Annotated in this window: 100 protein-coding genes, 4 tRNA genes and 22 pseudogenes (2 of these 126 cut by a window edge); 84 read left to right on the top strand and 42 right to left on the bottom strand. The window is 51.0% G+C overall.

What is annotated here, in order from left to right; translation table 11 throughout:
* The 3 genes from L1889_RS15240 to dinB form a co-directional block, all read right to left on the bottom strand.
* A protein-coding gene (locus L1889_RS15240) for a MurR/RpiR family transcriptional regulator (RefSeq protein WP_238665803.1) crosses the window boundary here: on the bottom strand, positions 1-539 show its 5' portion. The gene continues 310 nt to the left of window position 1, outside the view; only the first 539 of its 849 coding nucleotides appear in the window; the start codon lies at positions 537-539; its stop codon lies beyond the left edge, outside the window.
* Between the two features lie 228 nt (positions 540-767).
* Positions 768-1958, bottom strand: coding sequence for an acetylornithine transaminase (locus L1889_RS15235; RefSeq protein WP_238665802.1), 1191 nt, complete (start codon positions 1956-1958; stop codon positions 768-770).
* Between the two features lie 136 nt (positions 1959-2094).
* On the bottom strand, positions 2095-3267 hold the full coding sequence (gene dinB / locus L1889_RS15230) for a DNA polymerase IV (protein WP_238665801.1): 1173 nt from the start codon (positions 3265-3267) through the stop codon (positions 2095-2097).
* Between the two features lie 247 nt (positions 3268-3514).
* Here dinB and L1889_RS15225 point away from each other — a divergent pair.
* From L1889_RS15225 to L1889_RS15205, 5 genes and pseudogenes are all read left to right on the top strand, one after another.
* Positions 3515-5087: pseudogene (locus L1889_RS15225) on the top strand (ABC transporter substrate-binding protein).
* A 58-nt stretch (positions 5088-5145) separates the two neighbouring features.
* Positions 5146-6131: pseudogene (locus L1889_RS15220) on the top strand (ABC transporter permease).
* Position 6132: 1 nt separating this feature from the next.
* Positions 6133-7043: pseudogene (locus L1889_RS15215) on the top strand (ABC transporter permease).
* The gene (locus L1889_RS15210) at positions 7043-8020 is read left to right on the top strand and encodes an ABC transporter ATP-binding protein (RefSeq protein ID WP_238665800.1); all 978 of its coding nucleotides are present in this window, start codon (positions 7043-7045) and stop codon (positions 8018-8020) included. The pseudogene L1889_RS15215 and the gene L1889_RS15210 overlap by 1 nt, the downstream one beginning before the upstream one ends.
* On the top strand, positions 8017-9072 hold the full coding sequence (locus tag L1889_RS15205) for an ABC transporter ATP-binding protein (protein ID WP_238665799.1): 1056 nt from the start codon (positions 8017-8019) through the stop codon (positions 9070-9072). The genes L1889_RS15210 and L1889_RS15205 overlap by 4 nt, the downstream gene beginning before the upstream one ends.
* A 57-nt stretch (positions 9073-9129) precedes the next feature.
* On the opposite strand, the gene L1889_RS15200 is transcribed toward L1889_RS15205, so the two are convergent.
* From L1889_RS15200 to panD, 4 genes are all read right to left on the bottom strand, one after another.
* Positions 9130-9930, bottom strand: a complete 801-nt coding sequence (locus L1889_RS15200; RefSeq protein ID WP_372871688.1) for a MetQ/NlpA family ABC transporter substrate-binding protein — start codon at positions 9928-9930, stop codon at positions 9130-9132.
* Positions 9931-9967: 37 nt separating this feature from the next.
* Positions 9968-10633: a methionine ABC transporter permease gene (locus L1889_RS15195; protein WP_238665798.1), complete on the bottom strand. Its 666-nt coding sequence runs from the start codon at positions 10631-10633 to the stop codon at positions 9968-9970.
* Positions 10634-10637: 4 nt separating this feature from the next.
* On the bottom strand, positions 10638-11672 hold the full coding sequence (locus L1889_RS15190; protein WP_238665797.1) for a methionine ABC transporter ATP-binding protein: 1035 nt from the start codon (positions 11670-11672) through the stop codon (positions 10638-10640).
* Positions 11673-11918: 246 nt separating this feature from the next.
* Positions 11919-12464, bottom strand: a complete 546-nt coding sequence (gene panD / locus L1889_RS15185; RefSeq protein WP_238665796.1) for an aspartate 1-decarboxylase — start codon at positions 12462-12464, stop codon at positions 11919-11921.
* Positions 12465-12822: 358 nt separating this feature from the next.
* On the opposite strand from panD, the gene L1889_RS15180 reads away from it, so the two are divergent.
* Positions 12823-13263, top strand: a complete 441-nt coding sequence (locus L1889_RS15180; RefSeq protein WP_238665795.1) for a YtoQ family protein — start codon at positions 12823-12825, stop codon at positions 13261-13263.
* Here the strand turns inward: L1889_RS15180 and L1889_RS18535 are convergent.
* The 3 genes from L1889_RS18535 to L1889_RS15170 all read right to left on the bottom strand — a co-directional run bounded on the left by L1889_RS18535 (position 13260) and on the right by L1889_RS15170 (position 15201).
* Positions 13260-13535 carry a MipA/OmpV family protein gene (locus L1889_RS18535; protein WP_308217656.1) on the bottom strand — a complete coding sequence of 92 codons (276 nt, stop codon included), beginning with the start codon at positions 13533-13535 and terminating at the stop codon, positions 13260-13262. The genes L1889_RS15180 and L1889_RS18535 overlap by 4 nt on opposite strands.
* The gene (locus tag L1889_RS18530; RefSeq protein WP_257793919.1) at positions 13528-14055 is read right to left on the bottom strand and encodes a MipA/OmpV family protein; all 528 of its coding nucleotides are present in this window, start codon (positions 14053-14055) and stop codon (positions 13528-13530) included. Before L1889_RS18530 ends, L1889_RS18535 begins: the two co-directional genes overlap by 8 nt.
* Before the next feature lie 189 nt (positions 14056-14244).
* Positions 14245-15201, bottom strand: coding sequence for a LysR family transcriptional regulator (locus L1889_RS15170; protein WP_238665794.1), 957 nt, complete (start codon positions 15199-15201; stop codon positions 14245-14247).
* 146 nt (positions 15202-15347) lie between these two features.
* Between L1889_RS15170 and L1889_RS15165 the strand changes: the two genes are divergently transcribed.
* A complete protein-coding gene (locus tag L1889_RS15165) occupies positions 15348-15734 on the top strand; it encodes a RidA family protein (RefSeq protein WP_238665793.1) in 387 nt (128 codons plus the stop codon).
* Between the two features lie 118 nt (positions 15735-15852).
* Positions 15853-16860 carry an NADP-dependent oxidoreductase gene (locus L1889_RS15160; protein WP_238665792.1) on the top strand — a complete coding sequence of 336 codons (1008 nt, stop codon included), beginning with the start codon at positions 15853-15855 and terminating at the stop codon, positions 16858-16860.
* A 253-nt stretch (positions 16861-17113) separates the two neighbouring features.
* Here the strand turns inward: L1889_RS15160 and L1889_RS15155 are convergent, their stop codons facing one another.
* Positions 17114-18118, bottom strand: coding sequence for an SDR family NAD(P)-dependent oxidoreductase (locus L1889_RS15155; RefSeq protein ID WP_238665791.1), 1005 nt, complete (start codon positions 18116-18118; stop codon positions 17114-17116).
* Positions 18119-18185: 67 nt separating this feature from the next.
* Positions 18186-18947: an SDR family NAD(P)-dependent oxidoreductase gene (locus tag L1889_RS15150; protein ID WP_238665790.1), complete on the bottom strand. Its 762-nt coding sequence runs from the start codon at positions 18945-18947 to the stop codon at positions 18186-18188.
* A 188-nt stretch (positions 18948-19135) separates the two neighbouring features.
* On the opposite strand from L1889_RS15150, the gene L1889_RS15145 reads away from it, so the two are divergent.
* Positions 19136-19753 carry a TetR/AcrR family transcriptional regulator gene (locus L1889_RS15145; RefSeq protein WP_238665789.1) on the top strand — a complete coding sequence of 206 codons (618 nt, stop codon included), beginning with the start codon at positions 19136-19138 and terminating at the stop codon, positions 19751-19753.
* A 199-nt stretch (positions 19754-19952) separates the two neighbouring features.
* Here the strand turns inward: L1889_RS15145 and L1889_RS18525 are convergent, their stop codons facing one another.
* Together L1889_RS18525 and L1889_RS15140 are read right to left on the bottom strand one after the other, a co-directional pair.
* Entirely contained in the window at positions 19953-20240 is a 288-nt protein-coding gene (locus tag L1889_RS18525; RefSeq protein ID WP_257793918.1) for a LysR substrate-binding domain-containing protein, read from the bottom strand.
* Positions 20231-20842 carry a LysR family transcriptional regulator gene (locus tag L1889_RS15140; RefSeq protein WP_257793917.1) on the bottom strand — a complete coding sequence of 204 codons (612 nt, stop codon included), beginning with the start codon at positions 20840-20842 and terminating at the stop codon, positions 20231-20233. Before L1889_RS15140 ends, L1889_RS18525 begins: the two co-directional genes overlap by 10 nt.
* A gap of 124 nt (positions 20843-20966) precedes the next feature.
* On the opposite strand from L1889_RS15140, the gene L1889_RS15135 reads away from it, so the two are divergent.
* From L1889_RS15135 to bla, 3 genes and pseudogenes are all read left to right on the top strand, one after another.
* Complete coding sequence (locus L1889_RS15135; RefSeq protein WP_238665788.1) at positions 20967-21581, top strand: glutathione S-transferase family protein; 615 nt, start codon at positions 20967-20969, stop codon at positions 21579-21581.
* A 42-nt stretch (positions 21582-21623) separates the two neighbouring features.
* Positions 21624-22034 (top strand): VOC family protein, encoded by a 411-nt coding sequence (locus L1889_RS15130; protein ID WP_238665787.1) that lies wholly within the window; start codon positions 21624-21626, stop codon positions 22032-22034.
* 148 nt (positions 22035-22182) lie between these two features.
* Positions 22183-23047, top strand: a pseudogene (bla, locus tag L1889_RS19310) (class A beta-lactamase).
* A gap of 97 nt (positions 23048-23144) precedes the next feature.
* Here the strand turns inward: bla and gyrB are convergent.
* The 3 genes from gyrB to dnaA all read right to left on the bottom strand — a co-directional run bounded on the left by gyrB (position 23145) and on the right by dnaA (position 28120).
* Complete coding sequence (gyrB, locus tag L1889_RS15115) at positions 23145-25595, bottom strand: DNA topoisomerase (ATP-hydrolyzing) subunit B (protein ID WP_238665784.1); 2451 nt, start codon at positions 25593-25595, stop codon at positions 23145-23147.
* An 84-nt stretch (positions 25596-25679) separates the two neighbouring features.
* A complete protein-coding gene (dnaN, locus tag L1889_RS15110) occupies positions 25680-26789 on the bottom strand; it encodes a DNA polymerase III subunit beta (RefSeq protein ID WP_238665783.1) in 1110 nt (369 codons plus the stop codon).
* Positions 26790-26791: 2 nt separating this feature from the next.
* Positions 26792-28120, bottom strand: coding sequence for a chromosomal replication initiator protein DnaA (gene dnaA, locus L1889_RS15105; protein ID WP_372871772.1), 1329 nt, complete (start codon positions 28118-28120; stop codon positions 26792-26794).
* A gap of 323 nt (positions 28121-28443) precedes the next feature.
* Between dnaA and rpmH the strand changes: the two genes are divergently transcribed.
* From rpmH to L1889_RS15075, 6 genes and pseudogenes are all read left to right on the top strand, one after another.
* Positions 28444-28578 (top strand): 50S ribosomal protein L34, encoded by a 135-nt coding sequence (gene rpmH, locus L1889_RS15100; RefSeq protein WP_238665782.1) that lies wholly within the window; start codon positions 28444-28446, stop codon positions 28576-28578.
* Between the two features lie 46 nt (positions 28579-28624).
* Entirely contained in the window at positions 28625-28993 is a 369-nt protein-coding gene (gene rnpA, locus L1889_RS15095; protein ID WP_257793916.1) for a ribonuclease P protein component, read from the top strand.
* Complete coding sequence (gene yidD / locus L1889_RS15090; protein ID WP_238665781.1) at positions 28990-29289, top strand: membrane protein insertion efficiency factor YidD; 300 nt, start codon at positions 28990-28992, stop codon at positions 29287-29289. Before rnpA ends, yidD begins: the two co-directional genes overlap by 4 nt.
* 132 nt (positions 29290-29421) lie before the next feature.
* On the top strand, positions 29422-31098 hold the full coding sequence (gene yidC, locus L1889_RS15085; protein ID WP_238665780.1) for a membrane protein insertase YidC: 1677 nt from the start codon (positions 29422-29424) through the stop codon (positions 31096-31098).
* A 215-nt stretch (positions 31099-31313) separates the two neighbouring features.
* Positions 31314-32692, top strand: a pseudogene (mnmE, locus tag L1889_RS15080) (tRNA uridine-5-carboxymethylaminomethyl(34) synthesis GTPase MnmE).
* A 111-nt stretch (positions 32693-32803) separates the two neighbouring features.
* Complete coding sequence (locus L1889_RS15075) at positions 32804-33358, top strand: DUF924 family protein (protein ID WP_238665779.1); 555 nt, start codon at positions 32804-32806, stop codon at positions 33356-33358.
* Positions 33359-33436: 78 nt separating this feature from the next.
* Here the strand turns inward: L1889_RS15075 and L1889_RS18935 are convergent, their stop codons facing one another.
* Genes L1889_RS18935 through asd form a run of 7 tightly spaced genes read right to left on the bottom strand, consistent with a single transcriptional unit; the run spans position 33437 to position 37982 of the window.
* Positions 33437-33592: a hypothetical protein gene (locus L1889_RS18935; protein ID WP_308217655.1), complete on the bottom strand. Its 156-nt coding sequence runs from the start codon at positions 33590-33592 to the stop codon at positions 33437-33439.
* A 5-nt stretch (positions 33593-33597) separates the two neighbouring features.
* Positions 33598-34854 carry an MFS transporter gene (locus L1889_RS15070; RefSeq protein ID WP_308217654.1) on the bottom strand — a complete coding sequence of 419 codons (1257 nt, stop codon included), beginning with the start codon at positions 34852-34854 and terminating at the stop codon, positions 33598-33600.
* 56 nt (positions 34855-34910) lie between these two features.
* Complete coding sequence (locus L1889_RS15065; protein ID WP_238665778.1) at positions 34911-35453, bottom strand: methylated-DNA--[protein]-cysteine S-methyltransferase; 543 nt, start codon at positions 35451-35453, stop codon at positions 34911-34913.
* Positions 35454-35464: 11 nt separating this feature from the next.
* The gene (locus L1889_RS15060) at positions 35465-35800 is read right to left on the bottom strand and encodes an alpha-ketoglutarate-dependent dioxygenase AlkB (RefSeq protein ID WP_238665955.1); all 336 of its coding nucleotides are present in this window, start codon (positions 35798-35800) and stop codon (positions 35465-35467) included.
* Entirely contained in the window at positions 35749-36108 is a 360-nt protein-coding gene (locus L1889_RS15055; protein ID WP_238665964.1) for a 2OG-Fe(II) oxygenase family protein, read from the bottom strand. Before L1889_RS15055 ends, L1889_RS15060 begins: the two co-directional genes overlap by 52 nt.
* A gap of 23 nt (positions 36109-36131) precedes the next feature.
* Complete coding sequence (locus tag L1889_RS15050; protein WP_238665777.1) at positions 36132-37106, bottom strand: Lnb N-terminal periplasmic domain-containing protein; 975 nt, start codon at positions 37104-37106, stop codon at positions 36132-36134.
* A 30-nt stretch (positions 37107-37136) separates the two neighbouring features.
* On the bottom strand, positions 37137-37982 hold the full coding sequence (gene asd, locus L1889_RS15045; protein ID WP_238665776.1) for an archaetidylserine decarboxylase: 846 nt from the start codon (positions 37980-37982) through the stop codon (positions 37137-37139).
* A gap of 566 nt (positions 37983-38548) precedes the next feature.
* Between asd and L1889_RS15040 the strand changes: the two are divergent.
* The 9 genes and pseudogenes from L1889_RS15040 to L1889_RS14995 all read left to right on the top strand — a co-directional run bounded on the left by L1889_RS15040 (position 38549) and on the right by L1889_RS14995 (position 45282).
* Positions 38549-39401: pseudogene (locus L1889_RS15040) on the top strand (urease accessory protein UreD).
* 144 nt (positions 39402-39545) lie between these two features.
* Positions 39546-39848 carry an urease subunit gamma gene (locus L1889_RS15025; RefSeq protein ID WP_238665772.1) on the top strand — a complete coding sequence of 101 codons (303 nt, stop codon included), beginning with the start codon at positions 39546-39548 and terminating at the stop codon, positions 39846-39848.
* 87 nt (positions 39849-39935) lie between these two features.
* Positions 39936-40241 (top strand): urease subunit beta, encoded by a 306-nt coding sequence (locus L1889_RS15020; RefSeq protein WP_238665771.1) that lies wholly within the window; start codon positions 39936-39938, stop codon positions 40239-40241.
* Positions 40241-41956, top strand: a complete 1716-nt coding sequence (gene ureC, locus L1889_RS15015) for an urease subunit alpha (protein WP_238665770.1) — start codon at positions 40241-40243, stop codon at positions 41954-41956. Before L1889_RS15020 ends, ureC begins: the two co-directional genes overlap by 1 nt.
* A gap of 5 nt (positions 41957-41961) precedes the next feature.
* Positions 41962-42557, top strand: a pseudogene (ureE, locus tag L1889_RS18930) (urease accessory protein UreE).
* A complete protein-coding gene (locus tag L1889_RS15010) occupies positions 42442-43392 on the top strand; it encodes an urease accessory protein UreF (RefSeq protein WP_308217686.1) in 951 nt (316 codons plus the stop codon). The pseudogene ureE and the gene L1889_RS15010 overlap by 116 nt, the downstream one beginning before the upstream one ends.
* Positions 43283-43935, top strand: a pseudogene (gene ureG / locus L1889_RS15005) (urease accessory protein UreG). Before L1889_RS15010 ends, ureG begins: the two are co-directional and overlap by 110 nt.
* A 332-nt stretch (positions 43936-44267) precedes the next feature.
* A complete protein-coding gene (locus tag L1889_RS15000) occupies positions 44268-44525 on the top strand; it encodes a metallophosphoesterase (RefSeq protein ID WP_238665768.1) in 258 nt (85 codons plus the stop codon).
* 394 nt (positions 44526-44919) lie between these two features.
* A complete protein-coding gene (locus L1889_RS14995) occupies positions 44920-45282 on the top strand; it encodes a hypothetical protein (RefSeq protein WP_238665767.1) in 363 nt (120 codons plus the stop codon).
* Between the two features lie 544 nt (positions 45283-45826).
* Here L1889_RS14995 and L1889_RS14990 read toward each other — a convergent pair.
* Positions 45827-47002 carry a methionine aminotransferase gene (locus L1889_RS14990; RefSeq protein ID WP_238665766.1) on the bottom strand — a complete coding sequence of 392 codons (1176 nt, stop codon included), beginning with the start codon at positions 47000-47002 and terminating at the stop codon, positions 45827-45829.
* A 291-nt stretch (positions 47003-47293) separates the two neighbouring features.
* On the opposite strand from L1889_RS14990, the gene L1889_RS14985 reads away from it, so the two are divergent.
* From L1889_RS14985 to L1889_RS19290, 21 genes and pseudogenes are all read left to right on the top strand, one after another.
* A complete protein-coding gene (locus L1889_RS14985) occupies positions 47294-47506 on the top strand; it encodes a cold-shock protein (protein WP_238665765.1) in 213 nt (70 codons plus the stop codon).
* Positions 47507-48907: 1401 nt separating this feature from the next.
* Complete coding sequence (gene mnmG, locus L1889_RS14980; protein ID WP_238665764.1) at positions 48908-50824, top strand: tRNA uridine-5-carboxymethylaminomethyl(34) synthesis enzyme MnmG; 1917 nt, start codon at positions 48908-48910, stop codon at positions 50822-50824.
* Positions 50821-51491, top strand: a pseudogene (gene rsmG, locus L1889_RS14975) (16S rRNA (guanine(527)-N(7))-methyltransferase RsmG). Before mnmG ends, rsmG begins: the two are co-directional and overlap by 4 nt.
* A 2-nt stretch (positions 51492-51493) precedes the next feature.
* A pseudogene (locus tag L1889_RS14970) lies at positions 51494-52326 on the top strand (ParA family protein).
* Positions 52327-52343: 17 nt separating this feature from the next.
* Entirely contained in the window at positions 52344-53264 is a 921-nt protein-coding gene (locus tag L1889_RS14965) for a ParB/RepB/Spo0J family partition protein (protein ID WP_238665763.1), read from the top strand.
* Between the two features lie 272 nt (positions 53265-53536).
* Positions 53537-53622 (top strand) — tRNA-Tyr (locus L1889_RS14960).
* 53 nt (positions 53623-53675) lie between these two features.
* Positions 53676-53749, top strand: a tRNA-Gly gene (locus tag L1889_RS14955).
* Positions 53750-53791: 42 nt separating this feature from the next.
* Positions 53792-53866, top strand: a tRNA-Thr gene (locus tag L1889_RS14950).
* Positions 53867-53908: 42 nt separating this feature from the next.
* On the top strand, positions 53909-55099 hold the full coding sequence (tuf, locus tag L1889_RS14945) for an elongation factor Tu (RefSeq protein WP_238665762.1): 1191 nt from the start codon (positions 53909-53911) through the stop codon (positions 55097-55099).
* 90 nt (positions 55100-55189) lie between these two features.
* Positions 55190-55265 (top strand) — tRNA-Trp (locus tag L1889_RS14940).
* 43 nt (positions 55266-55308) lie between these two features.
* Positions 55309-55689 (top strand): preprotein translocase subunit SecE, encoded by a 381-nt coding sequence (gene secE, locus L1889_RS14935; RefSeq protein WP_238665761.1) that lies wholly within the window; start codon positions 55309-55311, stop codon positions 55687-55689.
* 9 nt (positions 55690-55698) lie between these two features.
* Positions 55699-56232, top strand: coding sequence for a transcription termination/antitermination protein NusG (nusG, locus tag L1889_RS14930; protein WP_238665760.1), 534 nt, complete (start codon positions 55699-55701; stop codon positions 56230-56232).
* Positions 56233-56296: 64 nt separating this feature from the next.
* Entirely contained in the window at positions 56297-56728 is a 432-nt protein-coding gene (gene rplK, locus L1889_RS14925) for a 50S ribosomal protein L11 (protein ID WP_238665759.1), read from the top strand.
* A 5-nt stretch (positions 56729-56733) separates the two neighbouring features.
* Positions 56734-57429: a 50S ribosomal protein L1 gene (rplA, locus tag L1889_RS14920; RefSeq protein ID WP_238665758.1), complete on the top strand. Its 696-nt coding sequence runs from the start codon at positions 56734-56736 to the stop codon at positions 57427-57429.
* Between the two features lie 240 nt (positions 57430-57669).
* Positions 57670-58194, top strand: a complete 525-nt coding sequence (gene rplJ / locus L1889_RS14915; RefSeq protein ID WP_238665757.1) for a 50S ribosomal protein L10 — start codon at positions 57670-57672, stop codon at positions 58192-58194.
* 80 nt (positions 58195-58274) lie between these two features.
* The gene (rplL, locus tag L1889_RS14910) at positions 58275-58649 is read left to right on the top strand and encodes a 50S ribosomal protein L7/L12 (RefSeq protein WP_238665756.1); all 375 of its coding nucleotides are present in this window, start codon (positions 58275-58277) and stop codon (positions 58647-58649) included.
* Between the two features lie 162 nt (positions 58650-58811).
* Positions 58812-62922: pseudogene (rpoB, locus tag L1889_RS14905) on the top strand (DNA-directed RNA polymerase subunit beta).
* Positions 62922-63886: pseudogene (locus L1889_RS19305) on the top strand (DNA-directed RNA polymerase subunit beta'); the annotation flags it as partial. The pseudogenes rpoB and L1889_RS19305, both read left to right, overlap by 1 nt.
* Positions 63866-64732: a DNA-directed RNA polymerase subunit beta' gene (locus L1889_RS19300; protein WP_372871770.1), complete on the top strand. Its 867-nt coding sequence runs from the start codon at positions 63866-63868 to the stop codon at positions 64730-64732. The pseudogene L1889_RS19305 and the gene L1889_RS19300, both read left to right, overlap by 21 nt.
* Positions 64720-64791, top strand: a pseudogene (locus L1889_RS19295) (hypothetical protein); the annotation flags it as partial. The gene L1889_RS19300 and the pseudogene L1889_RS19295, both read left to right, overlap by 13 nt.
* Positions 64792-67182, top strand: a complete 2391-nt coding sequence (locus tag L1889_RS19290; RefSeq protein ID WP_372871675.1) for a DNA-directed RNA polymerase subunit beta' — start codon at positions 64792-64794, stop codon at positions 67180-67182. It abuts the pseudogene before it with no gap.
* A 144-nt stretch (positions 67183-67326) separates the two neighbouring features.
* Here L1889_RS19290 and L1889_RS14895 read toward each other — a convergent pair whose 3' ends face one another.
* The 3 genes and pseudogenes from L1889_RS14895 to L1889_RS14885 form a co-directional block, all read right to left on the bottom strand.
* On the bottom strand, positions 67327-69303 hold the full coding sequence (locus tag L1889_RS14895; protein ID WP_238665755.1) for a CHASE2 domain-containing protein: 1977 nt from the start codon (positions 69301-69303) through the stop codon (positions 67327-67329).
* 10 nt (positions 69304-69313) lie between these two features.
* Entirely contained in the window at positions 69314-70399 is a 1086-nt protein-coding gene (locus L1889_RS14890; protein ID WP_238665754.1) for a FecR domain-containing protein, read from the bottom strand.
* A 10-nt stretch (positions 70400-70409) separates the two neighbouring features.
* A pseudogene (locus tag L1889_RS14885) lies at positions 70410-71104 on the bottom strand (response regulator transcription factor).
* Between the two features lie 519 nt (positions 71105-71623).
* Here L1889_RS14885 and rpsL point away from each other — a divergent pair.
* The 21 genes and pseudogenes from rpsL to rpsQ all read left to right on the top strand — a co-directional run bounded on the left by rpsL (position 71624) and on the right by rpsQ (position 89448).
* A pseudogene (gene rpsL / locus L1889_RS14880) lies at positions 71624-71994 on the top strand (30S ribosomal protein S12).
* A 148-nt stretch (positions 71995-72142) separates the two neighbouring features.
* Positions 72143-72613 (top strand): 30S ribosomal protein S7, encoded by a 471-nt coding sequence (rpsG, locus tag L1889_RS14875; protein ID WP_238665752.1) that lies wholly within the window; start codon positions 72143-72145, stop codon positions 72611-72613.
* 18 nt (positions 72614-72631) lie between these two features.
* Positions 72632-74734 (top strand): elongation factor G, encoded by a 2103-nt coding sequence (gene fusA / locus L1889_RS14870; protein WP_238665751.1) that lies wholly within the window; start codon positions 72632-72634, stop codon positions 74732-74734.
* Positions 74735-74815: 81 nt separating this feature from the next.
* The gene (tuf, locus tag L1889_RS14865; protein WP_238665750.1) at positions 74816-76006 is read left to right on the top strand and encodes an elongation factor Tu; all 1191 of its coding nucleotides are present in this window, start codon (positions 74816-74818) and stop codon (positions 76004-76006) included.
* 69 nt (positions 76007-76075) lie between these two features.
* Entirely contained in the window at positions 76076-76387 is a 312-nt protein-coding gene (gene rpsJ, locus L1889_RS14860; protein ID WP_238665749.1) for a 30S ribosomal protein S10, read from the top strand.
* A 407-nt stretch (positions 76388-76794) separates the two neighbouring features.
* Entirely contained in the window at positions 76795-78390 is a 1596-nt protein-coding gene (locus L1889_RS14855; RefSeq protein WP_238665748.1) for a gamma-glutamyltransferase family protein, read from the top strand.
* Positions 78391-78428: 38 nt separating this feature from the next.
* Entirely contained in the window at positions 78429-79412 is a 984-nt protein-coding gene (locus tag L1889_RS14850) for a Bug family tripartite tricarboxylate transporter substrate binding protein (protein ID WP_238665747.1), read from the top strand.
* 48 nt (positions 79413-79460) lie between these two features.
* The gene (locus L1889_RS14845; protein WP_372871671.1) at positions 79461-79937 is read left to right on the top strand and encodes a tripartite tricarboxylate transporter TctB family protein; all 477 of its coding nucleotides are present in this window, start codon (positions 79461-79463) and stop codon (positions 79935-79937) included.
* 10 nt (positions 79938-79947) lie between these two features.
* Positions 79948-81455, top strand: a pseudogene (locus tag L1889_RS14835) (tripartite tricarboxylate transporter permease).
* A gap of 214 nt (positions 81456-81669) precedes the next feature.
* Positions 81670-83631 carry a glycine betaine ABC transporter substrate-binding protein gene (locus L1889_RS19285; protein ID WP_238665743.1) on the top strand — a complete coding sequence of 654 codons (1962 nt, stop codon included), beginning with the start codon at positions 81670-81672 and terminating at the stop codon, positions 83629-83631.
* On the top strand, positions 83631-84446 hold the full coding sequence (locus tag L1889_RS14825; protein ID WP_238665742.1) for a betaine/proline/choline family ABC transporter ATP-binding protein: 816 nt from the start codon (positions 83631-83633) through the stop codon (positions 84444-84446). The genes L1889_RS19285 and L1889_RS14825 overlap by 1 nt, the downstream gene beginning before the upstream one ends.
* 261 nt (positions 84447-84707) lie before the next feature.
* Positions 84708-85385, top strand: coding sequence for a 50S ribosomal protein L3 (gene rplC, locus L1889_RS14820; protein WP_238665741.1), 678 nt, complete (start codon positions 84708-84710; stop codon positions 85383-85385).
* 2 nt (positions 85386-85387) lie between these two features.
* Positions 85388-86008, top strand: coding sequence for a 50S ribosomal protein L4 (gene rplD / locus L1889_RS14815; protein WP_238665740.1), 621 nt, complete (start codon positions 85388-85390; stop codon positions 86006-86008).
* The gene (gene rplW, locus L1889_RS14810) at positions 86005-86301 is read left to right on the top strand and encodes a 50S ribosomal protein L23 (protein WP_238665739.1); all 297 of its coding nucleotides are present in this window, start codon (positions 86005-86007) and stop codon (positions 86299-86301) included. Before rplD ends, rplW begins: the two co-directional genes overlap by 4 nt.
* 1 nt (position 86302) lies before the next feature.
* A complete protein-coding gene (gene rplB / locus L1889_RS14805; protein ID WP_238665738.1) occupies positions 86303-87130 on the top strand; it encodes a 50S ribosomal protein L2 in 828 nt (275 codons plus the stop codon).
* 11 nt (positions 87131-87141) lie between these two features.
* A complete protein-coding gene (gene rpsS / locus L1889_RS14800) occupies positions 87142-87417 on the top strand; it encodes a 30S ribosomal protein S19 (RefSeq protein WP_238665737.1) in 276 nt (91 codons plus the stop codon).
* Between the two features lie 3 nt (positions 87418-87420).
* Positions 87421-87750, top strand: a complete 330-nt coding sequence (rplV, locus tag L1889_RS14795) for a 50S ribosomal protein L22 (RefSeq protein WP_238665736.1) — start codon at positions 87421-87423, stop codon at positions 87748-87750.
* Between the two features lie 9 nt (positions 87751-87759).
* Complete coding sequence (gene rpsC / locus L1889_RS14790) at positions 87760-88542, top strand: 30S ribosomal protein S3 (RefSeq protein ID WP_238665735.1); 783 nt, start codon at positions 87760-87762, stop codon at positions 88540-88542.
* Between the two features lie 2 nt (positions 88543-88544).
* A complete protein-coding gene (gene rplP / locus L1889_RS14785) occupies positions 88545-88961 on the top strand; it encodes a 50S ribosomal protein L16 (RefSeq protein WP_238665734.1) in 417 nt (138 codons plus the stop codon).
* A 9-nt stretch (positions 88962-88970) separates the two neighbouring features.
* Positions 88971-89162, top strand: coding sequence for a 50S ribosomal protein L29 (gene rpmC / locus L1889_RS14780; protein WP_238665733.1), 192 nt, complete (start codon positions 88971-88973; stop codon positions 89160-89162).
* Between the two features lies 1 nt (position 89163).
* Positions 89164-89448, top strand: coding sequence for a 30S ribosomal protein S17 (gene rpsQ / locus L1889_RS14775; RefSeq protein ID WP_238665732.1), 285 nt, complete (start codon positions 89164-89166; stop codon positions 89446-89448).
* A 139-nt stretch (positions 89449-89587) separates the two neighbouring features.
* On the opposite strand, the gene L1889_RS14770 is transcribed toward rpsQ, so the two are convergent.
* From L1889_RS14770 to L1889_RS14710, 14 genes and pseudogenes are all read right to left on the bottom strand, one after another.
* Entirely contained in the window at positions 89588-90277 is a 690-nt protein-coding gene (locus L1889_RS14770) for a FadR/GntR family transcriptional regulator (RefSeq protein WP_238665731.1), read from the bottom strand.
* A gap of 35 nt (positions 90278-90312) precedes the next feature.
* The gene (locus L1889_RS14765) at positions 90313-91143 is read right to left on the bottom strand and encodes a sulfite exporter TauE/SafE family protein (RefSeq protein ID WP_238665730.1); all 831 of its coding nucleotides are present in this window, start codon (positions 91141-91143) and stop codon (positions 90313-90315) included.
* A gap of 264 nt (positions 91144-91407) precedes the next feature.
* Positions 91408-92871, bottom strand: a complete 1464-nt coding sequence (cysG, locus tag L1889_RS14760; RefSeq protein ID WP_238665729.1) for a siroheme synthase CysG — start codon at positions 92869-92871, stop codon at positions 91408-91410.
* A gap of 2 nt (positions 92872-92873) precedes the next feature.
* The gene (locus tag L1889_RS14755) at positions 92874-94106 is read right to left on the bottom strand and encodes an NADPH-dependent assimilatory sulfite reductase hemoprotein subunit (protein ID WP_308217684.1); all 1233 of its coding nucleotides are present in this window, start codon (positions 94104-94106) and stop codon (positions 92874-92876) included.
* Positions 94037-94582 carry a ferredoxin-like domain-containing protein gene (locus L1889_RS19400; RefSeq protein ID WP_308217653.1) on the bottom strand — a complete coding sequence of 182 codons (546 nt, stop codon included), beginning with the start codon at positions 94580-94582 and terminating at the stop codon, positions 94037-94039. Before L1889_RS19400 ends, L1889_RS14755 begins: the two co-directional genes overlap by 70 nt.
* 9 nt (positions 94583-94591) lie before the next feature.
* Entirely contained in the window at positions 94592-96403 is a 1812-nt protein-coding gene (locus tag L1889_RS14750) for an assimilatory sulfite reductase (NADPH) flavoprotein subunit (protein ID WP_238665728.1), read from the bottom strand.
* A 102-nt stretch (positions 96404-96505) separates the two neighbouring features.
* Positions 96506-98169, bottom strand: a pseudogene (locus L1889_RS14745) (AMP-binding protein).
* Between the two features lie 183 nt (positions 98170-98352).
* Positions 98353-98886 carry a DUF4442 domain-containing protein gene (locus L1889_RS14740; protein WP_238665727.1) on the bottom strand — a complete coding sequence of 178 codons (534 nt, stop codon included), beginning with the start codon at positions 98884-98886 and terminating at the stop codon, positions 98353-98355.
* A 9-nt stretch (positions 98887-98895) separates the two neighbouring features.
* The gene (locus tag L1889_RS14735) at positions 98896-100224 is read right to left on the bottom strand and encodes an OmpP1/FadL family transporter (protein ID WP_238665726.1); all 1329 of its coding nucleotides are present in this window, start codon (positions 100222-100224) and stop codon (positions 98896-98898) included.
* 176 nt (positions 100225-100400) lie between these two features.
* Positions 100401-102347, bottom strand: a pseudogene (locus L1889_RS14730) (3-hydroxyacyl-CoA dehydrogenase NAD-binding domain-containing protein).
* Positions 102340-103637, bottom strand: a pseudogene (locus L1889_RS14725) (acetyl-CoA C-acetyltransferase). The pseudogenes L1889_RS14730 and L1889_RS14725 overlap by 8 nt, the downstream one beginning before the upstream one ends.
* 11 nt (positions 103638-103648) lie before the next feature.
* Positions 103649-105989: pseudogene (locus L1889_RS14720) on the bottom strand (acyl-CoA dehydrogenase).
* 59 nt (positions 105990-106048) lie between these two features.
* Entirely contained in the window at positions 106049-106708 is a 660-nt protein-coding gene (locus tag L1889_RS14715; protein ID WP_238665725.1) for a TetR/AcrR family transcriptional regulator, read from the bottom strand.
* Positions 106709-106968: 260 nt separating this feature from the next.
* Positions 106969-108396: an NAD-dependent succinate-semialdehyde dehydrogenase gene (locus tag L1889_RS14710; RefSeq protein WP_238665724.1), complete on the bottom strand. Its 1428-nt coding sequence runs from the start codon at positions 108394-108396 to the stop codon at positions 106969-106971.
* Positions 108397-108842: 446 nt separating this feature from the next.
* Here L1889_RS14710 and rplN point away from each other — a divergent pair, with 446 nt between their 5' ends.
* The 15 genes and pseudogenes from rplN to rpsK all read left to right on the top strand — a co-directional run.
* Positions 108843-109211 carry a 50S ribosomal protein L14 gene (rplN, locus tag L1889_RS14705; protein ID WP_077734081.1) on the top strand — a complete coding sequence of 123 codons (369 nt, stop codon included), beginning with the start codon at positions 108843-108845 and terminating at the stop codon, positions 109209-109211.
* Positions 109212-109223: 12 nt separating this feature from the next.
* Positions 109224-109541 (top strand): 50S ribosomal protein L24, encoded by a 318-nt coding sequence (rplX, locus tag L1889_RS14700; RefSeq protein WP_238665723.1) that lies wholly within the window; start codon positions 109224-109226, stop codon positions 109539-109541.
* 11 nt (positions 109542-109552) lie between these two features.
* A complete protein-coding gene (gene rplE, locus L1889_RS14695; protein WP_238665722.1) occupies positions 109553-110092 on the top strand; it encodes a 50S ribosomal protein L5 in 540 nt (179 codons plus the stop codon).
* Positions 110093-110103: 11 nt separating this feature from the next.
* The gene (gene rpsN / locus L1889_RS14690) at positions 110104-110409 is read left to right on the top strand and encodes a 30S ribosomal protein S14 (protein WP_238665721.1); all 306 of its coding nucleotides are present in this window, start codon (positions 110104-110106) and stop codon (positions 110407-110409) included.
* 9 nt (positions 110410-110418) lie between these two features.
* On the top strand, positions 110419-110814 hold the full coding sequence (gene rpsH / locus L1889_RS14685) for a 30S ribosomal protein S8 (RefSeq protein ID WP_238665720.1): 396 nt from the start codon (positions 110419-110421) through the stop codon (positions 110812-110814).
* A 12-nt stretch (positions 110815-110826) separates the two neighbouring features.
* Positions 110827-111360: a 50S ribosomal protein L6 gene (gene rplF, locus L1889_RS14680; protein ID WP_238665719.1), complete on the top strand. Its 534-nt coding sequence runs from the start codon at positions 110827-110829 to the stop codon at positions 111358-111360.
* A 21-nt stretch (positions 111361-111381) separates the two neighbouring features.
* A complete protein-coding gene (gene rplR / locus L1889_RS14675) occupies positions 111382-111735 on the top strand; it encodes a 50S ribosomal protein L18 (protein WP_238665718.1) in 354 nt (117 codons plus the stop codon).
* Positions 111736-111750: 15 nt separating this feature from the next.
* Positions 111751-112272, top strand: a complete 522-nt coding sequence (rpsE, locus tag L1889_RS14670) for a 30S ribosomal protein S5 (RefSeq protein WP_238665717.1) — start codon at positions 111751-111753, stop codon at positions 112270-112272.
* Positions 112273-112275: 3 nt separating this feature from the next.
* On the top strand, positions 112276-112461 hold the full coding sequence (gene rpmD, locus L1889_RS14665; protein WP_238665716.1) for a 50S ribosomal protein L30: 186 nt from the start codon (positions 112276-112278) through the stop codon (positions 112459-112461).
* An 11-nt stretch (positions 112462-112472) separates the two neighbouring features.
* Entirely contained in the window at positions 112473-112916 is a 444-nt protein-coding gene (gene rplO / locus L1889_RS14660; protein WP_238665715.1) for a 50S ribosomal protein L15, read from the top strand.
* 10 nt (positions 112917-112926) lie between these two features.
* Positions 112927-114251 (top strand): annotated as a pseudogene (secY, locus tag L1889_RS14655) (preprotein translocase subunit SecY).
* A gap of 7 nt (positions 114252-114258) precedes the next feature.
* On the top strand, positions 114259-114477 hold the full coding sequence (gene infA, locus L1889_RS14650) for a translation initiation factor IF-1 (protein ID WP_238665714.1): 219 nt from the start codon (positions 114259-114261) through the stop codon (positions 114475-114477).
* A gap of 30 nt (positions 114478-114507) precedes the next feature.
* Entirely contained in the window at positions 114508-114621 is a 114-nt protein-coding gene (gene rpmJ / locus L1889_RS14645) for a 50S ribosomal protein L36 (protein WP_026349781.1), read from the top strand.
* Positions 114622-114657: 36 nt separating this feature from the next.
* A pseudogene (gene rpsM, locus L1889_RS14640) lies at positions 114658-115022 on the top strand (30S ribosomal protein S13).
* A gap of 14 nt (positions 115023-115036) precedes the next feature.
* Positions 115037-115343, top strand: the 5' portion of a protein-coding gene (gene rpsK / locus L1889_RS14635; protein WP_238665713.1) for a 30S ribosomal protein S11. Its footprint extends 89 nt past the window's final position; 307 of the gene's 396 nt are visible here — the first part of the coding sequence; it begins with the start codon at positions 115037-115039; its stop codon lies off the right edge, out of view.

Below are 115343 nucleotides of genomic sequence, written 5' to 3'. Positions count from 1 at the left end.
ATCGCACTAAGATACTCTCCAAAACTATCACCACCATCAGGAAAAGCCTTAGAGTTTTCTTTTACTTGAAAAAGCTGCCACTGAAAGTAACGGGCTAAAAATTGATTAGCTCGTAGGCCCGTCGTCCATACCATACGCGCATCAATCAAAGCACGGACGATTCCAGTTACCATTTTTTCATCAAGCCGTAGATACGCGCGCTCTAAATTCTCCTGGGCCTTTTGCGCATGAGCAGCTAACAAACCGTCGAAAGTCTCTACTGTACGATCCGCTAAAAACAGAGGAGATCCACCTTGCTTCTCTGCACGGACATGGCGACGGGCAGCGTCATAATTTTCATAGCCTAAGCGCCGCACAAAACGAGATACTGTAGCCGTAGAAACCTCTGACAGCTGAGCCAGCTCAAGCGCCGAATAACTGGCTAACTCACCAGGGAAATCGAGAATAAATTCGGCCAAACGCTTCTCTGCCGGATGCAATGTAGGCAATTTATCGTAGACACGACTCAAGAAGGGAGCGCTTTCGGTCTTGTCGTTCATCAACTGTCCAAGGGGTCAAAAACATAAGATTTCATATTACACACCATCATAAACATATCCAAATGTTTACCGCCCGTATCTTATAAAGCGCCTACTCGATGAAACGGGATAAGCCCGGGCTGGCAGTAACCTTTTAAAAGCGTGCTTGGCACTTTAAACAGGTATAAAAAAGCCCCACTACGTCTTTTTGTTGTCGTAACGGGGCTCACCTTAGGCCAATAACAGCATCTAGCCGCGAACTTGCGTAATGATGGCATCAACTTCGCTTAGCGCTAAATCAATTTCATCTGCGGCCACATTAAGTGCCGGCATAAAACGTAGTAACTCGGGACGGGGAGAGTTCAACAGCAAGCCATTGGGGTTGCGGTTGCGCGCTGCCTCTACAATGGCCGGACCATCATGCTGGTCTAGCTTAAGAGCGCGCAACAAGCCCAGTCCGCGCTCGCCATTCATGCCCCACTTCTTGCTTAGTGCCAGCAAACCTGTAGAAAGCTGCTCGGCTCGCTCGTTGACGGTTTCCATAAAGCCAGGAGCGGTCAGCGTTTCGAATACCGCCACGCCTGCTGCTGTCATCACCGGATTACCGTTGTAGGTTCCTCCTTGTTCGCCATGGGCAAAACACGAAGCCGCTTCGGTCGCGCACAGCGCTGCCAGGGGAATACCGCCCCCAATGCCTTTACCCAGGGTCATGATGTCGGGTTTGATGCCAAAGTGCTCGTAGGCAAACAATGTACCTGTGCGACCCATGCCGGTTTGAACCTCATCAACGATCAACAGCATATTGCGTTCGTGTGTCAATTCGCGCAACTGGTTCATAAACTCCTGGGTTGCAGGCATCACGCCTGCTTCACCCTGGACGGGCTCGAGCATAATGGCTACGGTTTGATCATCGACAAGTGCACGAACCGATTCGATATCGTTCAGGATAGCTTTCGGAAAACCATCGACCTGAGGTGCAAACATGGTGTCCCAGCCTGCTTTGCCCGACGCCGACATGGTAGCCAGCGTGCGGCCATGAAAGCTGTGCTCAAAAGTAATGATTTTATAGGCACCCTGACGGTGTACACGGCCCCATTTACGAGCCAGCTTAATGGCCCCTTCATTGGCTTCAGCACCACTATTCGCAAAAAACACGGTATCAAAACACGAGGACTCGGTGATAAGCTCGGCCAGTCGCATAGCCGGAGCATTATAAAAGCCCGGCGACGGATTCAAAACCAGCTTGGATTGCGCACAGATAGCGTCCACAACGACCTGTGGGCTATGTCCCAGTGCATTTACCGCCCAACCCTGGATCATGTCCAGGTATCGTTTACCGTTGTGATCTTCGAGCCAAGATCCTTGACCTCGAACAAAAACCAGCTCCGGGCGAGAGGTAATATCCATAAGCGCATTAGCACCGGACCGATTAAATTCCATAACGGCAACCTTATAGGTAAAAAATTGATAATGTATCGCAAAAGTTTAGTTATTAATTTACCGCTAAACTACACAAAAGCAAGGAAAAACACAGAAACAGCCAGTCCCGCGGCAGGGTTCATAGTAAATGCAACATTTACAGAAGATCGTCGTACAGTGAAAGCTGCCTTGGCGCCTCATCCAGACGCTGACATTCTTCTTCCGTCAGCAAATTACTGGCCTTGACCCCAAATAAACGAATTGAAGGATTCGTAAAGGGCACCCGACGCAGACTCAACCCGGCAGCCTGATGAATATCGGCCGCAAGCAATACCGGTTCATCCACGCTGCTGTCACGCGTGACCGTAGAGAAATCGTGAAAACGTACCTTTACCCCAATGGTTTGAGCCCGGACCGCTTTATTGCGCAGGTCGAGCTCGAGCTGAGAGCATAAACGCAGAAATAAAGCGGATAGCTCATGGCGGTCGTGCCGCACATGCATATTGCGCTCAAATGTAGTCTCACGACTAATCGATTTAGGTTCCGGGCTGAAATCTAAAGGCCTGTCATCAATGCCTTGGGCTACTTGCGTCAGCCAATAGGCATAGCTCGCGCCAAAGTGCTCTTGCAATGTAGCCGGCGCGGCCGCCGCCAGATCACCAATGCGTTCGATACCCAAAGCTTGCAACTTTTGATAAGCCTTAGGCCCCACCCCGTTAATTTTATTGACAGCCAAAGGCCAAATAACGCTGGGGATATCGTCCATTGATAATATCGATACGCCATTGGGCTTATTTAAATCAGAAGCTATTTTAGAAAGCAGCTTATTAGGGGTGACTCCGATTGAGCAGTGCAAACCCGTGGCTTCAAAAACTCGTTCTTTTAATAAACCGACCAGATATTCGGTGTCGTAGTCCAGATGGGACAAGTCAATATAAATCTCATCAATTCCGCGATTCTCAATTCGTTCAGAAACACTGGCAACGGCTTGTTTAAATAAACGGGAATAATGACGATAGGCTTCAAAGTCAGCCGGAAGTAAATAGGCCTCGGGGGCCAATTCAGCAGCTTTCATCAAACCCATTGCAGAAAAAACCCCGAGGGCACGAGCTTCATACGTGGACGTGGTCACCACGCCCCTGCCGGTATAGCCGGCCAGCTGTGCATAACGCCTTGTGCCATCGGCCAGGCTTAGCGGAGCTGTTGTGCTACGCCCTCCGATGACTACAGCATGGCCTCGTAAATCCGGATAGCGAAGTAACTCGACAGACGCATAAAAAGCGTCCATATCCAGATGAGCGATTCGACGCTCAGGCTGCGAGTTACTCATTCAACAAACCCATATCGTGAATTAATTATTAAACAGCCGGAAAATTACTTAGCACTGTCGCTGACAGTGGGCTAAACACTAATAGTAAAGAAACAGCGATAGCAATAAAGTAGGAACGGCGTTAATCCCCATGAATTTATAAAGGTTGTGCGCGTCTGCGCATAAGCATATGCGTTGACGCTCGATATCGCCTAAGGCAATATTGCCGCATTCAACACAGCCCATAAACTGTCAGGAGACGAAGCAAATGCGACAAAAGATTCTTGTTTCAGCCTTAGCCGCGGTACTGCTAGTGCCTGCTGCGCTACACGCCAAGACATTTAGATGGGCAAGTCAAGGCGATATTCTAACTCTGGATCCCCATGCTCAAAACGAAGGTCTGACGATCGCAGCCAGCAGCTATGTCTACGAACCTTTAGTCGACTATGACAAAGATTTTAACTTGGTGCCGTCGCTGGCAGTAAGCTGGGAACAAAATGATCCGAACACATGGCGCTTCAAACTGCGCGAGGGCGTCAAGTTTCATGATGGCGCCCCCTTTAGCGCTGACGACGTGGTGTTCTCAATTGAACGCGCCATGGCACCAACCTCGCATTTCAAAGCCTATGTTAACGGCGTGAAAGGTGCAAAAAAATTGATGACCTGACTGTCGAAATCGAAACAGACGGACCAAATCCTATTTTACTACGCCAGCTAACCAACGTCTTTATCATGAGTAAAGCCTGGTCTGAGCAAAACAATGCGCTGCTGCCGCAAGACTTTTCTGCTAACCAGGAAACCTATTCCGCACGCAACACCAACGGAACAGGCCCTTATAAGCTTGATAGCCGCGAAGTGGATATTCGTACGGTATATAGCGAAAATGAAGAGTGGTGGAATAAAGAACAGAAAATAGGCAACGTCACGAAAATCGACTATACCCCCATCAAGCAAAATGCCACCCGTACTGCCGCGCTCCTATCTGGGGAAATCGATTTCGTACTTGATCCGCCCGCACAAGACTTACAACGCATCGCCCAACAGGCAAAAATTGTAGAGGGTAACGAATACCGCACCATCTACATTGGTCTGGACCAACATAGCCCTGAACTCAAATACAGCACAGTCAAAGGCAAAAACCCTTTCGCTGATCCCCGCGTACGCGAAGCGCTGTATGTTGCCATTGACATAGAGGCCATCAAGAAAGCGGTGATGCGTGGTTCATCCTCGCCCACAGGAACCATGATAGCGCCTCAAGTACACGGCTGGACCGAAGCACTTTCCAAGCGCGTGCCTTACGATGTAGAACGCGCAAAAACATTACTTAGTGAAGCCGGATACGAGCCGAATGAGCTTAGCTTCACCCTGGACTGCCCCAACAATCGCTACATCAACGATGAAGCCATTTGCCAGGCGGTACTCGGCATGTGGGCGAGGGCGGGCGTAAAGGCCACCTTGAACGCCATGCCACGGGCAACCTACTTTCCAAAAGTGCAGTCTTACGACACCAGCGCTTATATGTTTGGCTGGGGGTACCCACCTTTGACGCTCTGTATACATTGCAAAGCCTGATTCACAGTAAAGGCGAGGGCGCCGATGGCAGTTTCAACTTCGGAAACTACAGCAATGTAGAGGCCGATAAGCTGATCGATCAAATCAAAGTTGAGACCGATACGGCCAAACGCGACGAAGCCATTCATAAAGTGCTGGAAATACACGCCAGTGAGTTCGGCCACATTCCGCTCCATGACCAGGTTATTCCATGGGCAATGGGTAAGAATGTCGATGTGATCCATCGGGCCGATAACCGTATCAGCGCTCAGTGGACTACCGTTAATTAATACATTCTTATAGGACTACGCGCCTTCGGCCCAAAAGGTGGGAGGTGCACCGTCGCCTATGCTGGTATTTATCATTCGCCGCTTAATCCAGGCTGCACTGGTCATGCTGACCGTCAGCCTTTTGGCTTTCGTACTGTTTCGCTATGTAGGCGATCCGGTCACCATCATGCTAGGCCAGGACGCAACAGACGCCGACCGGGCGGCACTGCGCAGCAGTCTCGGACTGGACCAGTCGGCACTTGTTCAATTTGCGAAGTTTGTTGCACAGGCTGTTCAAGGTGAGTTTGGCTTATCCCTTCGCCAGGGACAAAGCGTTGCGGAACTCCTTAAAAATCGCTTGCCTGCCACTGTCGAGCTGTCAGTAATCGCGGCCGTTCTAGCCCTGATCGTCGGCCTGCCCCTGGGCGTATACACCGCTCTGAACCGAAATGGTGCTGTGTCCCAGGCCATATTGGCCTTCTCACTGGTGGGCATCTCATTGCCTACTTTCTTCATTGGCATTCTCCTCATCCTGGTCTTCTCCGTACAGTTAGGATGGCTACCCAGCTATGGCCGCGGCCAGGTTACGTATTTTGGATGGTGGAGCACGGGAATGCTGAGCCTCGACGGCTGGAGACACCTGATTTTGCCTGTCATCACCCTGTCCCTGTTTCAGCTGACCTTGATATTGCGTCTGGTGCGCTCCGAGATGCTTGAAGTTTTACGAAGCGACTACATTAAATTCGCCCGGGCCAGAGGCTTGAGAAAGCGGGCCATCCATTTTGGCCATGCCTTGAAAAACACCATGGTTCCTGTCATTACCATTACGGGTCTGCAACTGGGGGCATCATCGCCTTCGCCATTGTCACGGAAACTGTTTTTCAGTGGCCCGGCATGGGCTTGCTCTTTATCCAGGCCGTGCAATTTGCCGATGTTCCCGTGATGGCCGCTTACCTCTGCCTGATTGCCTTGGTGTTTGTGGTGATCAACCTCATTGTCGACCTGCTGTATTTTGTGGTCGATCCACGATTAAGAGTGGGCCTGACTAAGCGGGGTGGACACTGATATGGACGTTTTAAGACGGTTTTGGGATAGCGATCTGGCCTGGTCCTGGCGCCATTCCCCAGTGGCACTCAGTGCAAGCATCCTGCTGCTATTCCTGCTGGTTGGCTCCTTGGGCGCCCCCTGGCTGGCACCGCACAATCCTTTCGATCTCGCCTCCATTAACCTGCTCGATGCGCTTTTGCCTCCAGTCTGGGAGACCGATGGCCAGGGAAGCTACTTGCTAGGCACTGACAGTCAAGGCCGGGACCTGTTCTCAACGCTGCTCTATGGCACGCGCATATCGTTGTTTATCGGCTTTGCCTCGGTGGCGCTTGCCATGCTGCTGGGCATATTCTTAGGTCTGATTGCTGGCTATGCGGGTGGACGCATTGACGCATTCATTATGCGCGTGGCCGACGTACAGCTCTCTTTTCCAGCCATTCTTATCGCCTTGCTTATCGACGGTGTGGCTCGAGCTGCAGTACCCCGATCATTACTGGATGTCATCGCGTTCCCCGTACTGATAGGCGCCATTGCCTTAGCGGGCTGGCCCCAGTATGCGCGCACCGTACGCGGATCGGCCATGGTAGAAAAAACCGTGAATACGTACAGGCTGCACGAGTCATCGGGGTGAGCGGCCCGCGCATCATGTTCAGCCACGTTCTGCCCAATGTCATGGGTCCTGTGCTGGTGCTTGCAACAGTTCATCTGGCTACTGCCATCATCACCGAAGCCACCCTCTCATTTCTTGGCGTAGGCGTGCCGCCTACCTCTCCTTCCCTGGGCACTCTGATCCGCATCGGAAACGATTTTCTCTTTTCGGGAGAATGGTGGATCACTATCTTCCCCGGGCTAGTGCTGGTGCTCCTGGTTTTATCGGTCAATCTGCTGGGCGACTGGCTGCGTGATGCTCTGAATCCGAGGTTGAACTGATGTCGGCATTACTTGAAGTTAAACATTTACGCGTCGAGTTTCCTGGCCGTCGCGGCACCTTGACGGCCCTTGATGATGTGTCCTTTACAATACAGCCAGGCGAGGTACTTGGCGTAGTGGGTGAGTCGGGAGCCGGCAAATCACTGACAGGCGCTTCCATTATCGGATTGCTGGATCCGCCAGGACACATTGCTGGCGGAGAAATCCATCTGAAGGGAAAACGCATTGATGCCCTGCATGGCGAGGCCATGCGCAAGATACGAGGCAAGGAAATCGGAGCTATCTTTCAAGACCCGCTTACCTCCCTCAACCCTCTTTATACCGTCGGCAAACAGCTTACCGAGACCATTCAAACGCATCTGCATCTCTCACACGACGCTGCACAAGACCGCGCCATCGCCTTGCTTGAATCTACCGGTATTCCCGCTGCCCGTGAACGCATTGATCATTATCCACACCAGTTTTCAGGCGGCATGCGCCAGCGCGTGGTCATTGCGCTAGCCCTGGCTGCCAACCCCCAGCTGATCGTGGCTGATGAGCCCACAACAGCGCTGGACGTCTCTATACAGGCTCAGATCATCGACCTGCTTAAGGATCTCTGTAAGTCACAGGGCACAGCAGTAATGCTAATCACCCACGACATGGGCGTCATCGCTGAAACGGCTGATCGCGTTGCTGTGATGTACGCAGGGCGCATTATTGAAATTGGTCCGGTTCAAAAAATCATTCAAGAGCCCTTGCACCCTTATACGGTGGGACTGATGCAGTCTATTCCTACACTCAATGCAAACGTCGAACGCCTGGCGCAAATACCTGGCAGCATGCCACGTTTAAACGCCATTCCTGCAGGCTGCGCTTTTAATCCGCGCTGCCACGCACGTATGCCCATCTGCGAAGTCCGGCGACCTGAGCTTTTACCTGCAAAAGCAGGACAAGTTGCCTGTTGGCTGCATCACGAGCCGGAGGACAGCCCATGAATCGGCATACCGAAAGTCCAAACAATGAGAAAGTACTGCTGAAAGTACGTGATGCCGCCCGCTGGTTCGATGTGTCGCCGTCGTGGCTTGAGCGCATCATCTATCGCAAGCCAAAGGTCATGCTTCGTGCGGTAGACGGGGTCTCGTTCACCTTGAAAAAAGGTGAGACCTTAGCTCTGGTCGGGGAATCGGGATGCGGAAAGTCCACTGTCGCCCGCCTGCTGACCGGGCTTTATCCGCTGACGCGCGGCTCCATTGAGTTTGAGGGCGTAGAGCTCACCAGCATGACGGAAAAACAGCAGCATGCGATGCGCAAGCGCTTACAAATGATTTTCCAGGATCCCTATGCCAGCCTGAACCCGCGTTGGCGGGTAGGCAGAATTATTGCCGAACCTTTGCAAACCCATACGTCTATGACGGCCGAACAACAACGCGAACGCGTGGGTGAGCTGCTTGAACAGGTAGGCTTGACCGCAACGGATCAAAACCGTTATCCGCATCAGTTTTCCGGAGGCCAGCGTCAACGGATTTCTATAGCCAGGGCTCTGGCTCTTAATCCGGAATTCATTGTCTGCGACGAACCGACCTCGGCCCTGGATGTATCGGTGCAGGCGCAAGTGCTGAACCTGATGAAAGATCTACAGCGCGAACTCGGGCTGAGCTATCTTTTTATTTCTCACAATCTGGCAGTTGTGCATCATGTGGCAGATCGGGTCGGGGTCATGTATTTAGGGCGTATTGTGGAAATAGCCGACCGTAATCAACTTTTCGGGCAAGCGTTACATCCGTATACGCAGATGCTATTGGGGGCGATTCCCGACATAAGCGGAAGCGGACGTGCCAGAATTCCCGTAGCCGGAGAAGTCCCCAACCCTTTAAACCCGCCTGCGGGCTGTACTTTTAATCCTCGTTGCCCCCTGGCGAATGATCGCTGTCGCGTTGAAATACCCACTTTGCTGCAACAGGGCCTTACCCAGGTTGCCTGCCATGCTGTAGAAGAAGGCAGAGCACCCGCTGTTAGTCACGCTGAGCGACCAGAAGCGGGTTCGTAAGGTGTAGGGCCAGCATCGACCTGACGTAAAACCAACGTATTTTAGGCCGGACTTTGCTTACCAGGCAGTAACAATAGAGCCTTTAAACTGCTCTTCAATGTACTGCTTAACGTCATCCGAATGGTAGGCCTTGACCAGACGCTTTACCCACTCCTGATCTTTATCTTCAGTACGTACAACAATAATGTTGGCGTAGGGGCTGTCTGGGCTTTCCAGCAATAAGGCATCGTCTTTAGGTACCAAACCTGCTTCCATCGCAAAATTGGTATTAACGGCCGCCAGATCTACATCATCAAGCGAACGTGGCAGCTGGGCAGCATCGAGTTCAGCCAAGTCCAGTTTTTTTGGATTCTCGACTATATCCAAGGGTGTGGCCGTCAAGCCTGCCCCATCACGCAACTTCAGCAGCCCTGCTGTTTCCATCAGCAAGAGGGCGCGACCGCCGTTGGTAGGATCGTTAGGAATCGCTACGCGAGCGCTATCCTTAACATCTTCCAGCTTATCGATCTTTTTAGAGTACAAGCCCATAGGATAGATAACGGTAGGCACTATGCTACTTAGCTTGTAGCCGCGGTCTTTAACCTGCACTTCCAGGTAGGGCAGATGCTGATAGCTGTTTGCGTCCAGGTCACCGCTTGCCAGGGCAACATTAGGCTGAACATAGTCGCTAAACTCGATGACCTTGATCTCCAGGCCATCTTTAGCTGCTACCTTTTTTACCTCTTCCATGATTTGCGCATGGGGCCCGCCCGTAACACCGATGGTGATACTGTTTTTCTCTGCCTGGGCAGCCCCGCTCAGCAACATAAGCGAGACGCTTATACCGGCCAGCAGACGCTGGCTAAAAGCTAATTTCATAATCTAAGCCTCAAAATAGTGTGACATACAGTTTTTCTTAACGGTGGCTGAGCCGGCGGACCAGCCAGTCACCAAAGGTTTGGATAAACTGAACAAAAACGATCAAAATCAGCACCACGGCCAGCATGACTTCGGGTAAAAAGCGTTGATAGCCGTAACGGATACCCAAATCACCCAAGCCACCGCCACCGACGGCTCCAGCCATCGCCGAATAACTTACCAAGCTGACAAACGTTACGGTTAAGCCTGCGACAATACCAGGCAAGGCTTCGGGCAATAAAAACTTGAAAATAATTTGAGGTGTGGTTGCGCCCATCGCTTGCGCCGCTTCGATCAGGCCGGAATCGACTTCACGAAGTGCATTTTCCATCAGCCGTGCCACAAACGGGGCAGCCGCAATTGCTAACGGAACGATGGCTGCCGCCGTGCCGATAGAGGTACCCACGACAAAGCGGGTGAACGGAATCACGGCAACCAGCAAAATAATAAAAGGCACCGAACGCACAGCATTCACTACCGTACCCACCGACTGATTCAGCGCCATATTCTGCAAAATGCCGCCCTTGCTGGTCAGATACAGCAAAACGCCTAAAGGCAAACCAATGACACTGCCTATGCCCCATGACACTCCCACCATAAATAGCGTCTGCGTAAATGAGCTAAGGAACAAATCCAGCATTTGAGGTGTAAAAACAGAAGTCATCGTTCTAGCCTTCGTAAGATAATTCTTCGATGACCACACCTTGGTCATTTAGATATGCCATTGCATCCACCACTTTTGTTGGCTCTCCGCCTACCAGCACAGCCAGGGAACCAAATGCATGCCCCTGCAGCTCGTCGATTTGTCCGTGCAAAATATTAAAATCAAGTTCGTAGCGCCGTATCGCCTCAGACAGTAACGGCTGATCAACGCTGGTGTCGCTAAAAGCAAAACGGTACAAACGGTGCTTACCTGTCTCCATCTTCTCGCGAATACGTTCGCGCACGCCAGCAGGCAGATCCTGAGCGATGATGTCGCCAATCATGGCGCGCGTAACACTGTGCTGAGGACGTAAAAACACATCCAGGACACGGCCCTCTTCAACCACCCGCCCTGCCTCTAGCACGGTCACTCGATCACAAATCTGCTTAATGACTTCCATTTGATGCGTAATAAGCACCACCGTTAAGCCCAGCTCTTTGTTGATTCGCTTGAGCAGTTCCAGAATAGAGCGCGTAGTTTCCGGGTCGAGTGCGGAGGTGGCCTCATCAGACAGCAACACCTTAGGTTCACTGGCCAAAGCCCGGGCAATGCCAACCCGCTGCTTTTGCCCGCCACTTATTTGTGCAGGATAGCGATCTTTTTGATCACTAAGGCCCACCAGATCAAGCAGCGAAAGGACTTTCTTTTTAATATCTGCCTTGGCGGTGCCTGCCAATTCAAGTGGCAAAGCCACATTCTCATAAACAGTACGCGATGACAGTAAATTAAAATGCTGAAAAATCATGCCGATTTCCCGGCGTGCAGCGCGCAGTTGATCTACAGCTAATGCAGTCAGTTCGCGGCCAGCTACTTCCACCGTTCCTGAAGTAGGCCGGTTTAGCAGATTGATCACGCGCACCAAGGTACTTTTGCCCGCTCCGCTGCGGCCAATAATGCCGAAGATTTCGCCCGCTTTGATTGAAATGCTGACATCGTCCAGTGCATGCACCGGGCCATCGGCACCAGCAAAACGTTGAGAAATATTACGTAGCTCTATCATTCAATGAAAAAAGCAGCAGATTTACTCCGCTGCCTCCAATATTATTATCTTTCAGTGGGGTACACCGTGGCTACAGGTAGCGCGTATGGCCTACCAAATAGCTAAAAGTTATACTACGACGCAGCTATATACGAGGTAAACAAAGCAATCGCCATTTACATATAACTGATTGGCATAAACAAAATTGAAAACCTATCTTCCGCTGTGGCTGCCAGAAGAGTGTAGATCGGCAAAAACAACGTTTGATTAGTCCGCGAACTCGCTAAGATGACATGACAGCACATCCGCAATCGCTCGATCGTCTAAACCACGCTGACGTAAGTCTTTGCTAAGCGCGTCAACGTCTACACGGCTCAGAACACGTGCGCTACCGCCCATACGCTCTTCACGCACAATCTTGAAGTCGAATTCACGCGCAGGCGTTTTGTTGACTTCATATCGCATGACCTCGTCAATTTCATTGGCGGGCGTAAAGGTCAGAACCACCGGCCGCAGGCCATAAATATCCGCAGTATCGATGTATTCGGTCGCACAAATAATGATTTGGTCGCCACGCTGGCACGTACGGGCCGCGGCTCCATTTAACACACAGCACCTGGAGCCTGGCTCGCCATAAATCACATACGTGGAAATACGGGCACCGCTGTCTTTATTCCAGATTTCTACGAATTCCATTGGCAAAATGCCAGCTTTTTCGCAAATTTCAGGGTCCAGGGTAATAGAACCGTGGTAATTCAGGTCGGCACCGGTAATAGTAATGCCATGCAATTTCGCACGGACAACTTTTTTCATTGCTGAAATCTCTCGCTAATAAGACACAAGGTCTTTAAGGGACGGTGGCTGAACCACGCATAGTGCTTAGCCAAAGCAGAAGTATGGAAAGACGCCGCAGGAATTATTGCAGCGCAACATAAACTTAAGCCTGATCATTTTATCGCTAAATTCATAAGACTGTGCGTCGATGTGCGGATTGATGCAAAACAGCACGCTCAATCTAAAAGCGTTTCATCCATTTGATAAGGCTATAGACAAATAAGAAGGACAGTCATAACTTTGAAGACAAGTAGCAAAATGCTACCCTGAAGCTTTATGTTTAACCTAAGTATATGCCGTAGAAACGAGCAAATATCTTGAATGCTTCGGAGTTGTCATGAGTTTTAACGTGTACCTTTCAGGTGAAATCCATACCGACTGGCGTGAACAAATCGAGCGTGGCGCTAAAGAGGCCGGCCTGGATATTCATTTTACTGCGCCTGTTACCGACCATGATGCGAGCGATGCTGCGGGTGATCACCTGGGGCCTGAAGAGAATACGTTTTGGCGTGATCATAAATCATCCAAGGTCAACGCCATCCGTACCAAAACCCTGATAGAAAAAAGCGACCTGGTCGTAGTGCGCTTTGGGGATAAGTACAAGCAATGGAATGCCGCTTTTGATGCAGGCTTCTGTGCGGCCTTAGGCAAACCGTATATTACCTTGCACGCTGAGGACATTATTCATCCGCTTAAAGAAGTGGACGCCGGTGCACTGGCCTGGGCCACCACACCGGAACAAGTTGTACAAACCTTGCGGTATGTGCTCAAAGCCTAAAATGAATACCCTATGCCGACGGACCCATAAAGACTAGTCTTGCGTTCTACCAATGGGCTGTTACGGGCGCTGCCGGCGAGATTTTTCAGTCCTAACGCTGCATTCAGGCCCCAGCTTCGGCTTAGCTGATGATTATACGCACCATAAACGGTGTACGACTTCAATCCACCCGAAGGGTCGTAGCGATGCAGTTGGCCCCGACTGGCAACTGCCTCATGAGACTTCACACCAAAATTGGTTTCCATCGCATCGCTGTCCACAAAGCTAAGCACCCCCCACCTTAAATGAGGTGGGGCCCTCTTGCCACACGCGGTACGAACTGCCTAGTTGAAGGCCCCCGCCATAGCCGTCTTTTAAGGCATGGTAATACGTTGCATCAAAGCTGAAATCACCTGCACTAATCTCGGTAAAAACACCTGCTGCAGCATGGCGGCTAATACGGTCGGTACCGTACAGCCTGTGGTCATCACTTGCTTTTCTTCCCCAATGCACACCGCCAAAAACCCCCACCTTCCAGTTGGATGAAAGGTCAGCCTGCAATCCTGCCGCTGGCATTTCAGCCTTGGGAGCAATAAAGAAATTACCGTTACGGTGAATCACCAAGGGAAATGGACGTGCACGGTAGTTTCTTGAACCTTCATACTTTGGTAAGAAGCCTACACCGGCACCAATAGTAGTTTGTGCGATACTTTGCGATGATAACGAGGCAGCTAAGGCGCCCAGACTAAAAACAACGATCAGGCGGAATGTATTTTCGCGCTTGGCAGAGCCTAAGATATTCATTGTGGGCATGAGCTTTTCCATTCTATAAGATTTTCACAATCATACCGTACTGTGTGGTATTTATTTACCACCCGCACCAAGAAAGTTTTTTGCTCATTACTTCATAGCCGGTTTCTCAGCATAGCGGATCGGCGTTGGCATCTTTTGCCTGCCGAAAACAGAAAGCGCGGGGATCTCCGTCATCCGGCTTCGAAGGGGTCACTTCTCTACGCCAGGCACCTGCTCTAGCGATAGTGGCGGTCGGGATGCGACGGGGGCGTGCTGCGCCATCAACTCAATGATCCAGTCGATAAACACACGCAGTTTTGCACTGACATGCCGGTTTTGAGGAAATGCGACGTACAGCGGCATCGGGTCAAGCTGCCATTCCGTAAACAGCGGGATCAGCTCACCCCGTGCCACGTGCTCCTGGGCCATGTAGGACGGCAGCCAGAGAGCGCCGATTCCTGCCAGCCCTGCCGCCAGATAGGCATTGCCATCGTCGACCACCAGGGCGGGCCGACCTTTCACATCAATACTCTCGCCATCACGACGAATGGTGCACGGAAACACGCGCCGGTTGCTCGACCATGACAGGCCCACGATACGATGATCCGGCAATTCCAACTCGCCTGGATGAGCGGGGCGGCCCGCCCGAGCGAGATAACTCGGCGCTGCATACACCGCCAGCGGCAAATCCGCAGCATGCCGCGCCACTAGCGACTGGTTGCTAACCTCCCCTCCGCGTACGACGCAATCGACGTTTTCGTCTATCAAATCCACGACACGATCGCTGACACCAAGATACAGCTGAATGTCAGGGTACCTGGCGTGAAAATCCGGCAACGCCGGCACCAGAATCATGCTGGCAAACGGACTGGGCACATCCACCCGCAACCTGCCCCGGGGCGATGCCAGGGCAGAGGACAGACTCGTTTCCGCATCGTCCATATCGGCCAACAAACGCAACACACGTTCATAATACGCCGCGCCGTCAGGGGTTACGTTGACCTTGCGTGTTGTGCGATTCAGCAACCTGACGCGCAGACGCGCCTCCAGTTGCTGCACCAAGTGCGTCACGGTCGTCTTGCTCAGGTGCAGAGTTTGCGCAGCCTTGGTGAAACTGCCTGTTTCCACGACCCGGGCAAAGGCCTGCATGGCATCAAAACGGTCCATCTACGCTCTCCCGACTCCGGCATTGTTTGGTTTTCACAAACAGTGTTATGTGTGTTTGCCAGTTTATCAGCTAAACGCTCGTCAATAGAATGTCTCATAACCACTCACGCGGCCGGAATCGGCCCAATGAAAAAGGAGTCAGTTAAATGACACGCAACGTTGTTTTTCCACCTACACGCCAAGAACTGTATGATCGAAATCGCTACTCGCCCGCAATCGAATCCAACGGTTTTCTTTTCGTCTCCGGCCAGGTCGGCAGCCTGGAAGACGGGTCGGCGCAACAAGGTCTGAAAGAACAGGTGCGGCAGGCTTTTGAAAACCTGAACGCCATCCTGGCGGCCGCCGGCTGCAGTTTCGACGATGTGGTCGACGTCACGGTCTTTATGGTCGATCCGCAATCGACGTTCGAAGAGATCTGGCAAGTGGTTCCGGAGTATTGGGGCGAAGCACCGCATCCGACATTAACCGCGGTAGGCGTCACTTGGCTTTACGGATATGACTTCGAGATCAAGGTAATCGCCAAGCTACCGTAGAAAGAACACAGCACGACTTCTTCTCCTGAAACAGGCGCTATCAACTTTTATGATCGGCCAGTCGGCTGCGCGCTCTTGCAGCCCCCAATCATTACGACAACTCATCGAGGTATTCATCATGTCGACGCGTCAAGTCTGGCGTCTGGCACGCCGTCCGGTCGGTTCAATCGTTACCGACGATTTTCTATTTGGCTCCGAGCCGATCCCAGAACTGCGCGACGGTCAGTTTCTGCTTCGCGTCCGTTACCTGTCACTCGATCCGGCACAGCGCGTTTTCATTGACGATCGGGAACAGTTCTTGCCACCCGTGGCGCTTGGTGCTCCGATGCGCGGCCTCGTGGTCGGGGTTGTGGAAAAAAGCAAAAAAGAAGGCATTGCGGAAGGCACGATTCTGAGCGGTGCTGGCGAATGGGCTGACTATATCATCAGTGACGGCACCGGTCTTACAGAGCTTGCGGCCTTCCCGGGCCTTAGTCTGGCCGAAACGTTCGGAACATTCAGTCTGGTAGGGCCCGCCGCTTACTTCGGTCTTCTGGACGTCACCCACCCCCAGCCTGGGGAAACCCTGGTTGTTTCGGCGGCTGCCGGAGGCGTGGGCCAGATCGTCGGCCAACTCGGCAAGCTCAAAGGCTGCCAGGTGATCGGCATCGCCGGGGGCCCGAAGAAATGTGCGTTCGTGACCGAGCAACTGGGTTTTGACGCCTGCATCGACTACAAATCCGTGGACGTCGGCGAAGCGCTGGATCATCTGGCGCCAGAAGGCGTGGATATTTATTTCGAACAGGTGGGCGGCCCGATTCGAAACGCCGTCATGGAACGCATGAAAATATTCGGTCGCGTGTCTGTCTGCGGGATTATTTCCGAATACAACACCGCGGATGTCGATACTCAGTCCAGCTTCTGGTGGACCATCATGATGCGACGCCTCACTGTCCGAGGGTTTATTTTCGATGATTATCAGGCTCGTTTTCCAGAGGCGGTGGAAAACCTGGCTGCGTGGATGCAAAGCGGTCACCTCAGGACACGCCAAGATATACGGCAGGGGCTCGAGAACGCAGTCTCATCGCTGCAAGACCTCTATAGCGGGCGTAATTTCGGCAAATTGCTTCTCGAAGTGACGTCCTAATGTGCTGTTGCGGTTTTCCTCGACGGCCACGAGGTCTTAACGTCAAACTGTACCGCCAGTACATGCCCACCCATGCACCGGTGTGGACGCAATCGGGGGTTGAATCTTTGGGCCTTCCGGCGATGCGTTTCGAGATGCGCGTCACTGCCATCATTCATCGACCCCCTATACGGCCAGGTTGGCACGCGCTGAAGAAGGAAATTATAGGCTGTCTAGGCTGAGCGCCCATCGACAAGACGCTCAAGGACTTTGGCTACAATTCCGCTGAATTGATGGCCAAGTCCAACCCTTCACTGGCAGCGCTGATCAGTGCCTCGCTTTTCTCCCAAAGTTGCCCAGCTTTATTGGCATCCAGGGCATACGACCTGACTCCATCGGCAAACGGATTATCCGTATCATTGACCGTTGCCACTGCGCAATCTTCAAGATAGTGTCCGCCGATATCATCCTTGTCGGCCACGACTGCGGCCCAGAGCGAGGTAGCGGCGGCTTGCGAGACCTCTTTCAGCTCGGCTGGCGCAAGCCCTGCTTCGGCGCGGGCCTCGCCAACGGTCTCGAAGAGCTTCTGCAAATCCTCTTGCGAGAAGTGGCGAGGCAGATCCGTAAAGCTGTTCCCCGGCATCACAGCAGCCGCCCGGATGCCCCGAGTACGATGCCGTTTATCGAATTCGCTTGCGAAGAGCGTAACGGCCGTCTTTGAACGACCATAGGCGATAAATGGGTCGTAGGCCTGTTGCTCGAAATTGGGATCGTCCAGGTCGATGTCAGCGACCCGATGAGCCTGGGACGACAGCACCACCAAACGCCCGTTCTGAGCCAGCAGCGGTTCGATCCGGTTGATCAGCGCGAAATGGCCAAGGTAGTTTATTCCGAACTGAAGCTCGAATCCGTCGATGGTCCGACCGAACGGAGGCGCCATAACGCCAGCGTTGGCGATGATGGCATCAAACGGCTGCCCATCGGCCAGAAGCTTATCTGCACAAGCGTGAACACTTTGCAAGGAGGCAAGCTCAAGCTCAATCAGTGTCAAACGGCCACCTCCTTGTTTCGCGGCGTCGCGCACTGATGCCGTGGCCATCTCGGCTTTGGTCAGATCCCTGACCGTACCTACAACGATGGCGCCGCGCGAAACCAGTGAACGAGCCGTTTCGAGCCCGATGCCTGACGATACTCCGGTGACGAGAAACTGTTTGCCCAATAAATCAACGCCGGCCAGCACCTCATCGGCGGTCGATGTTGCACCAAACTTTTTGCTCATTTTCATTTTCCTTGATTGGATGGGTAAGAAAAAACAGGCGTTTTTGCCAGCGCCTGTGAGTGGTGAATCAGATGCCTAAGCCGCCAGCCACGTCGATCACGCCGCCGGTGATATAGCCTCCGTTTGGTCCCGCCAGGAAGCCGACGAGCGCAGACACTTCTTCAAGCGTCGCAATGCGACGAATGGGATGCATATCCAGAAAGGGATCGGGTGCGACCGTACTGCCCAGGGCCTGCGTCATCATGTCGGTGGGCATGGCGCCAGGCTGGATGACGTTGACGGTAATGCCACGTTCGCCCAGATCGCGAGCAACCCCCTTGGCGTAGCCAATGAGGGCGGCCTTCGTTCCGGCATAATCCGCGACGCCCGGCATCAAAGCCAAGGTACCATTGCGAGAACCGATGAATATGATGCGGCCGTGTTCAGAAAGCACCGGCGCTGCCGCGCGGGTTGTGGCGACCACGCCCATGACATTGATCTGCCACTGCCGGTCAAGGGCAACGGTGTCAAGCGAGAGGTCATCGACTTTCTGTCCATTTACTACGACCGCAGCGTTGTTGATGAGGATGTCGAGCTGACCGAAATACGCCACCACCTTAGCGATCAGCGACTTGGCCGCCGTGGTATCAGCTTGGTCACTTTGGATCGCGAGGGCCCGGACGCCCTTTGCTTTCAGCTTCCCGACCACGGCTTCGGCCTTCTGGACCGATGCCGCGTAACTAATCGCTACTTCGGCTCCTTTTTCGGCGAGCGTGTCAGCGATGACGGCTCCGAGCCCGCGTGAACCTCCAGTGATCAGAGCGACTTTGCCGGACAATGTTTTCTGCATGATTGAGACCTTTCGTTGTTGAGTGGATCGACTGAACCGAACTGCGCTGCGACGAGAAAATTCCGATGATCTCGGAACATGAAGTCACCGTAAAAGATTAAGTAACGATCGTTACGATAACGATCGGTATGCTATGCTGTCAAGCAGTTTTGTAATGACCGTTATTTTCATGAAATGGAGGTGATCTGATGGGACGTCGTCGCAAATTCGACGTGGAGAAGGTGCTGGACGCCACGTTATGCGTCTTTTGGCGCAAGGGGTACGAAGGCGCCTCCTACGCCGATCTCACCGAGGCCGCCGGCGTGGAGCGGCCCGCGCTTTATTCCGCATTCGGCAACAAAGAGGCGCTCTTTCGCCAAGCGCTGGCGCGTTATTACGAACGGTACCTGGACTTCATTCCGCAGGCCCTTGAATTGCCGACGGCACGGGATGCGGCGATGCACATCCTCTACCGCTCAGCCGAACTTCACACCCAGTATCCCGACCATACCGGCTGCCTTGGGGTCAACGGTGTTCTGGCGGGATCGGATGATGCAGAACCTGTAAGGAAAGCGTTGATAGAGGCTCGCGCAGCTGGCGAAGCACAGCTTCGTGAACGTTTCGAGCGGGCAATAAACGAAGGCGATTTGCCAGATAACGCCAGACCCGATGTTCTTGCGGCATTCGTGATGGCCGTTCTGCATGGCATGGCGGTGCAGGCTAAAGCTGGTTTTAGCCGCGAGATGCTGGAGGCTGTTGCCAAGCAAGCGCTCTCGACATGGCCAACGCACAGCGCCACCGACTCCGAGAAGTCGTCCCCAGGCTAAAGGTAAATACTTTCCAGGCAACATCCAGCAATTGGCGAAGGCCCGAAGTTCGAGCCCCCGCCCGCCCCGAGCCTGGCACGCGCTCTGCCAGAAAAATACCGGCCATGCGATGAAGATCTTCGAGGCGAGAGTAAGGAGCTACTTCGTCAGCAGCGCCGCCGCAAGCGCTTCAAATTCGCGCACTGTGACGCATTCCTGCTTAAGACAGCGACACCCCTCGAAAATAGCGTTTTACGACTTTAATAAAGGCACGAACGTTGGGGTGATCCTTTCGCCCGCTTTGGAACAACAGCGAAATGGGCAAAGCAGATGTCGCATCGTCGGGCAGGAGGCGCTCGAGACGTCCAGCGGCAACATCATCGATAACTTGATAAGAAAGCGTCCGAACTACGCCCAGCCCGGCGACTGCGGCAGAAACAGCCGCGTCCATGTTGTTGACCGACAAACGTGCGGGGCGACCAGACCGTCGGATGGCGTCTACCCCCATCCGCGATGGGGCCCGTCTTCGTCCTCGATCCAGATTAAATCGTGATCACGAAGATCAGTCAGCGACGTAGGCCTGCCATGTACCGCCAAATAGGATGGACTTGCACTAAACACGCGCTGCACCTCGCCTACCCGCAGCATGTGCAGGGAACTATCCGGCAGATTGGCGATGCGCACAGCGACGTCGACCCCTTCTTCGACCAAACGCACGGGCCGGTCCAACAATAGCAGCCTGACGTGAAGATCGGGATACAACTGCAGTAGCTCAACGACAACAGGCAGTATGTGCAGTCGGCCGAACATGACCGGGGCCGTCACCGTCAATGTGCCGCGCGGTATTGATCGGCCACTTCGGGCAGCGTCGAATGCTCCGTCAATCTCGGCAACCGCTACCTGGCATCGTGCAAGAAAGTGGGCGCCCTCGTCGGTTAACCGCACGCTACGCGTGGTGCGTCTTAACAACTGTACGCCCACGTCGGCCTCTAGCGCCGCAATCGCACGCGATACCGTTGTCGGCGACATGTTCAGCCGCCGCGCCGCTTCGGCAAAACTCGCATGCTCAGCCACGCTGATAAAAACTCTTAGCGTCCGCAACTTCTCCATCGTTACTCCAACGCCTTCATGAATTATCGTCCAAACCCGCATTAAAGAAGTGCGAATTTAATGGATTATCTCATTATTAGATGGCAGGCATAATCAATTCATAGGTCAAAAAAGGATACACACCATGAAACTCTACCACTACTGCCTGTCAGGACACGCGCATCGCGCTGCTCTTTTTCTTTCGGTCGCTGCCCTTCCTCATGAGCTGATTGAGATCGATCTAGCGGCTGGCGCCCACCGGCAGCCAGAATTCCTCGCACTGAATATTTTCGGTGAGGTTCCAGTGCTCGACGATGACGGCATCATCATCGCAGACTCGCTCGCCATCCTCGTCTATGCAGCGAGAAAAATAGGCCCGTCCCACTGGTTGCCAAACGATCCGGTCGTCGAAGCGAAAATACAGCGATGGCTGTCGGTCGCAGCCGGCAAGATCGCTTATGGTGTTTGTGCTGCTCGACTCATCACCGTATTTGATGCCCCTTTCGATGCTGACGAGGTGATTGAGCGCGCGCACGCAACGCTCGCCGCCATGGAGCAAACATTGGAAGATCAGCGCTGGATCGCTGGGACAAACGAGCCCAGCATCGCCGACATTGCGCTTTACAGCTATGTCGAACGGGCTCCTGAGGGAAACGTGAGTCTTTACGGCTACCCGAGAATCCGAGGCTGGCTGCGCCAGATCGAAGGCCTGCCAGGCTTCCTCCCATTTCAGCGAACCCGGGCCGGACTAGAAGCCTGAATCGGCCTTTTCTCTCAACCTCATTCAATCAGGAGAACGAGCATGCGATTTGACACTCTGTGCCTCGACCATATCGGTATCCGCGTCACCGATCTGACGATAGCGGAAGCTTTTTATGCTAAGTTGGGTTTTACCCGCGACCCGGAGGAGTTCGTGCCAGAAGCCAGGGCTTGTGGTCTCGTCCATCCCGCGGGTCTGCGAATCCATCTGATCTACAACGGCCAGCCTGCCCGGGAAGGCAATGTGCTCCTTGACGCGCCAATCAAATGGCCCGGCTATACGCACGCCGCCTTTATCGTTGACAGCATGGACGAACTGGTGGCCTGGCTGGCACACGAAAATATCACGATCAGCGAGGGGCCGGTCACGATGGGTCATGGCCGTCGTAATGTCTGCTTCATCCGGGATCCCGATCTGAATGTAGTGGAGTTTAACGAGATACTGATCAGCTAAAGAGGGCGGAAGTGGCGCATAGTCTGCCCCTTATACTGCCTGCAGTGGTTGCTCTGCTTCCGTCGAAACGTACAAGGAGTATCTAATGACAACATGGCTCTGGGCTCGCAAACCACGCAGCACTACCTCGCGCTCGATACAAGTCAAGGTGGGGCAAAAGCTCACGGTGCTGTTTTTTGTTCTCTGTGCTACCCCACTACCATTGGCCGAGGCCGCAGAAAACCTGATCGTGGATGCGGCTCGCCAGGCTGAAGTGGAGCTGGATGCGCGTGTTGGTCTGGCCATCTACGATACAGGCAGCGGTGTCCGCTGGCTCCACAACGCCGACGAACGATTTCCCATGGTCAGCACATTCAAGATTCTGGCATGTGGGGCGCTTCTTGCACAGAGTGGTGCCGGCTATGATAGAAATCGGCTAGTATCGGTCGCCCAATCAGATCTTGTCCCCTATTCCCCAGTCACCGAAAAGTGGGTGGGCCAAAAATAAGCCTTGATGCCCTTTGCGCGGCTACTCTGCGGACCAGCGACAACACCGCTGCCAACAAAGTGCTGGAGGCGCTTGGTGGGCCCGGCGCGGTCACGGCATTCTTGCGTACCATTGATGATAAGACAACGCGACTGGATCGCTGGGAGACTGAACTCAACGAAGCCACTCCCGGCGATCTACGGGACACCACGACGCCAGCGGCAATGGCGAGTTCATCGCAGGAACTACTCTTAGGCGATGCGTTATCACCTTCTGCACGAGAGACATTGATAAAATGGCTGATAAATAACGAGGTTGGCGGGCCGCTGTTGCGAGCCGGTCTTCCTGACGACTGGCGCATCGGCGACAGGACAGGCGCGGGGGCTATGGTTCACGAGGAATCGTTGCAATCATCTGGCCCCCGGAACGAGCCCCGCTCATTGCCGCAATTTACATCACACAGACCGAGGCATCGATGGAGCAGCGCAATGCGGCAATCGCCACTATCGGCAAAGCGCTGGCCGAAACGGTGCTGGCCTCACCATGACCGCCATGCTAGTGAGGATCCTTGGCTAGCGAGCTGCTAGCTCTTTGACCACTATCGCTCATGCACGAAAGAGTTATGTCTTTACCTACAAGCAGCATTACACGTCAATGTTGCCCGCTTGCAATGCATGGGTTTCGATAAATGCACGACGAGGTTCTACTTCATCACCCATCAGGGTCGTAAAGATTTCGTCAGCCATCATGGCATCTTCGATATGCACCTGCATCAGGCGTCGTGCAGTCGGATCCATTGTAGTTTCCCACAGCTGTTCCGGGTTCATCTCGCCCAGACCCTTATAGCGCTGCTTGGAGACTCCGCGTTCGGCTTCGTTACGTAACCACTGGACGGCATCCCGGAAGTCGCTGATGGGCTGCTCTTTACGACGTTCGCCTTCGCCACGGGCAATGACAGCACCTTCGCCAATCAGACCCAAGAAGGTTTTACCTGCACGTTTAAGTGTTTGGTAGTCGGCACTGAGAATAAAAGGGCGATCAAAAATGCTGAGCCTGTAGTTACCGTGATGCAAACGATTAACCACCACACGCCATGAGTCATTGTTTTCATCATGCTCGTGCCTGACGCTGACGAAGTGGGGATTAGCCGGCTCTTGAATGACGTTTTGCAGGCGCTCAGCCGACGCCTTGGCATCCTCTTCGGTATCGAGACGAATTTCTATTCCTTCCGCCACAGCCGATAGGGCTTCGCTATCAAAAATCCGTGCCTGTCGGGCAATAACATGATCAGCCAGCACATACTGACGCACCAGATCTTCGAGCGTAGTGCCGGAGATGGGCTCTGCTCCTTCTCTGGGCAACAGCTGCGCGTCTTTCATGGCAATGGTCAACATGAACTCGGCTTCTTCCACGTCATCTTTCAGATAACGCTCTTCGCGTCCTACCTTAACCCGGTAAAGAGGGGGCTGAGCAATATAGACGTAGCCGTGCTCAATAAGCTGCGGCATCTGACGATAAAACAGCGTTAGCAGCAAGGTACGAATATGAGCACCGTCAACGTCGGCATCAGTCATGATGATAATGCGATGATAACGAAGCTTTGTAATGTCAAAGTCGGGACCAATGCTACTGCCCAAGGCAGTAATCAGGGTCGTAATCTGGTCGCTGGTAATCAATCGCTCAAAGCGTGATTTCTCTACGTTCAGAATTTTACCGCGCAGTGGCAAAATGGCCTGGAACTTACGGTCGCGCCCCTGTTTTGCCGAGCCGCCCGCGGAGTCGCCCTCAACAATATAAATTTCGGATTTTGCAGGGTCTTTTTCTTGGCAATCGGCCAGCTTGCCCGGCAAACCCGCGCCTTCGAGCACACTTTTACGACGTGTAACTTCACGTGCTTTACGCGCTGCTTCACGTGCACGGGCGGCCTCGACAATTTTATTGCAAACAGCACGTGCATCCGCAGGGTTTTCTTGCAACCAAGTCTCTAGCGTGCGACTGACAGCTTCTTCAACCGCTGGACGCACTTCACTGGAAACCAGTTTATCTTTGGTTTGGCTGCTAAATTTCGGCTCGGGAACCTTAACCGACAACACACATGACAAACCTTCACGCATGTCGTCACCCGCGGTTTCCACCTTGGCGCGACGGGCAAACTCGTTGTCATTGATGTATTTATTCAATACTCGCGTCATTGCCGCACGTAAGCCAGTCAGGTGGCTACCCCCATCACGCTGGGGGATATTATTGGTAAAGCACAAGACCGTTTCGGTGTAACTGTCATTCCATTGCATCGCAATTTCAACGCTGACCAGGGTTCCGCCCGCTTCTGACTCGGTAATAACCGAGAAAACGTTGGGATGCAGTACGCTTTTGCTGCGGTTGATGTACTCGACAAACCCTTTCACACCACCCAGAAAGGCAAAATCCTCTTCCTTTCCCTGGCGCTCGTCGACCAGCTTCACCTTGACGCCGTTGTTCAGGAAAGACAGCTCGCGTAAACGCTTTGCAAGCGTTTCGTAGACGTATTCAATGTTGTTGAAAATCTCGTCATCGGCCAGGTAACGAACCAGCGTTCCTGTTTTGTCGGTGTCGCCCACCACCGCTAATGGGGCCACTCGGGCACCACGCTCGAAACGCAAACTATGCTCGTGGCCGGCACGCCAAATCGTCAGCTCCAGCCATTCAGACAGAGCGTTGACACACGATACCCCGACCCCGTGCAAGCCACCAGAGACCTTGTACGAGTTCTGGTCGAACTTACCGCCGGCATGCAGTTCAGTCATGACAATTTCGGCTGCGCTACGGTGCTCTTCGTCGTCTTGGTGAATATCGGTAGGTATGCCGCGGCCATTATCACGAACCGAAATACTGTTATCGGAATGAATTGTGACAATAATTTCATCACAATGACCAGCAAGGGCTTCGTCAATAGCGTTATCAACTACCTCGAACACCATATGGTGCAGGCCTGTGCCGTCAGAGGTGTCGCCAATGTACATGCCTGGACGCTTTCGTACGGCCTCAAGGCCTTTAAGCATCCGAATGGAACTTGCACCGTAATCGGCTTCGTTAATAGTCGTGGTTTGATCTGACATGAATAGTAGTACCTTTAGTGAGCCATAGCGTCGGTTTAAGGGCGACGGCCCTGCATAAAACCGCGAAGATGCGATCTATTTTGCTTAGATTCGCATTGGCATTACCACATATTTAAATGCATCTTCATCGGGCAACGTGATTAGCACCGATGCGTTAGAGTCGGGCTGTACCGACCAACGGACTTGCTCTGTTTTGATATTAGCCAGGACATCGAGCAAATAACTGACGTTGAAGCCTACATCGAGGGCTTCAAACTCGTAATCGATTTCAATTTCTTCGTTTGCCTCTTCTTGCTCGGCGTTCGAAGCAGAAATACGCAGTTGATGATCGCTAAGCTGCACACGTACACCACGCAGTTTGTCGGTGGTCAGGATGGCCGCGCGCTGCAGGCTGCCCTGCAAAGCTTCACGATTAATCATAAAGTGACGCGTATAGGTTGAAGGAATGACCCGGGTGAAGTCGGGGAACTTACCTTCTACCAATTTGGAGATCAGCTCGACGTGTTCGAAACGGAAGCGAACCTGGCCTGTCGCCACATCGACCTGTACGCCGTCATCTACATCGCCTAGCAAACGCTGCATTTCAAGCACTGTTTTACGAGGAACAATGACATCATGACGCGATTCAATGCCATCAATCTGTGTACCATTATGCGCTAAACGGTGTCCGTCTGTTGAAACCGTCCGTACCCAGCCTGGCTCAAAAACAAAAAGCATACCGTTTAAGTAATAGCGGATGTCTTGCTGTGCCATCGCGAAATGCACAGTGTTAAACAAGTGCTTAAGCGTTTTCTGAGGCAGCCCAAACGACACATCCCAGCTTTCGGGCTGCGCAAGAGTAGGGAACTCGCTCGCATCAAGAGTTTGCAGGGCAAAGCGGCTACGCCCTGACTGAACAATCAGTTTTCCGTCGAGCAATGTCAGGGTGACATCGCCGACATCCGGCAAGGCCCGCAAAATATCCAGCAACTTACGCGCTGCCACTGTAGTGGATACATTCTCGTCGCCAACCCCGAATTCGGCATGGGTCGTAATTTGTACCTCTAGGTCGGTCGCAATAAACGATACTTTCCGACCTTCTTTGCGAAGCAAAATATTTGCCAGAATTGGCAGAGTATGCCGACGCTCGACTATCCCTACAACTGTCGATAGCGGCTTGAGCAATGCGTCACGAGTGGCTTGTACGATTTGCATGGTCATCCTTTCAGGGTTTGTTCAAGTACGTGTAACGAGTGGTTGAGCTCTGTTTGCTTGCTACGAGCTTCCGTTATTTTGCGCACAGCGTGCAGCACAGTAGTGTGGTCGCGGCCACCAAATAAGTCACCAATTTCAGGCAAGCTTTTTTGAGTCAGCTCTTTGGCTAAATACATTGCAATCTGTCGGGGCAGGGCGATGTTCGCAGGGCGTCGCTTTGAATACATGTCAGCAACTTTGATTTTATAAAAGTCAGCCACCGTTTTTTGAATGTTTTCCACCGTAATCTGGCCGTTGGAAACCGAGAGCAAATCTTTCAGGGCATCTTTACATACCTCGACGGTAAGCACATCGCGGCCATGAAAGCGTGCATAGGCAGATACTTTACGTAAAGCGCCTTCGAGCTCACGTACATTGCTGCGCAGATGCTTAGCAATAAAAAACGCAACTTCTTCGGGCATCACGATGCCTTCGGTCTGAGCTTTGCGCAGCAAGATCGCCACTCGCATTTCCAGTTCAGGTGGCTCAATAGCAACGGTCAGGCCAGAATCAAAGCGTGATATCAGGCGACTGTCGATGTTGGCCAACTCTTTGGGGTAGGTGTCGGATGTAATAATAATTTGCTTACGCTGAGCCACCATGGCTTCGAAGGCGTAGAAAAACTCTTCTTGCGTTCGATTCTTACCGGCAAAAAACTGAATATCATCAATCAGCAGCAGGTCCAGCGAGTGGTAATAACGTTTGAACTCGTCAAAGGCCTTGCGCTGATAGGCTTTCACAACATCAGAAACATACTGGTCGGCATGCACATAGCGCACCCGCACCCCATTACCGTTAGCCAAAAGGGCATTGCCAATTGCATGGATTAAATGCGTTTTCCCCAAACCAACGCCACCATATAAGAACAGAGGGTTGTACGAAATACCGGGGTTCTCGGCGACTTGCAATGCAGCCGCACGCGCCAGCTGGTTGGCCTTACCCGTTACAAAGTTATCAAAGGTAAGTTCTGAGTTCAAACGCGAGCGGTCATGCAGCGCCTCAGCTGTGGCCGTGGCCACAGAGTTGACCGGGGCTGCCCCCCTTGTGGCTGGGCAGACGATTCGTGAGCCGATGTCGACGACACGCTGGCTGCCTGGCGTGCAGGAGCTCGAACCGTAATACCCGGTTGCGGCGAGGGCCCCGTTGCAGCCAGTTCGAATGCGATTTCCACAGGTCGACCAAACCACTCGCTGGCCAGGTCTTGTATACGATGCGCAAAATTTTTGCGTACCCAATCTAATTTGAAACGGTTGGGCGCAGACAGACGCAACAAAGCCTGCCCCTCGTCGTATTCCAACGGAACGAGCGGGCGAATCCAGGCACTAATCTGCTGAGGGGGAGCTCCTGCTCAAGCGTTTGCACGCAGGACTGCCAAAATTCTTTCATTTTCTTCACTTCAGTAAACCTCGATTCTACCCCGTGACGGCCTAAGTTATCCACAGGCAATGAAGATAAAAATGAGGATAGGGTACCTAAACAATTGACTAAACTCAAAAACTTTGCTGAAATGGTGGGCTTTTCAAGAATTTTTGTTGCCAGAACCTGGCCCATACGTTGTCAGGGGTGGACTTTAAGAAGCGTCTTCTGGCGGCACTTTTTATATTTGTGGATAACCATGAAGCGCACTTATCAACCTTCCGTAACTCGTCGTAAACGCACACACGGTTTTCGTCTCCGCATGAAAACCCGTAGTGGCCGTGCCATTCTTAACGCTCGCCGCTCCAAAGGCCGCAAGCGTTTAGCTGTTTAATTATCGGGTGCTGGCTGGCACTTCCTGTTAGTCGCAGTATCTAATTATGCGTACTACCTTCCCAGCCACATCACGACTGCAACGCCCCTCCGAATATGTGCAGGCCTTAAAAGGCCGGCGTATTTCCAGAGGGGTTTTGTTCGTTGTAAATACTCCACGTTTGGCGCCCGATGCTCCGCGTCTTGCACAAGCTCGTCTAGGATTAATTATTCCGAAACGTCTCGCTCAGCGCGCTGTCACCCGAAATCAAATAAAACGCATTTTGCGGGAGACGTTTCGCCTGCATTGCCAGGAGCTTCCTGTACGCGACTACGTTTTCAGATTGCACAGCAAGGTTCCGGCAATATCGTTGACGCAGCTGAGAAAGCTGGTTCGCACCGAAGCGCTGGAACATCTGCAACGAGTACAGCAATGATTAAATCGCTGCTGATAGCTCCAATACGATTTTATCAGTATGTGATCAGCCCGTGGCTAGGACGCAGTTGTCGTTATACGCCAACTTGCTCAGCCTACGCCATTGAAGCCATAGACACGCACGGAGCGCTCAAAGGCTTGTGGTTAGGTATTAAAAGAATAAGCCGTTGCCACCCGTGGGGCAGTAGCGGTTATGATCCGGTTCCAGCCAGGAAAACCTCGCTGGAAACACAACAGCGTGACGGTTCCGACTGTGGTGCGACGCATCATGACCGTAACCAAAACGGCACGAACTAGATAAACCCGAACACCAATCAAGCATTATTTATACTGACATGCTCGGTGTTTACACGCAAATCGCCAGTTAACCGGCCAGCTGCGTTAAACTGCTAAGCTTTTGCTCAGCTTCATATTTGTGAAACAGGCGCTATGGACATTCGACGCACCATCCTCTGGATGATTTTTTCCTTCTCGCTCCTGCTGTTATGGAATAACTGGCAAGAGTACAACGGCAAGCCTTCTATGTTTGCCTCTACTCCGGCCACTCAAACAGCACCGGCCCCTTCGGACGGCGAGACAAATACTGCCGATAGCAGTATTCCAAATGCAGTTGCTTCACCTAGCTCGCCCTCCGAGCTATCTGCCAGCACGCCTGCCTCTGCCGATTCGGAAATCATCAATATCGATACCGATGTCTACCGCCTAAGCTTTGACACCGTTGGTGCACAGTTGGTCAAAGCCGAATTGCTGAAGTACGCGGCTCCCGAAGACAAGACCCAGGCCATGGTGCTGCTTGAACACTCAGCCAACTCGGTTTATGTGGCACAAAGTGGCGTAGTAGGCGCATCGGCGGGGCAAAGCTACCCTACCCACCTCACGCCGTTTGCGCTGGTTTCCTCCGAGCACAGCTTAAGCGGAGACACATTGCAGGTGGTGTTTGAGGCCACAGCTGACGACGTTCGGGTGATCAAAACATATACCCTTACCAGAGGCAGCTACGACATCCACGTTAGCCACGACATCCATAACCTGGGTGATGCCGCTATCAATCCTTCTATCTACCTGCAACTTACACGCGACGGCAATAACCCTTCTGATTCCTCACGTTTGTACCGTACCTTCACAGGTCCGGTCGTATATTCGGAAGCAGACAAGTTTCAAAAAGTCTCGTTCTCAGACGTTGAGAAAAACAAGGCGTCGTATACCCGACAGGCAGACAATGGCTGGATCGGCATGGTGCAGCATTATTTTGCTACTGCATGGGTACCTGCACAAGGTCTTAATCGCAGCAACGAAATCTTGCGTGTCAGCGACAACCTGTATTCGGTACGAAGCATCGAGGCAGTAGGAACAATTGGTGCGGGTGAGCACAAAGCCGTTGAAGCCAACCTATGGGTGGGCCCACAAGATCAAAAGGCCATGAGCGAAGTGGCCAAGGGCCTGGATCTGGTCGTAGACTACGGCTGGCTCACTATCTTGTCCAAGCCACTGTACAAGATCCTGTCATGGCTACACAGCATTCTGGGTAACTGGGGCTGGTCCATTGTGGTAGTAACGCTGTTAATTAAATTAGTGTTTTTCCCGCTCTCGGCCGCTAGCTATCGCTCCATGGCCAAAATGAAGCAAGTCACACCCCGCATGCAGGCGTTACGTGAAAAGTTTGGCGACGATAAAGCCAAGCTGAATGCAGCCATGATGGAAATGTACCGCAACGAAAAAATCAACCCATTGGGTGGCTGTTTACCTATGCTGGTGCAGATTCCGGTCTTTATCGCGTTGTACTGGGTTCTGCTGGGCAGCGTTGAAATGCGTGGCGCCCCCTGGATTCTCTGGGTACAAGACTTGGCCGCCCGCGACCCATGGTTTATTTTGCCTGCCGTGATGATGCTCACCATGTTCTTGCAAATCAAGCTGAACCCGACCCCGCCCGATCCAATGCAAGCACGCATTATGATGCTGATGCCTTTGGTCTTCGGTGGCATGATGTTCTTCTTCCCGGCCGGGCTGGTACTGTACTGGTGTGTCAATAACGCGCTATCCATTGCGCAACAACAGTACATTACAAGCAAAATCAATCGGGCTGCAGCGGCTAAAGCCATAGGTTAAACCCCGTACTGCACACCACCGTAGTAAAACTAAAATCCCGCTTCATCGTCAAGCGGGATTTTTTTGTTCCGGCGTAAGCAATAAACACTGTACAGATGTTCATCGGATTACATGGCTGCTGCATACTAGGTAATCTCAGCATCCGCATATTGGCGCACCCTGGGACAGGCTCTATTACAATAGATATCCTCGACCTTCAGCAAAACCCATAGCCCATGACCAACACACATACAGACCCCATTATCGCCATCGCTACGGCTCCAGGACGCGGAGGCATCGGAATCATCCGCATCTCCGGCGCCGCGCTCAGCCCGCTCATCAAGAAGCTGTTCAATACCGCGCTCACACCGCGGCATGCTCACTACCTGCCATTTAACGATGAACAGGGGCAGGCCATTGATGAAGGCGTAGCCATATACTTTAAAGGGCCGAATTCCTACACTGGCGAGGATGTAGTCGAACTGCAGGGGCATGGGGGCCAGCGGTACTGCGACGTGTTCTAGAGCGTTGTCTGCAGATAGGGAAAGAAAGTCGTCTGCGTCTGGCTGCACCAGGCGAATTCACGCAACGCGCCTACCTGAATGACCGGATGGATCTGGCTCAGGCCGAGGCCGTTGCAGACCTGATTGATGCTTCGTCCGCCGCCGCAGCCAAAAGCGCGATGGCCTCACTCAGTGGTGCTTTTTCCAAGCGGGTAAATCAGCTTGCAGATGACATTATTCATCTGCGTATGCTGGTTGAAGCCACCCTGGATTTCCCCGAAGAAGAAATTGACTTCCTCGAAAAGTACCAGGCCGCCGACACGCTGCAAAATATTGAAAAAGAACTTGCTGAAATACTACGCCAGGCCAAGCAAGGAATGGTTTTAAGGGATGGCCTGCACGTCGTACTGGCAGGGCAGCCCAATGTAGGTAAATCAAGCCTTCTGAACGCCCTGGCCGGCGACGATATCGCCATCGTGACCGACATAGCAGGAACCACTCGCGATCGCGTCACACAGCTCATTCATCTCGATGGTGTGCCTATTCATATCGTTGACACGGCAGGACTACGCGAGACTGAGGATACCGTCGAAAGCATCGGCATCGCCAGAAGCTGGGCCGAAATAGAAAAAGCCAACGTTATCATTCACCTTCATGATGCGCGATACCCCGGCGATCAGCTCGACAGCGCCATTACCGCACGCCTGCCTGCCAACACGCCCACCCTTATTGTCCATAACAAGTCGGACCTGCTTGAGAGCAGTCCGGAATCAGCGATAGGCACCACTGAAAACACTGGGCAGACTCTCTATATATCGGCAAAAAGTGGTAAAGGACTGGATGAACTACGACAGGTGCTCCTGGACATCGCTGGCTGGAACTCCAGCTCTGAGTCACCCTGGCTCGCGCGTGAACGGCACCTGCAAGCCTTGAAGGCTACCGATGGACACCTAAAAATGGCTGCAGCTCATGCGGCTCAGACAGACCAAGTACTTGATCTGTTCGCTGAAGAGCTGCGTCTTGCCCATGATCAGTTGTCTTCGATCACCGGAGTGTTTAGCAGCGATGACCTGCTAGGAGAAATTTTCTCCAGCTTTTGCATCGGCAAATAGAGCCAACTGGCAATCAGAAGCCATAACCCAGCTATTCTTACCCTGGCCGTATCTTTCAACTTGCTTTATTGACGGTATCGTTCAAGCACTTTCACTCATAGGGAAAACAGCATGCCGACTTCAGCCGTATCGCCCGCCATCCGTGACATTATCGATTTTTGGCTGGCCTCTGCCAAACACTGGTTTGTCAAAAGCGCAGATTTTGACGGGCGTTTCAAAACACAGTTCGAGCTTCTGCATTGGCAAGCAGCTCGCCGGGCGCATGACCTCTGGGCCAGCAGCGACGAAGGAGCCTTGGCTTTACTTATTTTATTGGATCAATACCCCCGCAACTGCTTCCGCAACACGGGACATATGTATGCAACCGACCCCCTGGCACGGCACTACGCACGGCTCGTAACAGAACGCAAAGGCGATTTAAACCTCGAGCCATCATTACGCGTGTTTTGCTATCTTCCTTTTACCCACAGCGAAGACCCTCTCGATCAAGACCTGGCTGTGCAGCTTAATGAGCGTGGGGAAACCGGAGAAGGGCTTAAGTTCGCACTTCACCACCGCGATATTATTAAGCGATATGGGCGCTTTCCACATCGCAATGCCATATTGGCCCGCCGCTCAACCCAAGACGAACTCAGGTTTTTAGAAGAGGGCGGGTTTAGCGGATAAACGCCCTCTGTCATCAACCGGAACACAATGTAGCGGCGGTGTTCCTTTTACTTTTTCACGCGTGTGCACCTCAGCCAATTAGCCAACAGCGTGAACTGCCGTCTTTTGCTTCTTGTAGATGAGCCACGCGGCTAAAAACGGTCCTATTGCCATCACCAAAAATAGGACTACCGAGGCAGAACGGGCACCCACCGCGCCGCCCGGGTTAACCAGGCCCGACAGGTTAGTCAGCATTCCGGCTAACGCCCCCCGAGAGCGAGAGCGTACAGCTGCACCGTAATGATAGCGGCCGATGCAATATTCTCCTGGCCTGCAGGGGCCACATGAAACACGCGAGTTAATAAATGCGGCCAGCACACGCCTATTCCCCCGCCTATACAAACCAGGGGCAGGATCAGCCAATAAGCCCCACCCATGTACTGCGTCAGATCCAGCGGCATGAGTATGGCCAATAGCAGCAGCCCGGCGGCAGACACTAAAGGACCAAACTGCACATAACGCTCGGTCGCCTGTACTGAACGGCCTGCACTTAGAAAGGATCCAGACGTCCAGCCAAACGATATCGACGCCATGAAATAACCCGCTATCAATGGACGCTGCTCATGTATGGTCTGCAAGAAGTAAGGTATAAAAACCTCAATCGTTACTGCCAGGCTTAAAAAAGCTACACACAGGTAATACACCGCAAGAGAACCGCCAAAACGATAGGTACCATGCGGTAACAGATTGGCAGCCGATCCATTGTCCGCCCGGCCCACCAAAATGGTCAGCACGAGCGCTGTCGCCAGGCCCAAGGCATTAATCGGCCATTGATCAGATAAGCTTGCATACGACACAATAAATACCGACAAGCCCAGCACGACGATTTTCCCCGCCGGAACCTTTACGTTTTCATCATCGCGGGAGCTCGTGGGCTTAATTTGTGTCCACACCAATACCAATAGAAGCAAGACCACTGGGATAACCGACCAGAAAGCCAGTCTCCAATGGCCTGATTGTGCAAATATCCCCCCAAGAGTTGGTCCAATCAGGGTGGCAACTCCCCACATGCTGGATATCAGCACCATGGCTCGTGGCCACAGAGCTTCCTCGAACACGATGCGTACAGCAGAATAGCTCAGGCCAAGCAGGAAGCCCCCACCCAGACCTTGTACCGTTCTTCCCATCAACATGGCAGTCATGGAGGGCGCCACTGCGCAGCAGGCTGTTCCCGCAATGAATATCCCCATTGCAATGAAGAAGGCATTCCGTAAACCGAAGGACTGGATGAACTTAGGAGAAAGGGTAGAACCCAAAATAGAAGCCATGACGAATAGCGTCATGTTCCATGCGTAATATTCCAGGCCGCCAATGTCTCGCACTACAGAGGGCAGAATGGTCGTCACCAGGTAAACATTGATGGCATGCACGGACACTCCGCCAGCCAGGGCAAGGGAGCGCAGTCCATTGCGCCCACTTAACAGGGTTGCCCATGAATCATTAGTGGTAGGGGTCATTCAAAAAACATCAGTAAAAGTTAAGCCATGTATGCACGAACCACACAGCACATTGATTATGAGAAAGACTGTTGCCGTGTATTTTCCAGACGCAGCAATTCATTTTTTCGCGCTAAGCCCCAACGGTAGCCCGACAGTACACCATCCTGCCGTACTACACGATGGCATGGGATCAATACGGCGATTCTGTTCGCTGCGCAAGCGCTGGCAACAGCCCGTACCGCCTTCGGTTTACCAATCAGGAATGCCAGCTCTGAATAGCTTCGCGTCTCTCCGGCTGGAATCGTGAGAAGCTGCTTCCATACACGTTGCTGAAATGGGGTACCCACCACGCGCAGCTCGATATCGTCGCCCAGACCGGGTTTCAGTATTTTCTGCTTCACTCGCAGACAGAGACTGGATACGTTCTCTTCATCGTGCTGTAGTGGCTCACCCTTAAACATGCGCTGCAAGTCTTGAAAAGCCTGCTCTACATCATCGCTCAGTATCACAGCGCACACAGCATTATCGCGTATAGCGACGGTTACCGTCCCCAGAGGGCTCAGGGTATGTGCATAACGTAGCACCGCGGGTGACGGCTGCGGCTGGGCTGACAACATCATCATTATCCTTATGACACACGTCTGAATGTAAAGTTAAGTCGTGCAGAGATCGACTGATTGTCCGAAGGCCTGGCTACAGACGAAATGCCGTGATAACGCAAGCGATCCGGGCCTCCGAACACCAATACGTCACCATGCCTAAGGTTCAGTTTATGAACCGGATCTGAGCGCTGCAAACCGCCCATCAGAAAAGTAGCCGCCAAACCTAAGGAAAAGGAGACAATCGGCTGACTATAGTCTTGTTCATTCTTATCCTGGTGCAGGCCCATTTTAGACTGTGGCGAATATTGGTTCACCAGGCAGCTGTCGGGGTTGAAATTGGGGTAACCCGCCAGGTCAGCCACCTTAGAGGCCAATGCATGCAACCTGGGGGCAGGGCGGGCCAGTGACGCTGACTTATGGGGTCAACGGTGGTGTAACGATAGCCTGATTCATCACTTGTCCAGCCTAATGGCCCCCAACTGGTCGTCGCCACCGACATTTTACCTTTAGGCGTACGCATGGATCTGAATGGAAACTGTTTTTCAAGAGCTGCCAATTCCGCGTACAGCCAGTCCACTTCACCAAGCAAATAACCCGGAAACAAAACCGTATGAGGAGTCAAAAACTCTGGCTCTGCAGCACCGCTATTCGCAAACAGGTCAAAAGTCATAAAAGCGATTTACTTCGCAGCCCTCAATTCGGGGCTTGACGAATATACTGCGAAAAATCAACGTTTTCAGGAATTTTTTTGGCTCGTTCAGTAATCGCAGCCTGCTGACGCAATTGCGCCAGCGATTCGGAGTTATCTAATGCCTTAATTCCATATAGGTATTCAGGCAGATAGCCTGACAGCAACAACCGATAATCTTTAGGCAGACCAGGAATTATCCGTGTAACCAGCTCATAAATAATGGTGGTGCAATTGGCAATAACCGTGTGATAGAAGCGCGGCTCGGCCGCAACTTCGTTTGCCGTGTCTGCATAGGCTAAGAATAACGAGCGGGCTGCAGGCAAGTCCATGTTGACTTTATAGCGATAGACATCCTCGCCCCGGGCATTGGTACGTAAACGGACAATGTCATTCTCGTCAGCTGCCACCACACTCATTTCAAACTTCTTGAAGAAACCGCCTACAGATGAAAATGACTCGTGTTTCTCGCGGCGTATTTCTACCGACCAAACTACCTGTTCGCCATTGCTGAACCCAAACGAGACCAAGGTATGAGCAATAGCCGGCCCCATCCAATACGACAGGAAAACATCTACACTTTGAATTTGATCAATATCGTATTGGCGGGTTTCCCATCGGGCATTGGCCTTATCCCGGTTTATCCAGTCAAAATTACGTACGTTGTGCAAGATCACATGGGTACCATTTACTTCGGCAGTGGTTAAGCGGTTAACATCTTCAGCCCAATCACGGTGATTCGAAGCTTTGATAGTGCTCCACCAGGCGCCCAGCATAAGCAAGAGCAAAACCACACACAATAACTGCCATCCCGCCCCCTTGCGCCACCACTCCCACAACAAAAAACCGTTAATCACACACCAGATGACAATTATGGCCCACCGGGCCCAGCCCGACAGCTGAAGCTGGTAAAACAAGGCCAGCGCACCCCAAGCTATCGAGAATAGTGCAGGTATAAACAATAACGTGCGCCAAATCATTGTGTGCCCCTGTAATGGTCTGGGTGTAGGTTAAAGGGTTTCACCCATGGTTTCGCCCATTTTAATTGAACCGGTTGCAGACCAGGCAAGATTGAACCGGTAAGAGTCCTGAGGAAAAAGTAGCACCACCGTTGATCCGAGCAAGAAACGCCCCATCTCCTCGCCTTTCTTTAAGCAAATAGCCTGATCGTCGTATGACCACTCAACAATTTCTTTTGCCCTGGGCGGGTTCACTTGCCCATGCCATACTGTTTCCATACTACCGACAATGGTGGCGCCTACCAACGCCATTACGAATGGCCCGCGCTCGGAATCAAACACACATACGACTCGCTCGTTGCGGGCAAAAAGCCCGGGAACGCCTCGTGCCGTCGTTGGGTTAACCGAAAACAAGTCTCCGGGCACATAGATCATACGTAACAATCGTCCGTCACATGGCATATGGACCCGGTGGTAATCACGTGGACTCAGGTAGAGAGTTGCATACAAGCCATCACGAAACTTCGCTGCCAGTGCTGCGTCTCCGCCCACCAGGGTTTGAGTGCTGTAGTCATGGCCTTTAGCCTGAAATATTTGATGGGTCTTTATTGCACCTAATTGACTTATGGCCCCGTCAACGGGACTAACCAGATCAGCTTCCGAAATAGGTCTGGCACCTTCTTTTAAGGGACGCGTGAAGAATTCGTTGAAGCTGGCATATGCGGTAGGGTCGGAGTTCTGCGCTTCACTCATGTCCACGTTGTAACGACGTATAAAGCGCATAATGATTTTTGTCGTCCAGGCGCCTCCTTTATGCGAGGCAACCTTGCCCGCAAACTCGGTCAAAAGCCGCTTAGGAAACAAATACTGAGGAAGAACAGCTAAACGATTGAACATAATTAAAAAATTTCCGTGATCAGCCTGCGGGAATTGGCCAATACTAAATCAACTCTATTTTGTTGCGTCCGCCATTCTTTGCCAAATACAGCGCTCTGTCCGCCCTGTGTATGGTGAATCTCTCCAGTCACGAGCAAAACGATAAACAGGTGTGGGCGACGTGGAAATTTTAAAAAATGGTAGGCCAGGACATGACTTCTCTGCCTTCAGCAAACAAGGGGACGAGCAATTTTGGCATGCTCCGTGCACTCTGTCACGGCTAAGTGCATGAAAAACAGCTACTTGTCTCTTCAGACCTTCACTCTATGTGCTCACCGTGGACCACACAGCTTTACCCACATCTTTTACAGAGCTTATACACAAGCCTAAGTCTTTGTTTTATAACTAAATTAAGTTTTTATACACAAATGCTATTGATATATCCATTCGCTTATGTAAACTATCTCTAACCAACGTACCGTAGCATATTAAAAAACGCGTTTTCTCATAACAGCGTAAAAGATGGGCGTTCATTTTGTGTTTCCTCATCGATCACACTAACTTGCGTTTTCTTCGCGGCACATTTCATGACCGAGGTTTTAAATCAATGGCACGCTGAGCTCTCTCTCAGCTTTTCGTTACAAAATGCTACGCGCAGCATTCTTGCTCGGCGTCACCATAAAGGTCCTCTTTTAATACAAAAGGCCCTTTATCCCGAAGGTCCTGAAATTTGCCACGTAACCATTTTGCATCCCCCTTCGGGAATTGCAGGGGGCGACGTGCTTGATATTCGTGTGCACGTAGATCACGGTGCGCATGCTGTGCTTGCCAACACCGGCGCCACCCGCTGGTACAAGGCCAATGGGCGTGAGTCGGTTCAAACGGTCACCTTGGACGTTTCAGCCCATTCAAAGCTTGAATGGCTTCCTTGCGAAAATATTTTTTCGAAGAGTCTAATGCGAAGAACACGACCATCGTGAATCTCAGCGCCGATGCGACCGCCATTGGTTGGGATTACTTCCAGCTGGGCAGCGTGCTTCGCGAAGGTCATTGGAAAGCAGGCCATTTGCGTACCACCACAGAACTGTGGATAGAAGGTCAGGTTTTTGGATTGATACGGGCGAACTCAGTGCTGCAGACCCCTTGCGAAACAGCATGAATGGTTTGGCGTCCTTCCCGGTTAGTGGCACGCTGTGGGCATTTGGTCATGAGCTTTCGCACGAAAGCTACGAACAGCTCGCCCAAGGTATGCCCTGGAGTGAGCAGATCCGAGCGGGGGTCAGCAAACTAGAGTACAGCGCCACACATAACTTGTATCTTATTCGAGTGCTTGCCCAACATGCTGAAGATGTTAAACACTTTTTAATCGAAGCCTGGCAGCAGCTGCGCCCTTTGATGTTGAACACACCAGCCAACCACCTGCGATTATGGAATACCTGATTCCAGCCGGGTGCACCTGAACATTAGCTTCAGTCTGTTTAAACACGAGACTAGCCCGTAGCCCGACTGTTTTAAAGCATTTCTGCCTGAAAGGCGACGAAAGACCCCACTGGGCTTGACGCATTTGTGTAATAGGAAATTGAGATGGAATTAACGCCACGCGAACGAGATAAATTATTGATTTTCACCGCAGCGCTTCTGGCTGAACGTCGTAAAGCACGCGGTTTAAAACTAAATTATCCAGAAGCCGTCGCGCTGATCACGGCCTCGCTGATGGAAGGAGCCCGGGATGGGCGCACTGTTGCAGAGTTAATGAACGATGGAACCCAAATTCTTAGCCGCGACGATGTAATGGAAGGAATTCCAGAAATGATTCCGGACATACAGGTGGAAGCCACATTTCCCGACGGGACCAAATTAGTAACTGTGCACAACCCTATCATCTAGGGATCGAATACAGCATAGCGCAGGACTAGCCAGACCTCATTGTGTCGGCAGCTTTTTATTTATCATTTTTTTACGCGTGGATAACATATGATTCCAGGTGAAATTATTGCTGAAGATGGTGACATCAAACTGAACGTGGGCCGCGAGACCTTGTCATTGATTGTGATCAATACCGGTGATCGTCCTGTTCAAGTCGGTTCACACTATCATTTTGCTGAAGTAAACCGCGCCCTTGAATTCGATCGAAAAGCAGCGCGTGGCTTCCGCTTAAATATCCCAGCCGGGAATGCGATCCGCTTCGAGCCAGGACAGCGCCGTACTATTGAACTCGTAGCCTTGGGTGGATTACGGCATGTATATGGATTTCACGGTGACGTCATGGGAGCCCTTTAATGAGTACGATTTCTCGTAAAGCCTATACCGAAATTTATGGTCCTACGTTTGCAGATGGCAAGGGCGACCGAGTCCGTCTTGCCGATACCGAACTCTTGGCCGAGATCGAAAAAGACTTCACCACCTTTGGCGAAGAGGTGAAATTCGGGGGCGGCAAGGTTATACGCGATGGCATGGGACAAAGCCAGCGCTTGGCTAAAGATGTTGCTGACACTGTTATCACCAACGCCATGATTATCGATGCCATTACCGGTATTGTTAAGGCTGACATCGGAATTAAAGACGGCTTTATTAGCGGTATAGGTAAGGCAGGAAATCCTGATATTCAGCCCGGAGTCGACATTATTATTGGTGCAGGAACCGAAATTATTGCCGGTGAAGGCATGATCATCACAGCCGGTGCCATCGATACGCATATCCACTTCATTTGTCCGCAGCAGGTAGAAGAAGCCCTGGCTACTGGAACCACTACCCTTATAGGGGGTGGTACAGGCCCCGCCACAGGTTCCCTGGCCACTACCTCGACCTCCGGGGTGTGGCATCTTCAGGCCATGCTGCAATCACTAGATACCATGCCGGTGAACATTGGTTTATTTGGCAAGGGAAGTTCCAGCTCACACGAAGCCCTGCGCGAACAAGTGCGGGCTGGCGCCATGGGGCTGAAAATCCACGAAGACTGGGCGAGCACACCACAGACTATTGATACGTGCCTGGACATTGCCGACGAAATGGATGTGCAAGTCGCCATACACAGCGATACCCTCAACGAGTCAGGCTTCGTGGAAGACACCTTTGGCGCTTTCAAGGGCCGCACCATCCACTCCTTCCATACGGAGGGAGCCGGCGGTGGACACGCCCCCGATGTCATCGTGGCAGCCGGCATGGAGAACGTCTTGCCCGCGTCCACGAATCCCACCATGCCTTTCACCGTCAATACTATTGATGAGCATCTGGACATGGTCATGGTGTGTCACCACCTGAATCCAGCTATTGCAGAAGATCTGGCCTTTGCTGAAAGCCGGATCCGCCGTGAAACAATTGCTGCTGAGGATATTCTTCACGATCTGGGTGCCTTCTCGATTATGAGTTCAGACTCACAAGCCATGGGCCGGGTTGGCGAGGTCGTCTTACGCACCTGGCAAACCGCCGACAAGATGAAAAAGCAGCGGGGTCCTCTACAAGGTGATTCAATCCGTTCCGATAACGAGCGTATCAAACGCTTTATTGCTAAGTACACCATCAACCCTGCAATCGCTCATGGCATCAGTCACATTGTTGGTTCGGTTGAAGTGGGGAAATTTGCTGATCTGGTACTGTGGAAACCCGCCTTTTTTGGGATTAAGGTCAATATGGTGCTCAAGGGCGGCATGGCTGCCACAGCAAGTGTGGGTGACCCCGGCGCTTCAATCTCTACACCGCAGCCAGTCTATATACGCCCTATGTATGCCTCTTACGGCAAAGCACTGCGCACCTCTATCACTTTCGTTTCGCAGGCGGCCATCGATAGCCCGGAGCTAAAAAGCCTGGGTCTGAACAAAACGCTGGTTGCTGTTAAAAACTGCCGGAATATAGGTAAGAAAGACATGGTCCGAAACGATTGGCTTCCTGCTATCACGGTGGATCCACAAACTTATCAAGTCATGGCTGATGGCGAACTTCTTACTTGTGAGCCGGCTAAAGTTTTGCCGATGGCCCAACGTTATTTTCTTTTCTAATAATTATGCGAATTTTTCAACAACGACTCAGCCACGACCAGGCTGATGAAAGTCAGCGCCATAATGTACCAGTAGTGACATTAAGCTTTGCAGACCGCCGACGCAGCCGCCAGCGACTTAAGCTGAATACCGGCGAGGAGGTCGGCCTGGCACTAGAGCACGGACTAGTACTGGTGGATGGTGACTGGCTAGCCGATGCCAATGGCGAACTTATCATGGTGCGCGCAGCGCGCGAAACTGTGCTGCGCATCACCAGCGGCTCAAACCTGCAATTAACCAGGGCAGCCTACCACTTAGGCAATCGGCACGTCACGCTCGAAGTAGGTGATGGCTATCTACAGCTTGAGCATGACCCTGTGCTTGTTGACATGCTTACCCAGTTGGGTGGCCTGACACTTGATCAGGTGCAGGCTGCGTTTAACCCTGATGTTGGCGCTTACGGGGAGGCCATCGCCATGGTCATGATGAAAGCTTCGATGAAGACTATGCGCTGGCACAAGCGGCGTTCACAGCAAATGAACCCGAATCTTCACACGGCCATCCCCATCACGACCACACACACGATCACGGCCATGGCGGACACGGGCCTCACCACGACTGAGCAAGCGACTTCGGCAATGTTTAACCTGGATATGGCTCAATTGGGAGCCATTCTTCAACTGTCATCCCCCGCTCTGCCTATTGGTGGCTACAGCTACTCGCAAGGCCTCGAGGGGGCCGTGGAAATAGGACTGATACATGACAAGCATAGCGCCTCTGATTGGATCAGCCAGCAGCTTCAATGGGTTGTAGCGCACTCTGAAGGCCCCATTTGGGCATTACTGTACGACGCGTGGTCAAGCGAACGCTTTGAAGACGTCGTTCACTGGAACAGCTATTTTTATGCGTTACGTGAAACCAGCGAAATCCGCTTGGAAACCACCCAAATGGGGTGGTCTCTCAACAAACTGGCCAGTGAACTACGTTGGTATAGCTCTGAACGGCAAAAACAGTTACAGCAGCTTCAGCCCATGACGTTGCCAGCGGTACATTCACTGGCTGCCTACTCCTTGAACATCGATAAAACAGCCGCACTAACCGCTTTTTTCTACACATGGCTTGAGAACCAGGTAACGGCTGCCATTAAAAGCGTGCCTTTAGGTCAGGTCGCCGGACAACAGATCCTCACAACAGGGCTGGCACTGCTACCTTCCACCGTTAACGAGGCTCTGGCACGCAGCACATCGGCGCCACCCAAGGTCCAGTCGTTCGCCCCCAGTACGCTGTTGTGTCCTCCCGCCATGAACATCAATTCAATCGTCTATTTCGTTCTTAAAAGGTACGGTTATGCAAACTTCTGCCCAAACTCCAGACTCAAACCAACGCACCAAAAAGTTGCCTCCCTTGAGGGTAGGGGTAGGGGGCCCGGTAGGATCAGGCAAGACCACCTTGCTTGAAATGTTAGGCAAGCGCATGCACCCAGAGTTTGATCTGATTGCCATTACCAATGATATTTACACCAAAGAAGATCAGCGCCTGCTGACTATTTCAGGTGCTTTACCTGCCGAACGCATCTTGGGTGTGGAAACGGGCGGATGCCCACATACGGCCATACGGGAAGATGCTTCTATTAATTTGGAAGCTATAGATCGCATGCTTGCGAAATTTCCCGACACCGACGTTGTATTTATCGAATCTGGGGGCGATAACCTGGCCGCTACATTCAGCCCGGAATTATCGGATCTCACCATATATGTCATCGATGTCGCCAGCGGGGAAAAGATCCCTCGCAAGGGCGGCCCAGGCATTACAAAGTCTGATCTGCTGCTCATTAACAAGACCGATTTGGCGCCTCATGTAGGCGCGTCACTTGAGGTAATGGAGCAAGATGCCAAACGTATGCGGGGGATAAGCCCTTTTTGATGTGCAACCTAAAGACTAATTCTGGCGTGCAGGAAGTCATCGATTTCATCAAGAAAGAAGGACTGCTTTTGCCCTGAGCTTAATGTAACAAAGCTGAAAAATAAATTTCACGACGGCCTTTAAGGCCGTTTTTTATTGTTTTTTAGCTGTGGATAAGCTCTATAGCGAAGGGTTGTGCATAACTTGTTGAAGTTTTATGAACAAGTGCCGCTTCAAAGTTATCCACAAAACTTATGCAGAAACTGTCCTATCCCTTAATGCCGTTTCTCAACAGCTAAAAAACAGCGCCAAAGCCGCTTGTGATAACGGCTAGAACGATCTGTTCTACTTATCCACAGACACCCATTACTATTATTAGGTATATATAGTAGTTATTAATAAAAGAATCTCTTTTCCTCTGAGTCCAACCATGCCCCAACTATTTATACGCAAACTTCCTAACGTTGCTCTGGATATCGTGGGAGATGTACATGGAGAACTCCATGCTCTGGAATCCCTTCTTGGGCATCTGGGTTACGACACTGACGGCCACCATCCAGACCAGCGTCACCTTGTTTTTGTTGGTGACCTTTGTGATCGTGGTAACGATAGCCCTGGTGTCTTACGAAAGGTACGAAGCCTGGTAGAAAAAAACTGGCTTCAGCCATCATCGGAAATCATGAGCTGAACCTTTTACTCAATGATGCAAAGGATGGATCGGGCTGGTTTTTTGAAGAACGTCAGCAAAGGGACAATGCTTTCTATGCGCCTTACACCAAGGCCACGAAAACAGAACTGGATGAGTTTCCACAATTTTTAAAAACACTTCCGCTAGCCCTGGAACGTGATGACATTCGTATCGTTCATGCTTGCTGGAATGAAGACGCGATTGAAACTCTCAGAAACTCCACCTATACCGACCTTTTGCAGGCTTATCGTGCATGGGAAAAAGAGACGACGCTGATTGCCGAGCAGAGTGGATTAGAAAGGGAATATCAAAAAGTAATTCTGGAATGGGCTGAAGCTTTGGAAAATCCTCAGATTCAGCCTCCCTTTTACAGACGATTGCTGACTACGAAATTTTGGAACGTCAGCACAATCCAATAAAAGTGCTTACCTCCGGCCTCGAACAACAAGCACCAGCTCCGTTTTTTATCGGTAATAAATGGCGTTTTACAGACCGCACTCGTTGGTGGGATACATACAAAGACGATGTTCCAGTGGTGATCGGTCACTATTGGCGCTTATTTAAATTTAGTCCCAAGGCATCCAGGTTTAGCCAGCTTTTTGACGACATTGACTGTCATGAATGGCACGGACAGAAAAAAATGTTTTTTGCGTGGATTTCTCGGTCGGAGCTCGCTGGCGTGAACGGCACCCCGAAATCCTCGCTCCTGAGAATCATTTTTACCTGGCAGCGTTACGCTGGCCAGAAAATCGTTTAATTCTGGAGACAGGGCAAGAGTTCTCACTTTCCAACGATTCCAGTTGCTGAGTTCTACCTTTGTAGTGCTGAAGCTACAGGGTTTAAAAGTTTTTTGTCATAGGTGCCTGTGGATAAGCCCTAGAGAGAGCCTTTGTGCACAGGGTGTGGATAGTAAGGGTACAAGGTGTATTTACTTATGCACTGTAAAAGTTATGCGCAATCTGTCCACGTGAAACTTTGCTGTTATCCGGGGGAATTTAAAGCTTGAAAAGCCCGTAGTTATTGGACCTTAGAGACTTGTTCTAGTTATCCACAGACACCCATTAGTCTTATTAGATATATATAGATGTTATTGAATAACTAATGATTACCTTCCAACTTCCTGTCTTCAATGCCCAGACCAAATCGCCCTTGCCTTAGCTGAGTTTGGTGCCTACACTGAAAACGTCACCACTCATTCGTAAACGTCTTTCTGTTTTTTTATGCTGCAAACGAAAAAACCCTTTCTGAAAAAACATGAAAGGGCTGTAGGTAAATTTGTATAACTTTGCTAATTTAATGATTTATCTAGATATTTTCTCTAAACGCTCAATTGCTCTAGCCAGGGTATGATCCTGCTTTGCAAAACAAAATCGTACAAGCTGGTGGTTTGCAGCGACAGACTTCGGATCTTGGTAAAAAGCAGAAACGGGTATCACCCCAACCCCATGTTCCTGCGTTAACCACTGACTAAATTCGATCTCATTTTTTGTAGACAAGCCTTGGTAGGAAGCTAGTAAAAAGAAAGTCCCTTCGCTTTGCATAGGCTCAAAAGCAGTGTTCAGCAGCCCATTGAACAAATAGTCACGTTTCTTCTGATAAAACTTAGCTAAATCATTGTAGGTAGCAGAGTCCTCCATATACCGGGCCAAACCAACCTGCATCGGAGTCGCGACGCAAAAAACCATATATTGGTGCACTTTCTGGATTTCTTTACTGAATTTTGCTGGTGCCAGACAATATCCAAGCTTCCATCCAGTAGCACTGAAGGTTTTACCGAAAGAAGAGACGATAATTGAGTTCTCACGCAAGCTTTCCCGTGTGGATAAACTTAAATGAGGATGGTTATCAAAAATCAGGTGCTCATAAACTTCGTCAGATAAAAGGGTGATTCCAAAGTTATGCACAAGATGTTCAAGAGCATCTAAATCCTGAGGTTTCAACCTGATTCCTGTAGGGTTATGCGGGAAATTAAGAATCAATAACCGCGTTTTGCTACTGATAACCTTTTCCACAGCTTCCCAATCGATGTAATAGCTATCCACAGGGCTTTTAGGGGCCACCATAGGCACAATTACTGCAAAGCCCCCAGCTAACTCTATACATGGCAAGTAGAGGTCGTAGAACGGCTCTATGACGATTACTTCATCTCCGGGGTGTACCAGCGCCAGAATGGCCGCCATCAAGGCCTGGCTAGCTCCGTTAGTGACGGTTAGCTCGTAATCTGTGTCATAGCTTGCCCCATACAGTGTTTTGGTCTTGGTTGCGATTGCTGACTTCAGTAATGGGTGGCCACTCATGGGAGCATACTGATTATGACCTTCAAGCATGGCTTGATGTACTGAGTCGATCAGACCGCGATCTGTCTCAAAATCAGGAAAGCCTTGCCCTAAGTTGATTGCGTTATGGTCGATGGCTAATCGACTCATCACCGTAAAAATGGTCTCGCCTACATTTGGCAGTTTTGACTTGATACTCATAGTGGATTAATGCCCTGGATTATTTTTAATGATGCGTCAGAAGCCGCATGGATAAATAACGTTTTTTTCATAACTATATGACGAAAAAATACGACATTGGGGTATGTTGGTATTGGTAAACGACGCTCTGCATGGTTATGCTTTCGCTGACATTGATTCAGAAGCAAGTGCTAATTTATCGCGCTTAGCCTGTTTGCGGTTTGCCAGACAATAATCAGCCCGGTTTTTGAATACGGTTGCTACTGAGTCGTAGTCAAACTTTTATACGTTTTTATCAGGAAGCTGTAAATTATGGTTCAAACCGGCAAAGTTAAATGGTTCAACGCTGAAAAAGGCTTCGGCTTTATTAGCCCTGATTCTGGCGATGCAGATGTATTTGCTCACTTTACCGCGATCGATGGCCGCGGTTTTCGTTCGTTAAACGAAGGGCAGCCAGTAGAGTTCGAGGTACAGCAAGGTCCTAAAGGGCTGCAAGCCGCTGCGATACGACCTATGCAAGAATAAAAAATCAGTGCTTTTTAAGCCATGCTGATTCCAAAGCGCCTAAATACGGCGCTTTTTTTGTCCCTCCTATTCCCTCGCGGGCTAAGCTAATCCTCTTGCACGGGTTTTTAAGTATTGGGGCGAGGGCAGGTTTTTTGCCTGAGTCTCCATTTCATCTTTGAAAACCCCTGTTTTTGGTTTTTCCGGGGTAGGGCTAAGGGTAGGGGAAATTACTCGTTAACATCCTTTTCTCTCTTGACCCAGAGTAATGAGCGCTTGGGTGAAGTCTGGCTCAATCAGTGGAAAGCATAAAAGTTATCCTTGGTGCCACACAGGTTATGCACATAGTTACCCACAAGATGGTGAGCGCTTAAGCTGCATGTGTTATGGGCCTGAGACAACGGAGAAATAAATATCGAGATGTTATCCACTGTTCATAGGGCAAATAAATACTGTCCTGGCAAAGGCACATGCGGCTACCCAACTTTGACGTTCATGGAAAATTCTTCGTGCTGACCATTGGCCTAATTCTATGCTGATTCTCAGTATGTAGCCTGTCATCTATCGGTGACAGTGAATCCACAGGCGCATTGATCCGAAGCTCTCAATGTTAAGCTGGGGTAGCAGGCCCTTAAACACACTTTTACCAAGTCGGCCAACGTTAGCTTTGGTTTAGGCGGCACATGGCGCATGCTCTCCTGATAATAGTGTTTTAGCATGCTGATAGAGTTCGATTTTGGATAAGGGGTGCACGGCTTATAGGTAGAGTTATAAATAGGCTTTTTAGCTTAGTCTATTTGGTTTAGGCTGTTCCACGTGGAACATGCTTGCTATGGCTCAGAGCCCTATGGTTTCACGTGAAACCATGTTGAAGTAAGATTTTCGAATAGCCTGTATTGTCGTAGGAGGGGTCTTGTTGAGAATACGTTTAGATGCAAGCTCGAGATATTCAACAGCAAGTACAACAAAACATAAACGGAATGGATTGATCAGGCATAACACGGTATGTTTCACGTGGAACCTGACTGGTTTAGCAAGAGTTAAGATAGTCCGAGTGGGGTAGCTTTCCGAATCTGTCATTCAGTATGAAGTGAATTAAAAGTAATTTATTCGATAATGCTTATAAGCAAATAGGTTCTTTGAAGGTTTTCCTGAGTAAAAACGCTATTCGCCTGAACAGGTCAATGTTAACGTCTACATTTCTATATGCTGATTTAGAGTCTGTTAAAGAGAAAATTACTCATCCGTGCTGAAGTAAAGCTAATAACCGCGTAGCGGCACTGACAGTTAAGCAATTAAAGGTGTTTTCGAGCTTCTTTAAATTTCGAAATTAGCCTTAACTGTTGTTTTACAAGATTAAAATCTGAAAGGGTTGCGCGGCGGTCGTATAATGAGTTTTTATCGAATTTCTGTTCTACTACAATGATTTATCCAGACGAGTTTGACGTTATCGTCGTCGGCGGTGGCCACGCGGGTACCGAAGCGGCCTTAGCAGCTGCGCGCGCCGGCGCCTCTACGCTGTTGCTCACCCATAATGTAGACACGCTAGGCCAAATGTCCTGCAATCCCTCTATTGGAGGTATTGGCAAAGGCCACTTGGTGAAAGAAGTGGATGCATTAGGAGGCGCGATGGCGATGGCAACGGATTATTCCGGAATCCAATTCAGGATTTTAAATCAATCCAAAGGACCTGCTGTGCGCGCTACGCGAGCCCAGGCAGATCGATCCCTGTACAGAGCAGCAATTCGACAGACAGTACAAAATCAGCCTAATTTGATGGTTTTCCAGCAAGCTGTGGATGATTTGCTTTTAGAAGGAGATCGAGTGGTAGGAGCTGTAACCCAGATTGGTCTTCGTTTTAAAGCGAAGGCTGTGGTACTAACAGCTGGAACATTTCTAAATGGTCGAATTCATGTTGGGTTAGACAATTACTCTGGCGGCCGGGCAGGGGATCCACCTGCCATTACGCTTGCACAGAGATTAAAAGAAATGAAGTTACCCCAAGGTCGACTCAAGACAGGGACACCGCCGCGCATTGATTCCACAACCATAGATTATTCTAAGTTAGAGCTGCAGCATGGTGATAGCAATCCTATACCGGTCTTCTCCTATTTAGGTAATGCGGCCATGCACCCCCGGCAGATGCCGTGCTGGATTACTCACACCAACGCGCGTACGCACGATATTATCCGCTCTGGTTTGGATCGCTCTCCTATGTATAGCGATTCGGGAACGATCGAAGGGGTGGGTCCCCGTTATTGCCCTTCCATTGAAGATAAAATTCATCGTTTTGCTGATAAATCGAGTCATCAAGTATTTCTTGAACCAGAGGGGCTTACCAGCACAGAAATCTATCCCAATGGCATATCTACTAGCTTGCCTTTTGATATACAGATAGGTATTGTGCAAAGCCTTCCAGGTCTTGAAAATGCACGTATCATGCGCCCTGGCTATGCTATTGAGTACGACTATTTTGATCCTCGAGCCTTGAAACCTTCTTTAGAAACCAAGGCAATTAATGCTTTGTTCTTCGCTGGGCAAATCAATGGTACTACCGGCTACGAAGAGGCTGCAGCTCAAGGGCTATTGGCCGGTATTAATGCTGTATTGCAGATCAGGGGAGAGGAAGCCTGGACGCCTAAGCGAAATGAAGCATATTTGGGCGTTCTTGTTGATGATCTCATTACTAGTGGCGTAACCGAGCCGTATCGGATGTTTACCTCGCGTGCGGAATATAGGTTAAGTTTGCGTGAAGATAACGCAGATCAGCGTCTTACAGAGGTCGGTAGAAAACTGGGGCTTGTAAATGACGAGCGCTGGAACGCTTTTAATCGTAAACGTGATGCTGTCGCCAGCGAAATAGAACGTCTGCGAGGAACCTGGATAAATCCAACGTTAGTTTCACGTGAAACATTACATGCGGTCTTAGGGCAGGGAATTGAAAGAGAATACTCACTACATGACCTGTTGAAGCGTCCTGAAATTAAATATCAGACCCTGGGACAGCTAGTAAGTAAAGACGGCACCCAAGTGTTGAGTGACTTGGGCTTAGATCCGGTTGTTGAAACTCAAGTCGAAATAGAAGTGAAGTATGCCGGTTATGTCACCCGCCAGCAGACTGAAGTTAAGAGACAAGCATCTTTTGACGAACAGCTTATTCCTGAGAGTATTGATTATTCAAAAATAAAAGGCCTGTCAAACGAGGTGGTCCTTAAACTAGAGGCAGCCAGGCCGCAAACAATTGGGCAGGCAGGTAGGGTTTCTGGTGTGACACCGGCAGCAGTCTCAGTGCTACTGGTTTATTTAAAACGCCTAGGACAGGCGAGAAGTGCGGCATGAGTGATAAGAGCATAGAATTTTCGGCACGTCTTAATGGGGCGTGTACTAGTTTGGGATTGACGCCAGACATGGTGCAGCACGAAAAGCTGCTTAAGTACATCTCGCAATTGCAGCGATGGAACAAAACATATAATTTGACTGCGGTGCGTGATCCCGAGCAAATGCTGGTCCAGCACATTTTTGATAGTTTGTCGGTAGTGCTTCCTATTCAGCAGGAACTGGCTGAAAAAAACAAAAGTAGTGCCAGAATTATGGATGTGGGATCTGGTGCTGGCTTGCCCGGAGTCGTCTTGGCTATAGTTAACCCAGAATGGGAAGTGGTGTGTGTTGATGCCGTAGAGAAAAAATGGCATTTGTACGTCAGATGTCAGCTGTATTGGCTCTACCTAACCTGAAGGCAACGCATCAGCGAGTCGAGACTATTACCCCTTATGCCGCCGATATAGTAATATCTCGCGCCTTTGCTTCGTTAGTCGACTTTGTCACTTTGGCTGGACAACATATATCCCAAAATGGACGGATGTTAGCTATGAAGGGACGCCAGCCGGAAAATGAAATTCTAGAACTTACACAACAAACCTCATGGTCAGTTGACCACGTGAAACCTCTAAGGGTTCCCGAGCTAGACGCCCAGCGATGCCTGGTTTATTTGAGTCAACAAGGATAACTATGTCTGCTAATTCCACCAAACCCAGGACATATGTATTTTGTGTCGCCAACCAGAAGGGCGGCGTGGGTAAGACCACCACAACGATTAATCTGGCTGCTGCATTGGCTGCATTGAAGAAAAAGTCTTGCTTATCGATTTAGATCCGCAAGGAAACGCCACGATGGGCAGCGGAATCGATAAAAACAATGTAGAACATAATGTTTATGAAGTTTTGATCGGCCAAAGCACAATTTCAGAAGCTAGGGTACATTCAGAAACGGGTGGTTACGATGTGTTGCCATCTAATAGAGAGCTTTCTGGGGCGGAAATCGACCTGGTTCAAATGGATGAGCGCGAAAAACAGTTAAAAAGAGCGCTTGGAAAGGTGTCTCACGAGTACGATTTTGTACTTATAGACTGCCCTCCAACCTTATCCTTGTTAACCTTAAATGGACTTGCCAGTGCACACGGTGTCATTATTCCGATGCAATGCGAGTATTTTGCTTTGGAAGGCTTATCTGACCTCGTAAACACGATCAAACGGGTCTATCGAAATATTAATACCGAATTACAGTTGATTGGTCTGCTGCGTGTCATGTTTGATACACGGGTGACACTGCAACAGCAAGTGTCGGCACAGATTGAAGCTCATTTTGGTGATAAGGTCTTTAAGACAATCGTGCCAAGAAATGTGCGTTTGGCTGAAGCGCCCAGCCACGGGATGCCAGGCATTAGCTACGATAAAAATTCGCGAGGTGCCAAAGCCTATATGGAGTTCGGCCGTGAGCTCGTCAAGCGCCTTAAGAAAGAGGCTAAAGAAGAAGAGGCCGCTTCGCAGCCAGCAGAAGCTTAAAGTTTAAAGGAATACTCATGGCAACACGAAAGCCTAAAGGATTAGGGCGAGGATTAGATGCCCTGTTGGGTGTAGACGCAAGTGTGATCGATAGCATTGGTAAAACAGAGGCTGCGGCGGGTACACCTCACGAACTGGGTGTGGACGATCTGGTAGCGGGTAAGTATCAGCCTCGTACCCGAATGGACGAAGGGGCGCTTAACGAGCTTGCCGATTCTATTCGCGCGCAGGGTGTAATGCAGCCAATTTTAGTTCGTCCTTTGGCTGGAAAAGACAGTGCGAAATACGAAATTATCGCGGGCGAACGCCGCTATCGTGCAGCAAAGTTAGCGGGCCTGGAACGGGTTCCTGTCCTGGTCCGTGAAGTGGCTGACGAGAACGCGGCCGTAATGGCGCTGATCGAAAACATTCAGCGCGAAGATCTGAATCCGCTTGAGGAAGCGCACGGGGTTAAACGTCTAATTGACGAGTTTGCGTTAACTCACGAGCAGGCAGCCCAGGCCATAGGACGTTCACGTTCAGCCACTAGCAATCTATTGCGTCTAATCAATCTGGCAGAGCCGGTCCAGATTATGCTTTTAGCTGGCGATATTGACATGGGGCACGCTCGCTCTTTGTTAGCTACCGACGCTGCCACGCAGATCATGTTGGCGAACGAAGTCATAGCGCGTCGGCTATCTGTACGCGAAACAGAGAAGCTGGTGGCAAAGACGCTACGCGAAGCCGACAATGCTGATGCTGTAGCCATAGCGACAGCTCCGAAGAAAAACGGGGATGCGCAGCGAGTAGAAAAGGCCCTGTCCGAGCATCTGGGCACCCAAGTGGTGCTTAAGGTCGGAGCTAAAAACAAAGGTCATTTACAAATCAGCTTTCACGGCTGGGAACATTTGAACAGTTTGCTGGAAAAGCAGGGCTGGAATACCTTGATCGAAAAGTAAGTTCTTGAAGGCCATTGCGGCGGCAAGACATTGCGCTTATAGCATCTTGATAGCTATAAGCGCTTTTTTTGTTCTGTCTGAAGCTGAATTCAGACTTTATGTTGACTTATGTTACGCGCGCGGTCAAAATGACTGTCTTTGTGGAAATGCATCTACCTTTTTATGTTTTTATTTGCGAATTACGTAAATAAATTTGTAAATAAAACGTAAGCAAGTTGCCAAACTTGTTGACAGCCATAAAAAATACATGCATAATTCGCAATTCGCTTTATGGTGGGATACCCAAGTGGCTAACGGGGGCAGACTGTAAATCTGTTGGCTTACGCCTACGTAGGTTCGAATCCTACTCCCACCACCAGAACAATGGCAGAAGCCTAACAGCCTCTGCCCCGGGTGTAGTAAGAATCAACTGCGGGTGTAGCTCAACGGTAGAGCAGAAGCCTTCCAAGCTTAAGACGAGGGTTCGATTCCCTTCACCCGCTCCAAATTATTATCGTTAATTAATGCAACGGTAAGAAGCATAAGTCGCCCATGTGGCTCAGGGGTAGAGCACTCCCTTGGTAAGGGAGAGGTCACGCGTTCGATTCGCGTCATGGGCACCACAACTCTTTATATTTCAGCATCCTTCCATTCAGGAGTCTGCCATGGCTAAAGGCAAGTTTGAACGGACTAAACCACACGTCAACGTAGGCACCATTGGTCACGTTGATCACGGTAAGACCACATTGACCGCAGCAATCTGCACGGTTTTGGCAAAAGAATACGGCGGCGAAGCACGCGACTACGCGCAAATCGACGCAGCTCCTGAAGAGAAAGCCCGCGGTATCACCATCAGCACCTCACACGTCGAGTACGAGACACCTAACCGTCACTACGCTCACGTTGATTGCCCTGGTCACGCTGACTACGTTAAAAACATGATTACCGGTGCAGCGCAGATGGATGGCGCGATTCTGGTGGTTTCGGCTGCTGATGGCCCCATGCCTCAGACACGCGAGCACATTTTGCTAAGCCGCCAGGTTGGCGTTCCTTACATCATCGTGTTCCTGAACAAAGCCGACATGGTTGACGACGCTGAGTTGCTCGAACTGGTTGAAATGGAAGTTCGCGAATTGCTGTCGAACTACGATTTCCCTGGCGACGACACACCGATCATCACTGGCTCTGCTAAATTGGCTCTGGAAGGCGATGCTGGCCCCTTGGGTCACTCAGCTGTGCTGGAACTGGCAGCGGCGCTTGACAGCTACATTCCTACGCCTGAACGTGCGGTTGACGGTGCATTCCTGATGCCTGTTGAAGACGTGTTCTCGATTTCGGGCCGCGGTACTGTGGTTACCGGCCGTATCGAGCGCGGTATTGTGAAAGTGGGCGAAGAGATCGAAATCATCGGTATCCGTGATACGGTGAAATCGATTTGTACTGGTGTTGAAATGTTCCGCAAGTTGCTCGATCAGGGCGAAGCGGGCGATAACGTTGGTATTTTGCTACGTGGTACAAAACGTGAAGACGTTGAGCGTGGTCAGGTATTGGCCAAGCCAGGTTCGATCAAGCCACACACCGACTTCACTGCTGAGGTCTACATTCTGTCCAAAGAAGAGGGTGGTCGTCACACGCCATTCTTCAAGGGCTACCGTCCTCAGTTTTACTTCCGTACGACGGACGTAACGGGCACGATCGAATTGCCGGAAGACAAAGAAATGGTGCTTCCTGGTGATAACATTTCGATGACGGTGTCATTGATTGCGCCAATCGCGATGGAAGAAGGTCTGCGTTTCGCGATTCGCGAAGGTGGCCGTACTGTTGGTGCTGGTGTCGTTGCCAAAATTATTAAATAAATAGTAGTAAAAAAGTGCAAAAGGGGGTACTATTCCCCTTTGCACTTGTTGTCACAGTGAGCCTTATACGGCAAACTGTCTTCAAGGTATAGGGGTATAGCTCAATTGGCAGAGCGTCGGTCTCCAAAACCGAAGGTTGAGGGTTCGATTCCTTCTGCCCCTGCCACTCAGTCATTCGTCACGCTTTCGTGGCGTCCTATCGTCGGAATATGTCGAATACCAACGTAGAAACCGTTAACCGTGGCTCAGAGCGTCTTAAACTGGGCCTGGCAGTACTAGTGCTTGCTGCAGGCATTGTTGGTTACTCCATCTTAGAGACACAGCCCGGTTTAGTCCGGGTAGGCGTGTTCGTGGGCGCTTTGATTGTGGCCGCTTTGATTGTGTTCTTCAGTGATACTGGCAAGCGTACAATAGCGTTTGCGCGCGATTCCTACGGCGAAGTCCGACGCGTACACTGGCCGTCCCGCAAAGAAGCTACGCAAATGACAGGCATCGTGTTCCTGTTTGTTGCGGTTATGGCTGTCCTGTTGTGGATTATAGACAAAGGGCTTGAGTGGGTCATTTATGGCCTGCTACTAGGCTGGAAATAAAGGGCACACATGAGCAAGCGCTGGTATGTCGTTCACGTTTACTCCGGTATGGAGAAAAGCGTGCACAAGGCTTTAGTCGAGCGAATCGAGCGTGCCGAGCTAGAACATGCTTTCGGTCAAATCCTGATTCCTTCGGAAGAAGTCGTTGAAGTCAAAAACGGCAAAAAAACAATTACTGAACGTCGTATTTTCCCAGGTTACGTATTGGTCGAGATGGATCTCACCGACGAAACATGGCATTTAGTACGCAGTACCAATCGTGTTACGGGCTTCCTGGGTGGTGCGGGTAATCGTCCTGCGCCTATATCCGAGCGCGAAGTCAAAGAAATATTGTCGCAAATGGAAGAGGGTGTAGAGAAACCTCGTCCTAAAGTGCTGTTTGAGGTCGGCGAACTTGTGCGGGTAAAAGAAGGCCCGTTCGCTGACTTTAACGGTAACGTTGAAGAAGTTAATTACGAGAAAAGCAAGGTTCGAGTCTCCGTTACTATTTTCGGCCGCTCGACCCCTGTAGAACTCGATTTCGACCAGGTTGAAAAAACCTGAGTTTTAACCCCGGGGAGCCAGCTGTTTAACTGCAGCAGGCACTATTACCCGCAAGGAGTCTATCATGGCGAAAAAAATCGTCGGTTTTATCAAGCTGCAGGTTCCAGCTGGTAAGGCAAATCCATCGCCACCCATTGGCCCAGCATTGGGTCAGCGTGGTTTGAATATCATGGAATTCTGCAAGGCATTCAATGCCCGCACCCAGCAACTCGAGCCAGGTCTGCCAATTCCAGTTGTAATCACTGCTTTTGCAGACAAGAGCTTCACTTTCATCATGAAGACGCCTCCGGCGACTATCCTGATCAAAAAAGCTGTTGGTATTAAAAATGGTTCGGCCCGTCCTAACCTGGATAAAGTTGGTACGCTTACTCGCGCTCAAGCCGAGGAAATTGCCAAAACTAAAGAACCCGATCTTACTGCTGCCGATTTAGACGCAGCGGTACGCACTGTCGCCGGTACTGCTCGCAGTATGGGCATTAACGTCGAAGGGGTTTAATAGTCATGGCTAAATTAAGCAAACGCGCAGCAGCCATTGCTGCCAAAATCGACCGTAATAAATTTTACCCTGTTGCTGAAGCTTTGAACCTGGTCAAAGAAACCGCAACAGCAAAGTTCAACGAGTCTATCGATATTTCAGTTCAGCTTGGTATTGATCCCCGTAAATCGGACCAACTGGTTCGTGGTTCGGTGGTTCTACCTGCTGGTACAGGCAAAAGCGTTCGTGTAGCCGTATTCGCTCAAGGCGATAAAGCTGAAGAAGCACGTGCAGCCGGCGCTGAAATCGTAGGTTTGGATGACTTGGCTGAGCAGATCAAAGCCGGTCAGATGGACTTCGACGTAGTGATCGCGTCTCCAGACACAATGCGTGTTGTGGGTACCTTAGGTCAAATTCTGGGCCCACGTGGCCTGATGCCTAACCCTCGCGTTGGCACGGTTACACCTGATGTTGCTACGGCAGTGAAAAATGCTAAAGCTGGTCAGATTCAGTACCGTACCGATAAAGCAGGAATTATCCACGCCACTATCGGTCGTGCTTCGTTCGAAACAGAACAGTTGCAGACCAACCTATTGGCTCTTGTGGATGCTCTTAATAAAGCTCGCCCAGCGGCAGCTAAGGGCGTTTACATGCGCAAGATCGCCGTTTCATCCACTATGGGTGGCGGTGCTCGTGTTGAAATTTCATCTTTGCAAGCGTAATTCGCTTTCAAAGTAAACAGAACTTTGGGCTGTGGTTAGCATTTTGTTAGCCATTGCTGTCAAAGACCGTTGGAGAAGTCAAAATCGGTGCTTAACCGCCTCGTTCTAGATTTCTTAATCATTCATCCAACGTAGACGGCGCCCACGGAAGATTTTCTATTTCAGAATCTCTACCAGGTGCGCCGCATTCGGTTGATGCTCAGGACTTTCCCGAGCATCTTTAGAAGGAGTGTTCAAACCGTGAGTCTCAATCGTGAAGAGAAAACGGTAGTCATCGAAGAAGTCTCTGCTCAAGTAGCACAGGCACAATCGATCATTATCGCTGAGTATCGTGGTCTGGACGTCGCCTCCGTTACCGTATTGCGCAAACAAGCGCGTGAATCGGGCGTGTACCTGCGTGTATTAAAAAACACGTTAGTTCGTCGTGCGTTAGCTGATTCTTCTTTTGAAGAGTTATCTAGCCAGCTAGTCGGTCCTCTGATGTACGCCATCAGTGATGATCCGGTAGCAGCGGCAAAAGTCATGTCTGATTTCGCTAAAACCAACGACAGTCTGGTTATTAAAGGCGGGGCAATGCCCAATAGCCTTCTTGACCTGAACGGCGTCAAAGCTTTGGCAACAATGCCTTCGCGCGACGAGTTGATTGCGAAATTGCTTGGCACCATGCAAGCGCCTATCACGCAGTTTGTGCGTACGCTCAACGAAGTTCCAACCAAATTTGTACGTGGCTTGGCCGCTGTACGCGATCAAAAGCAGGCCGCTTAATTCAAGGCTTGCTGGTGGAATTTCGTCGTATCGGACGATACCCAAACCTGGCATTTATACCTATTCTGGAGTTCTGAAAAATGGCTACTAAAGCTGAAATCCTCGAAGCAGTCGCTAACATGACTGTGCTTGAGCTGTCCGAGTTAATCACGGACATGGAAGAAAAATTCGGTGTGTCTGCTGCAGCTGCTGCTGTTGCAGTTGCTGCTCCTGCTGCTGACGCTGGTGCGGCTGCTGCTGAGCAAACCGAGTTCAACGTTCACCTGGCTGAAATCGGCGCAAACAAAGTTAGCGTTATTAAAGCCGTTCGCGAAATCACTGGTCTTGGCTTGAAAGAAGCTAAAGATCTGGTTGATGGCGCACCTAAAGACGTCAAAGAAGGCGTATCTAAAGCTGAAGCTGAAGAAGCTAAGAAAAAGCTTGAAGACGCTGGTGCAAAAGTCGAACTTAAATAAGACTTTTATGCTTGCCCGGGAAGTGCTTTTGCCTTCCCGGGCTTTTGCGTCTCCAGAAAACCTTTGATTTAAACATGCTGTTTATTATTTGAGTCAGGTTTTCTAGAGTCGTAAACCGGGGTCGTGGTTGACGGCCCGTGTAACCCTTGAGTCGGAGTGCTCATGCCTTATTCGTACACCGAAAAAAGCGCATACGCAAGAGCTTCGCCAAACGTGAAGACGTGCAGCAGGTTCCTTACTTATTGGCAACCCAGCTGAATTCTTTCAGAACCTTTCTGCAGAAGGATACGCTACCTTCTGAACGTAGATCGGAAGGCCTGCAAGAAGCTTTTAATTCTATTTTTCCAATAGTAAGCCATAACGGGATGGCACGGCTAGAGTTCGTTAGCTATGTGCTTGGAGAACCTGTATTTGACGTCAAGGAGTGTCAACTCCGTGGTTTGACGTATGCATCGCCCTTGCGTGCGAAAGTTCGCTTAGTGATCATGGATCGCGAGGTCAGCAAACCCACTGTCAAGGAAGTCAAAGAGCAAGAAGTCTACATGGGTGAAATACCACTCATGACAGATAATGGCTCGTTTGTCATCAATGGCACTGAGCGTGTCATTGTATCGCAGCTTCACCGCTCACCTGGCGTGTTCTTCGAACATGACCGTGGTAAGACGCATAGCTCTGGCAAGCTGTTGTTTTCTGCTCGCGTCATTCCTTACCGTGGTTCGTGGCTCGATTTTGAGTTCGATCCTAAAGATATCCTTTTCTTCCGTATTGACCGCCGTCGTAAAATGCCGGTTTCGATATTGTTGAAAGCTATTGGTATGACACCGGAAGCCATTTTGGCTCATTACTTTGAGTTCGATCATATTGAACTCGAAAGTGAAGGCGGTCGTCTGCAATTTGTTTCTAAGCACTGGCGCGGCGAAGTTGCCCGTTTCGATATTACTGATCGTGACGGCAATGTAATCGTTGAAAAGGACAAGCGTATTAACGCTCGTCATATGCGTCAGCTGGATGAAGCAAAAATTGATTATATTTCGATCCCTGAAGATTACCTTCTGGGTCGTGCGTTGGCTAAAAACGTGGTCAATCCCGATACGGGCGAGATCATTGCCAAAGCAAATGATGAAATCACTGAAACCGTACTGGCCGAGCTACGCCTGGCCAATATCCGTGATATCGAAACGCTCTATATCAACGACCTTGACCAGGGCGGGTTTATTTCCCTGACCTTGCGCACTGATGACACTGCGGACCAAATGGCCGCGCGTGTTGCCATCTACCGCATGATGCGTCCGGGTGAGCCTCCTACCGAAGATGCGGTTGAAGCCTTGTTCCAGCGGTTGTTCTACAGCGAAGAGTCCTATGACCTTTCTCGCGTAGGCCGCATGAAGGTCAACAGTCGTTTAGGTCGTGGCGAAACTATCGAAGGCCCGATGACCCTGACAGACGACGATATCGTCAACACCATCAAAGTGTTGGTTGATCTTCGTAACGGTATTGGTCAAATCGATGATATTGACCACTTGGGCAACCGCCGTGTTCGTTGTGTAGGCGAACTGGCCGAAAACCAGTTCCGTGCAGGCTTAGTGCGTGTTGAGCGTGCTGTCAAAGAGCGTTTGGGTCAGGCTGAAAGTGAAAACCTGATGCCTCACGATCTTATTAACTCACGTCCTATTTCGGCAGCGGTTAAAGAGTTCTTTGGCTCCAGCCAGCTGTCGCAGTTTATGGATCAAACCAACCCCTTATCTGAAATTACGCATAAGCGTCGCGTTTCAGCATTGGGACCTGGTGGTCTGACACGTGAGCGTGCCGGTTTTGAGGTTCGAGATGTACACCCGACTCACTATGGTCGTGTGTGTCCAATCGAAACGCCGGAAGGTCCGAACATTGGTCTGATCAACTCGATGGCGTTGTATGCCCGCCTGAACGAATACGGTTTCCTTGAAACCCCTATCGTAAAGTGGTAGCCAATCAGGTAACCGACGAAATCGTGTACTTGTCCGCCATTGAAGAAAGCAACTACATCATTGCCCAGGCTAACGCTGAGCTTGACGATGATCACCGTTTTGCTGATGATCTGGTTGCATGTCGTGAAGCGGGTGAAACCCTCATGACATCGCCGGATAACGTGCAATACATGGACGTGGCTCCTTCACAGATTGTGTCGGTGGCGGCTTCCCTGATCCCGTTCCTGGAGCATGATGATGCTAACCGTGCCCTGATGGGTGCCAACATGCAGCGCCAGGCGGTGCCATGTTTGCGTCCGGAGAAAGCACTGGTCGGTACAGGTATCGAGCGCACGGTTGCAGTCGACTCCGGTACTACAGTCATGGCCCGTCGTGGCGGTGTGGTTGATCACGTTGATGCCGAGCGTATCGTTATTCGTGTGAACGATGAGGAAAACGTGGCGGGTGAAGTGGGTGTTGATATTTACAACCTCACCAAATACACACGTTCTAACCAGAACACCAACATCAACCAGCGTCCTATCGTTAAGCGTGGCGATATTCTTGCCCGTGGTGACGTATTGGCCGATGGCGCGTCTACCGACCTGGGCGAGTTGGCGCTGGGCCAGAACATGAAGATCGCTTTCATGACATGGCACGGCTATAACTTTGAGGATTCCATCCTCATCTCAGAGAAAGTTGTTTCCGATGACCGTTACACCTCAATTCACATTGAGGAGCTGACGGTGGTGGCTCGCGACACCAAGCTGGGTGCAGAAGACATCACACGAGACATCAGTAACCTGTCTGAAGTTCAACTTAACCGTCTGGATGACTCCGGTATTGTGTACATTGGCGCAGAAGTTCGTGCTGATGATGTACTGGTAGGTAAGGTTACGCCCAAGGGCGAAACCCAGCTGACTCCTGAAGAAAAATTGCTGCGTGCGATTTTCGGCGAGAAAGCCTCCGATGTTAAAGATACATCGTTGCGTGTGCCTTCCGGCATGGTAGGTACAGTTATTGATGTTCAAGTCTTCACGCGTGAAGGTATTGAACGCGATAAGCGTGCTCAGTCCATTATCGACGACGAGCTGCGTCGCTACCGTCAAGACCTGAACGATCAGCTTCGTATCGTAGAAGATGATGCCTTTGATCGTGCCGCCAAGTTCCTCACCGGCAAGGTAGTCAATGGTGGTCCTCGTCGCCTGCCCAAAGGCAGCGAGATCACGGCCGAGTACCTGGCAGATCTCGACCGCTGGCAGTGGTTTGATATTCGTCTGGCCGACGAAGAGCACGCCGTTGTGCTTGAGCAGACTAAAGATGCCCTTGAGCAAAAGCGTCATCAGTTCGACTTAGCTTTTGAAGAGAAGCGCAAGAAACTGACACAAGGTGATGAGTTGCCTCCGGGCGTTCTCAAAATGGTCAAGGTTTACCTTGCTGTTAAGCGTCGCTTGCAGCCCGGTGACAAGATGGCTGGTCGTCACGGGAACAAAGGTGTGGTGTCTCGGATTGTGCCGGTTGAAGATATGCCGCACATGGCCGATGGCTCGCCTGTTGATATCGTGCTGAACCCCTTGGGTGTTCCTTCTCGAATGAACGTAGGGCAGGTGCTCGAAGTTCACTTGGGCTGGGCTGCTAAAGGTTTGGGCCATCGTATCAACGACATGCTGAGCAGCGAGCAGGGCTATCAGGTAGCCGAAGTACGTGAGTTCCTGGATAGTGTCTACAACAGCACTGGTAAAGCCGCCGATATTGCTGGCTTGACGGATGCGGAAGTTGTTGAAATGGCACATAACCTGCGCAACGGAATGCCTTTGGCAACACCGGTGTTTGATGGTGCCACCGAACATGAAATCCGTACGATGCTGAAGCTTGCTTATCCTGACGATATTGCAGAAAAACTGCAGTTGGCATCCGGACGTACACAAGTGATGTTGTTTGATGGTCTAACTGGCGAACAGTTTGAGCGTCCGGTAACAGTGGGTTATATGCACTTCCTGAAACTTCACCACTTGGTGGATGACAAGATGCATGCTCGCTCTACTGGTCCCTACTCGCTCGTCACTCAACAGCCCTTGGGCGGTAAAGCTCAATTTGGTGGTCAGCGTTTCGGAGAGATGGAGGTCTGGGCACTTGAAGCATACGGTGCTGCCTACACTCTGCAAGAAATGCTTACGGTTAAATCCGATGACATCGCCGGACGTACCAAGGTTTATGAGAACATTGTCAAGGGTGACCACGTTATCGAAGCCGGCATGCCGGAGTCGTTTAACGTTCTTGTCAAGGAAATTCGATCCTTGTCCCTCGACATGGATTTGGAGCGTAAATAATGAAAGCGCTACTCGATCTCTTTAAACAAGTCTCTAAGGACGAACAGTTTGATGCCATCAAAATTGGCATTGCGTCCCCTGAGAAAATTCGCTCCTGGTCTTTCGGTGAAGTCCGCAAGCCAGAAACGATTAACTATCGTACTTTCCGCCCCGAGCGCGATGGTCTTTTTGTGCCAAGATTTTTGGCCCGACCAAAGACTACGAATGCTTATGCGGTAAGTACAAGCGCCTGAAACACCGTGGCGTGATTTGCGAGAAGTGTGGCGTTGAAGTCACTGTCTCTAAAGTCCGTCGCGAACGCATGGCGCATATCGAATTGGCGTGTCCAGTTGCGCACATTTGGTTCTTGAAGAGCTTGCCATCCCGCTTGGGTATGGTGCTCGACATGACCTTGCGTGACATCGAACGCGTGCTTTATTTTGAAGCGTGGTGCGTAATTGAACCTGGCATGACCCCGCTTAAACGCGGTCAGATCATGTCTGACGATGATTACTTTGCTAAAACCGAAGAATACGGTGACGACTTCCAGGCCCTTATGGGTGCTGAAGCCGTGCGCGAACTGTTGCGCTCTATCGATATTGATCGCGAAGTTGAAACGCTGCGCGCCGAGTTGAAAGCCACTGGTTCTGAAGCGAAGATCAAGAAAATTTCGAAGCGCCTGAAAGTGCTTGAGGGATTCCAGAAATCAGGCATCAAGCCTGACTGGATGATTCTCGAAGTGCTGCCAGTGCTGCCGCCCGAGTTGCGCCCATTGGTGCCTTTGGATGGTGGCCGCTTTGCAACTTCCGATCTCAACGACTTATACCGTCGCGTCATCAACCGTAACAACCGGTTGAAGCGTCTGCTCGAGCTAAAAGCTCCTGACATTATCTTGCGCAACGAAAAACGTATGCTGCAAGAGTCAGTAGACTCCCTGCTCGACAACGGTCGTCGCGGCAAAGCTATGACGGGTGCGAATAAGCGTCAGCTGAAGTCGCTGGCCGACATGATCAAAGGCAAGGGCGGTCGCTTCCGTCAGAACTTGCTGGGTAAACGTGTCGACTACTCCGGTCGTTCGGTAATTGTGGTTGGTCCTCAACTTAAGCTGCACCAGTGTGGTCTGCCTAAGCTGATGGCGCTAGAGCTCTTTAAGCCTTTTATTTTCAATCGTCTGGAAATGATGGGTCTGGCAACAACCATCAAAGCAGCCAAGCGGTTGGTCGAGAATCAAGAGCCTGTGGTCTGGGATATTCTCGAAGAGGTTATTCGTGAACACCCCGTAATGCTTAACAGGGCGCCTACGTTGCACCGTTTGGGTATTCAGGCATTTGAGCCTGTTCTGATCGAAGGTAAAGCGATTCAGTTGCATCCACTCGTGTGTGCGGCCTTTAACGCTGACTTTGACGGTGACCAAATGGCGGTCCACGTACCGCTGTCGCTAGAGGCTCAACTAGAAGCTCGTACATTGATGTTGGCGTCGAACAACGTATTGTTCCCTGCCAATGGCGAACCTTCTATCGTGCCGTCGCAGGATATTGTTTTAGGTCTGTACTACGCCAGCCGTGACCGTATCAACGGTAAGGGCGAAGGCATGTTCTTTGCGAACGTGTCCGAGGTGCAGCGCGCCTATGACAACAAAGAAGTCGAACTGCAGTCTCGAATCACCGTTCGTATTGACGAGTTCGCAAAAGACGAAGCCGGTGAATGGGTCGCTACACCCCAGCGTTTTGAAACAACGGTCGGACGCGCATTGCTGTCCGAGATCTTGCCTCACGGTCTGTCTTTCAAGCAAATGAACCAGACCTTGAAGAAAAAGAGATCTCCAAGCTGATCAATCAGTCTTTCCGTCGTTGTGGCCTGCGTGCTACTGTGATTTTTGCCGATAAGCTTATGCAGTCCGGTTTCCGTCTGGCCACACGTGGAGGTATCTCTATCTCCATGAACGACATGGTGGTTCCTACGGTTAAAGAAGAAATTCTGAACCAGGCCGGTAACGAAGTCAAAGAGATCGACAAGCAGTATTCATCGGGTCTGGTTACCTCTCAAGAGCGCTATAACAACGTGGTCGATATCTGGGGCAAAGTCAGTGATCGTGTTGGTAAAGCCATGATGGAAGAGCTGGCCACTGAGCCTGTTCAAAACCGTCACGGTGAAGATGTGCGTCAAGAGTCGTTTAACTCTATCTACATGATGGCTGACTCTGGTGCCCGAGGTTCGGCTGCGCAGATTCGCCAGTTGGCTGGTATGCGTGGTTTGATGGCCAAACCGGATGGTTCGATTATCGAAACACCGATTACCGCTAACTTCCGTGAAGGTCTAAACGTACTTCAGTACTTTATTTCTACTCACGGTGCGCGTAAAGGTCTGGCTGACACTGCTTTGAAGACGGCTAACTCAGGTTATTTGACACGCCGTCTTGTCGACGTGACTCAAGACCTGGTTATCACAGAAAGCGATTGCGGTACGTCCAGCGGCTACACCATGAAAGCGGTACTGGACGGCGGTGAAGTTATTGAGCCATTACGTGACCGTATTCTGGGCCGTGTAGCTGCGATTGATGTCATCAATCCAGATACCCAAGAGACAGCAGTAGCTGCAGGTACCTTGCTTGACGAAGACCTCGTTGATCTGATTGATGCCCTGAGCATTGACGAAGTCAAGATTCGCACACCGTTAACGTGCGAAACCCGTCATGGGCTATGTGCGCATTGTTATGGTCGCGATCTGGGCCGGGGCAGTATGGTTAACCGTGGTGAGGCAGTCGGTGTTATCGCTGCCCAGTCTATCGGGGAGCCAGGTACACAGCTTACGATGCGTACTTTCCACATTGGTGGTGCAGCATCGCGTGCAGCGACGACCAGCACGGTTGAAACCAAAATTGCAGGTCAGGTTGGTTTTGCCATCGGTCTGCGCTATGTGACCAACGCCAAAGGCGAAAAAGTGGCTATTTCCCGTTCGGGCGAAATCATTATTTATGATGATAGCCGTCGTGAGCGTGAACGTCACAAGATCCCATACGGTGCGAATATTTCGGTAGGTGATGGCGAAGACGTCAAAGCCGGCCAGCGTATCGCCAGTTGGGATCCGCTGACGCGTCCAATCGTGTCCGAGTACAGTGGTACCGTTCGTTTCGAGAATATCGACGAGAACGTGACGGTTGCCCGTCAAGTCGATGAGGTAACCGGCTTGTCGACTCTGGTGGTCATCACGCCTAAAACACGTGGTGGGAAGATCACACTGCGTCCGCAGATCAAACTGTTGAACGAATCTGGCGATGAGATCAAAATTGCCGGTACCGATCATATGGTGAATATCTCGTTCCCGGTCGGAGCCTTGATTACCGTTCGTGACGGTCAGCAAGTTTCCGTGGGTGAGATTCTGGCTCGTATTCCTCAGGAATCGCAAAAAACTCGCGATATTACCGGGGGTCTGCCACGTGTTGCCGAACTATTCGAAGCACGCTCACCTAAAGATGCGGGTATGTTGGCCGAAGTTACCGGTACGGTTTCCTTTGGTAAAGATACGAAGGGCAAACAGCGCCTGGTCATTACCGACCTTGACGGTGTCAGCCATGAGTTCTTGATTCCCAAAGAGAAACAGGTGTTGGTGCATGATGGTCAAGTTGTGAATAAGGGTGAAACCATTGTTGATGGTCCACCTGATCCTCATGACATCTTGCGTCTCAAAGGCATCGAGCAACTGGCCAGCTATATCGTTAATGAAGTTCAGGACGTTTACCGTCTGCAGGGTGTGAAGATTAACGACAAGCACATCGAAGTCATTGTTCGCCAGATGCTGCGTCGGGTGAATATTTCCGATGCTGGTGATAGCCAATTTATCACGGGTGAGCAAGTTGAGCGCTCTGAGCTGCTAAACGAGAATGATCGTCTGGAAGCCAGTAAAGAACTGACCGCGTCATACGAGAACGTTTTGCTGGGTATTACCAAAGCATCGTTGTCTACTGATTCGTTTATTTCGGCGGCCTCTTTCCAAGAGACTACGCGAGTCCTAACCGAAGCCGCTATTATGGGCAAACGTGACGATCTGCGAGGCCTCAAAGAGAACGTCATTGTGGGTCGCCTCATTCCTGCCGGTACAGGTATGGCCTTCCACCGTGCACGTCACGAAAGAGAGCTGTTTGAAATCGCTGAACGTCAAGCCGCTCGCGCACAGGAGAATCCGTTCGGGAGCGATAGCCCCTTCAACGATTCGTCTGACGCAAGTGGTGAAACTGCCGCTGATGAAACATCGCAACCAGCCAGTGCCTCAGATAATGAATAAGAGCTAAGTCTTCACAGACTCCTCCTTTTTCATAATCTAAAGAAACAGCCCCATGCTAGAAATAGCATGGGGCTGTTTTTATTTTAGAGCGTAGCTAGTTGAATATAAAGGCAAGCGGAAGGGGTAACTGTTAAGGACGAGGCTTCATTTGGATTCTGGCTTTAGCTGTACAGCAGGCAGATAGATGGTGAATGAACTGCCTTCATTAACCTTGCTATCTAATTCGATGTGTCCATGATGACGTTGTACGACGGTTTCTACAAAAGCCAGGCCTATGCCACTTCCGCCGGGTGCGTTGTGATCATCAACATGAGCACGGAGAAAAGGCTGAAAAATTGTGGCTTGCAGATGTTCTGGGATGCCCCAGCCCTGATCGCTAATACGGATCACCAGCATCTCGTCGTGTTCGGCAATAGCGCATTCCACTATGGTGTGGGGAGAGCTGTACTTTATAGCGTTGTCCACCAGGTTGCTTAAGGCCCGTTTAAGCATGGGCGCATTTGCCTTGATCCAAGGAGCGTTGCTAGGCTCATCAAACAATAAGGTGATTTTCTTTTCCTGGGCTCTACTCCATGCGTCGTCACATACCGCCGACATCAGATCAGCAGAATAAAGCTCAGTGAACTCTAGTTCCATGGCTTCTGCGCGAGCCAGATCCATAAAGTTGTCTACCAGTTCAAGGGTAGCATTGGCATAGTCTTCCATCTTTTCAAGTAGTTCATGGTGCGCAAGATGATCGTTACCTGCTCGTTGCATCGAAACCAATGCCAGAATCGAGTTTTGTGGCGCGCGCATATCATGAGAAATGAATCGCAGGGTCTGTTCCCGGCGCTGCTGTGCTTCTCGCAACAGTTCTATACCCCTATGCAGGAAGCTTAACCGTATAGGCAGAGTCTCAGTGTGCTCTTTGGCCTGGAGGGCAAGTCGAAGTGTAGGGTCCTGCGCGCTCAGGGCCGAAAGTTCCTGGTTCACATGCCGTAAAACAGTCTCCTGACTTCGCCAGTGCCAGACTGGATAAGCCAGCATCGTACAAATCAAACTGGCCGTCGGTGGTGACCAAATGTTCAAAACATGCAGCAGGAACCAATCCCCTATAAAAATTGCGAACATCAGGCCGATGGTGGCAATGAAGGCTCGCCTTGGAGAAAAGCGGATCAAAATAATGCACACCAGATATACGGGCAACAAGCTGGCAATTGCGGTGATCCAGCGCCGTTGCTCTGAAATCCAGTGATTTGTCCTGGCATTACTCAAGGTATTAGCCAGAATTTCAACGCCCGACATACTGGTACGTTCTATCCACGAGCGTGGGGTAGGGTAGAAGTCTCCTAAACCGCTACTCCATGCACCCACCAGTACGTAACGATCCTTAAACGTGTCAGCAGGATAATTCCCTGCCAAGACAGCCGCATAGGAATACGTTTCAAAGTGCCCAGGCTTGCCTGAGAACGGAATAAGGTGCTGCTGGTGCTTATCGTTGATCAGCGTCTCGGCAGCGTTTTCGTCGCCACCGGCTCGCAGCATGGCCAGAACCATATGCTGCCAGCTCTGTCCGTCTTGGGTATGGAGCGACATGTCGGCTCGCCTGACAACACCGTCCGGGTCTGGAAAGATATTAATGAAGCCCAGCTGACTTGCGGCAGTGGCCAAAGGCGGCAGGGGCAACTCGGCATACGTGTTGCCGTTCTGCACTATGACGGGCAACACCCCGCGGCCATGCTCCTGCAAGGCTTGGGCAAACACATGGTCGTCTAAGGGGTAAGCGGGATTTTCATCTTGAAAGACAATATCAAACCCCACTGCCTTTGCCTGCTGCAACTGGCCTAGTAGTTTCGCGTGCTCAGCTCTGCGCCAAGGCCAGTAGCCGAGTGTTTTAATACTGCCTTCGTCAATAACCACCAAAGCGATAGAGCGGTCTACCTCGGAAGGGATAGACAGTTTCATCTGAAAATCGTAAAAACTATTATCGATTTGAGAGAGTTTAAGTTCGTGTCTGAACAGTGAAAGAGCGAGTGTCATCAACAGCAGTAAAACGGTTACAAGGCGCCATTCAAACTGAACTTGTCTGGCTAATGAGCCAGAACGGACACGGGCGCCTGTACTGCTTGACGGGATGGGCATAGAGAGGGGGCTAGAACTCGGTTAAAGCCACCGGCGCACCAAAGCGGGTCATCACCGGGGTTCCGTCAGCGATGGTCAGCGAGGCCTGACCTGGGAAGCCGGCTACGGCGTCTACACCCATAATTCCGTGGACATCAATAGCACGTACTCGCACATAATGGTTGCCTGAGCCTGAGGAGCGGAAATTGACGGTGGTGTCAGTGCTTAGGTCGCGCGACACCAATTGGGAGCCTGGCTCGTCAAGTGACACCTGCACCAGGTAGCTTTCTGCCCCCGGAACAGCAGGGAAGCTTAATTGCCAGCCATTTGGACCGCGAACAGGCTCCGAAATATCGGGTGCAGGCAATAAGGTAGTGCTGGCGTAGATGTTTCCGGTAGAGTCTATTGCTGCTCCGCGATTAGCCTGTACCAGCCGGGCAGGATTGCCAGGAGCGTGCAGCTTTGCCCGCCCTGTGATGACTTCGGTTATAGTCTGTTCGTCTTGGGCCCTGACCCGGAGATCGGTGCCACGCACCCCTGTAATCGCTACAGGTGTATGAACTTCAAAGCGGCCCACCCCCTGCTGTTCGGGTGCGACACGCGTCTCTATATTACCTTTGTCTAGAATCAGAATTGAGTCAGTAATACCTGCACGCTCAAAAGCCCGGATACGGGAGATTGTCAGTTGGCTATTAGGGGGCACACTGACCGTACTTTCATCAATCAGTTTTAAGGCTAAGAAAGAGCTCGCGTCGGTAGTGACTACGTCGCCTTCTTTAAGCTGATATCCGATGTTGGCCTGGCGGCCGTTTATTTGTACATTACCGATCCTGTGGGTGACTACAGTCTCTGCAGGGACCATGGGGATCATGGAAAAAGGGATGTGCAGGCTTTTACCAATGGGTAAGGCAAACGGGTCAGCCACATTGTTCAATGCTTGCAGCGGCCGCCAGTTGGCAACGCGCAAAGTGTAGAGATCAGCAATATCCGAAAGGGTGTCCCCGGACTGAACCTGATATATAAAATCGTCTCCCTCTGCGCCGGAAGGTTGGGCAATAACGTGTTGGCTTGATAAGGCTAAGGTTAGCAACGTATACAGAGTGAGGCGTTTGAGCATGTGTGTTTAGTTAGACTTCGTTAAAAGATTCAAGGCGGTAGCCCAATGCATATGACGCATTTAGGCGTACTCCATTTTCAGGGCGCAAATTCAGCTTGCGGCGAATATTTGAAAGGTGAGTGTCAAGCGTGCGCGAGGTAGCGGGAATTTCACGATTCCAAACGGCTGTGCTCAGTACGTCGCGAGAAAAGAGACGCCCGGGATTTCTGAATAGCAACAGGGCAAGATCGAACTCTTTTGGGGCAAGCACGATATCTTCGCCCCTGAGGCTAATGGTCGAAGCAATAGGGTCGATTGCGTAGGGCCCGAAAGAAAAGGGCTCGCTGGAGGGCACAATAGGGTTCATGCGGCGTATGAGCGCTTGTACTCGTGCTACCAGTTCGCCTTCGCGTACCGGCTTCTGCATATAGTCATCGGCACCGGCCTGCAAGCCGACTACAATATCATCTTCACTTGTGCGGCTTGTTAAAAAAGCACGGGCAAGGCGTAGCCCTGTTTGGTTCGCACCCAATGTAAAACATCCAGACCGCTGACATCAGGGACTTCCCAGTCGAGAATAAGCAGATCAAAGGTATGGGGTTTAGCCAAGGTAGCAATTAATGACTTGCCAGAGTGGAACTGAGTACAAGGGTAGCCGGCGGTCTCAAGGACCTGCGCAATAAATTGGGCTTGTACGAGGTCGTCTTCGAGCGATGCAATGTTCATAGTGCGCAGATGAGGCATAAGGGTTGGATGAAAGTATAGCGATGATGAAGGCTTACTTAGAAAGTTACTGCGTATTATGTGACAAGAATGTAACGGTCACCAAGCGATACAACCTTAGCTAAGGCAAAGTGTTGACCCAAAACTTGACTACATGATACATTGGTGGGCTTACTCATAGGATCCTTTGCCGGTATTCCTAAAGGTAGATCGCCCAGCTGCATGGGGTTGTTTTACAACTTGAATTCGCTACGCTTGTACGAATTACTACATCAATCATCTTAGCAACTTATTATTTGCGTTTAAGCGTTTCGCTTTTACTCTATGCTAATAAGCTGTTGCAGGCCAACAGCCCGTTGGTTTTGGTTCGTTGTCACTCAACCCTGCTTCTGGGCAAATAATGCCAGACCCGTTCTTTTACGTAATTTTCGTTCGGGGCGGTTCTGTGCAAGTCGTCCGAGCCACATGCTTCATGTCGCCAGGACGTGTCAAGTTTTGTACGTAAAAGGATACGTCGAGGTTATGCCAACCATTAGTCAATTAGTGCGCAAACCGCGCGGTGTCGGTCGTCCAGGCAGCAAAAGCCCAGCGCTCGAGAACTGCCCGCAGCGCCGTGGTGTTTGCACTCGTGTCTACACCACCACTCCAAAAAACCTAACTCTGCTTTGCGTAAAGTCGCTAAAGTGCGTCTAACTAACGGATACGAAGTTATTTCGTACATCGGCGGTGAAGGCCACAACCTGCAAGAGCACTCAGTCGTACTTATCCGTGGCGGTCGTGTAAAAGACTTGCCAGGTGTGCGCTATCACATCGTTCGCGGTGCGCTCGATTTGCAAGGTGTTAAAGACCGTAAGCAAGCTCGTTCTAAATACGGCGCGAAGCGTCCTAAATAAAAGCTGTAGTTTCCGCAGATCAGGCTTTCTGGTCCGTGTCCGTGCAGCCTTTGTCCTTAAAGCAAAGGCATGTAAGTGGCCATTTTCTTAGATAAATGGCCGTGGCCGTGAAACGCGGTTCAACTGAATTGTCACAAAGGAAAGTAATATGCCTCGCCGTCGCGAAGTACCCAAAAGAGAAATTCTGCCCGATCCAAAATTTGGTAGCGTTGAGCTAGCCAAGTTCATGAACGTAGTCATGTTATCCGGCAAGAAAGCTGTTGCCGAACGTATTGTTTATGGCGCCCTCGATCAAATCCAGGAAAAAGCCGGCAAAGATCCGATCGAAGTGTTCTCAACCGCCATCAACAATATCAAACCTGTTGTTGAAGTAAAAAGCCGCCGTGTAGGTGGCGCTAACTACCAAGTACCTGTCGAAGTTCGTCCTGTTCGCCGTTTAGCGTTAGCCATGCGTTGGTTGCGTGAAGCTGCGAAAAAACGTAGTGAAAAATCCATGGATTTGCGTTTGGCCGGCGAATTGCTTGATGCAGCCGAAGGTCGCGGTGGTGCAATGAGAAAGCGTGAAGACACGCATAGAATGGCAGAAGCCAACAAAGCCTTCAGCCATTTCCGTTGGTAATCAAAGGACATATAGATCATGGCCCGCAAAACCCCTATCGAGCGCTATCGTAATATTGGTATTTCTGCGCACATTGATGCCGGAAAAACCACTACGACAGAACGCATCCTGTTTTACACCGGTGTAAGCCATAAGCTGGGCGAAACTCACGAGGGTTCCGCCACCATGGACTGGATGGAGCAAGAGCAGGAGCGTGGTATTACCATTACCTCTGCTGCTACGACTGCTTTCTGGCGTGGTATGGCTGGTGATTACCCCGAGCATCGCGTCAACATCATTGACACGCCCGGACACGTTGACTTCACGATTGAAGTTGAGCGTTCCATGCGCGTACTTGACGGTGCCGTGATGGTTTATTGTGCCGTAGGTGGTGTTCAGCCTCAGTCCGAGACTGTGTGGCGCCAAGCTAACAAGTATGGTGTTCCACGTCTGTTATTCATTAACAAAATGGACCGTACTGGCGCTAACTTTTCCAAAGTAGTAGACCAGCTCAAATTACGCTTGAAAGCACATCCTGTACCTATCGTATTGCCGATTGGTGCCGAGGACCAGTTCAAAGGCGTAGTTGACCTTGTCAAAATGAAAGGTATCGTCTGGGAAGACGAAAACTACGGCGTCAAGTTTGAATACATTGATATTCCCGCTGACTTAGTAGACGACGCTAACGAGTGGCGCGAGCAGCTGGTTGAGTCCGCAGCGGAAGCCAACGAAGAGTTGATGAACAAGTACCTGGAAGAGGGCGATCTTTCCGAAGCTGACATCAATCTGGGTATTCGTTTGCGTACGATTGCAGGCGAAATTCAGCCTGTGCTGTGCGGTACTGCCTTTAAAAACAAAGGTGTACAGCGCATGCTGGACGCTGTGATCGATTACATGCCTTCGCCTGTTGATATCCCACCAGTTAATGGTGAAGATGACGATGGCAACGAAGTCAGCCGTCCTGCCGATGACACTGCACCGATGTCTGCATTGGCATTTAAGCTAATGACAGATACGTTTGTAGGTCAGTTGACGTTTGTACGAGTTTACTCGGGCGTATTGCGCTCTGGTGACACTGTATATAACCCTATCAAGGGCAAACGTGAACGTATTGGTCGTATCTTGCAGATGCATGCCAATAACCGTGCTGAGCTTAAAGAACTGGTAGCGGGTGATATTGCGGCGGTTGTGGGCCTGAAAGACGTGACCACTGGTGAAACTCTTTGCGATATGCAGAATCACGTGATTCTCGAACGCATGATTTTCCCAGAGCCCGTTATCTCGCAGGCTGTTGAGCCAAAAACTAAGGCTGACCAGGAAAAAATGGGTGTGGCATTGTCCCGCTTGGCGCAGGAAGATCCGTCTTTCCGCGTAAGCAGTGACGAAGAGTCTGGCCAAACCATTATTTCTGGTATGGGTGAGCTTCACCTAGAGGTTCTTGTTGACCGTATGCGCCGTGAATTCGGTGTTGAGGCCAACGTAGGTAAGCCACAAGTTGCTTACCGCGAAACTATCCGTAAAACGTGTGCAGAAGTTGAAGGTAAGTTTGTACGCCAGTCGGGTGGTCGTGGTCAGTATGGTCACGTTGTGCTTAAGCTCGAGCCAATGGAAGCTGGTGGTGGTTACGAATTCGTTGACGAAATTAAAGGTGGTGTAGTTCCTCGCGAATACATCCCCGCTGTCGACAAAGGTATCCGCGAAACCTTGCACGCTGGTGTCATTGCTGGTTATCCAGTGGTTGACGTTAAGGCTACGCTATTCTTTGGTTCATACCACGATGTTGACTCTAACGAGAACGCGTTCCGTTTGGCAGCCTCAATGGCATTCAAAGAAGGTATGCGTAAGGCAGACCCGGTATTGCTAGAGCCAACCATGGCTGTCGAAGTCGAAACACCTGAAGAGTATGCCGGTACAGTGATGGGCGATCTGTCCTCACGTCGCGGTATGGTCCAGGGTATGGATGACATCCCAGGCGGTGGCAAAACGATCAAGGCGGAAGTACCTTTAGCCGAGATGTTTGGCTATTCCACAAGCCTGCGTTCGCAAACTCAAGGTCGCGCAACGTACAGCATGGAATTCAAGCAGTACGCCGAGGCGCCTAAGCACGTAGCTGACGAAGTTGTTAGCGCACGCGCAAAATAAGTAACACTTATGTGCCTGCCTGTTGTATAAACAGGCAGGTTTAAAATTTTTGTTTTCTTGAAAACATAGTTGGGATAAATCATGGCAAAAGGTAAGTTTGAACGAAACAAACCACACGTCAACGTAGGCACCATTGGTCACGTTGACCACGGTAAGACCACATTGACCGCAGCAATCTGCACGGTTTTGGCAAAAGAATACGGCGGCGAAGCGCGCGACTACGCGCAAATCGACGCAGCTCCTGAAGAGAAAGCCCGCGGTATCACCATCAGCACCTCACACGTCGAGTACGAGACACCTAACCGTCACTACGCTCACGTTGATTGCCCTGGTCACGCTGACTACGTTAAAAACATGATTACCGGTGCAGCGCAGATGGATGGCGCGATTCTGGTGGTTTCGGCTGCTGATGGCCCCATGCCTCAGACACGCGAGCACATTTTGCTAAGCCGCCAGGTTGGCGTTCCTTACATCATCGTGTTCCTGAACAAAGCCGACATGGTTGACGACGCTGAGTTGCTCGAACTGGTTGAAATGGAAGTTCGCGAATTGCTGTCGAACTACGATTTCCCTGGCGACGACACACCGATCATCACTGGCTCTGCTAAATTGGCTCTGGAAGGCGATGCTGGCCCCTTGGGTCACTCAGCTGTGCTGGAACTGGCAGCGGCGCTTGACAGCTACATTCCTACGCCTGAACGTGCGGTTGACGGTGCATTCCTGATGCCTGTTGAAGACGTGTTCTCGATTTCGGGCCGCGGTACTGTGGTTACCGGCCGTATCGAGCGCGGTATTGTGAAAGTGGGCGAAGAGATCGAAATCATCGGTATCCGTGATACGGTGAAATCGATTTGTACTGGTGTTGAAATGTTCCGCAAGTTGCTCGATCAGGGCGAAGCGGGCGATAACGTTGGTATTTTGCTACGTGGTACAAAACGTGAAGACGTTGAGCGTGGTCAGGTATTGGCCAAGCCAGGTTCGATCAAGCCACACACCGACTTCACTGCTGAGGTCTACATTCTGTCCAAAGAAGAGGGTGGTCGTCACACGCCATTCTTCAAGGGCTACCGTCCTCAGTTTTACTTCCGTACGACGGACGTAACGGGCACGATCGAATTGCCGGAAGACAAAGAAATGGTGCTTCCTGGTGATAACATTTCGATGACGGTGTCATTGATTGCGCCAATCGCGATGGAAGAAGGTCTGCGTTTCGCGATTCGCGAAGGTGGCCGTACTGTTGGTGCTGGTGTCGTTGCCAAAATCATCAAGTAAGCTGCTGAAGTAGTTTAAATGCGGGGGCTATGAATTTGCCCTCGCGCTTTTCGTTCTTTAGGAAATCTCATGAAAAACCAAAAAATCCGTATCCGCCTCAAGGCTTTCGATTACAAACTTATCGATCAGTCTGCGGCTGAAATTGTCGATACGGCTAAGCGCACTGGTGCTGTAGTTCGTGGTCCTGTACCTCTGCCTACACGTATCCGCCGTTACGATCTGTTGAGCTCACCACACGTGAACAAAACAGCCCGTGACCAAGTTGAAATGCGTACACACCAGCGTCTAATGGATATTGTTGATCCTACAGACAAAACTGTTGATGCCCTTATGCGTCTTGACCTGCCTGCAGGTGTTGATGTAGAAATCGCACTACAGTAAAAGAATTTCCTAGTACGTAATTATTACGTACTATAAAAAGGCGGGGCACAATAATTGTGTCCCGCTTTTTTTATACCGTCTCCCCTGTAGCTAGGAGTTGCGATAAATTTTTGGTGCAGCTGAGTTAACCCAGCAGTAGGATGTGCGTCGTTTTGGTCCATAGGACGCGCTTTTATACGAATGAGAAGAGTTTATATAAAGGCGAATTCTTATCTACATTCATTGAGACCAATTTGAGACCAATTTCTTGGTTTTATGGTTTATTATCTTATTTTTTATTATTCTGAGTATCGTATTTAGGTGTTTTTACTGATTTTTAGCCTTTTTCATTGAAAGCGGTTGTGTTGTTGGTTCGCAATGGTACGATTGTGCTAATTTCTCGTCAATAATAAATCGGAGACAGCATAATGAACCAACAGAACCCGTATGCGGTGCCTAGAGAGCCCGTGTATGCACAGGGAGGAATGGTTGCTACTTCCCATCCCTTAGCTGCGGAGGCGGGCTTAGCCATCTTACGTGCTGGTGGAAATGCGATCGATGCGGCATTAGCGGCAGCGACGACATTAACCGTCGTGGAGCCAACTCAGAATGGTGTCGGAGGGGACGCCTTTGCACTGGTGTGGGATGGTCAAAAGCTACATGCATTAAACGGTTCAGGTAGATCCTCGAAAAATACGAGTTATGAGTCTTTAGGCCTCAAGCACGGGGACAAAATAGAAGCGTTGGGCTGGCAAGGGGTGACTGTACCAGGTGCTCCGAGAGCATGGGCCGAATTACATAGGAAATTCGGTAAGACAGAGTTTTCCAGCCTATTTAAATCTGCGATCTCATATGCCAGGGAGGGTTACCCCTTATCGCCCGTCGTTGCCGAATACTGGCGCCGCGCGCAAAAAACAATGAAAAGTCATTCTGGGGAACCGTTTAAAGCATGGCATGACACTTTTCTGCCTGAAGGCTTTATACCTAAAGCTGGCGAGGTGTGGCGTTCAGAAGATTTAGCAAGAACTTTGGAGCAGTTGGCAGATAGTCGAAGTGAAGCGATGTATGTAGGTGATTTGGCCGAGAAGATTTGCGAGTTTGCAGCAAAGACAGGTGGATTAATTGATCGAAATGATTTAGCCGCGTATCGGCCGGAGTGGGTGGAGCCTATTTCTGCAAACTACCAAGGCTATACGGTTTGGGAGCTACCGCCGAATAATCAAGCATTGGCCACCTTACTAGCGCTTAACATTTTGGATGGTTTGAATCTTGCAAAGCATAGAGAAGACGAGCATTCGATACATTTGCAGATAGAAGCGATGAAGCTTGGCTTCATAGATACCTTGGAATATGTTGGCGATAACCTAGATAAAACAATAATTAATGCCTTACTGAATAAAGAATATGCCGCTGAGCGGCGGAACCTGATTGGAGATCAAGCGCTGGAACCGCGTGCAGGAATACCTAAACGGGGCAATACGGTGTATCTGGCGGTTGCGGATAAAAGTGGCATGATGGTTAGCTTCATCCAGTCTAACTATATGGGCTTTGGTAGCGGAATTGTGGTTCCAGAAACGGGTATTGCGCTGCACAATCGCGGCCACAGCTTCAATACAATTAAAGGCCACGCCAATGAACTAGGGCCAAATAAGCGCCCCTATCACACGATCATGCCTGGCTTTTTAACGAAGGCCGGAAAAGCGGTTGGCCCTTTCGGGGTGATGGGAGCCTATATGCAACCACAGGGACATTTGCAAATGGTGCTGAACACGATTCAACACCATATGCACCCGCAGGCGGCTTTAGATGCGCCACGCTGGCAATGGGTGTCGGCTAACACTGTACGCGTCGAACAAAGCATGCCGAAGCATGTGGTGCGTTCGTTGTTATCGCGGGGCCATGATGTGGTGGTTTCGCCAGATGATACCGGATTCGGACGCGGTCAAATTATTTGGCGTTTAGACAATGATGTTTTTGTTGGCGGTTCTGATTGTAGGGCTGACGGTCAAGTAGCGGCTTACTAAATATAGTACCTAAGATAATTATAAGTGGAGACAACGTTATGAAAAAGGTACAAAAAAAACATTGCTTTAAAAAATTAATAGCAACGTTGGGGCTTTTCTTATCGGGGCCGGTGTTTGCCTCAGGTCCGGTAGAACTCGTGGTCGCCTATGCAGCTGGCGGCGTGTCTGACTTGATGGCACGTAACCTTGCTACCTATATAGAGCCGAGCTTAAAAAATAAAATGATTGTACAAAATCGTCCTGGTGCAGCAGGCATGGTGGGAACTAATTTTGTATATAAAGCGAAGCCCGATGGGAAAACTGTCTTATTAGCTCGTATTGCAACACTGGCTGTTGCTCCTAATTTGCAGCGAGTTCCTTACGATCCAACTGGATTCACGCCGTTAGGCATGATAGCTACTGATCCTATTGTGTGCGTAACGAGTTCGCGTAAAAACTATAACTCTATAAGCGAAGTGAAAGATGCACTTACCTCGCGAGCCGGTACTTTAACGTACAGCTCGTCTGGCGTGGGTTCGTTAAATCAGTTTGCGGTATTGCGATTGCTTGAAGTACTAGGGGTTGAAAACCCACAGCGTGCTGCAGCCCATGTTCCTTCGCAAGGGGAAGGGCCGGCCCTTACCGCAGTAGCTGGAGGTCACATTGACTTGTTCTGCGGGAATGTTGGTCCTATTTTGCCCCAGATACAAAGTGGGACCGTGAAAGGCTTGTTAGTGACTTCCCGTGAACGCATTCTAGGTTTGGAAAAAGTGCCCACCGCGCGAGAGCTAGGTTTAGAAGAGATGGAAGAAGTAGTTGGCTGGAGCGCGCTTATGGGACCACCTGATATGCCCAAAGTGGAAGTCGATCTTTATCTAAGCGCGTTAGAGCAAGTTAAAAATCATGAAGCATGGCAGCAGTTCATTAAAAAGATGGGTTCGGAACCAAACATACTACCGCCAGAAGAAACTCAACAATTTATTAGTCAGCAACAAGATATCTATAGAGAAATGGCTATTCGCATGGGCTTAAAAAGAAACTAAAAGTGCACCCTAAGTAAATAGAATGCCGCATATAAAAAAGGAGAGAACATGAGGGACTTTGTCACTGGAATGGTTTTGTTTATCTTGGCCTGCTTAAGTTTGGTTTGGGCTATCCCGGCAGGAGTCATCCAATTTGGAGAGCCAGAAAGTTTAGCGCTTTCCGCGGCATTTTGGCCCTATGTCATAGCCAGTTTACTTGGCATGTTGGGGTTTCTACTTTTAGTACAAGGGGGCTTAGCGGTGTTGCAGGGGAAAGGATCACAGCAAACACCCATATGCTCGAAGTCATTGAGGGTTTTATATTCGGTGCTGCTATTAATCCCCTATTATTTTTTAGCTGAATCAATTGGTTTGCTGCTGGCATCCGTTCTTGCTTTCGCTGCCTACTCTTTGCTAGCAGGGGAGAAAAACTATAAAAAGCTAACCATGTTGGCGGTTGTAGTGCCGGCAGCCATTACTGTGTTCTTTATTCACGTGGCACAGGTACTCGTGCCTTTGGGCCCAGTAGGCCATTTATTCTCTTAGGAGGCCTGTCATGATGCAAGATTTAACAAGTGCTTTGCTCATGTTTGGTGATCCGTACAGCCTACTTTCTTTGGTGGTGGGTGTTTTTATTGGCACGGTGATAGGGGCGATTCCAGGGTTAAGCACGGTGATGGCTATTTCTATAGCCTTGCCTTTTACTTTTTCATTGGAGCCTATAGCTGGACTGCTGTTATTGATTGGAGTGTATAAGGGGGGATGTACGGCGGAGCGATTAGCGCTATTTTAATCAATACCCCAGGCACGCCGGCTGCCTCCTGCACCATGCTAGATGGCTATCCTTTAGCAAAAAAGGGCAAGGCTAGAGAAGCATTGGAAATGTCCCTATATGCCTCTTGCTTTGGTGACCTGGTTTCTACCTTTGTATTGATTGCTAGTGCTTCGTGGCTTGCCAGTTTTGCTTTGGATTTTGGTCCGTCTGAGCTATTCGCGCTAGTGGTTTTTGCCTTGGTTATTGTTGCTGGCATTGCTGCTCAACAGATGGTTAAAGGCTTTTTGTCTATGGTGCTGGGCCTCGCGTTGGCTACCGTCGGTATGGACATGATAACGGGTGAAGAACGTTTTGTATTTGGTGCTACTTCGCTTAACGCGGGTCTAAGCCTGGTGCCCGTGCTGATCGGGCTTTTTGCTCTGCCCGAGGTTTTCCAGATGTACAGCGGAAACAAAGAAAATCAAGAAATAGCAGTGTTAGGAAAAAAAGGTCTGGGCGTTAAAGGATTTTTTAAATATTGGAGAACTTTGCTACGTAGTAGTTGTTTTGGTGTGATTTTGGGCGTGATTCCGGGGCTAGGGCCCACACCTGCTGCGTTTTTCTCGTATGGGGAAGCTAAGCGTAAAGCTGCTGATCCAGATAGCTTCGGGAAGGGGAATATTGAAGGGGTGGCTGCTGCTGAGTCAGCGAATAGTGCCGTGGGCGGAGCCTCCATGGTGCCTTTATTGGCGTTGGGTATTCCTGCCGATGTAATTACGGCCGTGATTTTGGGCGCATTCATGATTCATGGTCTGCAACCAGGGCCTTTAATGTTTCAGAGTAATATCGACATTATTTATTCTCTATTTATGGGCATGCTGGCAGGCTCCGCTTTGTTATTCTTGATTGGTAAAGCTAGCATCCCTATGCTGGGACGTCTGCTTCATATCCGACCCTCGCTGTTATTGCCAGGAGTGTTGGTATTGTGCGTCTTTGGGGCTTATGGTGTTAACAAAAGCATGTTTGACATCATGATTATGTTCACCATGGGTGTGTTGGGACACATTATGGTGACACTCCATTTCTCTCGTGCACCGATGCTTATAGGGTTTGTGTTAGGACCGTTATTAGAAAACTCATTTAGGCAGTCGTTGCTAATGTCACAAGGAGAACTCGGGTTTTTTGTGGCTAGCCATATTTCTAAGGTGTTCTGGATACTTACCTTAGTTTATTTAGGAGCAATGATTTATAAAAGTATTCGTCAGAAATTACGAAAAAATGATGGGGTAACGCCAGCACTCACACAATAAGGAGGAGTGATGAAATGTTGCGTTTAGGGTAGTGTTGTACCGCGCTGTACGGTTGACAAGGGCCTGCTTGGTATATGCTTGAACTCGTGTCGCGACTGCTGCCCGGCGGGTGAGGCTGCTTCAATGACTATTTATAGTGGTTGATTCAACGCCGTACGTGGTCTGCTGTCAGGTGTGAATGCTGGTTACCCAGATCGGAATCCCAGGAGGCTTTATGTATGCTCAGCCCGCCACTCTTTTGCGCTCCCTGCTTTTAGCGATATTGTTTTGGTGGGGGATAAGTATTGCCCCGGCTTACGGGGCAGAGTCTAATCCAGACATCTGTGGCGAGACGACCATCAAAATGGCTGACCTCTCTTGGGAAAGTGCCGCCTTTACAACCCAGCTGGTCAAGCAGATTCTAGAACAGGGCTACGGATGTGATGTAGAGGTCGTTCCCGGGACATCAGCTGCCCTGGAAACCGCGCTTACACAGAACGACATACAAATCATTGCCGAGTTATGGTCCGGGCGTACTGAAATTATCGAGAAAGCCGTAGCCGAAAATACGGTGCGTGTAGTCGGCGACACCCTGGAGGGCGGGGCCGAGCAAGGGTGGTATGTTCCTGACTATATGGTTGATGGTGATGACAATCGAAATATTCGGGCAGTAACTCCTGAACTTAAGACGGTGGATGATTTGGCTCGGTACGCCGAGGTTTTTAAGGATCCCGAGAATCCCGCAAAAGGACGTTTTTTTAATTGTCCTACAGGCTGGGTCTGCGAAAAGTTCAACACCGAACTCTTGGAGGCTAACGGACTGAGCGATTACTACACCAATTTCAGATCGGGCACCGGCGCCGCGCTGGATTCTGCTATTAGTGCCGCCTACGAGCGCGGCAAGCCAATTTTGTTTTATTACTGGCAGCCTGCTGGCTTAATGGCTAAATACAGCTTCAGACGCATAGAGCAGCCACCCTTCAATCAGAGTTGCTGGGATGCGGCAGTTAACGAGGTGGGACAGGCTTGCCCCACCGATTTTATTGTGTCCCACCTTAGTCTGGCCCTTTCGGCTCCCTTTGCAGAGTCTCATCCGGCATTGCTCAACTTTTTTGAGCGTTTGTCGCTTCGGCCCGGCTTGATGAACCAGATCATTCTGGAGATGACTGAAAAACATATCTCGGGCGAGGAAGCAGCTGCGGGCTTTTTATCCAAGAATCCCGAATATTGGAAAGCATGGCTGCCGGCCGATGTGGCGCTGCGCCTGGAAGAAACATTGTCAGGAACCGCCTCTTTAGGCGGCGCAGTAAGCGCTACACAGCTTCATCCCATTTTCCCGAGCTGGTCGTTAAGGACGCGAATCAATGAAGAGCTGCGCAGTGTGGTTCAAAAAAGCGGTGATTCCTTCAGGGCGGTAAGTGATTTTGTACTGGTTAATCTGTTGCTGCCCTTCGAGCGACTTTTGATAGCCACTCCCGCGCCGGTATTCCTGTTTCTTGTGGCTGTCTTGAGCTGGCATGCAACGCGCAAGCTAAGCTCGGCAGTGCTTTACACCGTGGGCTTTTACCTGATTGGGGCCCTAGGCCTCTGGGATAAGCTCATGCAGACGCTGGCTTTGGTGCTGTTGGCTACCGCACTGTCTATATTGATAGGCATTCCAATCGGGATTGTCACCGCCAGAAGCAGGTGGCTACGAAAAATACTCGCTCCTATATTAGATGTGATGCAGACGATGCCCAGTTTTGTCTATTTGATTCCTGTACTGATGCTATTCGGCCTAGGTAAGGTGCCTGCGATTTTGGCCACGGTTATCTATGCCGTACCGCCTTTGATCAGGTTGACCAGCTTAGGAATACGGCAGGTGGATCACGAGCTGACCGAAGCGGCACAATCTTTTGGAGTGACGAGAGGCCAGATGCTGCGTAAAGTCACCTTGCCTTTGGCAAAACCCAGCATCATGGCGGGAATTAACCAAACCACAATGATGGCTTTGTCGATGGTCGTGGTTGCTTCAATGATTGGCGCACAGGGCCTCGGGGAAGACGTATTGGCAGGTATTCAGACCAACGATATCGGCCGAGGTCTGCAGGCAGGTTTTGCAATCGTGATATTGGCCATTGTTATGGATCGCACCACGCAAGCTTATGGAAAATCCAAGCGGTCCAGGGCTCGCTTGCTGAAATCGGAGCCCAAATAATGACTCAATCCAAAGTGCAGTTGCGAAATATCATCAAGGTGTTCGGTGCTCACCCGGACAAAGCGGTGGCGTTGCTGGAACAAGGGATGCCTAAACAAGAGGCTCAGAAGGCAAGCGGTAGTAATATCGGGCTTGCCGGTGTCAGCGCTGAGTTTAAGGCTGGAGAGATTTCGTGCATCATGGGCTTATCTGGTTCAGGAAAATCAACGTTAATCCGGCATATCAATAGGCTAATTGATCCTACTTCCGGAGAACTCATGGTTGATGGCGAGAATATTCTCGATTTAAGCCTGGATCAGTTACGTGAGTTCAGGCGGCGGAAAATGAGCATGGTGTTTCAGAGCTTTGCATTGCTTCCGCACCTGACCGTGCATGAGAATGTTGCCTTTGGATTGATGGTGCGTCATGACGACGCGAAACAGGCAGCAGCCCAGGCGAGCCTGTGGATTGAGAACGTAGGTTTAGTGGGTTATGAGCATCAATACCCCGACGAGCTCTCGGGTGGAATGAGGCAGCGTGTCGGCTTGGCACGGGCACTGGCAACGGACGCCGAGATACTATTAATGGACGAGGCTTTTTCTGCGCTGGATCCATTGATACGCTACGAGATGCAAGATCAACTACTTAGCCTGCAAAGCAATCTGCAAAAAACCGTGATCTTCGTGACACACGATATTGATGAGGCGCTCCGGCTGGGCCAGCATATCGTCATTCTCAGGGACGGCTTGGTTGAGCAAGCAGGAAGCCCGGCGCAAATTGTCGAGAATCCCAACAATGAGTATGTCGAGCACTTTATAGCCAGACGTCAGCGCTGAGGGGCCTGGGGCTGCCTCCTGGGTCTTTGGGTTGTGGGGGGAACACGAAAAAAGCAAAAAACGCCGCCAGAAATTTATGGTCGTTGTATTCATGCTTGACAGCTAGCTAATTCATTGCTTGTCTTTGATTTATCGTGTTATATTAGCTAGCTTAGCCATTTTTACATTAGTAAAGTTGGCTAGACCTGAAGTTTTGTATGCGAAAAGTATACGTAATCAGTAAATAGCCCCGACCAATCGTAGTTGGGAATGGAGAAAAAGATGTCGAATTCGACACCTGTGCCTGCCGCATGGCGGCTGGGCCTTGTTGGGCGCAAAGTCGGCATGACCCGCATCTTTACCGAGGACGGTGAATCCGTACCGGTAACTGTGCTGGACGTGTCAAACAATCGCGTAACCCAAGTCAAGTCGCCCGAAGCTGATGGCTACGCTGCTATTCAAGTGGCATATGGCACACGCCGCGCAACACGCGTAAATAAAGCAGCTGCCGGACACTATGCCAAAGCTGGCGTAGAGGCTGGTAGTGTTTTGAAAGAATTCCGCCTAGAACCTGCTAAGGCAGCTGAGCACACCGCTGGTGGTGTATTGGCCGTTGAAAGCGTATTCGAAGTCGGTCAAAAAGTTGACGTTACTGGTACAACCATCGGTAAGGGTTTCGCTGGTACGATCAAACGCCACCACTTTGCAGGTCAACGCCGCTCCCACGGTAACTCGATTTCGCACCGAGTCCCTGGTTCTATCGGTATGGCTCAAGATCCCGGTCGTGTATTCCCCGGTAAGAAAATGGCAGGTCATTTGGGTTCCGTTACCCGCACAGTACAAAACCTTGATATCGTTCGCGTAGACGCTGAGCGTGGTTTGCTGTTGGTGCGTGGTGCTGTTCCCGGTCACAAGAATGGCGACGTCGTAGTACGTCCCGCAATCAAGAAAGGAGCCTAATTATGGAACTCAAGCTCCTGAATGATCAGGGTCAGGCTGCTTCCACGGTTGCTGCTTCCGATTTAGTTTTCGGTCGCGAGTTCAACGAAGCCCTTGTACACCAAATCGTCGTTGCTTTTCAGGCCAATGCACGTAGTGCAAACAGCCAGCAGAAAAGTCGTGGCACAGTCTCTCACAGCACACGTAAGCCTTGGAAGCAAAAAGGTACAGGTCGTGCACGTGCAGGTATGACTTCTTCACCATTGTGGCGTGGGGGCGGTCGCGCTTTCCCGAACACAGGCGAAGAAAACTACAGCCACAAAGTTAACAAGAAAATGTACCGCGCTGGTTTGCGTGCCATTTTGTCTCAGTTAGCTCGTGAAGACCGTATCGCTGTAGTTGATTCTTTCACACTCGAAGCGCCTAAAACAAAATTGGCTGCATCGAAACTGAAAGACATGGGTTTAGAGTCCGTGCTTATCGTTACTGATGCATTCGACGAGAACCTCTACCTTGCTACACGTAACCTCCCGCACGTTGCTGTGGTCGAACCGCGTTATGCTGATCCTGTTTCGTTGATCCACTTCAAAAAAGTGTTGATCACAAAGGCAGCTATCGCTCAACTCGAGGAGATCTTGGGATGAACGCAGAACGCTTACTCCAAATCATCCTGGCTCCAGTCGTGACTGAAAAAGCTACGATGGTAGCTGAACAAAATCAGCAAATCGCATTTCGTGTTGCGGCTGACGCTACTAAACCTGAAATCAAGGCTGCTGTAGAGCAGTTGTTCAAGGTTGAAGTCGAGTCCGTACAAGTTCTTAACCAGAACGGCAAACAGAAGCGGTTTGGTCGTTTCCAAGGTCGCCGCCGCAACGAGCGTAAAGCATACGTTTCGCTCAAAGCGGGTCAGGAACTCGACTTTAGTGAGGTGAACTAATATGGCACTCGTTAAAGTAAAACCAACGTCTGCTGGCCGTCGCGGTATGGTCAAAGTGGTGCACTCCGAGCTACACAAGGGTGCTCCACACGCTCCATTACTGGAAAAGAAATCACGTACAGCTGGCCGCAATAACAACGGTCACATTACTATTCGCCATCGTGGCGGTGGTCATAAACAGCATTATCGTATCGTTGATTTTCGTCGTAACAAAGATGGCATTCCTGCGAAAGTAGAGCGTCTCGAATACGATCCAAACCGTACTGCCCACATTGCATTGCTTTGCTACGCAGATGGCGAACGTCGTTATATTATCGCTCCTCGTGGCCTCGAAGTCGGTGCAACATTGTTGTCCGGTCAAGATGCACCGATTCGCGCTGGTAACACATTGCCTATCCGTAACATTCCAATTGGTGCAACGATTCACTGCATCGAAATGTTGCCTGGTAAAGGTGCGCAATTGGCTCGCTCGGCTGGTACATCGGCTGTATTGCTAGCTCGTGATGGCTCTTATTCCCAGGTGCGTTTGCGCTCGGGTGAAGTACGTCGCGTACACATCGATTGCCGTGCCACTATCGGTTCGGTAAGCAATGAAGATAATAGCTTGCGACAAATTGGTAAAGCCGGTGCTACTCGTTGGCGCGGTATCCGTCCTACCGTTCGTGGTGTTGCCATGAACCCGATCGATCACCCGCATGGTGGTGGTGAAGGTCGTACGGGCGAAGGCCGTGAACCAGTTAGTCCATGGGGTACTCCTGCTAAGGGCTACCGCACCCGCCGTAACAAACGCACAGACAATATGATTGTCTCGCGTCGCAAGCGCAAGTAAGGGGCGAACAAATGTCACGTTCGATTAAAAAAGGCCCATTTGTAGACGAGTATCTCATTAAAAAAGTAGATGCTGCTGTCACGGGCAACGATAAACGGCCGATCAAAACCTGGTCACGCCGTTCAACCATCCTGCCCGAATTTATTGGGCTGACGATTGCCGTGCACAATGGCCGTCAACATATTCCCGTCTACATTAACGAGAACATGGTTGGCCATAAGCTTGGTGAATTCGCACTGACCCGTACGTTTAAAGGTCATGTGGCGGATAAAAAGTCACGGAGATAAGGGATGGAAACCACAGCAACTATTCGTGGAGTGCGTATTTCAGCGCAAAAGGCACGCCTGGTCGCGGACATGATCCGTGGTCAATCGGTGTCGCAAGCATTGAATACCTTGACTTTCACTCCCAAGAAAGCCGCTGGCATTATCAAGAAAGCGCTTGAATCCGCTATTGCTAATGCTGAACATAACGACGGTGCCGATATCGATGAACTACGCGTGACCACAGTATTTGTGGACAAGGGGCAGTCATTGAAACGATTCTCCGCACGCGCAAAAGGCCGCGGTAACCGTATCGAGAAGCAGACTTGCCACATTGTGGTCAAGGTCGGCGCTTAAGGAGTCACAATGGGACAAAAAGTTCACCCAATTGGGTTCCGCCTCGCAGTTAACCGCAACTGGAGCTCTCGTTGGTACGCTGATCACAACGAGTTCGCTGGCATGCTGGCTGACGATATCCGCGTACGCGAATACCTCAAGAAAAAACTGAAGAATGCTTCCGTTGGCCGTGTAGTCATCGAGCGCCCTAATAAAAACGCCCGCATTACTATTTACTCCGCCCGTCCAGGCGTAGTAATTGGTAAGCGTGGTGAAGACATCGAAAACCTGAAGGTTGATCTTCAGCGCTTGATGGGCGTTCCTGTACACGTCAATATCGAAGAAATTCGTAAACCTGAAACCGATGCTCAGCTTGTCGCTGATTCTATCGCTCAGCAGCTCGAAAAGCGTATTATGTTCCGCCGTGCGATGAAACGTGCGATGCAGAACGCAATGCGTCTTGGTGCCCAAGGCATCAAGATCATGAGCGCTGGTCGTTTGAACGGAATTGAAATTGCTCGTACAGAGTGGTATCGCGAAGGTCGCGTGCCTCTGCATACACTTCGTGCGAACATCGATTACGGTACATCCGAAGCTCATACTACTTACGGTATTATTGGCATCAAAGTCTGGGTTTACAAAGGCGATATGCTTCCTAATGGCGAAATGCCTGTAGAAGCTGCAGCTCCAGAAGAGCGTCGTCACCGTCGTCCACGTGGGGATCGTCCTGAAGGTCGTCGCCCAGCCGGTCGTACTGGCCGTGGTGGACCACGTCGCGATGCTTCTGCAGCGCCTGCGCCTGAAGGAGAATAACTATGTTGCAACCCTCTCGCAGAAAGTATCGCAAAGAGCACAAAGGTCGTAATACCGGTCTAGCTACACGTGGAGCGCAAGTTTCATTTGGCGAATTCGGTCTTAAGGCTACTGGCCGTGGTCGCTTGACAGCGCGTCAGATTGAAGCTGCTCGTCGTGCGATTAACCGTCACATTAAACGTGGTGGCCGCATCTGGATCCGTATCTTCCCAGATAAACCAATTTCGCAGAAACCTGCTGAAGTTCGTATGGGTAGTGGTAAGGGTAATCCAGAGTTTTGGGTCGCTGAAATTCAACCCGGCAAAATGCTTTACGAAATGGAAGGTGTTAGCGAAGAGCTAGCCCGCGAAGCATTCCGTTTAGCCGCCGCTAAGCTGCCGATTTCCACGACATTCGTGTCGCGTCAGATTGGTGCTTAAGGAGATCTCATGAAAGCCAGTGAACTCCGTTCAAAAGAAACCGCCGAGCTCCAGACCGAGCTCGAGAGTCTGCTGAAAGCACAATTCAGTCTGCGTATGCAGCGTGCAACTCAGCAGCTTTCCAACACCAGCCAGCTATCCAAAGTGCGTCGCGACATTGCTCGTGTACGTACAATAATGGCTGAGAACGCAGGAAAGTAAGATGAGCGAAACGCAAACAACACAAGTCGCGCCTAAGCGTCAGCGTACCTTGCAGGGACGAGTGATCAGCAACAAAATGGATAAAACCGTTGTTGTTCTAGTAGAACGCCACGTGAAGCATCCTTTATACGGCAAGATCATTCTTCGTACCAACAAGTACAAAGCGCACGACGAGACCAACCAGTACAACGAAGGCGATGTAGTTGAAATCGCTGAAGGCCGTCCTATCAGCCGCGATAAAACGTGGACTGTAGTACGTCTGTTGACGGCTGCTCGCGTAATTTAATGCGCTGAATACGCCCTTAGGTTTTCCCTAGGGCCGTACTCAAGAAAAAGCCCAGCATCATGCTGGGCTTTTTTGTGGGCAGCGTATATATGAACAACGTTTCAATGGCTGCAACGATACATCTGCCTACTGCAGGTTTTTATCTTTGTTGCTCTTCCAGCCCCTGACGAACTGCGTTTAGGTGAGTTCGCATGGCGTTGCCTGCCTGAGCGGGGTCGCGGTGCCGAATGGCATCAACAATTTCCTGGTGTTGAGCACTGTAGCGATTGCGGGTCGCCAGATCCAGAGTTGTACGGCGTAATCGTCCCCACTCAGTCTGCATGCGTGCTGCGGTCAGGACTTCTGAGAAGTGCTGTAGCAGTATGTTGTGTGTCGCGGTGGCCAAGGCTTCGTGGAAACGGCTGTCGCCTTCCTCCCACTCCACATGTGATCGTGCATTATGGCTTTGCTCGTGGCATTGCAGCAGCATTTGGATATCATGTGTGCTGGCATGCGTTGCGGCCGTGGCAGCGATTGCTGGCTCAAGTACATAGCGTGCGGTCATGAGCTCCATCGGGCTAACGTGCAAGGCTACAGCACGTTCAGTCTTTTCTTTATTTTCGACGACGATGGTGCCGCGTCCCGGTACACGTTCTATGAAGCCTTCCCGCTCTAGTTGTTCTAGCGCTTCACGCACCACTCGGCGGCTGACCTGTAGCTCTGCCGCGAGTTCGCGTTCAGGAGCTAATTTATAACCTGGGCCGTGTTCCGGCAGGGCCAGCATCTGCATCAGATAGGCGATGACTGAATCGGCGCGACGGGCACCCGCGCGAGGGAGGGAGGAAGACATAAGACCGCTCTAACTCAATAGTTAAGATCGACTAGCTAGGCGCGCAATGCTGTAATCAGCATATTGACGGCATTAAAGAACAAGAACGCTGCGAATGCGTATCGCAAATATTTAGGATTGATAGCATGGGCAATACGAGCGCCAATAGGGGCAAAATAGCCGGTTACCGGTATTAGAATGGCAAAGGCAATAAGGTTGACGTAACCAATGCTGAAAGGGGGCAGGCCTTCTTTGCCCAGGCCCGCCAGGAATGCGCCGATGGTGCCCGGAATTGCGATTAGTAATCCAACAGCTGCCGCCGTGCCTACTGCCTTGCGCATGGGGTACCGGTAGAAGCTAAGTAATGGAACGGTTAAGCTGCCACCGCCTATCCCCATGATAGATGATAGCCCCGCCACCACGATGCCCGATAACCAGCGTATGGGGCCTTTAGGTAATGCACCTTTTTCGTCGGCAGCGCTGGACGGCCCCAGCAACATGTATACGGCAATTAAAAAAGTAACGCCCGAGAATACAAAGGTTAATTCGACTGACTTGATTGAACTAAACAGGCTCATGCCTATGATAGAGCCTAGCAGCAGCCAGGGCCCCCAGCTTTTTAGCAGTGCCATATCGACCGCATTTTTTGAATGATGTGCCCTGGACGATGATAGCGCCGTTGCCACAATGGTCGACAAGGAGGTTCCTACAGCGACGTGCATGCGTACGGCAGGATCTATGTCCATGGCGGTAAACAGGTAGAACATGACAGGTACCAGCACGATACCGCCGCCGACTCCAAGTAAGCCCGCGATCAGGCCTGCCACGATGCCAGCTATAAGTATGGCTCCGATAAAGTAGATGTATGCTTCAGTAGTGAATTCCATGTCTCGATTGGTTCAAGTTATAAAGCTATATGGTATCAAAAAGGTACGTGTTGATAACAAAAACTAGATATTGTGCTAAACATCAGTAATTAAATAGCTACAGCTGTTGTTTAGAATTATCATAATTTCATATTGGACGCAAAAAAAGGAACCAAATATTGAATTGGTTCCTTTTTGGGCTTGTTTGCTACGTTTGAAAAAAGCGGGTACTTAACCTTGATAGGGCGCTCCTGAGGCGACGGTCGCGGATTCTGAAGCCGGCAATTAGGCGGCAGATAACTCAGGCAGTAATTCTACGTTCAGTTGAGACAATGAGGGTGTATCCGCATCGGGATACTCATCAATAATTTCGCCGTACCAGTGTAATTGTTTGGCAAGCGCAGCAACCGGGCCAACGATCAGCAAGGAAGGCGAGCTGAAGGTGTACTGGCTTGCGTAATGCTGTGCCTGATCTAGACGTGTCAGCAATGTACGTTGATTCGGGCGGGAGCCATTTTCGATAATGGCACATGGGGTGTTGGCTGCCCGTCCATGAGCAATCAGCATTTGATTAAAGGACGTCAGCTGCTTCAACCCCATATATACGACCAGAGTCTGGCTGTTGTCGCATAGGCCTGCCCATTCAGCAATGTCTGTATCGTCTTTGCGGTGAGCGGTGACAAATTGCACAGACTGCGCGTATTGGCGATGCGTTAGCGGGATACCGCTGTAGGCAGCGCAGGCTAGCGCAGCAGTAATCCCGGGTACAACCTGATAAGCGATACTGTGCTGGCGTAAGAATTGCAGCTCTTCGCCGCCACGGCCAAATATGAAGGCATCGCCGCCTTTGAGGCGTACGACGGTCTGGCCTTGTTTCGCATGCTCTAGCATCAGGTGGTGAATACGCTGCTGGGTGGCGTGATGGTTTTCGCCTACTTCTTTACCCACATGAATTTGTGTAGCATCACGACGAGCAAGCTCAAGAATGGCGGGATCAACCAGCCGGTCATACAAAATGACGTCGGCTTGATTTAATGCGCGTAAGGCGTGAAGCGTGAGCAGACCCGGATCGCCTGGGCCAGCGCCCACGAGGATGACTTCCCCTTTGGGTGGTGTTTGTTTTTGGCCTAAGGCGTCCTCAAGCAAAGACTGTGCCTGTTTGGGTTGCTGTGCTTTAAGCGCTTTACCTACAGGGCCGTCGATGAGCCAGTCGTAAAAGGCACGTCGGGGGCCCAGCAAGGGAAGAGCTTCCTTGATGTGTCCACGATAGCGTTGGGCAAGTTCGGCAATGGCTCCTATCGAATGATCAACCATGGTTTCGATTTGTGCTCTTACCCGTCGAGCCACCATTGGTGCTGCACCCGATGATGAAATGGCCACGACCAGAGGAGAGCGGTCCACGATGGCGGGAACCTGGAAGCTCGACAGCGAGGCATTATCAACAACATTCGCAAACAGCTTTCGGGATGTCGCATGTGCGGCAATCGCGGTGTTGAGCTGAATGTTATCGGTGGCCGCGACGACCAGCCAAGCCCCGTCAAGATCGCTTTCTTGAAAAGCGCCTAAACGCACCCAGATGCGATTTTGCGCCTCCCAGTCTTGCAGGGTAGGGCTGATGGCTTTTGCGACTACCGTGACATTGGCACCGGCAGAGGTTAAGAGGTGAATCTTTCGTTCAGCTATTTCGCCACCACCCACCACCACCACGGCGCGCCCTTGCAGATCGGCAAAAAGAGGAAATAATTGCATGGTCAGACTGTTTCCAGCACTAATGGAATACGTTTTTGTGTGGGCTCGGCTATTATCTGCGCACGAAGCAGATAATCTCCAAAGTACTCCGCCTCGTGGCGTTCAGCAGCATAGCGCTGGAACAGGCCATCAAGGTGGTTGAGAATTTCGGTTTCATCAATGTTTTGTTGATAGACCACATTGAGACGTTCGCCCTTGAAGTCGGCGCCCAGACGCAGGTCGTAACGTCCTGGGGCACGGCCTACCAGAGCTATTTCTCCGAGGTAGGGGCGCGAGCAGCCATTAGGGCAGCCTGAGATACGAAATACAATTTCTTGCTCAAGCAGCCCATGCTTATCCAGCAGCGCATCTAGCTTGGGTAAGATGACTGGCGCGTAACGCTCGCTTTCTGCCATAGCCAAGGCACATGTGGGCAAGGCCACGCAGGCAATCGTGTTGCGTCGAATACCGCTTTGATTTTTGTAGCTATCCAGTCCGTACTGTTCAACGAGAGCATCGATTTTCTTTTTATCGGCGCTGGCAACGTCGGCCACAATCAGGTTTTGGTTACAGGTCAGACGGAAATGGCCTGTGTGTATCTTGGCGATTTCACGCAGTCCGGTTAGCAAGGGTGAGTCCGGACGGTCGATAAGGCGGCCTGAGTTAATACGCAACCCTAAATGCCAGTTTCCGTTTTCACCTTGAATCCACCCGTACTGATCACCATTTCGCTCAAAATACCAGGCTTTTACAGGATGCAGTGTGACGCCGGCGCGGGCTTCAATCTGCTCTTTGAACCACTCGGCGCCCAAGGTGTCGACGGTGTACTTGAGACGTGCGTAGCGACGTTCCTGGCGGTTGCCATGATCGCGTTGCAGCGTGATTACGGCTTCGGCAGCGGCGATGACATCTTTCAGTTCTACAAAGCCGATCACGCTGCCCAGACGGGCATAGGTTGTGTCGTCACCATGGGTTGCGCCCATGCCGCCACCGATGCTCAGATTAAAGCCAGTTAAACGTCCATCTTCGACAATAGCGATGAAGCCCATGTCTTGCGCAAAGATGTCTACGTCATTGGTGGGAGGAATGGTGAGGCCAATTTTGAATTTGCGGGGCAGGTAGGTCTTACCGTAAATGGGTTCAACCACTTCCGCGTTGCTGCTAAGCTGATCTACCTTTTCGCCGTCTAGCCATATCTCTGCGTAGGCATTGGTAGAGGGCAAGAAGTGATCGGATAGTTTTTGTGCCCAATCCAGAACTTCGGCGTGGTGTTGCGATAGCAGGGGTTAGACACGCTGACGACTTGGCGATTGACATCACCACATGCAGCAATGGTGGTAGCGTGGGCGCGTTTGATGCCTTGCATCAACTTTTTTAAGTTGCGCTTTAATACGCCGTGCCACTGAAAGGTTTGACGAGTCGTAATACGTAAGCCGAACTCTGACCAGTCTACGGCAATCTGGTCAAAAATCAGCCATTGCTCAGGGGTAACGACCCCTCCGGGCAGTCGCGCACGCACCATAAAGCTGTGGGCTGGCTCGAGCTTCTGCTTGCGTCGCTCATCGCGTAAATCACGGTTGTCTTGTTGGTAGCTGCCGTGAAATTTCAACAGCAAGTTATCATTCTCGCTGATAGAGCCTGTCAGCGGCCTGGCCAAACCTTCGGCAATACTGCCGCGCAGGTAGTTGCTATCAATTTTTAGTTGCTCTATAGGAGCGATTTTCTTTGTCATAGCTGTCTTCTAGTAAACATCACGGGCATATCTGCCCTGAACGCTGAGCTCGTCAATCCATTGGCGAGCGGCATCTTCATCAAGGCCACCCTCAAGCTGCGCGATTTTCTGCAATGCGGAGTGCACGTCTTTTGCCATGTAATCGGCATCGCCACACACATAGATGTGAGCGCCTGATTGAATCCATTCATACACATCCGTGGCGTTCTCCAGCAGTTTGTGCTGCACATAGACTTTCTCCTCTTGGTCGCGAGAGAAGGCGACATCCAGACGTTCAAGCTGGCCGTCTTCGATCGCACGCAGCCACTCGGTTTGGTAGAGAAAATCGGTAGTGAAGTTGGGATTGCCAAAGAACAGCCAGTTGCGGCCTTTAGCTTCTTGGGCATTACGTTCCTGGACAAAGGCGCGGAATGGCGCCACCCCCGTACCTGGCCCAATCATGATGACGTCTTTATTGTGATCCTCGGGCAGGCGGAAGCGAGAGTTTGTGTCGACAAAAACGAGTACCTCGTCTCCTTCGGCAAGATTGCTCAGGTAGTTGGAAGCAGCTCCCCAGCGTTCTTCATTGTTAAATTCGTATTGCACATTGGCTACCGTCAAATGTACTTCGTCATCAACCAGGCTTTGGCTTGAGGCAATAGAGTACATACGGGGAGCCAGCGGGCGCAGGGCATGAACGAGGCTCTCGGCATCCCATTCTGCGGGAAAGCGTTTCAGCGCGTCCAGCAACTGGTGCGTACCCAATAGCTCGCGGAAGGCATCCAGCCCATCGGGGCTTAGGGCCAATGCCAGTTCGGGGTCGCTATTACGTTGGGCCAGCGCAACCAGAAAGGGCTTGGTCAGTTGAGTAAGCTCGCGGTAGTGGCTTAGCCATTCACGTACAGTTCGCATATTTTCGTGAACTGTGACTGATTCTTCGCCGTCGATACCTGTCTGGGCAAGAACGGCATCGACCAGGCGACTGTCATGTATAGGCCATACACCCAACGAGTCGCCAGGCTGATAGTTCAGTTTGCTGCCTTCGAGTGAAAGTTCGAAGTGACGGACATCACGCGAACTGCCGCGGCCCGTGATGGGTTGCGCTTCGAGTAAAGCGGCTCTGAAGGGGTTGTCTCGGGTGTAGCTTTGTACCTGAGGGTGCAGCGTTGTTACGATAGATACCGGGGTCTCGAGCTCAGTGCTGACCTGCAGAGGTTTAGCGAGTTCAACAGCGTTTTGCTTCCAGGGAGAGGCTACCGTTTCAATGTCCAGGTCTGCCAGACCGCTGGCAAGCAGCTTTTTGGCACCCAGTTCAACCAGACGTTTCTCAATGGTTTCGGCAATGCCACAGAATAACGGATAAGACGAATCACCTAGCCCTAAAATGCCGAAATTCAAATTCTCGAGTTTGGGAGCGCGCCGACCTGCCAGGAACTCGACGAAGCCGACTGAATCGTCAGGTGGATCGCCTTCGCCTTGTGTGCTGATTACGATGAACAGCAGCTCTTCGTCTTTGAGTTCGCGTGTGGCATAGCGATCAGCGCGCACCAGACGTACGTTAAGACCAGCCTGCTGGCACTGCTCGTGAAATTCGGTAGCGATACGTTCGGCATTGCCTGTTTGACTGCCAAACAGGATGGTGGCTGGACGGGAAGGCGCAGCAGCTGGGGCGCTGGCAGGGGCGGGGACAGCAGCTAAGCTGGGCGGGATCTGACTTTGCTTAACTTGGGCAGCCCCGGCCAGATAGCCGGAAAGCCAAGTTAGAGTCTGTGAGTCCAGGTCGCGTGTCAGCTCATTGATGAGCCCCTGCGCTGTGTCGGGAAGGCGGGACAAGGCTAGCATGACGTCTCGGTTATAGTAATAGATCAATCCATTCTATAGAGCGTCTAAAGCCGGGCGAACAATCGAAAAACTATTTAGATATTCTCATATATGCTTATAGTTTTAATCGTCTTTAAGTTCACGCCTTAATATCTTGCCTACATTGGTACGCGGAAGATCATCCCGAAATTCAACAGATTTGGGTATTTTATAGCCCGTTAAGCGCTCACGCAGATGGGCAATCACATCGGCCTGAGTAAGCGTAGGGTTCTTGCTAATTACATACAGTTTTACCGCTTCCCCTGAGTGTTCGCTAGCGATGCCTACTGCAGCTGCTTCAATGATATCGGGGTGTTCAATGGCCGCCGCTTCAATTTCGTTCGGATACACGTTAAAGCCAGACACCAGAATCATGTCTTTTTTACGGTCCAGGATGTAGACATAGCCAGCCTCGTCCATATAGCCGATATCGCCGGAACGTAAAAAGCCATCGTTATCGAAGACTTTTTCTGTTTCTTCGGGCCGGTTCCAATAGCCGGGTGTTACCTGTGGCCCGCGAATGCAGATTTCGCCGCTTTCTCCTATAGGCCTGTCATTTTGATCATCATCACGAATGGCTATTTCGGTGGACGGTACCGGCAGCCCGATAGAGCCGGTGAATGTTTTGACGTCTAGTGGATTGATGGTGGCTGCAGGTGAGGTTTCTGTCAGGCCATAGGCTTGGGCAATAGGAACGCCCGTGATATCAAGCCAACGCTTGGCAACGGCCTCTTGCACTGCCATCCCTCCGCCCAATGCGACTTGAAATGATGAAAAGTCCAGTTTCTTGAAGTCTTCGTTTCGAGCCAAGGCATTAAACAGGGTATTGACGCCGGTCAGGTAGGCAAAAGGAGCCTTAGCTAATTCTTTGACCAGGGATTTGATGTCACGCGGATTCACAATCAGCAGATTTCTGGCTCCCAGACGCATAAAGACCAGGCAGTTCGCGGTGAGCGCAAAAATATGATAGAGGGGAAGGGCCGTTACGACACTGAGATCGTTGGTTTTAAGATAAGGGCGTACCCATGCCTGAGCCTGGCACACATTGCTGATCATATTGCCGTGCGTCAGAATGGTACCCTTGGCTACACCGGTCGTGCCCCCTGTGTATTGTAAAAATGCGATGTCGCTTTGTGCCATGGCAGGCTCGGACATCTTATGCTTTGAGCCGGTTTTTAACGCGGTTTTTAAATTGATGGTTGAAGGGAGTTGCCATGCAGGAACCAGCTTCTTGACGTGGCGTACGACGATATTTGTGATGACGCCTTTCAGGCCACCCAGAAGCTCACCCATCGAGGTGACCACCACATTTTTGATCTGTGTTTCATGAATGACATCACTGAGCGTATGGGCAAAGTTTTCAGCGATAACGATCGTGGTGGCACCACTATCGACCAGTTGATGTTTAAGTTCGCGAGTGGTGTATAGCGGATTCGTATTGACCACGGCAGCACCTATGCGAAGCGCGCCCAGCAAACAAATAGGATATTGCAAAAGATTTGGCATCATCAATGCCACGCGATCGCCTTTTTGTACACCCACAGACTGCAGCCAGGCCGCAAAAACTCCGATTGCTTAATCAGCTCGGCATAGCTCAGAGTGGAACCCATGCTGTCATAGGCAATACGGTCTTTATATTGCTGGCAGCTTTGGAGCATCATCGCTGACAATGAGGCGTAGGCACTGGCCTCGTCAATGATATCGGCAGGAATTCCGTCGGGGTAGCTTTTTAACCAGATTCTTTCCATGCTTGCCTCTCTCGAAAAGTGGTGGATAGTAGGGGCTCCTTCGCTACCCAGCATGGCTTGTTTTAATGACTCTTGAGCCGGGTTGGCACCTATCCAGGTTTTTAACATGGCCGTCAGCAATACGATGCCTGAGATTTCCCTAGATGTGAAGGAGGGAGTGTTTGGAGATAAATGATTCATGGCTCATGAGGTATCTCCTGGGGGCGATGCATACTTCTTTTTGTAAAAATCTTTTTGGGCAATATAGACGATGCGCTCGACCTGGGTATGCACCACACCTAACCTGTCTTTGATTTCAACAGTAAAGCGGTGCTCCAGTTCATGATGCTGCTGTAGCCTTTGCTGCACGTCGTTGAGGTCGGCATCGCTAAGACAGAAATCAGCATAGACCGTCTGATAGGCCGGCTTGCGATAACGGATGCTCGCTGACTTATCCCAAATGATCAGGTCATCATCCAGATTCAGAAATAACAAGGTGACATGAACGCCATCGGTGACAGAAAACAGCGAGCCGCCAAATATAGAACCCACAATATTACGAGTGCGCCGCACCAGTGGCAGCCGGATCCGTATATGGCGCAGGTCTGTAGAAATGAACTGTACTCGGCCGCCCGTGGCTCTGAAGGCAGGGTGCAAGTTGAAGCTCAGGCGGAGAATACGACCCCGCCACGCAACTGGAAAGCGTTTAAGGGCCCCGAATGGGCTGTCCGCTCGCACTTGCCTGACCTAGAACTGGTACGAAAACTGCACACCAACAATATTGGCGCTATCTTTGTATTTACCGCGTACTGTGCCTTTGCCTTCTTCAGGCAAGCCGTTATTGATTTTTGCATCGCTCAGGAACAGGTGTGAATAGCCTACGTCAAGCGTTGCCCGTGGATTAAAGCGGTACTGGGCGCCTACGGACACCCAATAGCGATCGTTGTCAGGTAGAGAGGTCGGGCGATAGGTGGCATTACGCACTGGCGTCTGATCCCAGGCAATACCACCTTTGAATGTCCATTGCTGGCTGTAATGATAGTTAGCCCCTAAAGCCACTCGCCAGGCGTCTTGAAACCGTAAATCCAGCGAATCATCGGGTAAGGCCCCTTCGTTGTGAATATCCAGGGATTTGATACTGCTCCAGCCGGTCCAGGATACATCCGCGAGCAGCTGCCATTTGGGGTTCAGGTCGTGAACCAGACTTAAAATTGCCGTGTCAGGCAGCTTTACCGTGGCTCTGGCATTACTTCCCATGTTTATCGGGCTTCCTCCGAGAGCAGGTGGCAGATTACCTTTTAAGGTTGTGTCGCCTGACGCCTTGATCTTTACGGTGGAGCGATAAGACAAGCCGATGCGGGTATCAGGAGTGGCCTGGAATAAAACACCGGCATTCCAGCCCCAGGCGTCACCGTCCATTTTGACGCGTGCGTTAAGATCCGGTCCGCCTATCAGCCCCGGCACAGCCTCCGGCGGTACTTGGTCTTGTAAGGCCAATGACGGCACGGCGCGCCGATAGTCGGCGTCCAAGCGCATCCAGTTGGCGCCCACCCCTATCGATAACTGATCGTTAACCTTGTATGCGACTGATGGGTTCAGGTTAATGCTTTCAATGCCGAATTTAGTGGAATGGTAACGGCCCATCCAGTCACTTTTATATTTGGTTGTCAGTCCAAAGGGGGCACCAATCCCCAAGCCTACATACCAGTCAGGAGTGAGTTCCCATGAAACATAGGCATTGGGCAGAAAGCCCCACCTGCCCGCATCACCACCTGCGTTGCTGCCTATGGGCAGGCCGCCCGGACCCGTACTGCCAGAGTCGCGAAATTTAAAACTGGGTTTGATCGCCGTGATGCCGGCACTGACGTTGACCCCGGGCAGGCGGGTCATGCCAGCCGGGTTGAAATAAATGGTGCTGGCATTTTCTGCGATAGCAGCAGAGCCGGCGTAGGCATTCCCCAAGCCGCTGGCATTTTGTTCAAGTAAATTAAAGCCCGCGCCCTGAGCAGCGCCAGTGGCGCCCAAGCCTATTACAACAGCGGAAATAACACGCAAGGGTGATACACGTTGTTTCATGTCGCCTCCTAAGAGAGAAGTGGGTATGGCTGTCTTCTTGGCGATGCTTGTGCAGCTTTATGTATGTGTCTTGTTATGTAGCCGTCGAAAAAATCAGTATCAAGTTCAAACGCTTGTTTGCATTCTAATCTTGCGGCAGCAAACCCCTTTAGGCAAGCCTATTTGTATTTATGACACTAAGTATTGTCACTAGTATGCACGCGGTCTTTATAGAACAGTGGGCCACCCAGAAATGGCGCAAAACCTGTTCCGAAGATCGCCCCGGCATCTGCCAGGTCCGCATCGGCCACCACTCCCACGTTGACCTGTACCTGGGTTTTATTGATCAAGGGCGCAATGAGCCGCATTTCCAGATTAGGCGGAATATCATCGACTTTTGATTTTTGAGCCTTGCCATCAATCCAGGTGTAGAAGCCCTTACGCGTTTTACGTCCCAGTTCGTTCTTCTCCAGGTGTTCAGTCAGACAGCGCGGGGGCCGCTGCCTCGGATAGCTGCACTCCAACGTCGCGAGCGATATCAAGGCCGACGGTATCAATGAGCTCGATAGGGCCCATTGGCATGCCGAATCTTTGCATGGCAGCGTCGATAATTTCGGCTTTCATGCCTTCGTCAATGCACCTCATGGCTTCAAGCATATAGGGTGCCAGAATCGCGTTAACAAGAAAGCCGGGCGTGTCACTTACTGGCAGTGGCAATTTAGAAATTTGCTCGCAAAATGCCATGGCTGTGTCGCGAACTTCCGGGTCAATATCATGGGTTTCCACGATTTCGACCAAGGGCATTTGAGCAACCGGATTAAAGAAATGAATACCAATCAATCGATCAGGGCGCATGAGGGCTTTGCGCAGTGCTTCAAGTGGAATGCTCGAAGTATTGGTAGCCAGGACGGCTCCCGTTTTAAGCTGTGGTTCTACCAAGGCATACAATTGCTGTTTAGCGTGGACGTTTTCACTGATGGCTTCAAGCACCAGGTCAGCCTGGGGAATCGCAATGCCTTTTTCGTCTGGAATCAGACGGTCAAAGGCCTGTTGAACCAAGCGCGGATCACGTAGCTTACGCTGAAAAAGTTTTCTGGCACGGCCTTGAGCCTGGGCAATGCGCTCGCGGTCCTGATCTTGTAGCGTGACTTTAATGCCTTTACTGGCGCATAAAGCAGCAATATCACCGCCCATAACGCCCGCACCGATAATGTGCACGTGTGTCAAAGGGTCTTTAGTCGTGCGCTTGGCAAAGGATTTCAGACGCTCTTGTAAATGAAACACCCTGATTAAATGGCGTGCGGTCTCGGAGGAAGTGATCTGGTGGATGGTATCGGGCGACTTTAACGGGTTGCCGTCGTGCCGGGCCCAGATATCTACGATTGCGCGTGGAGCCAGATAATGGTGATAGGGGTCTTTTTTGTTGATGGTCTTGAGTGTTTGCCTCTCGACCAGATGCTTTAACGGAACTTTATTAAGCCACGCGTTTAAGCCCTTGGCCTTATGAACTGCTTTGCCGCTAAGCACATGGTGGGCAGCCGCCTGTTTAGCCAGTCGTTCGGGTACCAAGGCGTCGGCCAGGCCCAGGCGAACGGCCTGTTTAGCCCGAATGTTGCGTCCGGTCAGCATCATGTCCAGGGCTTTAGGCGGTCCGATGAGCTCAGGCAGGCGCTTCATGCCGCCCCAGCCTGGGAAAATGCCTAGTCTAACCTCGGGAAGGGCCAGGATCGTGTTGGCCTGATCAATAACCAGGCGATATTTACACGCCAGCGCCAATTCGAGACCGCCACCCAGACAATGCCCGTGTATCAGGGCTAGCGTTGGTACCTTTAGTTTTGCTAAACGATTAAATATTGACCAGCCCCGCAAAATAAGGGCTTCACCCTTGGCGGGGGTATCGAGAATGGAAAACTCATCAATATCAGCTCCTGCGATGAATCCGCCTGCCTTCGAAGAGTAGAATACGATTCCGGCAGGGGAGCTGCATAGTAATAGTCCAGAGCGCGATCCAGCTCCTGCAGTACCTCGGCAGACAAGCGATTCACGCTGCTATTGGCAACATTGATTTCAAGCCACGAAATATTCTGAGCGTCGAGAGAGCTACGAAAGTGACGTAAGCCTAAATTGTTGAAATTATCACTCATGGTGTGCTCCTTCCAGACGTTCGATCAGCATGGCACCACCTTGGCCGCCTCCAATGCATATGGCTGCCATACCACGGTTTTTTTGTTGTTGATGCAAGCTGTTAATAAGGTGCAGGACAATGCGGGCTCCGGATGCTCCGACCGGGTGGCCAATTGCAACAGCGCCACCATGGATATTCAGGCGGTTGATGTCTAATTCCCCTAATGCCGGGCGATGCAGATGTTCCTGGCACCAGGACTCGCTATTCCAGGCGGCGATACAAGCAAGAACTTGTGCAGCAAAAGCCTCGTTAATTTCCCAGAGATCCACATCATTAAGCCCCAGTTGGTGGCGCTCTAGAATAGGGGTTGATGCAAAAACGGGACCTAAGCCCATAACCTTGGGATCGAGTGCTGCCCACTGCACATCGACGATTTTCGCGATGGGTTTTAGCTGATGTTGTCTTACTGCTTTTTCAGAAGCCAGGATCAGTAGTGCAGCCCCGTCGCTTACCTGAGAACTATTGCCTGCTGTGATGTTGCCCCAGGGCCGGTCAAATACTGCCCGTAGCTTGGAAAGACGTTCAGGAGTGGAGTCGCTGCGTATGCCATCATCCCGACGGAACAAGGTGCCGTCGGGGGCAACAAGTGGAACTACCTCGTCGAAAGCCTGCTGCTCATAACCTTGCTGTGCCCGCAGATGGCTGCGTGCCGAATAGGCATCCATCTGTTCTCGGCTGATACCGAACTCAAAAGCGAGTTCTTCGGCTGTTTGTCCCATTGACAGGCCCGCCGTGGGGTCGGTCAGGCCTTTAAGCAAACCAATAACCGGTTTGAGGTGCTGCAGGCGCAACTGCTGAAGTAATCTGAAGCGGCCTCGTAAACCTTTGGTGTAATTCCATCTGGCTATCCACCGCACCATCTCGTCGCTGAATAACAAGGGGCGCGCGACAAGGCATCAGTACCGCCTGCCAGTACCAAATCGGAACGTCCGGTTTGTATAGCCTGAATGCCAGAGTCGATAGCTTGCATCCCAGAGGCACAATTGCGCATGACCGTCCATCCCGGAACCGAGTGGCCGCATCCCAGGCGCAATGCACATAGGCGGCCAATGTTGCTTTCATCTGCCGACGCTGCTGCACTGCCTATAATTACTTCGCTAAGCTGGTCTGGGGCGAAGGGCTGGCGCAGTAACAGTTCGCGTCCCGGTTGCACGGCCAGATCCGAGGCAGAAAAAAGCCCCGGTTCATTACGTGCTTTTAAAAAAGGGCTGCGAGCGCCATCCACAACATATACGGGTTCAAACGCCATTCAACTGCTCCTTAGTTCATGGGGTCAGCAGGTTTAGCTACTGGCTGCACAGAAGTAAAGTCGATGGTGAATTCGTCCACGGCAATGACTTGATCACGTAACAGATTTCGCGCCGATACCTTATCGTACTCGTCAAGACTGATGCCGTTGGCCATGTAGACGGCGGTAGCAATATCACGAACATTCGCTTGTGGGTTATTGGCGAGACGCCCACTTTTCTCGAATGCTCGAATTTTTGCGTCGATATCCCGGGTGGCTAAAGTGGCTTCGAAAGCAGATTCGATTGCACGTATCGGCTCGTGAGACCCTTTAGGGATAAAGCTTAGGCGGGTAAGACGATGTCGGGTATCGTTTTTTTGCGTAATTAAACGTGCTACTTCTTGTCCCAGTTTATCAGCAGGCGCTGAAAATGCACGACCATAAGGGAAAATACATAGACGTAGCAACGCCGCAACAAATCGGTTGGGAAAGTTTTTAAGTATTCCCTCGAACGCGCCCTGCATACGGTAGAAGGCATCCTGTATTGCCCAGTGTGCAAGAGGAGCATCGGCCGCTTGCCGGCCTTCGTCTTCATAACGTTTAAGTGTTGCGCTGATCAGGTACATTTGAGAGAGCACATCCCCCAGGCGTCCAGAGAGGCTTTCACGCATTTTCAAAGTGCCGCCCAGCACCAGCATCGAGGTATCGGCAAACAAGGCAAATGCAGCAGAAAAGCGATTGAGTGAGTGGTAGTACGGGCGCATCTCTTCGGCGACATCGGCTTCTACCCTGGAAAAAAGCGTGGCGGTTAAACCATACAAAGCCGTGCGCCCGGCGTTGCCCAGGGTAAAGCGCATATGTCCCCAAAAGCCGCATCGAAATCATCTAAACCCACGGCAGGATCCGGGTGTTGCACTGCTTTCATTTCAGCTAATACAAAGGGATGGCAGCGAATCGCTCCCTGACCAAAAATGATCAGGCTGCGCGTCAGGATATTAGCCCCCTCGACGGTAATGCCCACAGGAAGTTGCTGATAGGCGCGCCCCAGAAAATTGGAAGGCCCCAGGCAAATCCCCTTGCCCCCAATGATATCCATGCCGTCATTGACGACTTCGCGCCCAAGCTCGGTCAAGTGGTACTTAACGATGGCTGAAGCGACGGCAGGCTTTTGTCCCGCATCAACCGATTGTGCGGTCATGCTGCGCGCTGCATCCATCAGGTAAGTGTGACCCGCGATACGTGCCAAGGCTTCTTCTATGCCTTCAAAGCGGCCTATAGGACTATTGAATTGCTGTCGGACCGTGGCATAGGCGCCTACAGACAAGGCTGTCATGCGAGCCATGCCTGCGTAGGAAGAAGGCAGCGAAATAGAGCGTCCCGCCGCCAGGCATTCCATAAGCATGCGCCAGCCGTTTCCTGCCTGTGCGGCTCCGCCGATGATGAACTCCAGAGGCATGAAGACCTCATCGCCCCGGGTGGGGCCATTCATGAACATGGCATCAAGTGGAAAGTGCCGGTGACCTGTTTGCACCCCAGGGTGATCGCTGGGAACCAGCGCGCAAGTGATACCAATATCAACGGTGGAACCCAGTAGGCCATCAGGGTCGTACAGCCTGAAAGCCAGGCCCAGTACTGTGCAAATCGGGGCAAGCGTGATGTAGCGTTTCTCCCAGCTGACACGCATGCCCAGCACTTGCTGGCGTTGCCATTCGCCCATGCAGACAATACCGGAATCCGGGATGGCTGCAGCGTCTGACCCGGCCCAGGGACTCGTCAGGGCAAAAGCAGGGATGTCGTCACCGCGGGCGAGTCGCGGTAAATAATGGTTTTTTTGTTCATCGGTACCGTACTGCAGAAGTAACTCTGCGGGACCCAGCGAGTTTGGCACCATCACACTAACGGACAGTGCGGAGCTGCGGGTTGAGAGCTTGCTGACAATGGCCGAATGAGCAAGAGCTGAAAACCCCAGCCCTCCGTATTCTGCCGGAATAATCAGGCTGAAAAAGCCTTTGCTTTTCAGGTACTGCCATACTTCTGGAGACAAGTCGTTTTCGTCGCGTGTCAGGGTCCAGTCATCAACCATCTGGCAAACGGTTTCCACCTCGTTGTCGAGAAAAGACAGCTCGGTATCGCTAAACGAAGGTTTGGGGTAGCCCAGCAGCGTCGGCCACTTAGGTTTGCCAGAGAAAAGCTCACCTTCCCACCAGACCGTGCCTGCCTCTAGGGCATCGCGTTCGGTGTCCGACATTGGCGGCAGTATTTTTTGAATTTCGCGTAGATCGGGCGGGTGAGCCACTTTTTGCGATGGGTGCCGCTTTTAAGAATAATGACGACGGCGGCAATTACCGCGATAAATAACAGTAGCAGTCCCATGATCGGCTCCGGATTAAAGCGATCGTGTACTCATAAGATGATTACAATTTCGCGATTAATTATGGCTCAGGCAACGGCGCCCTTAAGCCGCCCAATAAAAACCCCATTAAACGCGCTTGCAACTGTTGGTTTTCGTCGGCTTGGCTTGCACTGGATGGTGCTGCATTAATAGCGTGCCGTAATTGGTCTGTGCCCATCAACGCGTACGAAACCGAACCCAACATAAAATGAAAACGCCAGATGATTTCTTCCTCCGGCACCCCCACTAACGATAGAAACAAGGCGTCTTTATAGCGATCAAAAACCGAGGCATGAGCTTCATCAAAAATGGCTCGAATGAAACCGTCCGGGTCGGAGGTGGATCGTTCAAGCAGCGGCAAGAATGCTCTCTTGCCACGACCACTGCCAAGAGCATGCCGGATAAGAGGGCCAAAAAAGCCTTCGACGATTTGCGAGGGCTTAAGAGGGGCGCCTCCGGCTTCAGCTTCAAGCTTTTCGATGATCTGTAAGCGCTCTTCGTTAATCGCTTCGAGGCGACGTTTGAAAACGGCTTGAATTAACGAATCTTTGGAACCAAAGTGATAGTTAACGGCAGAAAGATTCACATCCGCCGTACTGGTAATTTGCCGCATGGTCGTATTTTCGTGACCGTGCTGGGCAAACAGTTGTTCGGCGGCGTTTAAGATGCGTTCGCGAGTAGACTGGCGCTTAGTTTTCATAGTTCGGTTTCAAACGTTTGTTTGAATTTAGCCTTGTTCCTGGAAAATAACAGTGGGTGTTGACCCTAGGTTGTAAGGCGTGGTGAGCAAGCTAGCCTTAGAAGGTTGTATGTTGCTGCGTCGATGAAGAACCCGAGGGAGTGGAGCTAAACGATGAAGCCTACCGGCGGAGGAGGACAGCCCTGTCTTGGCAGGAAGGCTTCAGGGTAGCGGAAAACCGCGCCCTTTTTATTTATAGTGTACTTAACTTTGGCGAGTAATCAGGTCTGTGTAACAAACTTTGTAACGAGATAACCGTCGAAGGTTTCGCTACCGCCTTCGCTGCCTATGCCGCTATCTTTAACACCGCCAAAGGGTGTCTCTGGAAGACCACTTCCAAAATGATTAATGTTCACCATACCCGACTGAAGTTCGCGGGCCGCCAGATGGGCGGTTTTAAGCGAATTCGTGTAGACATACGATGACAAGCCGAAAGGCAAGGCATTTGCTCTGGTTATGACCTCGGTGGTGTCGTTAAAACGGGTAACCGGCGCGATAGGGCCAAAGGGCTCATCGGTCATCAACATAGCGTGATCGGGGAGGTCAGTCACGACTGTAGGCGAAAAGAAATGGCCGGTGCGTGCCAGAGGTTCACCACCCAACACGACTTTGCCGCCGAGCGACTTGGCGTTGCTAACGAACTCCACCATGGTTGGGACACGGCGTGCGTGGGCGAGCGGGCCCATCTGGGTATCGGCTTCCAGACCATCACCTACCTTGATTTGGCTAAGTGTATCTACGAAGGTCTTTAAAAACTCGTCGTAAATATCGTTGTGCACGTAAAAACGGGTAGGGGAGACGCATACCTGACCAGCGTTGCGCACTTTGAAGCGCGCAAGTTGGGTTGCAGCCTGCTGGACGTCGGCGTCATTAAAAACCAGGACCGGAGAGTGGCCGCCTAGCTCCATGGTGATGGGCTTCATGTGCGCGCCCGCCAGCGCTGCCAATTGCTTACCCACAGGAACTGAGCCGGTGAAAGACACTTTGCGGACGATAGGAGAGCGGATCAGGTAATCAGAGATCTCCGCAGGCTCGCCCCACACCATATTGAGAACCCCAGCAGGCAGACCCGCTTCATGGAAAAGGCGGGCAATTGCCATAACGGCACTGGGGGCGTCTTCAGGTCCTTTAATAATAATGGTGCAGCCCGCTCCGATAGCAGCGCAGATTTTGCGAATGGCCTGGTTATAAGGAAAATTCCACGGCGTAAAGGCGACGCAGACACCAATAGGCTCACGAACCACAAATTGGCGGACATCCGGGCTTCTCGCCGGAATCACGCGTCCGTAGATGCGTCTGCATTCTTCCGCATGCCAGTCAGCATGATCGGCGCAAGCGATGACTTCACCGGAAGACTCGGCCAGCGGCTTTCCTTGGTCGAGCGTCATGTTGCGGGCGATGGTTTCGGCATTGTCCCGCGTTAACTGAGCCACCTTGCGCAAAATTTCCGACCGTAACATCGGCGAACTATGACGCCAGGACTCGAAGGCCTTTTGCGCGGCTGCTAACGCATCATCCAGATCGCGCTGTGTAGCGTGGGGCAGTTTCGCCAATTCGTCCAAGGTTGAGGGATTGGTCACTGTCTGGGTGACACGACCGTCTCCTTCTCGAAATTCGCCATTGATATAGAGAGCCAAGCTTTCGTACATAGTTAATACACCCGTGAGTAAAGTTACAACTTGCTAATTATGTCAGGCCTGAGTTAAAAAAACGCTTCGTGTTTTCCTCTAGGCTGGCAGGAGCAACTGATTTCGACGTCTCGCCTTCGCAGTTACCTGATGAGCTGCTTATCGCTCAGCTAGAAGAAAGTGCTGTAAATCCAACAATTTAAAGCAATATTGCTTGCTCTGGGGCATGAAGTGCGGTTATTATTGATGACTTACTTGTTATTAAGGGCGCCAAGCCCCCATTTACAAGTAATAAAAAACGTTTTGTCTCTCGCAAGATTTCAACCCAGGGTTCGGCGGATAAGCCATCTCAGCACAATGCTTGGTGTGGTATTAGCGTCGAATCTGACGGGACCAAAACTGGTTGCGTTGTTCTGTAAGCTATCTGCTCTCAGGGAAAACGCGGTTAAGTTGGAACAGGAAAAATCATGATTCAAATGCAGACCACGCTGAATGTGGCCGACAACACAGGTGCGCGCTCCGTTATGTGCATTAAAGTGTTGGGCGGCTCCAAGCGCCGTTATGCCGCTATCGGTGACATTATTAAAGTCACTGTTAAAGAAGCGGCCCCGCGCGGACGCGTCAAAAAGGGCGAAATTTACAACGCTGTGGTAGTTCGTACTGCCAAGGGTGTTCGCCGTAAAGACGGTTCGCTGATTAAGTTCGGTGGCAACGCTGCCGTATTGCTCAACGCTAAGCTGGAGCCTATCGGCACTCGCATCTTCGGACCCGTTACGCGTGAATTGCGTACCGAGAAGTTCATGAAGATCGTGTCTTTGGCCCCAGAAGTGTTGTAAGGAGCCGAGGATATGCAAAAAATCCGTAAAGGCGACGAAGTCATTGTGCTGGTCGGGCGTGATAAAAAACGCCGTGGCACAGTACTTAACGTAGGTACCGACCGCGTTTTGGTCGAAGGTATCAACGTGGTAACGAAGCATGTAAAGCCAAATCCTATGGCTGGCACGCAAGGCGGTTTTGTTAAAAAATCAATGCCTATTCATATTTCTAACGTTGCGCTATTTAACGCTGAATCGGGTAAAGCCGATCGCGTCACGTTTAGCGAAGTCGACGGCAAGAAAGTGCGTGTATACCGTTCCAGCGGCAAAGTCGTTGGCGCGAAGGCATAAGGGGCAAAAACATGACACGTTTACAAAAATTTTACCGTGAAAAAGTGTTGGCCGAATTGCAGGGCAAATTCGATTACGGCAGCGTAATGGAAGTACCCCGCATCACCAAGATCACTCTGAACATGGGTGTATCTGAAGCTGTTGCTGACCGTAAGGTTATTGATCAGGCAGCGGGTGACTTGGCAAAGATCTCTGGTCAAAAACCAGTAATCACCAAAACACGTAAAGCGATTGCGGGCTTTAAAATCCGTGAAGATTACCCAATTGGCTGCAAAGTCACATTGCGTGGTCGTCGCATGTACGAATTCCTGGATCGCCTAATTGCAGTGGCATTGCCACGCGTTCGCGACTTCCGTGGTATTTCGGGTCGCGCGTTCGATGGACGCGGTAACTTCAACTTAGGGGTGAAAGAGCAAATCATTTTCCCTGAAATTGAATACGACAAAATTGACGCAGTCCGTGGTCTGAATATCAGCATCACTACAACTGCCAAGACAGACGACGAAGCCAAAGCGCTGCTTACAGCCTTTAGCTTTCCGTTTCGTAACTAAGGGGCGATGACGTGGCTAAACTTTCACTCATCAATCGCGACATCAAGCGCGCAAAACTGATCGAGAAATTTGCACCTAAGCGCGCTGCGCTGAAAGCAATCATCAACGATCAGTCCAAAACCGACGAAGAGCGTTTTCAAGCTCGCCTGGAGCTCCAACAGCTTCCACGTAACTCGAGCCCAACGCGCTTGCGTAATCGTTGTGTAATTACAGGCCGTTCGCGCGGTGTTTACAAGCAATTCGGTTTGACCCGTCACAAAGTCCGTGAAATGGCTATGCGTGGCGAGATTCCGGGTATGACCAAGGCAAGCTGGTAGGAGAAAAACATGAGCATGAGCGATCCAATCGCCGACATGTTGACCCGCGTTCGTAACGCCCAAATGGTCAACAAAACGTCGGTCAGCATGCCCTCCTCGAAGCTGAAAGCAGCTATTGCTGCCGTGCTAAAAGACGAAGGCTATATCGACAATTTTCAGATCGTTGGCGAAGATAAGAAGCCAGTTCTGGAAATCCAACTTAAGTATTACGCAGGCCAACCAGTTATCGAGCGCATTGACCGCGTGTCGCGCCCTGGTTTGCGCGTCTACAAAGGCAGCAACAGCATCCCTCAAGTCATGAATGGCTTGGGTGTAGCAATCGTGTCTACGTCCCGTGGCGTAATGACCGATCGCAAAGCTCGCGCAGCTGGCGTGGGCGGCGAAGTACTTTGCTACGTGGCATAAGGAGAATATCAAATGTCACGTATCGCTAAGTACCCCGTCGCACTACCTAAAGGCGTAGAAACTACTATTGCAGCGGACCAAATCGTTGTTAAAGGCCCATTGGGTACATTAAGCCAGACACTTACTGGCGATGTCACCATCGAGCAAAACGACGGTCAGCTAACTTTTGTTGCCGCAAACGACTCCCGTCACGCTAACGCGATGTCCGGTACACTTCGTGCGTTGGTCAACAACATGGTTACTGGCGTCAGCACCGGATTTACGCGCAAGCTTAATCTGGTTGGTGTTGGCTTCCGTGCACAGCTTCAAGGCGACGCCTTGAAATTGCAGCTTGGTTTCTCGCATGATGTTATTCACGATCTACCCGCTGGCGTAAAAGCCGAGTGCCCGACACCTACAGAAATTATTCTGAAAGGTTCGGACAAGCAGGTAGTAGGTCAAGTTGCCGCAGAAGTTCGTGGTTATCGTCCCCCAGAGCCTTACAAAGGCAAGGGTGTACGTTATTCCGACGAACGCGTCATCTTGAAAGAAACCAAGAAGAAATAATCGCACAGGCAAGGACGAATTATGGACAAGAAACAATCTCGTTTGCGTCGTGCAGTGGCAACTCGCAAGAAAATCGCCGAGTTACGCGTACATCGCCTGGCGGTTCACCGCTCGAATCTGCACATTTACGCCAACATTATTTCGCCAGAAGGCGATCGTGTGCTCGTCAGCGCTTCCACGCTAGAGCCCGAAATTCGCAAAGAGTTGAGCAACGGCGGCAACGTCGCTGCAGCCAGCTTGATTGGCAAGCGTGTTGCCGAAAAAGCGAAAGCGGCCGGTATTGAAACCGTCGCATTCGACCGTTCTGGCTTCCGTTATCATGGCCGCGTCAAGGCGCTGGCCGACGCCGCGCGTGAAGCCGGCTTGAAGTTCTAAGCAAGGAATTGTCAAATGGCTAAAGCACAAGGCAGAAACAATGCCGATCAGGAGCGCGATGACGGCATGCGTGAAAAAATGATTGCGGTTAACCGCGTCAGCAAAGTCGTCAAAGGTGGCCGTACCATGAGCTTCGCTGCATTAGCAGTCGTAGGCGATGGCGATGGCCGTATCGGAATGGGCAAGGGCAAAGCACGTGAAGTGCCAGTTTCCGTCCAGAAAGCAATGGAACAGGCCCGTCGTGGTTTGTTCAAAGTTGCTCTAAAAGACGGTACGCTACATCACACTGTCGTAGGTAAGCACGGTGCATCTACCGTACTTATTTCGCCAGCAGCTGAAGGTACTGGCGTTATCGCCGGTGGCCCGATGCGCGCGATATTCGAAGTGATGGGTGTACGTAACGTGGTTGCAAAAAGCTTAGGCTCAAGCAACCCGTACAACATGGTACGCGCCACGCTAAATGGTTTGCGTGCTTGCTCCACACCAGCTGAAATCGCTGCTAAACGCGGCAAATCAGTTGAAGAGATTCTGGGGTAAATCATGGCACAGAAGCAAGTCAAGGTCACACTCGTGCGCTCTGTAATCGGTACCAGGCAAGACCATCGCGACACCGTTCGTGGTTTGGGATTGCGTGGTGTTAACAGCAGCCGAGTTTTGGTTGATACTCCCGAGGTTCGTGGGATGATCCGTAAAGTGGATTATCTCGTGACCGTCTCGGAAGCCTAAAAGGAACCGGTATGTCGCAATTGCAACTAAATTCGCTAAAACCCGCAGCTGGCGCTAAACACGCCGCACGCCGTGTGGGTCGCGGTCCAGGTTCCGGCTTGGGCAAGACCGCAGGCCGCGGTCACAAAGGTCAAAAATCACGCTCCGGCGGTTTCCATAAAGTCGGTTTCGAGGGCGGTCAAATGCCTTTGCAACGACGTTTGCCAAAACGTGGTTTTACGGCTCCTGGCGGTCATTTGCATGCCGAAGTTCGTTTGTCTGACTTACAACGCCTTGATGTCGAAGAAATCGACGTCAGCGTGTTGAAGCAGGCCGGCGTAGTCGGTCAGCTGGTGCGTTTCGCTAAAGTTATTAAGTCCGGCGAGTTGTCGCGCAAAGTGGTGCTGAAAGGCATCGGCGCTACAGCAGGTGCCCGTGCTGCGATTGAAGCCGCAGGCGGTTCGCTAGCTGAATAAAGGGGTTACGGTGGCTAAAGCACAGGCACAGGGTAAATCAGGATCAGGTTACGGCGACTTAAAACGTCGTATTGTCTTCCTATTGCTCGCGCTGGTTGTTTACCGCTTAGGTACACACATTCCCGTTCCGGGAATTAATCCGGACGCGTTGTCCGAGCTGTTCAGACAAAACCAGGGTGGTATTTTGGGTTTGTTCAACATGTTCTCGGGTGGTGCGTTGCAACGTTTCTCAGTGTTCGCACTGGGAATCATGCCCTACATCTCTGCATCGATCATCATGCAGTTGGCGTCGGCGGTGGTGCCTACGCTTGAAGCAATCAAGAAAGAAGGTGAATCGGGTCGGCGTAAAATTACGCAGTACACCCGATACGGTACGGTTTTCCTAGCATTATTTCAGGCAGTTGGTATATCCATAGCTTTGGAATCACAACCTGGTCTCGTTATTGATCCAGGCTTGATGTTCCGCTTTACTGCGGTAGTAACGCTTGTTACAGGCACGATGTTTGTCATGTGGCTGGGCGAGCAAATTACCGAACGAGGCATAGGCAACGGTATTTCCATCCTGATTTTTGCCGGAATTGTAGCCGGACTTCCCAGCGCGCTGGGGGGATGCTCGATTTAGTACGTACGGATGCAATGTCGATTCTTTCGGTATTGTTCATCCTGGTGCTCGTCGCCGCCGTTACCTACTTTGTTGTGTTCGTCGAACGTGGACAGCGTCGTATTACAGTAAACTACGCGAAGCGTCAGGTAGGTAACCGCATTTATGGCGGTCAAAGCTCTCACTTGCCGCTGAAGCTGAATATGGCCGGGGTAATTCCTCCAATTTTTGCCTCGTCTATTATTCTGCTTCCAGCAACAATTGCCAGCTGGTTCTCTACCACGCCAGGTTTGGGTTGGTTACGTGACTTGGAAGCAGCGCTTTCACCACGCCAGCCTTTGTACATAACGCTTTTTTCAGCGTTGATTATTCTGTTTTGTTTCTTCTATACGGCCCTGGTGTTCAACAGCCGGGAAACAGCAGATAACCTGAAGAAAAGTGGTGCATTTGTACCTGGTATTCGTCCCGGTGAACAAACCGCACGATATGTTGATCGTATACTCACACGCCTGACACTGGCGGGTGCTATCTACATCACATTTGTGTGTTTGGTTCCGGAGTTTCTGCAGATGCGCTGGAATGTACCGTTTTACTTTGGCGGTACTTCCTTGCTGATTATTGTTGTGGTTACCATGGATTTCATGTCGCAGGCCCAGGCCTACGTGATGTCTCAACAATACGACTCGCTTCTCAAGAAGGCCAACTTCAAGGGTTCGAGCTTGCCGATGCGATAGATGAACAATGGCAAAGGACGACGTCATACAACTGCAAGGGGAGGTTCTTGAGAACCTTCCGAACGCAACCTTTCGTATCAAGCTGGAAAATGGCCATGTGGTTCTGGGCTACGTTTCAGGCAAGATGCGTATGCATTACATCCGGATTTTGCCGGGTGACAAGGTCACTGTGGAGCTCACGCCCTATGACCTATCCCGTGGCAGAATTGTGTTCCGCTCAAAATAGCGGCCGGTAACAGGAAACTAGGAGTCAACCATGAAGGTAATGGCATCAGTAAAGCGGATCTGCCGCCACTGCAAAATCATTAAACGTCATGGCGTGGTACGTGTAATTTGCACCGATCCCCGTCACAAGCAGCGTCAAGGCTGATAGGCCGAAACGCAACCGATTTAACAAGGAACAACCATGGCCCGTATTGCTGGCATTAATATCCCGCCGCATCAACACGCCGAAATCGGTCTTACCGCGATTTTCGGCATCGGTCGCACGCGCGCTCGTCAAATTTGCGAAGCGTCAGGAATTGAATATTCCAAGAAGGTCAAAGACCTTACAGACGCAGAGCTCGAAAAATTCGCGAACAGATTTCTCAGTTTTTAGTTGAAGGTGACTTACGTCGCGAAGTTCAACTATCTGTGAAACGTCTGATAGACCTAGGAACTTATCGTGGCATGCGCCATCGTCGTGGGCTGCCAGTGCGCGGTCAACGTACTCGCACCAATGCTCGTACCCGTAAGGGACCACGTCGCGCTGCGCAGTCCCTGAAGAAATAATCGAGGAATAGAAGATGGCTAAAGCTTCTGGCGCATCGCGCGCTCGTAAGAAAATTAAAAAAAGCGTTTCGGACGGCATCGCGCACGTTCAAGCGACATTTAATAACACAATCATCACCATCACTGATCGCCAAGGCAATGCATTGTCATGGGCGACCTCTGGTGGCGCGGGCTTTAAAGGCTCGCGTAAGTCGACGCCGTTTGCTGCACAGGTCGCCGCCGAAATGGCCGGTCGTACTGCTCTGGAATACGGCATCAAAAACTTGGAAGTACGCATTAAGGGCCCTGGCCCTGGCCGTGATTCGTCGGTTCGCGCATTGA

Source organism: Paenalcaligenes niemegkensis, from assembly GCF_022230885.1.
Lineage (GTDB): Bacteria > Pseudomonadota > Gammaproteobacteria > Burkholderiales > Burkholderiaceae_B > Paenalcaligenes > Paenalcaligenes niemegkensis.
Note: the sequence above shows the minus strand (reverse complement) of the source record. Positions and strands in the feature narration are given on the sequence as shown.

Bases quoted from the DNA above. Each gene is read 5' to 3' on its own strand.
- L1889_RS15235 (WP_238665802.1), bottom strand. From the start codon at position 1,958: ATGGAATTTAATCGGTCCGGTGCTAATGCGCTTATGGATATTACCTCT.
- dinB (WP_238665801.1), bottom strand. From the start codon at position 3,267: ATGAGTAACTCGCAGCCTGAGCGTCGAATCGCTCATCTGGATATGGAC.
- L1889_RS15210 (WP_238665800.1), top strand. From the start codon at position 7,043: ATGTCGGCATTACTTGAAGTTAAACATTTACGCGTCGAGTTTCCTGGC.
- L1889_RS15205 (WP_238665799.1), top strand. From the start codon at position 8,017: ATGAATCGGCATACCGAAAGTCCAAACAATGAGAAAGTACTGCTGAAA.
- L1889_RS15200 (WP_372871688.1), bottom strand. From the start codon at position 9,930: ATGAAATTAGCTTTTAGCCAGCGTCTGCTGGCCGGTATAAGCGTCTCG.
- L1889_RS15195 (WP_238665798.1), bottom strand. From the start codon at position 10,633: ATGACTTCTGTTTTTACACCTCAAATGCTGGATTTGTTCCTTAGCTCA.
- L1889_RS15190 (WP_238665797.1), bottom strand. From the start codon at position 11,672: ATGATAGAGCTACGTAATATTTCTCAACGTTTTGCTGGTGCCGATGGC.
- panD (WP_238665796.1), bottom strand. From the start codon at position 12,464: ATGAAAAAAGTTGTCCGTGCGAAATTGCATGGCATTACTATTACCGGT.
- L1889_RS15180 (WP_238665795.1), top strand. From the start codon at position 12,823: ATGAGTTTTAACGTGTACCTTTCAGGTGAAATCCATACCGACTGGCGT.
- L1889_RS18530 (WP_257793919.1), bottom strand. From the start codon at position 14,055: ATGCCCACAATGAATATCTTAGGCTCTGCCAAGCGCGAAAATACATTC.
- L1889_RS15170 (WP_238665794.1), bottom strand. From the start codon at position 15,201: ATGGACCGTTTTGATGCCATGCAGGCCTTTGCCCGGGTCGTGGAAACA.
- L1889_RS15165 (WP_238665793.1), top strand. From the start codon at position 15,348: ATGACACGCAACGTTGTTTTTCCACCTACACGCCAAGAACTGTATGAT.
- L1889_RS15160 (WP_238665792.1), top strand. From the start codon at position 15,853: ATGTCGACGCGTCAAGTCTGGCGTCTGGCACGCCGTCCGGTCGGTTCA.
- L1889_RS15155 (WP_238665791.1), bottom strand. From the start codon at position 18,118: ATGAGCAAAAAGTTTGGTGCAACATCGACCGCCGATGAGGTGCTGGCC.
- L1889_RS15150 (WP_238665790.1), bottom strand. From the start codon at position 18,947: ATGCAGAAAACATTGTCCGGCAAAGTCGCTCTGATCACTGGAGGTTCA.
- L1889_RS15145 (WP_238665789.1), top strand. From the start codon at position 19,136: ATGGGACGTCGTCGCAAATTCGACGTGGAGAAGGTGCTGGACGCCACG.
- L1889_RS18525 (WP_257793918.1), bottom strand. From the start codon at position 20,240: ATGGGGGTAGACGCCATCCGACGGTCTGGTCGCCCCGCACGTTTGTCG.
- L1889_RS15140 (WP_257793917.1), bottom strand. From the start codon at position 20,842: ATGGAGAAGTTGCGGACGCTAAGAGTTTTTATCAGCGTGGCTGAGCAT.
- L1889_RS15135 (WP_238665788.1), top strand. From the start codon at position 20,967: ATGAAACTCTACCACTACTGCCTGTCAGGACACGCGCATCGCGCTGCT.
- L1889_RS15130 (WP_238665787.1), top strand. From the start codon at position 21,624: ATGCGATTTGACACTCTGTGCCTCGACCATATCGGTATCCGCGTCACC.
- gyrB (WP_238665784.1), bottom strand. From the start codon at position 25,595: ATGTCAGATCAAACCACGACTATTAACGAAGCCGATTACGGTGCAAGT.
- dnaN (WP_238665783.1), bottom strand. From the start codon at position 26,789: ATGCAAATCGTACAAGCCACTCGTGACGCATTGCTCAAGCCGCTATCG.
- rpmH (WP_238665782.1), top strand. From the start codon at position 28,444: ATGAAGCGCACTTATCAACCTTCCGTAACTCGTCGTAAACGCACACAC.
- rnpA (WP_257793916.1), top strand. From the start codon at position 28,625: ATGCGTACTACCTTCCCAGCCACATCACGACTGCAACGCCCCTCCGAA.
- yidD (WP_238665781.1), top strand. From the start codon at position 28,990: ATGATTAAATCGCTGCTGATAGCTCCAATACGATTTTATCAGTATGTG.
- yidC (WP_238665780.1), top strand. From the start codon at position 29,422: ATGGACATTCGACGCACCATCCTCTGGATGATTTTTTCCTTCTCGCTC.
- L1889_RS15075 (WP_238665779.1), top strand. From the start codon at position 32,804: ATGCCGACTTCAGCCGTATCGCCCGCCATCCGTGACATTATCGATTTT.
- L1889_RS18935 (WP_308217655.1), bottom strand. From the start codon at position 33,592: ATGCTGACTAACCTGTCGGGCCTGGTTAACCCGGGCGGCGCGGTGGGT.
- L1889_RS15070 (WP_308217654.1), bottom strand. From the start codon at position 34,854: ATGACCCCTACCACTAATGATTCATGGGCAACCCTGTTAAGTGGGCGC.
- L1889_RS15065 (WP_238665778.1), bottom strand. From the start codon at position 35,453: ATGTTGTCAGCCCAGCCGCAGCCGTCACCCGCGGTGCTACGTTATGCA.
- L1889_RS15055 (WP_238665964.1), bottom strand. From the start codon at position 36,108: ATGACTTTTGACCTGTTTGCGAATAGCGGTGCTGCAGAGCCAGAGTTT.
- L1889_RS15050 (WP_238665777.1), bottom strand. From the start codon at position 37,106: ATGATTTGGCGCACGTTATTGTTTATACCTGCACTATTCTCGATAGCT.
- asd (WP_238665776.1), bottom strand. From the start codon at position 37,982: ATGTTCAATCGTTTAGCTGTTCTTCCTCAGTATTTGTTTCCTAAGCGG.
- L1889_RS15025 (WP_238665772.1), top strand. From the start codon at position 39,546: ATGGAATTAACGCCACGCGAACGAGATAAATTATTGATTTTCACCGCA.
- L1889_RS15020 (WP_238665771.1), top strand. From the start codon at position 39,936: ATGATTCCAGGTGAAATTATTGCTGAAGATGGTGACATCAAACTGAAC.
- ureC (WP_238665770.1), top strand. From the start codon at position 40,241: ATGAGTACGATTTCTCGTAAAGCCTATACCGAAATTTATGGTCCTACG.
- L1889_RS15010 (WP_308217686.1), top strand. From the start codon at position 42,442: ATGCGCTGGCACAAGCGGCGTTCACAGCAAATGAACCCGAATCTTCAC.
- L1889_RS15000 (WP_238665768.1), top strand. From the start codon at position 44,268: ATGCCCCAACTATTTATACGCAAACTTCCTAACGTTGCTCTGGATATC.
- L1889_RS14990 (WP_238665766.1), bottom strand. From the start codon at position 47,002: ATGAGTATCAAGTCAAAACTGCCAAATGTAGGCGAGACCATTTTTACG.
- L1889_RS14985 (WP_238665765.1), top strand. From the start codon at position 47,294: ATGGTTCAAACCGGCAAAGTTAAATGGTTCAACGCTGAAAAAGGCTTC.
- mnmG (WP_238665764.1), top strand. From the start codon at position 48,908: ATGATTTATCCAGACGAGTTTGACGTTATCGTCGTCGGCGGTGGCCAC.
- L1889_RS14965 (WP_238665763.1), top strand. From the start codon at position 52,344: ATGGCAACACGAAAGCCTAAAGGATTAGGGCGAGGATTAGATGCCCTG.
- tuf (WP_238665762.1), top strand. From the start codon at position 53,909: ATGGCTAAAGGCAAGTTTGAACGGACTAAACCACACGTCAACGTAGGC.
- secE (WP_238665761.1), top strand. From the start codon at position 55,309: ATGTCGAATACCAACGTAGAAACCGTTAACCGTGGCTCAGAGCGTCTT.
- nusG (WP_238665760.1), top strand. From the start codon at position 55,699: ATGAGCAAGCGCTGGTATGTCGTTCACGTTTACTCCGGTATGGAGAAA.
- rplK (WP_238665759.1), top strand. From the start codon at position 56,297: ATGGCGAAAAAAATCGTCGGTTTTATCAAGCTGCAGGTTCCAGCTGGT.
- rplA (WP_238665758.1), top strand. From the start codon at position 56,734: ATGGCTAAATTAAGCAAACGCGCAGCAGCCATTGCTGCCAAAATCGAC.
- rplL (WP_238665756.1), top strand. From the start codon at position 58,275: ATGGCTACTAAAGCTGAAATCCTCGAAGCAGTCGCTAACATGACTGTG.
- L1889_RS19300 (WP_372871770.1), top strand. From the start codon at position 63,866: ATGACGGGTGCGAATAAGCGTCAGCTGAAGTCGCTGGCCGACATGATC.
- L1889_RS19290 (WP_372871675.1), top strand. From the start codon at position 64,792: ATGCAGTCCGGTTTCCGTCTGGCCACACGTGGAGGTATCTCTATCTCC.
- L1889_RS14895 (WP_238665755.1), bottom strand. From the start codon at position 69,303: ATGCCCATCCCGTCAAGCAGTACAGGCGCCCGTGTCCGTTCTGGCTCA.
- L1889_RS14890 (WP_238665754.1), bottom strand. From the start codon at position 70,399: ATGCTCAAACGCCTCACTCTGTATACGTTGCTAACCTTAGCCTTATCA.
- rpsG (WP_238665752.1), top strand. From the start codon at position 72,143: ATGCCTCGCCGTCGCGAAGTACCCAAAAGAGAAATTCTGCCCGATCCA.
- fusA (WP_238665751.1), top strand. From the start codon at position 72,632: ATGGCCCGCAAAACCCCTATCGAGCGCTATCGTAATATTGGTATTTCT.
- tuf (WP_238665750.1), top strand. From the start codon at position 74,816: ATGGCAAAAGGTAAGTTTGAACGAAACAAACCACACGTCAACGTAGGC.
- rpsJ (WP_238665749.1), top strand. From the start codon at position 76,076: ATGAAAAACCAAAAAATCCGTATCCGCCTCAAGGCTTTCGATTACAAA.
- L1889_RS14855 (WP_238665748.1), top strand. From the start codon at position 76,795: ATGAACCAACAGAACCCGTATGCGGTGCCTAGAGAGCCCGTGTATGCA.
- L1889_RS14850 (WP_238665747.1), top strand. From the start codon at position 78,429: ATGAAAAAGGTACAAAAAAAACATTGCTTTAAAAAATTAATAGCAACG.
- L1889_RS14845 (WP_372871671.1), top strand. From the start codon at position 79,461: ATGAGGGACTTTGTCACTGGAATGGTTTTGTTTATCTTGGCCTGCTTA.
- L1889_RS19285 (WP_238665743.1), top strand. From the start codon at position 81,670: ATGTATGCTCAGCCCGCCACTCTTTTGCGCTCCCTGCTTTTAGCGATA.
- L1889_RS14825 (WP_238665742.1), top strand. From the start codon at position 83,631: ATGACTCAATCCAAAGTGCAGTTGCGAAATATCATCAAGGTGTTCGGT.
- rplC (WP_238665741.1), top strand. From the start codon at position 84,708: ATGTCGAATTCGACACCTGTGCCTGCCGCATGGCGGCTGGGCCTTGTT.
- rplD (WP_238665740.1), top strand. From the start codon at position 85,388: ATGGAACTCAAGCTCCTGAATGATCAGGGTCAGGCTGCTTCCACGGTT.
- rplW (WP_238665739.1), top strand. From the start codon at position 86,005: ATGAACGCAGAACGCTTACTCCAAATCATCCTGGCTCCAGTCGTGACT.
- rplB (WP_238665738.1), top strand. From the start codon at position 86,303: ATGGCACTCGTTAAAGTAAAACCAACGTCTGCTGGCCGTCGCGGTATG.
- rpsS (WP_238665737.1), top strand. From the start codon at position 87,142: ATGTCACGTTCGATTAAAAAAGGCCCATTTGTAGACGAGTATCTCATT.
- rplV (WP_238665736.1), top strand. From the start codon at position 87,421: ATGGAAACCACAGCAACTATTCGTGGAGTGCGTATTTCAGCGCAAAAG.
- rpsC (WP_238665735.1), top strand. From the start codon at position 87,760: ATGGGACAAAAAGTTCACCCAATTGGGTTCCGCCTCGCAGTTAACCGC.
- rplP (WP_238665734.1), top strand. From the start codon at position 88,545: ATGTTGCAACCCTCTCGCAGAAAGTATCGCAAAGAGCACAAAGGTCGT.
- rpmC (WP_238665733.1), top strand. From the start codon at position 88,971: ATGAAAGCCAGTGAACTCCGTTCAAAAGAAACCGCCGAGCTCCAGACC.
- rpsQ (WP_238665732.1), top strand. From the start codon at position 89,164: ATGAGCGAAACGCAAACAACACAAGTCGCGCCTAAGCGTCAGCGTACC.
- L1889_RS14770 (WP_238665731.1), bottom strand. From the start codon at position 90,277: ATGTCTTCCTCCCTCCCTCGCGCGGGTGCCCGTCGCGCCGATTCAGTC.
- L1889_RS14765 (WP_238665730.1), bottom strand. From the start codon at position 91,143: ATGGAATTCACTACTGAAGCATACATCTACTTTATCGGAGCCATACTT.
- cysG (WP_238665729.1), bottom strand. From the start codon at position 92,871: ATGCAATTATTTCCTCTTTTTGCCGATCTGCAAGGGCGCGCCGTGGTG.
- L1889_RS19400 (WP_308217653.1), bottom strand. From the start codon at position 94,582: ATGACAAAGAAAATCGCTCCTATAGAGCAACTAAAAATTGATAGCAAC.
- L1889_RS14750 (WP_238665728.1), bottom strand. From the start codon at position 96,403: ATGCTAGCCTTGTCCCGCCTTCCCGACACAGCGCAGGGGCTCATCAAT.
- L1889_RS14735 (WP_238665726.1), bottom strand. From the start codon at position 100,224: ATGAAACAACGTGTATCACCCTTGCGTGTTATTTCCGCTGTTGTAATA.
- L1889_RS14715 (WP_238665725.1), bottom strand. From the start codon at position 106,708: ATGAAAACTAAGCGCCAGTCTACTCGCGAACGCATCTTAAACGCCGCC.
- L1889_RS14710 (WP_238665724.1), bottom strand. From the start codon at position 108,396: ATGTACGAAAGCTTGGCTCTCTATATCAATGGCGAATTTCGAGAAGGA.
- rplN (WP_077734081.1), top strand. From the start codon at position 108,843: ATGATTCAAATGCAGACCACGCTGAATGTGGCCGACAACACAGGTGCG.
- rplX (WP_238665723.1), top strand. From the start codon at position 109,224: ATGCAAAAAATCCGTAAAGGCGACGAAGTCATTGTGCTGGTCGGGCGT.
- rplE (WP_238665722.1), top strand. From the start codon at position 109,553: ATGACACGTTTACAAAAATTTTACCGTGAAAAAGTGTTGGCCGAATTG.
- rpsH (WP_238665720.1), top strand. From the start codon at position 110,419: ATGAGCATGAGCGATCCAATCGCCGACATGTTGACCCGCGTTCGTAAC.
- rplF (WP_238665719.1), top strand. From the start codon at position 110,827: ATGTCACGTATCGCTAAGTACCCCGTCGCACTACCTAAAGGCGTAGAA.
- rplR (WP_238665718.1), top strand. From the start codon at position 111,382: ATGGACAAGAAACAATCTCGTTTGCGTCGTGCAGTGGCAACTCGCAAG.
- rpsE (WP_238665717.1), top strand. From the start codon at position 111,751: ATGGCTAAAGCACAAGGCAGAAACAATGCCGATCAGGAGCGCGATGAC.
- rpmD (WP_238665716.1), top strand. From the start codon at position 112,276: ATGGCACAGAAGCAAGTCAAGGTCACACTCGTGCGCTCTGTAATCGGT.
- rplO (WP_238665715.1), top strand. From the start codon at position 112,473: ATGTCGCAATTGCAACTAAATTCGCTAAAACCCGCAGCTGGCGCTAAA.
- infA (WP_238665714.1), top strand. From the start codon at position 114,259: ATGGCAAAGGACGACGTCATACAACTGCAAGGGGAGGTTCTTGAGAAC.
- rpmJ (WP_026349781.1), top strand. From the start codon at position 114,508: ATGAAGGTAATGGCATCAGTAAAGCGGATCTGCCGCCACTGCAAAATC.